Source organism: Bacillus sp. AK124, assembly GCF_053903085.1.
Genome location: NZ_CP096378.1, coordinates 1,752,059 through 1,867,401 on the forward strand (window position 1 = coordinate 1,752,059; position 115,343 = coordinate 1,867,401).

101 protein-coding genes, 1 pseudogene and 2 riboswitches (2 of these 104 running past the window's edge) are annotated in these 115,343 nt (G+C 46.1%); of the genes and pseudogenes, 78 read left to right on the forward strand and 24 right to left on the reverse strand.

All coding sequences use genetic code 11. The features are described 5' to 3' along the window. From bacA to M1E06_RS08915, 13 genes are all read left to right on the forward strand, one after another. Positions 1-2,786, forward strand: the 3' portion of a protein-coding gene (gene bacA, locus M1E06_RS08855; RefSeq protein ID WP_456270530.1) for a bacitracin non-ribosomal peptide synthetase BacA. The gene continues 12,979 nt to the left of window position 1, outside the view; only the last 2,786 of its 15,765 coding nucleotides appear in the window; its start codon lies off the left edge, out of view; it ends in the stop codon at positions 2,784-2,786. A 116-nt stretch (positions 2,787-2,902) separates the two neighbouring features. Then, positions 2,903-10,720 (forward strand): bacitracin non-ribosomal peptide synthetase BacB, encoded by a 7,818-nt coding sequence (gene bacB / locus M1E06_RS08860; RefSeq protein WP_035338351.1) that lies wholly within the window; start codon positions 2,903-2,905, stop codon positions 10,718-10,720. A 113-nt stretch (positions 10,721-10,833) separates the two neighbouring features. After that, a complete protein-coding gene (bacC, locus tag M1E06_RS08865) occupies positions 10,834-29,913 on the forward strand; it encodes a bacitracin non-ribosomal peptide synthetase BacC (protein WP_456270529.1) in 19,080 nt (6,359 codons plus the stop codon). A gap of 158 nt (positions 29,914-30,071) precedes the next feature. Continuing rightward, complete coding sequence (locus M1E06_RS08870) at positions 30,072-30,788, forward strand: response regulator transcription factor (protein WP_025811198.1); 717 nt, start codon at positions 30,072-30,074, stop codon at positions 30,786-30,788. Beyond that, a complete protein-coding gene (locus tag M1E06_RS08875; RefSeq protein WP_023855963.1) occupies positions 30,775-31,809 on the forward strand; it encodes a sensor histidine kinase in 1,035 nt (344 codons plus the stop codon). The genes M1E06_RS08870 and M1E06_RS08875 overlap by 14 nt, the downstream gene beginning before the upstream one ends. A gap of 79 nt (positions 31,810-31,888) precedes the next feature. Then, positions 31,889-32,809, forward strand: a complete 921-nt coding sequence (gene bcrA, locus M1E06_RS08880; protein WP_023855962.1) for a bacitracin resistance ABC transporter ATP-binding subunit BcrA — start codon at positions 31,889-31,891, stop codon at positions 32,807-32,809. 40 nt (positions 32,810-32,849) lie between these two features. Next, a complete protein-coding gene (bcrB, locus tag M1E06_RS08885; RefSeq protein ID WP_229029997.1) occupies positions 32,850-33,536 on the forward strand; it encodes a bacitracin resistance ABC transporter permease subunit BcrB in 687 nt (228 codons plus the stop codon). Between the two features lie 121 nt (positions 33,537-33,657). Further along, entirely contained in the window at positions 33,658-34,269 is a 612-nt protein-coding gene (bcrC, locus tag M1E06_RS08890; protein ID WP_023855960.1) for a bacitracin resistance undecaprenyl-diphosphatase BcrC, read from the forward strand. A 491-nt stretch (positions 34,270-34,760) separates the two neighbouring features. Further along, on the forward strand, positions 34,761-35,249 hold the full coding sequence (locus M1E06_RS08895; RefSeq protein WP_023855959.1) for a hypothetical protein: 489 nt from the start codon (positions 34,761-34,763) through the stop codon (positions 35,247-35,249). A 115-nt stretch (positions 35,250-35,364) separates the two neighbouring features. Next, on the forward strand, positions 35,365-36,027 hold the full coding sequence (locus tag M1E06_RS08900; protein WP_023855958.1) for an ATP-binding cassette domain-containing protein: 663 nt from the start codon (positions 35,365-35,367) through the stop codon (positions 36,025-36,027). Further along, positions 36,005-36,970, forward strand: coding sequence for an ABC transporter permease (locus M1E06_RS08905; protein ID WP_023855957.1), 966 nt, complete (start codon positions 36,005-36,007; stop codon positions 36,968-36,970). Before M1E06_RS08900 ends, M1E06_RS08905 begins: the two co-directional genes overlap by 23 nt. A 242-nt stretch (positions 36,971-37,212) precedes the next feature. Further along, a complete protein-coding gene (gene coaA / locus M1E06_RS08910; RefSeq protein ID WP_035338456.1) occupies positions 37,213-38,172 on the forward strand; it encodes a type I pantothenate kinase in 960 nt (319 codons plus the stop codon). 11 nt (positions 38,173-38,183) lie between these two features. Further along, positions 38,184-38,567 carry a VOC family protein gene (locus M1E06_RS08915; RefSeq protein WP_035338457.1) on the forward strand — a complete coding sequence of 128 codons (384 nt, stop codon included), beginning with the start codon at positions 38,184-38,186 and terminating at the stop codon, positions 38,565-38,567. 51 nt (positions 38,568-38,618) lie between these two features. Here the strand turns inward: M1E06_RS08915 and M1E06_RS08920 are convergent, their stop codons facing one another. Both M1E06_RS08920 and M1E06_RS08925 read right to left on the reverse strand, forming a co-directional pair. After that, positions 38,619-39,857: an MDR family MFS transporter gene (locus tag M1E06_RS08920; protein ID WP_023855955.1), complete on the reverse strand. Its 1,239-nt coding sequence runs from the start codon at positions 39,855-39,857 to the stop codon at positions 38,619-38,621. A gap of 84 nt (positions 39,858-39,941) precedes the next feature. Then, positions 39,942-40,154 carry a YqzH family protein gene (locus tag M1E06_RS08925; protein WP_023855954.1) on the reverse strand — a complete coding sequence of 71 codons (213 nt, stop codon included), beginning with the start codon at positions 40,152-40,154 and terminating at the stop codon, positions 39,942-39,944. A 275-nt stretch (positions 40,155-40,429) separates the two neighbouring features. On the opposite strand from M1E06_RS08925, the gene M1E06_RS08930 reads away from it, so the two are divergent. The 3 genes from M1E06_RS08930 to M1E06_RS08940 all read left to right on the forward strand — a co-directional run bounded on the left by M1E06_RS08930 (position 40,430) and on the right by M1E06_RS08940 (position 42,899). After that, the gene (locus M1E06_RS08930; RefSeq protein ID WP_023855953.1) at positions 40,430-41,692 is read left to right on the forward strand and encodes a Y-family DNA polymerase; all 1,263 of its coding nucleotides are present in this window, start codon (positions 40,430-40,432) and stop codon (positions 41,690-41,692) included. A gap of 15 nt (positions 41,693-41,707) precedes the next feature. Further along, a complete protein-coding gene (locus tag M1E06_RS08935; RefSeq protein ID WP_020452064.1) occupies positions 41,708-42,046 on the forward strand; it encodes a YolD-like family protein in 339 nt (112 codons plus the stop codon). Positions 42,047-42,257: 211 nt separating this feature from the next. After that, positions 42,258-42,899 (forward strand): FusB/FusC family EF-G-binding protein, encoded by a 642-nt coding sequence (locus tag M1E06_RS08940; RefSeq protein WP_456270528.1) that lies wholly within the window; start codon positions 42,258-42,260, stop codon positions 42,897-42,899. 51 nt (positions 42,900-42,950) lie between these two features. Here M1E06_RS08940 and M1E06_RS08945 read toward each other — a convergent pair whose 3' ends face one another. Genes M1E06_RS08945 through nikA form a run of 6 tightly spaced genes read right to left on the reverse strand, consistent with a single transcriptional unit; the run spans position 42,951 to position 49,215 of the window. Further along, positions 42,951-44,279 (reverse strand): MATE family efflux transporter, encoded by a 1,329-nt coding sequence (locus M1E06_RS08945; protein ID WP_035338458.1) that lies wholly within the window; start codon positions 44,277-44,279, stop codon positions 42,951-42,953. 15 nt (positions 44,280-44,294) lie between these two features. Then, a complete protein-coding gene (locus tag M1E06_RS08950) occupies positions 44,295-45,080 on the reverse strand; it encodes an ABC transporter ATP-binding protein (RefSeq protein WP_020452061.1) in 786 nt (261 codons plus the stop codon). Continuing rightward, a complete protein-coding gene (locus M1E06_RS08955; RefSeq protein ID WP_035338460.1) occupies positions 45,080-45,919 on the reverse strand; it encodes an ATP-binding cassette domain-containing protein in 840 nt (279 codons plus the stop codon). The genes M1E06_RS08950 and M1E06_RS08955 overlap by 1 nt, the downstream gene beginning before the upstream one ends. A gap of 1 nt (position 45,920) precedes the next feature. Then, entirely contained in the window at positions 45,921-46,751 is an 831-nt protein-coding gene (nikC, locus tag M1E06_RS08960) for a nickel transporter permease (protein ID WP_020452059.1), read from the reverse strand. Further along, positions 46,748-47,689, reverse strand: coding sequence for a nickel ABC transporter permease (gene nikB, locus M1E06_RS08965; protein WP_020452058.1), 942 nt, complete (start codon positions 47,687-47,689; stop codon positions 46,748-46,750). The genes nikC and nikB overlap by 4 nt, the downstream gene beginning before the upstream one ends. Then, a complete protein-coding gene (nikA, locus tag M1E06_RS08970) occupies positions 47,686-49,215 on the reverse strand; it encodes a nickel ABC transporter substrate-binding protein (protein WP_023855950.1) in 1,530 nt (509 codons plus the stop codon). Before nikA ends, nikB begins: the two co-directional genes overlap by 4 nt. A 269-nt stretch (positions 49,216-49,484) precedes the next feature. On the opposite strand from nikA, the gene M1E06_RS08975 reads away from it, so the two are divergent. Continuing rightward, entirely contained in the window at positions 49,485-49,697 is a 213-nt protein-coding gene (locus M1E06_RS08975; RefSeq protein WP_023855949.1) for a hypothetical protein, read from the forward strand. A 149-nt stretch (positions 49,698-49,846) separates the two neighbouring features. On the opposite strand, the gene M1E06_RS08980 is transcribed toward M1E06_RS08975, so the two are convergent. Next, positions 49,847-50,473, reverse strand: coding sequence for an esterase/lipase family protein (locus M1E06_RS08980; RefSeq protein WP_023855948.1), 627 nt, complete (start codon positions 50,471-50,473; stop codon positions 49,847-49,849). A gap of 556 nt (positions 50,474-51,029) precedes the next feature. Between M1E06_RS08980 and M1E06_RS08985 the strand changes: the two genes are divergently transcribed. Together M1E06_RS08985 and M1E06_RS08990 are read left to right on the forward strand one after the other, a co-directional pair. Next, on the forward strand, positions 51,030-51,404 hold the full coding sequence (locus M1E06_RS08985) for an antibiotic biosynthesis monooxygenase family protein (protein WP_031304988.1): 375 nt from the start codon (positions 51,030-51,032) through the stop codon (positions 51,402-51,404). After that, positions 51,401-52,372, forward strand: a complete 972-nt coding sequence (locus tag M1E06_RS08990; protein WP_023855945.1) for a bifunctional GNAT family N-acetyltransferase/GrpB family protein — start codon at positions 51,401-51,403, stop codon at positions 52,370-52,372. The genes M1E06_RS08985 and M1E06_RS08990 overlap by 4 nt, the downstream gene beginning before the upstream one ends. A gap of 14 nt (positions 52,373-52,386) precedes the next feature. Here the strand turns inward: M1E06_RS08990 and M1E06_RS08995 are convergent, their stop codons facing one another. Then, the gene (locus M1E06_RS08995) at positions 52,387-52,584 is read right to left on the reverse strand and encodes a CDGSH iron-sulfur domain-containing protein (RefSeq protein WP_023855944.1); all 198 of its coding nucleotides are present in this window, start codon (positions 52,582-52,584) and stop codon (positions 52,387-52,389) included. Between the two features lie 109 nt (positions 52,585-52,693). Here M1E06_RS08995 and M1E06_RS09000 point away from each other — a divergent pair, with 109 nt between their 5' ends. Continuing rightward, positions 52,694-53,017: an iron-sulfur cluster biosynthesis family protein gene (locus M1E06_RS09000; protein ID WP_020452052.1), complete on the forward strand. Its 324-nt coding sequence runs from the start codon at positions 52,694-52,696 to the stop codon at positions 53,015-53,017. A 13-nt stretch (positions 53,018-53,030) separates the two neighbouring features. After that, positions 53,031-53,270, forward strand: a complete 240-nt coding sequence (locus M1E06_RS09005; protein ID WP_003183211.1) for a YqkC family protein — start codon at positions 53,031-53,033, stop codon at positions 53,268-53,270. A 22-nt stretch (positions 53,271-53,292) separates the two neighbouring features. Here M1E06_RS09005 and M1E06_RS09010 read toward each other — a convergent pair whose 3' ends face one another. Then, positions 53,293-54,222, reverse strand: a complete 930-nt coding sequence (locus M1E06_RS09010; protein ID WP_023855943.1) for an alpha/beta hydrolase — start codon at positions 54,220-54,222, stop codon at positions 53,293-53,295. Positions 54,223-54,378: 156 nt separating this feature from the next. On the opposite strand from M1E06_RS09010, the gene M1E06_RS09015 reads away from it, so the two are divergent. Continuing rightward, positions 54,379-54,612 carry a YqkE family protein gene (locus M1E06_RS09015; protein ID WP_023855942.1) on the forward strand — a complete coding sequence of 78 codons (234 nt, stop codon included), beginning with the start codon at positions 54,379-54,381 and terminating at the stop codon, positions 54,610-54,612. Positions 54,613-54,653: 41 nt separating this feature from the next. Here M1E06_RS09015 and M1E06_RS09020 read toward each other — a convergent pair whose 3' ends face one another. The 4 genes and pseudogenes from M1E06_RS09020 to mciZ form a co-directional block, all read right to left on the reverse strand. Further along, complete coding sequence (locus tag M1E06_RS09020; protein ID WP_023855941.1) at positions 54,654-55,574, reverse strand: aldo/keto reductase; 921 nt, start codon at positions 55,572-55,574, stop codon at positions 54,654-54,656. Between the two features lie 73 nt (positions 55,575-55,647). Continuing rightward, complete coding sequence (locus M1E06_RS09025) at positions 55,648-55,995, reverse strand: DoxX family protein (protein ID WP_023855940.1); 348 nt, start codon at positions 55,993-55,995, stop codon at positions 55,648-55,650. Positions 55,996-56,000: 5 nt separating this feature from the next. Beyond that, positions 56,001-56,606, reverse strand: coding sequence for a TetR/AcrR family transcriptional regulator (locus M1E06_RS09030; protein WP_023855939.1), 606 nt, complete (start codon positions 56,604-56,606; stop codon positions 56,001-56,003). 100 nt (positions 56,607-56,706) lie between these two features. After that, positions 56,707-56,823, reverse strand: a pseudogene (mciZ, locus tag M1E06_RS09035) (Z-ring formation inhibitor MciZ); the annotation flags it as partial. Positions 56,824-56,899: 76 nt separating this feature from the next. Here mciZ and M1E06_RS09040 point away from each other — a divergent pair. From M1E06_RS09040 to M1E06_RS09050, 3 genes are read left to right on the forward strand one after another with little or no spacing between them, the layout of a single operon-like run. Then, a complete protein-coding gene (locus M1E06_RS09040) occupies positions 56,900-57,457 on the forward strand; it encodes an NUDIX hydrolase (RefSeq protein WP_026579348.1) in 558 nt (185 codons plus the stop codon). Beyond that, entirely contained in the window at positions 57,454-58,617 is a 1,164-nt protein-coding gene (locus M1E06_RS09045) for a TIGR00375 family protein (protein ID WP_216904405.1), read from the forward strand. Before M1E06_RS09040 ends, M1E06_RS09045 begins: the two co-directional genes overlap by 4 nt. Before the next feature lie 20 nt (positions 58,618-58,637). Then, positions 58,638-59,090, forward strand: coding sequence for a GNAT family N-acetyltransferase (locus M1E06_RS09050; protein WP_035339364.1), 453 nt, complete (start codon positions 58,638-58,640; stop codon positions 59,088-59,090). Between the two features lie 272 nt (positions 59,091-59,362). Here the strand turns inward: M1E06_RS09050 and M1E06_RS09055 are convergent, their stop codons facing one another. The 3 genes from M1E06_RS09055 to M1E06_RS09065 all read right to left on the reverse strand — a co-directional run bounded on the left by M1E06_RS09055 (position 59,363) and on the right by M1E06_RS09065 (position 62,092). After that, complete coding sequence (locus M1E06_RS09055; protein ID WP_035338470.1) at positions 59,363-59,923, reverse strand: GNAT family N-acetyltransferase; 561 nt, start codon at positions 59,921-59,923, stop codon at positions 59,363-59,365. A 24-nt stretch (positions 59,924-59,947) separates the two neighbouring features. Then, positions 59,948-60,490, reverse strand: coding sequence for a GNAT family N-acetyltransferase (locus M1E06_RS09060; protein WP_035338472.1), 543 nt, complete (start codon positions 60,488-60,490; stop codon positions 59,948-59,950). A gap of 126 nt (positions 60,491-60,616) precedes the next feature. Further along, positions 60,617-62,092: an NCS1 family nucleobase:cation symporter-1 gene (locus M1E06_RS09065; protein ID WP_035338473.1), complete on the reverse strand. Its 1,476-nt coding sequence runs from the start codon at positions 62,090-62,092 to the stop codon at positions 60,617-60,619. Between the two features lie 265 nt (positions 62,093-62,357). Here M1E06_RS09065 and M1E06_RS09070 point away from each other — a divergent pair, with 265 nt between their 5' ends. From M1E06_RS09070 to M1E06_RS09160, 19 genes are all read left to right on the forward strand, one after another. Then, a complete protein-coding gene (locus M1E06_RS09070; RefSeq protein WP_035338474.1) occupies positions 62,358-62,657 on the forward strand; it encodes a PTS sugar transporter subunit IIB in 300 nt (99 codons plus the stop codon). 18 nt (positions 62,658-62,675) lie between these two features. Further along, positions 62,676-64,022: a PTS sugar transporter subunit IIC gene (locus tag M1E06_RS09075; RefSeq protein WP_035338475.1), complete on the forward strand. Its 1,347-nt coding sequence runs from the start codon at positions 62,676-62,678 to the stop codon at positions 64,020-64,022. A 112-nt stretch (positions 64,023-64,134) separates the two neighbouring features. Next, positions 64,135-64,791 (forward strand): stage II sporulation protein M, encoded by a 657-nt coding sequence (gene spoIIM / locus M1E06_RS09080; protein WP_026579353.1) that lies wholly within the window; start codon positions 64,135-64,137, stop codon positions 64,789-64,791. 118 nt (positions 64,792-64,909) lie between these two features. Next, the gene (gene fur, locus M1E06_RS09085) at positions 64,910-65,359 is read left to right on the forward strand and encodes a ferric iron uptake transcriptional regulator (RefSeq protein WP_003183178.1); all 450 of its coding nucleotides are present in this window, start codon (positions 64,910-64,912) and stop codon (positions 65,357-65,359) included. Between the two features lie 120 nt (positions 65,360-65,479). Then, on the forward strand, positions 65,480-65,704 hold the full coding sequence (locus M1E06_RS09090) for a YqzK family protein (RefSeq protein ID WP_023855929.1): 225 nt from the start codon (positions 65,480-65,482) through the stop codon (positions 65,702-65,704). Positions 65,705-65,710: 6 nt separating this feature from the next. Beyond that, on the forward strand, positions 65,711-66,601 hold the full coding sequence (xerD, locus tag M1E06_RS09095) for a site-specific tyrosine recombinase XerD (protein WP_023855928.1): 891 nt from the start codon (positions 65,711-65,713) through the stop codon (positions 66,599-66,601). A gap of 193 nt (positions 66,602-66,794) precedes the next feature. Further along, the gene (gene deoB / locus M1E06_RS09100) at positions 66,795-67,979 is read left to right on the forward strand and encodes a phosphopentomutase (RefSeq protein ID WP_043054372.1); all 1,185 of its coding nucleotides are present in this window, start codon (positions 66,795-66,797) and stop codon (positions 67,977-67,979) included. Between the two features lie 20 nt (positions 67,980-67,999). After that, the gene (locus tag M1E06_RS09105; RefSeq protein ID WP_144498504.1) at positions 68,000-68,806 is read left to right on the forward strand and encodes a purine-nucleoside phosphorylase; all 807 of its coding nucleotides are present in this window, start codon (positions 68,000-68,002) and stop codon (positions 68,804-68,806) included. 157 nt (positions 68,807-68,963) lie between these two features. Further along, entirely contained in the window at positions 68,964-70,136 is a 1,173-nt protein-coding gene (locus tag M1E06_RS09110; RefSeq protein ID WP_020452034.1) for a D-alanyl-D-alanine carboxypeptidase family protein, read from the forward strand. Positions 70,137-70,229: 93 nt separating this feature from the next. Beyond that, positions 70,230-70,583, forward strand: a complete 354-nt coding sequence (spoIIAA, locus tag M1E06_RS09115) for an anti-sigma F factor antagonist (protein ID WP_020452033.1) — start codon at positions 70,230-70,232, stop codon at positions 70,581-70,583. Beyond that, positions 70,580-71,020 carry an anti-sigma F factor gene (spoIIAB, locus tag M1E06_RS09120; protein ID WP_048350199.1) on the forward strand — a complete coding sequence of 147 codons (441 nt, stop codon included), beginning with the start codon at positions 70,580-70,582 and terminating at the stop codon, positions 71,018-71,020. The genes spoIIAA and spoIIAB overlap by 4 nt, the downstream gene beginning before the upstream one ends. 12 nt (positions 71,021-71,032) lie before the next feature. Continuing rightward, on the forward strand, positions 71,033-71,800 hold the full coding sequence (sigF, locus tag M1E06_RS09125) for an RNA polymerase sporulation sigma factor SigF (protein WP_020452031.1): 768 nt from the start codon (positions 71,033-71,035) through the stop codon (positions 71,798-71,800). A 153-nt stretch (positions 71,801-71,953) separates the two neighbouring features. Beyond that, a complete protein-coding gene (locus M1E06_RS09130; protein ID WP_020452030.1) occupies positions 71,954-72,574 on the forward strand; it encodes a stage V sporulation protein AA in 621 nt (206 codons plus the stop codon). Next, the gene (locus tag M1E06_RS09135) at positions 72,564-72,989 is read left to right on the forward strand and encodes a stage V sporulation protein AB (protein WP_025811211.1); all 426 of its coding nucleotides are present in this window, start codon (positions 72,564-72,566) and stop codon (positions 72,987-72,989) included. The genes M1E06_RS09130 and M1E06_RS09135 overlap by 11 nt, the downstream gene beginning before the upstream one ends. 13 nt (positions 72,990-73,002) lie before the next feature. Then, positions 73,003-73,452, forward strand: a complete 450-nt coding sequence (spoVAC, locus tag M1E06_RS09140) for a stage V sporulation protein AC (RefSeq protein ID WP_023857501.1) — start codon at positions 73,003-73,005, stop codon at positions 73,450-73,452. Between the two features lie 12 nt (positions 73,453-73,464). Continuing rightward, entirely contained in the window at positions 73,465-74,484 is a 1,020-nt protein-coding gene (gene spoVAD, locus M1E06_RS09145) for a stage V sporulation protein AD (protein ID WP_020452027.1), read from the forward strand. Position 74,485: 1 nt separating this feature from the next. Continuing rightward, positions 74,486-74,836 carry a stage V sporulation protein AE gene (gene spoVAE / locus M1E06_RS09150; protein ID WP_020452026.1) on the forward strand — a complete coding sequence of 117 codons (351 nt, stop codon included), beginning with the start codon at positions 74,486-74,488 and terminating at the stop codon, positions 74,834-74,836. Positions 74,837-74,842: 6 nt separating this feature from the next. Continuing rightward, positions 74,843-75,445, forward strand: coding sequence for a stage V sporulation protein AE (locus tag M1E06_RS09155; protein WP_020452025.1), 603 nt, complete (start codon positions 74,843-74,845; stop codon positions 75,443-75,445). Then, on the forward strand, positions 75,405-76,877 hold the full coding sequence (locus M1E06_RS09160) for a spore germination protein (RefSeq protein ID WP_035338481.1): 1,473 nt from the start codon (positions 75,405-75,407) through the stop codon (positions 76,875-76,877). Before M1E06_RS09155 ends, M1E06_RS09160 begins: the two co-directional genes overlap by 41 nt. Before the next feature lie 44 nt (positions 76,878-76,921). Here M1E06_RS09160 and M1E06_RS09165 read toward each other — a convergent pair whose 3' ends face one another. Further along, positions 76,922-77,251, reverse strand: coding sequence for a hypothetical protein (locus M1E06_RS09165; RefSeq protein ID WP_023857499.1), 330 nt, complete (start codon positions 77,249-77,251; stop codon positions 76,922-76,924). Between the two features lie 365 nt (positions 77,252-77,616). Here M1E06_RS09165 and lysA point away from each other — a divergent pair, with 365 nt between their 5' ends. Both lysA and M1E06_RS09175 read left to right on the forward strand, forming a co-directional pair. Next, positions 77,617-78,936: a diaminopimelate decarboxylase gene (gene lysA / locus M1E06_RS09170; RefSeq protein ID WP_020452022.1), complete on the forward strand. Its 1,320-nt coding sequence runs from the start codon at positions 77,617-77,619 to the stop codon at positions 78,934-78,936. Positions 78,937-79,195: 259 nt separating this feature from the next. Next, a complete protein-coding gene (locus M1E06_RS09175) occupies positions 79,196-80,056 on the forward strand; it encodes a poly-gamma-glutamate hydrolase family protein (RefSeq protein WP_023857497.1) in 861 nt (286 codons plus the stop codon). On the opposite strand, the gene M1E06_RS09180 is transcribed toward M1E06_RS09175, so the two are convergent. Further along, entirely contained in the window at positions 80,053-80,949 is an 897-nt protein-coding gene (locus M1E06_RS09180) for a DUF1002 domain-containing protein (protein ID WP_020452020.1), read from the reverse strand. The two genes, M1E06_RS09175 and M1E06_RS09180, sit on opposite strands and share 4 nt — an antisense overlap. A 337-nt stretch (positions 80,950-81,286) precedes the next feature. On the opposite strand from M1E06_RS09180, the gene M1E06_RS09185 reads away from it, so the two are divergent. From M1E06_RS09185 to M1E06_RS09230, 10 genes are all read left to right on the forward strand, one after another. Further along, positions 81,287-81,724 carry a peptidylprolyl isomerase gene (locus tag M1E06_RS09185; protein ID WP_020452019.1) on the forward strand — a complete coding sequence of 146 codons (438 nt, stop codon included), beginning with the start codon at positions 81,287-81,289 and terminating at the stop codon, positions 81,722-81,724. A gap of 228 nt (positions 81,725-81,952) precedes the next feature. Continuing rightward, positions 81,953-83,083 carry a Rap family tetratricopeptide repeat protein gene (locus M1E06_RS09190; protein ID WP_043054368.1) on the forward strand — a complete coding sequence of 377 codons (1,131 nt, stop codon included), beginning with the start codon at positions 81,953-81,955 and terminating at the stop codon, positions 83,081-83,083. Beyond that, a complete protein-coding gene (locus M1E06_RS09195) occupies positions 83,073-83,342 on the forward strand; it encodes a hypothetical protein (RefSeq protein WP_023857494.1) in 270 nt (89 codons plus the stop codon). Before M1E06_RS09190 ends, M1E06_RS09195 begins: the two co-directional genes overlap by 11 nt. 216 nt (positions 83,343-83,558) lie before the next feature. Beyond that, complete coding sequence (locus tag M1E06_RS09200) at positions 83,559-85,748, forward strand: RNA ligase (RefSeq protein ID WP_216904407.1); 2,190 nt, start codon at positions 83,559-83,561, stop codon at positions 85,746-85,748. A 266-nt stretch (positions 85,749-86,014) separates the two neighbouring features. Continuing rightward, entirely contained in the window at positions 86,015-86,359 is a 345-nt protein-coding gene (locus M1E06_RS09205) for a hypothetical protein (protein ID WP_020452015.1), read from the forward strand. 101 nt (positions 86,360-86,460) lie between these two features. Then, a riboswitch (FMN riboswitch) is annotated at positions 86,461-86,611 on the forward strand. A gap of 109 nt (positions 86,612-86,720) precedes the next feature. After that, a complete protein-coding gene (gene ribD, locus M1E06_RS09210) occupies positions 86,721-87,809 on the forward strand; it encodes a bifunctional diaminohydroxyphosphoribosylaminopyrimidine deaminase/5-amino-6-(5-phosphoribosylamino)uracil reductase RibD (RefSeq protein ID WP_035338486.1) in 1,089 nt (362 codons plus the stop codon). A gap of 11 nt (positions 87,810-87,820) precedes the next feature. Further along, entirely contained in the window at positions 87,821-88,468 is a 648-nt protein-coding gene (gene ribE / locus M1E06_RS09215; protein WP_023857491.1) for a riboflavin synthase, read from the forward strand. A 21-nt stretch (positions 88,469-88,489) separates the two neighbouring features. Then, positions 88,490-89,686 carry a bifunctional 3,4-dihydroxy-2-butanone-4-phosphate synthase/GTP cyclohydrolase II gene (locus M1E06_RS09220; protein WP_020452012.1) on the forward strand — a complete coding sequence of 399 codons (1,197 nt, stop codon included), beginning with the start codon at positions 88,490-88,492 and terminating at the stop codon, positions 89,684-89,686. Between the two features lie 34 nt (positions 89,687-89,720). Continuing rightward, complete coding sequence (gene ribH, locus M1E06_RS09225; protein WP_003183115.1) at positions 89,721-90,185, forward strand: 6,7-dimethyl-8-ribityllumazine synthase; 465 nt, start codon at positions 89,721-89,723, stop codon at positions 90,183-90,185. Positions 90,186-90,286: 101 nt separating this feature from the next. Further along, a complete protein-coding gene (locus M1E06_RS09230; protein ID WP_020452011.1) occupies positions 90,287-90,661 on the forward strand; it encodes a GNAT family N-acetyltransferase in 375 nt (124 codons plus the stop codon). A gap of 10 nt (positions 90,662-90,671) precedes the next feature. Here the strand turns inward: M1E06_RS09230 and M1E06_RS09235 are convergent, their stop codons facing one another. Together M1E06_RS09235 and M1E06_RS09240 are read right to left on the reverse strand one after the other, a co-directional pair. After that, on the reverse strand, positions 90,672-91,193 hold the full coding sequence (locus M1E06_RS09235; protein WP_026579357.1) for a DUF309 domain-containing protein: 522 nt from the start codon (positions 91,191-91,193) through the stop codon (positions 90,672-90,674). A gap of 119 nt (positions 91,194-91,312) precedes the next feature. Beyond that, complete coding sequence (locus M1E06_RS09240; RefSeq protein WP_003183108.1) at positions 91,313-91,408, reverse strand: YjcZ family sporulation protein; 96 nt, start codon at positions 91,406-91,408, stop codon at positions 91,313-91,315. Positions 91,409-91,590: 182 nt separating this feature from the next. Between M1E06_RS09240 and M1E06_RS09245 the strand changes: the two genes are divergently transcribed. From M1E06_RS09245 to M1E06_RS09340, 20 genes are all read left to right on the forward strand, one after another. Continuing rightward, positions 91,591-92,346, forward strand: coding sequence for a segregation/condensation protein A (locus M1E06_RS09245; RefSeq protein ID WP_023857489.1), 756 nt, complete (start codon positions 91,591-91,593; stop codon positions 92,344-92,346). Next, entirely contained in the window at positions 92,336-92,929 is a 594-nt protein-coding gene (gene scpB / locus M1E06_RS09250; protein ID WP_023857488.1) for an SMC-Scp complex subunit ScpB, read from the forward strand. The genes M1E06_RS09245 and scpB overlap by 11 nt, the downstream gene beginning before the upstream one ends. A gap of 114 nt (positions 92,930-93,043) precedes the next feature. Continuing rightward, the gene (locus M1E06_RS09255) at positions 93,044-93,535 is read left to right on the forward strand and encodes a YpuI family protein (protein WP_023857487.1); all 492 of its coding nucleotides are present in this window, start codon (positions 93,044-93,046) and stop codon (positions 93,533-93,535) included. Between the two features lie 153 nt (positions 93,536-93,688). Further along, positions 93,689-94,843 (forward strand): D-alanyl-D-alanine carboxypeptidase family protein, encoded by a 1,155-nt coding sequence (locus M1E06_RS09260; RefSeq protein WP_035338495.1) that lies wholly within the window; start codon positions 93,689-93,691, stop codon positions 94,841-94,843. Beyond that, entirely contained in the window at positions 94,831-95,418 is a 588-nt protein-coding gene (locus M1E06_RS09265; protein WP_020452005.1) for a nucleoside recognition domain-containing protein, read from the forward strand. Before M1E06_RS09260 ends, M1E06_RS09265 begins: the two co-directional genes overlap by 13 nt. Positions 95,419-95,422: 4 nt before the next feature. Then, the gene (locus M1E06_RS09270) at positions 95,423-95,959 is read left to right on the forward strand and encodes a spore maturation protein (RefSeq protein ID WP_023857485.1); all 537 of its coding nucleotides are present in this window, start codon (positions 95,423-95,425) and stop codon (positions 95,957-95,959) included. Positions 95,960-96,118: 159 nt separating this feature from the next. Continuing rightward, positions 96,119-96,853 carry a 23S rRNA pseudouridine(2605) synthase RluB gene (gene rluB, locus M1E06_RS09275; RefSeq protein ID WP_020452003.1) on the forward strand — a complete coding sequence of 245 codons (735 nt, stop codon included), beginning with the start codon at positions 96,119-96,121 and terminating at the stop codon, positions 96,851-96,853. Between the two features lie 84 nt (positions 96,854-96,937). Next, positions 96,938-97,474 carry a thiol-disulfide oxidoreductase ResA gene (gene resA / locus M1E06_RS09280; protein WP_023857484.1) on the forward strand — a complete coding sequence of 179 codons (537 nt, stop codon included), beginning with the start codon at positions 96,938-96,940 and terminating at the stop codon, positions 97,472-97,474. After that, on the forward strand, positions 97,474-99,114 hold the full coding sequence (gene resB / locus M1E06_RS09285) for a cytochrome c biogenesis protein ResB (RefSeq protein ID WP_023857483.1): 1,641 nt from the start codon (positions 97,474-97,476) through the stop codon (positions 99,112-99,114). Before resA ends, resB begins: the two co-directional genes overlap by 1 nt. Before the next feature lie 12 nt (positions 99,115-99,126). Beyond that, positions 99,127-100,302, forward strand: a complete 1,176-nt coding sequence (ccsB, locus tag M1E06_RS09290) for a c-type cytochrome biogenesis protein CcsB (RefSeq protein ID WP_035338497.1) — start codon at positions 99,127-99,129, stop codon at positions 100,300-100,302. Positions 100,303-100,446: 144 nt separating this feature from the next. Beyond that, positions 100,447-101,169, forward strand: coding sequence for a response regulator transcription factor (locus tag M1E06_RS09295; RefSeq protein WP_020451999.1), 723 nt, complete (start codon positions 100,447-100,449; stop codon positions 101,167-101,169). Next, positions 101,166-102,947 (forward strand): ATP-binding protein, encoded by a 1,782-nt coding sequence (locus M1E06_RS09300; RefSeq protein ID WP_023857482.1) that lies wholly within the window; start codon positions 101,166-101,168, stop codon positions 102,945-102,947. The genes M1E06_RS09295 and M1E06_RS09300 overlap by 4 nt, the downstream gene beginning before the upstream one ends. A gap of 420 nt (positions 102,948-103,367) precedes the next feature. Beyond that, on the forward strand, positions 103,368-104,069 hold the full coding sequence (locus M1E06_RS09305; RefSeq protein ID WP_023857481.1) for a response regulator transcription factor: 702 nt from the start codon (positions 103,368-103,370) through the stop codon (positions 104,067-104,069). Positions 104,070-104,072: 3 nt separating this feature from the next. Further along, a complete protein-coding gene (locus M1E06_RS09310) occupies positions 104,073-105,524 on the forward strand; it encodes a HAMP domain-containing sensor histidine kinase (RefSeq protein ID WP_023857480.1) in 1,452 nt (483 codons plus the stop codon). After that, entirely contained in the window at positions 105,521-106,654 is a 1,134-nt protein-coding gene (locus M1E06_RS09315; protein ID WP_031305183.1) for a WD40 repeat domain-containing protein, read from the forward strand. Before M1E06_RS09310 ends, M1E06_RS09315 begins: the two co-directional genes overlap by 4 nt. 310 nt (positions 106,655-106,964) lie before the next feature. Then, positions 106,965-107,795 carry a polysaccharide deacetylase family protein gene (locus M1E06_RS09320; RefSeq protein WP_035338499.1) on the forward strand — a complete coding sequence of 277 codons (831 nt, stop codon included), beginning with the start codon at positions 106,965-106,967 and terminating at the stop codon, positions 107,793-107,795. 34 nt (positions 107,796-107,829) lie between these two features. Continuing rightward, positions 107,830-108,744, forward strand: coding sequence for an LCP family glycopolymer transferase (locus M1E06_RS09325; protein WP_035338500.1), 915 nt, complete (start codon positions 107,830-107,832; stop codon positions 108,742-108,744). A 272-nt stretch (positions 108,745-109,016) separates the two neighbouring features. Continuing rightward, positions 109,017-109,601, forward strand: a complete 585-nt coding sequence (gene sigX / locus M1E06_RS09330) for an RNA polymerase sigma factor SigX (RefSeq protein WP_023857476.1) — start codon at positions 109,017-109,019, stop codon at positions 109,599-109,601. Beyond that, complete coding sequence (locus M1E06_RS09335; protein WP_035338501.1) at positions 109,537-110,643, forward strand: GerMN domain-containing protein; 1,107 nt, start codon at positions 109,537-109,539, stop codon at positions 110,641-110,643. Before sigX ends, M1E06_RS09335 begins: the two co-directional genes overlap by 65 nt. A 123-nt stretch (positions 110,644-110,766) precedes the next feature. Then, positions 110,767-111,591: a M23 family metallopeptidase gene (locus tag M1E06_RS09340; RefSeq protein WP_035338504.1), complete on the forward strand. Its 825-nt coding sequence runs from the start codon at positions 110,767-110,769 to the stop codon at positions 111,589-111,591. Between the two features lie 48 nt (positions 111,592-111,639). Here M1E06_RS09340 and serA read toward each other — a convergent pair whose 3' ends face one another. Continuing rightward, complete coding sequence (gene serA / locus M1E06_RS09345; protein ID WP_023857473.1) at positions 111,640-113,217, reverse strand: phosphoglycerate dehydrogenase; 1,578 nt, start codon at positions 113,215-113,217, stop codon at positions 111,640-111,642. A gap of 253 nt (positions 113,218-113,470) precedes the next feature. After that, positions 113,471-113,604, forward strand: a riboswitch (FMN riboswitch). 155 nt (positions 113,605-113,759) lie between these two features. Between serA and M1E06_RS09350 the strand changes: the two genes are divergently transcribed. Further along, the gene (locus M1E06_RS09350) at positions 113,760-114,341 is read left to right on the forward strand and encodes an ECF transporter S component (RefSeq protein ID WP_035338506.1); all 582 of its coding nucleotides are present in this window, start codon (positions 113,760-113,762) and stop codon (positions 114,339-114,341) included. Positions 114,342-114,478: 137 nt separating this feature from the next. Here M1E06_RS09350 and M1E06_RS09355 read toward each other — a convergent pair whose 3' ends face one another. Next, a complete protein-coding gene (locus tag M1E06_RS09355) occupies positions 114,479-114,727 on the reverse strand; it encodes a ferredoxin (protein WP_003183064.1) in 249 nt (82 codons plus the stop codon). 263 nt (positions 114,728-114,990) lie between these two features. Between M1E06_RS09355 and M1E06_RS09360 the strand changes: the two genes are divergently transcribed. Further along, on the forward strand, positions 114,991-115,343 hold the 5' portion of the coding sequence (locus tag M1E06_RS09360) for a helix-turn-helix domain-containing protein (protein WP_035338508.1). Its footprint extends 706 nt past the window's final position; only the first 353 of its 1,059 coding nucleotides appear in the window; it begins with the start codon at positions 114,991-114,993; the stop codon falls past the right edge of the window.

The window sequence follows — 115,343 nt, forward strand, 5'->3', positions numbered from 1 at the left end:
TGATCAGAATGAATGACGAATCGTATCGGCTGATTTGGAGTCATCACCACATCCTCCTGGACGGCTGGTGTCTGGGTATTGTTTTGAGCGAGCTGTTCAGTCTATATGGAAAAATAATGAAAGGTGAATCCCGCCGATTAAAAGAGCCGAAGCCGTATGGAGACTATATCAAATGGCTGGAAGAACAAGATAAAGAAGAAGCGGCGGCATACTGGAAGGATTATCTAAAAGGGTATGAGTCGCGGTCTGAACTTCCGGCGTTCAATCGCGGCGCAACGTCAGAAGAATATGGCGGCAAAGAAAAAGTCATATCGTTTTCAAAAGAACTGACAACGAAAATCACCCGGATCGCCAAGACGCATCATGTCACCATCAATACGGTTCTTCAAGGAATTTGGGGCATGATTCTCGCCAAATACAACAATACCGATGAAGTCGTATTCGGAACCGTCGTCTCGGGACGGGAGGCTCCTGTTGACGGCATCGAAGAGATGGTCGGCTTGTTTATTCATACAATACCGACCCGGATCAGCTTTGAAGGCGCAAGAAGCTTTAAAGAGGTGTTAAAGAAAACACAAGCCGAGTCTATCGAAAGCAATCGATACAGCTATATGAATTTATCGGAAATTCAGGAACTGAGTGAAATGAAAAGAGAGCTGATCACCCATGTCATGGCCTTTCAAAATTATGCGTTTGATGAAGAGCTGTTCAGAAGCCAATCCGGGGAAAGCGGTTTTGAACTGGAAGGTGTTCATGGAAAAGAACGAACCAACTATGATTTTAATCTGACCGGCGTTTTAGAAAATGAGCAGCTGAAACTCAAATTGACATTTAATGAAAATGTGTATGACGACACCATCATCGAAACACTAGAAAAGCATATCATCACCGTCGCAGAACAAGTGGCGGAAGATGAGACACAAACATTACGAGACATCAACCTTGTGTCAAAAGAAGAAAAACACAGAATTTTACACATATTCAACGACACAAAAACGAATTACCCGAAAGACAAGCCGCTTCATGAGCTTTTTGAGGAACAGGCCATGAAGACGCCTGACCAGACGGCTCTTGTGTTCGGTGCTCAGCGCATGACCTACAGAGAGCTGAATGAGAAAGCAAACCAAACCGCGAGACTCCTCAGGGAAAAAGGGATCGGGAGAGGCTCGATTGCCGCGATCATCGCGGACCGCTCCTTTGAGATGATCATCGGCATCATTGGCATTTTAAAAGCGGGAGGTGCGTATTTGCCGATCGACCCTGAAACGCCTAGAGACAGAATCGATTATATGTTGAAAAATAGCGGTGCGGCATTGTTAGTAACAACAGATTCGCTTCTTCAACCTTTTGATATAAGAACCGTTGATTTGCGTTCGGACGAGTTGCACTTACTAGGCGAAGAGAATCTTCCGCGTGTAAATAGCTCAAGCGATACAGCGTACATCGTCTACACGTCCGGCTCAACCGGAACACCAAAAGGAGTGGTCATCCCGCATTACAGTGCGGCGAGAGTCGTTCAAAATACCAATTATATCGACATCACAGAAGATGACGCCATTCTCCAGCTGTCCAACTATTCGTTTGACGGATCGGTGTTCGATATCTTCGGAGCTCTCTTAAACGGAGCGTCACTCGTCCTGATCGAAAAAGAGACGGTCTTGAATACACATGAGCTGGCCGAAGTGATTGAGAAAGAACGAGTCAGCGTGATGTTCATTACGACAGCGCTGTTCAATACGCTCGCCGACATCAATATCGGCTGTCTCGCCAAGCTGCGGAAAATCCTTTTTGGCGGGGAAAGAGCGTCGATTCCGCATGTGAGAAAAGTGCTGGATCATGTCGGCCGGGATAAATTGATTCATGTTTACGGCCCGACGGAAAGCACGGTATATGCGACATATTATTTCATCAATGAAATAGATGAAAAAGCCGATACAATCCCGATCGGCAGCCCGCTGGCGAATACGTCAGTCTTGATCATGGATGAAGCCGGCAAGCTCGTGCCGATCGGGGTTCCCGGAGAGCTGTGCATCGCAGGCGACGGTTTAAGCAAAGGATATTTAAACCGCGAGGAACTGACGGCGGAAAAATTCATCCCGCATCCGTTTATGCCGGGAGAAAGGCTGTACAAGACGGGCGATTTAGCGAAATGGCTGCCTGACGGCAATATCGAATTCATCGGCCGAATCGACCATCAGGTGAAAATCCGCGGCTTCAGGATCGAACTCGGCGAAATCGAAAGCCGGTTGGAGATGCATGAAGACATCAACGAGACGATCGTTACCGTCAGAGAAGACGGAGAGAACCGCCCGTACATTTGCGCCTATATCACGGCAAAGCGTGAGATTTCCCTTGATGAGCTGAAAGGGTTTTTAGGTGAAAAGCTTCCGGATTATATGATTCCCGCCTATTTCGTGAACATGGACAAGCTGCCGCTCACCAAAAACGGGAAAGTGGACAGAAAAGCCCTGCCTGAGCCGGACAGAAGCGCAGGAACTGAAGCAGAGTACGAAGCGCCAAGAAACTATGTCGAACAGCGCATCATTTCCATCTTGGAGGACGTACTCGGAACAGAGCGGATGGGTATTTCCTGCCATTTCTTCGACAAGGGGGGGAATTCGCTGAAAGCGATGCAAGCTGTTCATTCCATTAACAAAACGTTTGGCATTGATATGAGGATCAGCACGTTCTTTAAACATCCGACTGCAAAATCATTAGCGCGTTTTGTATTAACCGCTGAAGCCGAATCGGCCGTTAGTGAGGAGTACGCGGAAGAGGAAGTGTGATGGAATTGCACTGTACAATCTATCATTTGAAATGATAGATTGTACAGCTGCCCCATTTTCCGCAAAAAAACGATTCTGATATTGGCCGCAAGTCTGACGAATGGAGTGAGATGAGTATGAGCATAATGGACTTCATAAATGATTTGAAAAAGAAAAATATCACCTTATACCATAACAAGGGCAAAATCAAAATCATCGGTCCTCAAGAATTATTGACGGCTGACTTAAAACAGCAAATCAAGCGGTATAAAGAAGACATCATCGCCGCGCTGGAAGCGTGCGAAACGGACATTGAGCGAAGCTTTCCGAAAGCGGCGCCGTCTAAAAGCGGAACCTATCCTTTGTCAAGAGAACAAAAAAGGATGTTCATTTTAAATCAGCTTGATGACAGCAAAACGGCCTATAACATGCCGCTGGCTGTAAAAATAAACGGTGAAGTTCAAATCAGCCGAATTGAACAGGCTTGGAAAGCGCTCATCAAAAGGCATGAATCGTTGAGAACTTCTTTTGTCATGCTCGATGGCGAACCGGTGCAGAAAATCGAACAGGAAGCCGAGTTCCGACTTGAATACAGCGAGTTGGGGGATCAAAGCATTCAGGAGAAAATCAGCCGTTTCATCAAACCTTTTCAATTAGAAAAAGCCCCGCTTTTAAGAGCGGAACTCGTAAAAGTGGATGAAGCTGAGCATATGATGATCGTTGATATGCATCATATCATTTCAGACGGCATCTCTATCGGAATATTAATGAAGGAATTCGCCGACTGCTGTGAAGGCAAAGAATTACCTCCGGTGGCGGTTCAGTATAAAGATTATTCAGAGTGGCAGAAAGACATCGAGCAGCAGAGCCGGTTGAAGAAGCAGGAAGCGTATTGGCTTAACACCTTCCGGGGAGACATTCCGGTATTGAATATGCCGCTTGATTTTCCGAGACCGAAAATCCGAAGCTTTCAAGGGAACAGAACGGTTGTGGAATTGGATCAGGACACCACAAAAAAACTGAAGACGATAGCCGCAAGAAACGGCGTTACAATGTACATGCTTCTTTTGGCAGGCTACACCATTCTGCTGTCAAAATACACCGGACAAGAGGATATCATTGTCGGCTCGCCGATCGCCGGAAGACCGCATGCCGATTTAAACGGGACAATCGGAATGTTTGTCGGCACCCTTGCGCTGAGAAACCGGCCAACGGGGAACATGACATTTAGCGAATATGTCCAAACGGTCAAAAACAATACATTGAACGCCTATGAAAATCAAGATTATCAATTTGATGCATTGATCGAACATCTGGGCTTGACACAGGACATGAGCAGAAATCCGCTGTTTGATACGATGTTTGATCTGCAGCATGCGGATGATTTCGCATCTGAAGCCGGCGGGGGGCATTTTGACACGTATGATATTCCATTTCATGTCGCGAAATTCGATGTAAGCCTGACGGCATTTTTGCATGGAGACAACCTGAAATTTGATTTTCAATATTGCACGGATCTGTATAAAAAAGAAACGATTGAAAGAATGGCCGGACATTTTTTGAATGTTTTAAAAGACGCTGCTCATCACCCTGAACTGGCGTTAAGCGAGATTAGGATGATGTCGGAAGAGGAGAAAGACATCATCTTACATACATTCAATCATGAGAAGACAGATGGTCCGAAAAACAAGACACTCAGCCGGCTGTTTGAAGAGCGGGCTGAAAAAACACCCGATCACCCCGCTGTTATATTCGAAGATCAGCAATTGACATATAGAGAGCTGAACGAAAAAGCCAACCAATTGGCCTGGCTTTTAAGAGAGAAGGGCGTAAAGCCGGATACAATTGTCGCGATCATGACAGACCGTTCACTCGAGATGATCATCGGAATTATCGGAATTTTAAAAGCCGGCGGAGCCTATCTGCCAATTGATCCGGATTATCCGGAGGACAGAGTCAAATATATGCTGGAAGACAGCGGGGCTGATATGGTCGTCATCCAGGAGCCCTTTAAATCGAAAATAGACGGGCGTCAACTGATAACCGCCGAAGACACCCGATCTTTCAGCAAAGAAAATCTCCCAAATGTCAATAAGGCTTCTGATTTGGCATATGTAATTTATACTTCGGGTTCTTCAGGCAGGCCGAAAGGTGTCATGACGACTCACCGCAATGTCGTTCATTATGTTGATGCTTTTACGAAAAGGATCCCTTTGAGCGAAGATGATACAGTTTTGCAAATCGTATCCTTTTCATTTGATGCATTTTCTGAAGAAGTCTACCCTATTTTAGCTTGCTCAGGGCGCTTGGTGATCAGCAGAAAAGTAAGCGATCTGAACATTGATGAACTGGTGAAAACGATCGGGAAGCATCGTGTCACACTTGTCAGCTGCTCCCCGCTTCTATTGAATGAAATCGATAAAAATCAGCACTTAACCTTTCATCCGCAGATGAAATTTATCAGTGGAGGCGACGTATTAAAATTTGAGTACGTCGAAAATATCATCAAAGGCGCCGACGTTTACAATTCTTACGGTCCCACGGAAGCGACAGTTTGTGCAACCTATTATCAACTAAGCAGCGCAGACCGCAAAAAAACGAGCATTCCTATCGGCAAGCCTTTAAGCAATTATAAAGTATACATTGCAGATCAATACGGCCGGCCGCAACCGGTTGGAGTACCGGGCGAACTATTGATCGGCGGCGAAGGGGTCGCAAGGGGATACTTGAATCATGAAACATTGACAAAAGCGGCCTTTGTGCTGGACGAATCAGGCGAGAGAGTATATCGTACAGGCGATTTAGCAAGATGGCTGTCTGACGGAAACATCGAGTTTTTAGGCAGAATCGACAGCCAAGTCAAAATCCGCGGCTATCGGATCGAACTGGAAGAAATCGAACACCGGTTGCTGATGAACGACGATATTAATGAAGCCATCGTGGTGGCGAAGGAAGATCAGGAAAACAGCAAATATCTATGCGCCTACATCGCATTCAATAACAAAAACGCAGATATTGAGCAGGTTCAAGAACGTTTGGCGAAGGACCTTCCGGAGTATATGATTCCGTCCTGCTTTATCAAGCTTGATCAAATTCCCCGCACGATCAATGGAAAGGCTGATCTTAAGGCATTGCCGGAGCCGGATCGAGGGGCATTTGCCCAAGCCCGCTACGAAGCCCCGCGCAATCAAACGGAAGCCTTACTTTTATCGATCTGGCAGGATATCTTGCCAGCGGAACAGATCGGGATTAACGACCATTTCTTTGACATCGGCGGACACTCGTTAAAAGCTTTTTCAATGGCCGCGAAAATTCAAGCGGCATTAAAAGTCGAAGTGACGCTAAAGGAAATCTTCAGCCATCCGACGATTAAAGACATCGCAGCTTATATCGTACAAAAACAAAAACAAGTTCAATCCGACATTCTAAAAGCGAAAAAGAAAGAATACTACCCGCTTTCTTCCGCTCAAAAAAGGCTGTACATCCTCAATCAAATCGAAGAAGGCCAAACCGCCTACAATATGCCTTTTGCGATGAAAATAAGAGGTGGGCTCCAAACGAAAAAGGCCGAGAAGGCCTTCAAAACGCTAATCAAAAGACATGAGAGCTTAAGAACATCCTTTGTGACCATCAATGGCGAACCCGTTCAGAATATAAACGAAGAGGTCACATTTGAAATGAAATACCGGGAGCTTGACAATTGCAGCCTTCGGGAACGGATGAATCAATTTATCAGACCGTTTGACCTGGAAAAAGCCCCTCTTCTGAGAGCGGAGCTGGTGAGGGTGAACGCAGCCGAACACATTCTCCTGCTTGATATGCACCATATCATTTCCGATGGCGTATCAATCGGGATCTTGATGAAAGAATGGGCGGCTTTATATGAAGAAAAGGAACTTGCACCGTTAAAGATCCAATATAAAGATTATTCCGAGTGGCAGCGAGAGTCCTGTCAAAAAGACCGGTTGAAAAAACAGGAAGAATACTGGCTATCCGTTTTTCAAGACGCCATCCCTGTTCTGAACATGCCGACAGACTTTCCAAGGCCGCAAATGCAAAGCTATGAAGGAGATCGAATCGCATTTGCAATCGAAAGAGAGCTGACGGATAAGCTGAAAAAAACAGCGAAAGAAAACGGAGTCACGATGTATATGCTGCTGTTGGCCGGGTATACAATACTGCTTTCGAAATACACCGGACAGGAAGATATCATTGTCGGTTCGCCGATTGCGGGGCGAACCCGGGAGGAGTTGGAACAGACGGTCGGGATGTTCGTAGGCACCCTTGCGATGAGAAACCATCCGAAAGGCGGCAGGACATTCATTGAGTATTTGCAAGATGTAAAAGAAAATACGTTTAACGCCTATGAAAATCAAGATTATCCTTTCGATGAACTCGTAGACAAATTAGATTTGGAACGGGACATCAGCAGAAATGCCTTATTTGACACAATGTTTGATATGCAGGCGCTGGATGATGCAGAGCCTGATATAGAGGGATTGCATGTTGAACCCGTTGATTTGGAGTTTCAGATTTCAAAATTCGATTTGTCGCTGGCAGCAGCAGAGTCCGCAGGCGTCATTACGTTTCACCTGGAATTCTGCACAAGGCTGTATAAAAAAGAAACCGCCGAAACGCTGGCGCAGCATTTCGTGAATATCCTAAGAGATATTTCCGATCATCCGCAGAAGCCGTTAAACGAAATCAGCATGCTTTCAGAGGAACAAAGGAACACAGTGCTGTATCAATTTAATGATACGAACGCCGAACACCCGTCGGGAATTTTTTCTGAGCTGTTTGAAGAGCAGGCCGAAAAATCACCGAATCATCCGGCGGCGGTCTTCAAAGATCATATGTTGACATACCGCGAATTAAATGAAAAAGCGAATCAATTGGCCAGAACATTGCGGAAAAAAGGGGTTCAGCGGGAGTCAGTAGTCGGAATCATGGCGGAGCGTTCGTTGGAAATGGTGACAGGCATATTGGCGGTTCTAAAGGCCGGCGGGGCGTACATGCCGATCGATCCGGGGCTTCCGAAAGAGCGCATCCAATATCTTATCACGGATAGCGGAGCTGATCTATTGCTGACCCAGCATCAGCTTATTGGCAGCATCAGCTTTGCCGGAGAAATCATCCAAATCGATCAGGCCGATGCTTACGACACGGATGGAAGCAATCTGGAGCATCTTAATTCCCCCGGTGATTTGGCATACGTCATCTATACCTCGGGTACGACGGGAAACCCGAAAGGCGTGATGGTCGAGCACCGCAATATCATTCATGCCCACTATACTTGGAGAAAGCACTATGAATTGGCATCATTTTCAGTTAACCTGCTCCAGCTTGCCAGCATGTCGTTTGATGTATTCGCAGGAGATTTATGCCGCAGTCTTCTCAACGGCGGAACAATGTATATGGTCCCGGATGATGTCAAACTGGAAATGAATCTGCTGTATGACATGATCAACAAATACGGCATTCATATGTTGGAATCGACGCCAAGCCTGATCATTCCTTTGATGAAATATATCGATCATCACAAGCTTGACCTTTCAAGCATGAAGCTGTTGATCATGGGTTCTGACACTTGCACGATCAAAGATTATAAGTGGCTCGTTGAACGGTTCGGACAAAGGATGAGAATCATCAACAGCTATGGCGTCACAGAAGCTTCTGTCGATTCCGGCTATTATGAAGAAGCTTTGGATCGGATTCCAGAGATTGCGAATACGCCGATAGGAAAGCCGCTGGACAATACAGCATTTTATATATTGGATTCCTCATTAAACCCGCAGCCGGTCGGCGTTTATGGTGAGTTGTACATCGGCGGTGAAGGGGTCGCGAGGGGATACTTAAACAAACCGGAACTCACGAAGGAAAGGTTTGTTCCAAATCGTTTTGCCGCCGGGGGGAAGATGTATAAAACGGGAGACTTGGCAAGGTGGCTGCCTGATGGAAATGTCGAATTCCTCGGGAGAATCGATCACCAAGTCAAGATTCGCGGTTTCAGAATAGAAACAGGCGAAATTGAAACGAAGCTTTTGGAAAATCAAAACATCAGCGAAGCTGTCGTTATAGACCGGGAAGACAAGAAAGGACATAAGTACCTGTGCGCCTATATTGTCGCTCGAGCGAAAACAAACGCAAATGAACTGAGGGAATATTTGTCCGATCATTTACCGGATTATATGCTCCCTTCCTATTTTATTCAAATCAACAAGATGCCCCTCACGCCAAACGGAAAGATCGATCGAAAAGCGCTTCCTGAACCTGCCGGAGACGCCATAGCGGCAAGCGGATATAAAGCGCCGCGCAATGAAACGGAAGAAAAGCTGGCCGCTGTTTGGCAGGAGGTGCTGGACAGGGACAAAATCGGAATCAACGATAATTTTTTTGAAATCGGGGGAGATTCAATTAAGGCTCTGCAAATCGTTTCAAAATTATCAAGAGCCGATCTCAAGCTTCAGGTTAAAGATCTGTTTACCAATCCGTCCATCAGACACCTCAGTAAATATGTCAAAAAAGAAACGAAAGCTCGCACCAGCGAAATCGTGCAAGGGCAAGTGCCGCTGACTCCTGTGCAAAGGTCGTTTTTTGAAGCGAATCAAAGGGAGCAAAACCATTATAATCAAGCGTTTATGCTCTACAGGGAAAACGGGTTTGCTGAAAGGATCGTCGAAAAGGTTATCCGTAAACTCACAGAACACCATGATGCATTACGGATGGTCTATCGGGAGAAGAACGGTGAAATCATTCAGCATAACCGCGGCTTGGAAGACAGCGTCTTCGATCTGAATGTCTATGATTTGAAAACGGAAAAAAATCTCGAGGAAACTGTTTATCAGATAGCGACGAATATTCAAAAAGACATATCCATCAGCGAGGGCAAAATGATCAAGCTCTGCGTGTTTAAAACAACGGAGGGAGACCATCTGCTGATTGCGATCCATCACCTTTTGGTAGACGGCGTGTCCTGGAGAATATTGTTCGAGGATTTTGAAGCGGCATACGGTCAAGCCCTGCAAGGCAAACCGATAGAGCTCGGTTATAAAACGGATTCGTACAAAACGTTTTCCGAAAAACTGGCTGAGTACGCAAGCAGCAAAAAGCTCCTGAAAGAACAAGAATATTGGCGGGAGATATCCAAAGGAAAGATGGCATTCCTCCCTAAACATCGCCAAGCGGTACATGATAACTATGAAAATAGCAGAACACTCAGAATATCCCTCAGCCAAATGGAGACGGAACAGCTCCTGAAAGATGCGCATAAAGCATACAATACGCAGATTAATGATCTCCTTTTAACGGCTTTGTTGATCGCCTCAAGGCAGCTGACGGGGGAAAACAGGCTGAAAATTCTTATGGAAGGCCATGGAAGAGATGATATTTTGCAAGATGTGGATATTACGAGAACGGTCGGCTGGTTCACCGCAATGTATCCGGTATTCATCGACTTAGAAGATGAAACAGACTTGTCTGTGATGATTAAGATCGTGAAAGAAACTTTGCGGAAAATACCGAATAATGGAATCGGATACGGCATCCTCAAGTATTTGAGAAAAGACGAAGGGCTTATAAAGGATGAAAAGCCTCCGATCTTATTCAATTATCTTGGTGAGCTCGATCATGATCTGACGACTGAACAATTTTCATCGTCAAAGCTTTCAACAGGTCAAAGCATCGGAGAAAAAAGTGCAAGAGATGCTTCTGTTGAAATCGATTCAGTCGTTGCCGGCAGGCAATTGATGATCAGTACGACATTTAACGAATACGAGTATTCTCCAGATACGATCAGCGAATTGAATCAAGCATTCAAAGAAAGTTTGCAAATGGTCATCAGCCATTGTACGGGCAAAAATGAAACCGAAAAAACGTCCTCTGACTACGGTTATGACAAACTCTCGTTGGAAGATCTTGAAGAATTATTAAATGAATATGAATCTATCGACAGCTAGACATCATGAAAAAAGCTAAAGAAGCCCCCTTGAAATGGTTAACCTGCTGCTTAAAAATGGGCGGCCCATGTGGATCGGAAAACAAAAGGAATTCTAGGAGATGAGATGACGATATGAAAACAAAAGTTGAGAAAATATATCCGTTATCAAACATGCAAAAAGGAATGCTGTTTCATGCCATGAAAGACGAAGCGTCACACGCATATTTTGAGCAGTTCATCATTGAATTAAAAGGTGATGTGGATGAGCGGATGTTTGAAGAAAGCCTAAATGAAGTCATGAAAAGGCATGAGATCCTAAGAGCATCATTTCATCACAGATTGGATGAGCCGCTGCACGTCATTATCAAAGATCGGCACATGAAGTTTGACTATCTTGATATACGAGGCCGGCATGATCAAGACGGCGTTTTGGAGAGATATTTGGCAGAAGATAGACAAAAGGGTTTTGACTTAGCCAAAGATACGTTGATGAGAGCTTGTCTCATCAGAACGTCTGACGATTCGTATCAATTTGTCTGGACGTATCATCACATTTTGCTTGACGGATGGTGCCTTGGCATCATCCTGGATGAGCTGTTGACGATATATGAAATGAAGCGGAAAGGCCAACATCATCAATTGGAAGACCCGAGGCCGTACAGCGATTATATCAAATGGCTGGAGGATCAGGATAAAGAAGAAGCTCAGAGCTATTGGGAGAGCTATTTGAGCGGCTATGATCAAAAAAATTCACTTCCAAAGCTCCGCACACCTTCTGAGACGGGTTTTAAAAGAAGAGAAAAAACAATTGTATGTTCCAAAGAATTGACAAATCGCCTCATCAAATTGGCCAACCAGAATCTTGTAACGATCAATACCGTGCTGCAAAGCATTTGGGGCGTGATTTTGGCGAAATACAACAACAGCGAGGATGTGGTGTTCGGAACCGTTGTTTCCGGCAGAGATGCCGAAGTGGAAGGTATAGAAACAATGGTCGGCGTCTTCATCAACACCATCCCGACCAGAATCAGGCTGGACAAAGACAAGCTTTTTAAAGATGTTCTGCGCCAAACCCAAGCCGACGCTTTGGAAAGCAGCCGCTACAATTACATGAATTTAGCTGAGGTTCAAGCGCTAAGCGAGTTGAAAAATGATTTGATCGACCATGTCATGGTCTTTGAAAACTATGCCGTTGACCAAAAAGCGTTTGAAGAAAAAAATGATGTAGGTTTTGAAATGGTGAATGTCAGCGGGGAAGAACAGACCAATTATCATTTCAGCATTTCCGCGGCTCTTGATGATCAATTAAAGCTGCTCTTCATCTATGATGAAAATGTATATGACGACACCATCATCGAAACATTAGAAAAGCATATCATCACCGTCGCAGAACAAGTGGCGGAAGATGAGACACAAACATTACGAGACATCAACCTTGTGTCAAAAGAAGAACAACAGAGGATTTTAGACACATTCAACGATACAAAAACGGATTACCCGAAAGACAAGCCGCTTCATGAGCTCTTTGAGGAACAGGCCATGAAGACGCCTGACCAGACGGCTCTTGTGTTCGGTGCTCAGCGCATGACCTATAGAGAGCTGAATAAGAAAGCAAACCAAACCGCGAGACTCCTCAGGGAAAAGGGTATCGGCAGAGGCTCGGTTGCGGCGATCATCGCGGACCGCTCCTTTGAAATGATCATCGGCATCATCGGGATTTTAAAAGCGGGCGGCGCATATCTGCCAATCGACCCTGAAACGCCTAAAGACAGAATGGCCTTCATGCTCGAAGACACAAAAGCCGCGGTACTGCTTACACAAGGAAAAGCGGCAGACGGAATCGATTGTGAGGCTGACATCGTTCATCTGGACAAAGGGGCTTCAGACGGATTCAGTAAAGAACCGCTCAGTTCTGTCAATGATTCCGGCGATACCGCCTATATCATTTATACATCAGGATCTACGGGAATGCCAAAAGGCGTCGTCACCCCGCATTACAGTGCGGCAAGAGTCGTTAAAAACACCAATTATATCGACATCACTGAAGATGACGCCATTCTCCAGCTGTCCAACTATTCGTTTGACGGATCGGTGTTCGACATCTTCGGCGCTCTCTTAAACGGAGCCTCACTCGTCCTGATCGAAAAAGAGACGGTCTTGAATACACATGAGCTGGCCGAAGTGATTGAGAAAGAACGAGTCAGCGTGATGTTCATTACGACAGCGCTGTTCAATACGCTCGCCGACATCAATATCGGCTGCCTTGCCAAGCTGCGGAAAATCCTTTTCGGCGGGGAAAGAGCGTCGATACCGCATGTGAGAAAAGTGTTGGATCATGTCGGCCGGGATAAATTGATTCATGTTTACGGCCCGACGGAAAGCACGGTATATGCGACATATTATTTCATCAATGAAATAGATGAAAAAGCCGATACAATCCCGATCGGCAGCCCGCTGGCGAATACGTCAGTCTTGATCATGGATGAAGCCGGCAAGCTCGTGCCGATCGGGGTTCCCGGAGAGCTGTGCATCGCAGGCGACGGTTTAAGCAAAGGATATTTAAACCGCGAGGAACTGACGGCGGAAAAATTCATCCCGCATCCGTTTATGCCGGGAGAAAGGCTGTACAAGACGGGCGATTTAGCGAAATGGCTGCCTGACGGCAATATCGAATTCATCGGCCGAATCGACCATCAGGTGAAAATCCGCGGCTTCAGGATCGAACTCGGCGAAATCGAAAGCCGGTTGGAGATGCATGAAGACATCAACGAGACGATCGTTACCGTCAGAGAAGACGGAGAGAACCGCCCGTACATTTGCGCCTATATCACGGCAAAGCGTGAGATTTCCCTTGATGAGCTGAAAGGGTTTTTAGGTGAAAAGCTTCCGGATTATATGATTCCCGCCTATTTCGTGAACATGGACAAGCTGCCGCTCACCAAAAACGGGAAAGTGGACAGAAAAGCCCTGCCTGAGCCGGACAGAACGATGGGAGCGGAAAGTGAGTATGAGGCGCCGCGAAATGAAACGGAAGAAAAGCTGGCAGCAATTTGGCGTGATATTTTAAAGGTGGAAAAGGCCGGTATCAACGATCATTTCTTCGAGCTGGGGGGACATTCTCTCAAAGCGGCCGCGATGGCGGCAAGAATCCGAAAGGAGCTCAAAGCGGAAATCCCTCTTGGGCAAATCTTTAAAACGCCGACAATCAAAGGATTGGGAGAATATATCAGATCGACAAAAGATAGTGTTGATTCATCTATTAAAAAAGTGGAAGAAAAAGAATACTATCGTCTTTCATCCGCGCAAAAAAGACTGTACATTCTAGGTCAAATCGAAGGGAGCGGATTGTCCTACAACATCCCTTTTACCATGAAAGTCAAGGGCTCCTTCGATATACGCCGGTTTGAGAACGCATTGCAAATTGTCATTCAAAGACATGAAGCGCTTAGAACGTCCTTCTTGATGGCGGATGGAGAGCCAGTTCAAAAGATTGAAAAAGAAGTAGATTTCAGCATCAAATCCAGCGAAATAGAGTCTCTATCCATTCAAGAGATCATCAAACAATTTGTCAGACCGTTTGATTTAAAAAAGGCCCCGCTTTTTAGAACAGAGGTGGTCAAGGTTGACGACGAGGAACATATCATTCTGTTTGATATGCACCATATCATTTCAGACGGCGCATCGATGGGGGTTTTGACAAAAGAAATTTGCGATTTGTACGGCGGAAAAGAACTGGAGCCGCTCAGCCTCCAATATAAAGACTATTCAGAATGGCAAAGGGCTTTTTATCAAAAAGATGAGATGAAAAGGCAAAAAGAGTACTGGCTCAATATTTTCAAAGGCGAGATTCCAGTCCTCAACATGCCGACGGATTACCCGAGGCCGCAAATGCACAGTGTTGAAGGCGATAGAATCGGTTTTGCAATCGACGGCGAATTGACGAAGAAGCTCAAGCGGATCGCCAAAAACAACGGAGCGACCATGTATATGCTTCTTCTGGCGGCGTATACGGTTTTGCTTAGAACATATAGCGGACAGGAAGATTTGATTATCGGAACGCCGATTCAAGGAAGAAAACATCACGAGCTGAAACATGTAATCGGAATGTTTGTCAATACGCTGGCGATGAGAAATCATCCGAAGGGCGACAAGACATTCGCTGAATTTTTGCAAGATGTAAAAGAGACGGCGCTGAAGGCGTATGAAAACCAAGATTATCAATTTGACGATCTTGTCGAACAGCTTGACCTTGAACGCGACATGAGCAGAAATCCGCTGTTTGATACGATGTTTGTCCTGCAAAACTTGGAAAAAGCGGATGCTGAAATAGAAGGGCTCACATTTGAACCGTTTGAAAGCGACATCCATATTTCAAAATTTGACCTCACTTTATCGGCAATCGAAAAAGACTCGAAGATCGAATTTGATTTGGAATACTGTACAAAGCTGTTTAAAAGAGAAACGGTCGAAAGGATGGCGGCGCATTTCGTCCGTGCTTTAGAGGATATTTCCAATCGGCCGGACAAGCGGCTTGATCAAATAGAGGCCATGTCAGAAGACGAAAAAAACACATTGTTATATCGGTTTAATGATACGAAAACTGATGCTCCAATAGACAAAACCATTTGCCGGCTGTTTGCGGAGCGGGCGGAGACATCGCCTGACCAAACCGCGGTCGTGTTTGAAGATCAAAAGCTGACATATCGACAATTGCATGAGAGGTCAAATCAGCTGGCCCGGTTTTTAAGAGACAAAGGGGTTAAACCGAACACAGCCGTCGGCATCATGGTGGACCGCTCTCCCGAGATGATCATCGGCCTTCTGGGAATTTTGAAGGCCGGAGGCGCGTACCTGCCGCTTGATCCGGCATATCCTGAAGACAGGATCAAATACATCCTAGGCGACAGCCAAACAAAGTTTCTTCTGTCGGAAGAGGCGCTCATCAAAAAACGGTCCTTTATCAAAGAGGCCGGCATGATCAACATTGATATTCACGATAAACAAATTGCCGCCCTGGATGCGGCTCAATTGGAGCCTGTCAGCCATAGCGGGGATTTGGCTTACATCATCTATACTTCAGGGTCCACAGGAAAACCGAAGGGCGTCTTAATCGAACAAAAAGGGCTGAGCAATCTTGTTTCAGCAGTTGTCAAATTGATGCATTTAAACACGGACAGCAGAGTGATTCAATTTGCTTCACTATCATTTGATGCGTCAGCATTTGAAATCTTTCCGGCGCTGGCAGCCGGGGCGGCTTTAGTGTTGGGACGGCAGGAGGAAATGATGCCGGGGCAGCCGTTAACAAGCTTTCTAAGACAGTATGACATCACTCATGCGACTTTGCCGCCGACCGTTCTGAATGTGTTGGATGAATTCAGATTGGAAAACCTCAAAGTGATCGTTTCCGCGGGCTCTGCCTGCACTGAAGAACTCGCAAAAAGGTGGTTCGGAAATCGGCTGTTTATCAATGCCTACGGACCGACGGAAACGACGGTCTGTGCAACGGCGGGGGTTTACGGAGGATCCGGTCGTCCTCATATCGGCAGTCCGATTGACAATACAAACGTATATGTATTGGATCAAAACCAGAAGCCTGTGCCGACAGGCGTTGTTGGAGAGCTTTGCGTCGGCGGAATCAGTCTTGCACGCGGGTATTTAAACCGGCCGGAACTGACAGCCGAAAAGTTTATTTCACATCCGTTTGTATCAGGGGAAAGATTGTACCGGACGGGTGATCTGGCCAGATGGCTGCCCGGTGGACATCTCGAGTTTTTAGGAAGAATAGACCATCAGGTGAAAATACGCGGATACCGGATTGAACTGGGAGAAATCGAGAATCAATTGCTCAAGCTTGACAAAATCGACGAAGCGGCGGTTATAGCCAGGAAGGACGATGACAACAGCGATTATTTGTGCGCTTATATCGTCTCCAAAGAAGACTGGACATCAACCGAGCTCAGTGAATGGCTCGAAAAAGAGCTCCCTCACTATATGATTCCGGCTTATTTTGTCAGACTGGATAAGCTGCCGCTCACCGCAAACGATAAAGTCGATCGAAAAGCCCTCCCTGCACCTGACAGACATGTCGCAACAGGAGCGGAATACGAAGCACCGCGGAATGACACAGAAGCTAAGCTCGTTGACATCTGGAGGGATGTTCTCGGTGCCGGAGACATCGGTATCAGCCATCACTTCTTTGCAGCAGGAGGAGATTCGATCAAGGCGTTGCAAATCGTCTCAAGGCTGTCCAGGCTTGGCCTGAAGCTTGAAATGAAGGATCTGTTCGCCAATCCGAGAATCAAGGATCTTTCCAAGTATGTTAAAAAACAATCACAGAGGCAAAATGCCAATACAATCGTCACGGGACATGCAGAACTCACTCCGATCCAAAAATGGTATTTTGCTAATAACAAAGAAGAGCTGGATCACTTTAACCAGTCATTTGTGCTCTTCAGAAAGGGCGGATTTGACGAAAGCTGTGTTAAAAAGACTTTCAATAAAATAATGGAGCAGCACGACGCGTTAAGGATGATCTATGAGGAAAAAGGCGGGGACTTCATTCAGTACAACAGAAGCTTTCAGAAAGACCTGTTCGACCTGGATGTTTATGATGTAAGAGGGCTTGATCGTCAAGCGGAAAAGGTGTATGAGCTGGCGACAAGCATTCAAAAACAAACATCGATCAGAAAAGGAAAACTTGTTCATCTCGGCATCTTCCGGGCTGATGAGGGCGACCACCTGCTCATTGTAATCCATCACCTTGTCGTCGACGGTGTATCGTGGAGAATACTGTTTGAGGACTTCGAAACATTGTACAGTCAGGCATTAAAGGGGCAAACGCTCGAGATCGGCTACAAAACGGATTCCTATCAAGAATTCGCCCGCAGGTTAAAAGCATACGCCCGCAGCCGAACCTTATTGAAGGAAGCCAAGTATTGGCGGAACGTTGCCAAGGCACGTGTCCGGTTTATTCCGCCAAGGAACATATTAAAGGAAGATGTATACGAAAACAGCACGACGTTGAGCATCAAGCTCGGCAAAGAGGCAACAGCGGACCTTTTGCGAAACACGAACAGAGCCTACAACACCGAAATCAACGATATTTTGTTAACGGCATTACTAACCGGAGCAAAGGACATCACAGGGGAAAACAAACTGAAGGTCATGATGGAAGGCCACGGCAGGGAAGATATTTTAGAAGGCGTTGACATCACGAGAACAATCGGCTGGTTTACGACGATGTATCCGGTGCTTCTTGATGCAGGAGAAGAAAAAGCCCTCTCCCAACATATCAAAATGGTCAAAGAAACGTTGAGAAAAATACCGAATAAAGGAATCGGCTACGGGCTCTTAAAGTATATGGCCGAAGACCCGGATTTTATCAACGAAGAAAAGGCACGGATTTCATTTAACTATTTAGGCGAGATCGATGCCGACATGAATCGCGGCGAATTTTCCGGCTCAAGCTTCTCCGAAGGGGAAAGCATCGGCGGAAAAATCGCGAGAAGTCATTCTATCGAAATTAACGCCATCGTGATTCATCATGAGCTGGTGATTCATACAACCTTTAATCAAATGGAATACGAAAAAGATACGATCAGCCGGCTGAATCATCAATTAAAAGAACGCCTGGAACAAATCATTAAGCACTGCACGCAACAGACGGAAAGCGAAAGAACGCCGTCCGACTATGGAGATACAAATATCAGTTTAGACGAACTTGAAGAAATCAAAGGAAAATACAGTAGCGTCATTGAAAAAATCTATCCGCTTGCCAACATGCAAAAAGGTATGCTGTTCCATGCCATCGAGGATCATACCTCAGATGCATATTTTCAGCAGACGGTCATGGATATTGAAGGATATGTCGATCCGGCGATTCTTGAGGCAAGCTTTAATGACATCATGAAACGGCATGAAATCTTAAGGGCCTCTTATGAATATGAAATTGTTGAAGAACCGAGGCAGATCATCATCGAAAACCGCAGCATCGATTTCACCTATTTCAATATCGCGAAAAGCTCCGCACAGCAACAGGAAATGTTCATTGAGAGATTGATCAATGAAGATCGAAAAAAAGGCTTTGATTTAAGCAGAGATGTATTAATGAGGGCTTACTTGCTGAAAACGGCGGAGCGATCGTACCGGCTTGTCTGGAGCCATCACCATATTTTACTCGATGGCTGGTGCCTTGGCATCATCATGCGTGAGCTGTTTGTCATCTACGAAAACCGGATGAACGGCAAAGCCAGTCCATTAAAGGAGACGAAGCCGTACAGCGATTATATTAAGTGGCTTGAAAGACAGGATCAGGAAGAGGGCCGTCAATATTGGCGCGAATATTTAAAAGGGTATGAGGAACAGGCACAGCTGCCTACATTAACAAAACGCAAAAAAAGCAGCCTGTATGACCGCCGGGAGAAGGTCATCCATTTGTCAAAACAGCTGACAAAACAATTGAAGGCGCTCGCTGCTAAAAACAGCGTTACGCTTCATACGGTGATTCAAACGATTTGGGGCTTGATGCTTACGAAATATAATAAGATCGATGATGTCGTGTTTGGAACGGTCGTATCGGGCAGGGAAGCAAACGTAGACGGAATCGAAGACATGATCGGTCTGTTTATCAACACCATCCCGACAAGAATCAGATTCAATGAGCAGGCGCGTTTTAACGAATGTTTGCAAAAGGTTCAGGAAGATGCGATTCAAAGCAACCGCTACAACTATATGAATCTCGCTGAAGTCCAGGCTTTGAGCAGCTTAAAGAAAGATCTGATCGATCATATTCTCGTATTTGAGAACTATGAAACTGATGAACAGGACTTTGAAGAGAGTCAAATGAAGACAGGCTTTAAGGTGAATGAGATCAGCGCTGCGGAACAAAGCAATTACAGCTTTAGCATGTCGGTGACTCCTGGCGAAGAGCTCACCCTTGTTTTGACATATGACGGCAATGTCTATGACAGGGATATCATCAACAATATCGAAGGTCATATCAAAAGGGTCGCTGAGCAAGTGACGGCAAATGAGAACCGGAAAATCGCAGAGATTGACATGCTGGCGGAGGAAGAAAGAAAGACGCTTCTATATGAGTTCAACCGGACAAACGCAGATTATCCAAGGAATAAAACGATCCATCAATTATTTGAAGAACAGGCGGAACGGACGCCTGGGCATACTGCGGTCGTATTTGAAAAGGAGAAGCTCTCGTACAAAGCACTGAATGAAAGGTCAAATCAGCTGGCGGGACTGTTAAGGGAAAAAGGCGTAAAACCTGACATGATCGTCGGCGTTATGGCAAAGCGTTCTGTGGAGATGATTGTCGGAATGCTGGCGGTGCTGAAGGCCGGAGGCGCATACTTGCCGATCGATCCCGAATATCCGGAAGACCGGATCAGATACATGATCGAAGACAGCGGCATCAGCATCCTGCTGAAAAAGGCGGACAAACAGATTGACGTTGATCTCACCTGTATCGATATGAACGAAAAAGGGCTGACAAAAGACAAAGCCACAGAGAACATAGAGCACACGAGCGGTTCTTCTGACATGGCTTATGTCATCTATACCTCAGGTTCGACCGGAAAGCCGAAGGGTGTCATGGTCAACCATCAATCAATTGTTAATACGCTTTATTGGAGGAAACAATCGTATGGCTACAGTACAGCCGATGCCACACTTCAAGTGCCGTCCTTTTCATTTGACAGTTCTGTTGAAGATATTTTCACGACGCTTATATCTGGGGCGAAGCTGGTTTTAATTAGAGATTTGCGGATGAATCCGCGTGAGATCATCGGTGCGTTGCGAACGCATAAAGCGACAAACTTGCTGGCCGTTCCGAGCTTTTATCTAAGCCTGCTCGACACGATTGAGCAGCCTTTAGAGGATTTAAGATTTATCACGGTCGCAGGGGAAGGCTTCAATGAAAGTCTGATCCGGCAGCATTTTGAAAAGCTGCCGAACGTCAAATTGTTTAATGAATACGGACCGACGGAAAACAGCGTTTGCTCAACGCGGGGCGAGCTGCAAAAAGATGACGAAAAAGTCGTCATCGGCCGGCCGATCAGCAATCACAAGGCTTATATTTTAAATCACAACCAGCAGCTGCTGCCGTTGGGCACACCCGGTGAACTTTGTCTGAGCGGGGAAGGCCTTGCCCGCGGATACTTAAACAGACCTGACCTCACGCTTGGAAAATTTGTTCCAAACCCGTTTGTTCCAGGAGAAAACATGTACAGGACGGGGGATCTCGCAAGATTTTTACCTGATGGCCAAATCGAATATTTAGGAAGAATCGACCACCAAGTCAAAATCCGCGGATTCAGAATCGAACTGAGCGAAATCGAAAACCAATTGCTGAAAATAGAAGGCATTGACGCGGCGGCAGTTATGGCGCGGGAAGATCAAGCCGGCGGAAAATACCTATGCGCATATATCGTCGCGGACAAAACGGCCGGCGTTGCAGACGTCAGAAAATGCTTGTTAAAGGAACTGCCGGATTACATGGTGCCGTCATACTTTGTCAAGCTCGATCAATTGCCGCTTACGGCAAACGGCAAAATCGACAGAAAAGCGCTCCCTGAACCTAGCGGCACAATCAGTGAAGCGACGTACGAAGCACCGAGGAACCGCACAGAGGAAAAGCTTGTCTCAATCTGGGAGGACGTTTTAGGGATCGAAAACATCGGAATCAGCCACAATTTCTTTGAACTTGGCGGCCATTCCTTAAAAGCTGCGGCATTGACTGCAAAATTGCATAAAGAAATGAAGATTGAAGTCCCTTTAAGACAAATATTCGAAACACCAACAATCAAAGACATCGGTGATTTTATCGAATCCATGAAAGAAAGCCCTTATGCGTCCATCACACAAGCGGAAGAGAAAGAGTATTACGCATTGTCATCCGCACAAAGAAGGCTGTATATCCTTAATCAAATCGAACCAGGCGGCCTCTCTTACAACATGCCTTTCGCCATGAAAATTGCAGGAGATTTTGATGTCGACCGGTTCGAGGATGCTTTTCGGCAATTGATAGAAAGACATGAAGCCTTGAGGACGGCCTTTGTGGTGGTTGACGGCGAGCCTGTACAAAAAATCGAAAAAGAAGTCGATTTTAAAGTGAAGTACGGACGACTCGGACAGGACCGGCTGGAAGAAAAAATCAAAGCGTTCATCAAGCCGTTTGCTTTGGAAAAAGCGCCGCTTTTAAGAGTGGAAGTATTAAAAGCGAGTGGCGATGAACATGTACTGATGTTCGACATGCACCATATCATTTCAGACGGGGTATCCATGGCCATTTTCACAAGAGAACTGGCCGAGTTGTATGAGGGGAAAACATTGCAGCCGTTAACGATTCAGTACAAAGACTTTTCAGAATGGCAAAAACTTTTTTATCAAAAAGATGAGATTAAACGCCAGGAAGACTACTGGCTCAACGTTTTTCAAGGTGAAGTGCCGGTGCTGAATTTGCCGGCGGATGAAAAACGTCCGCAAAAGCGTTCGATTGAAGGAGATATCGTTCAGTTTGAAATAGACGGCGAAACGTCCGCCATGCTGAACAAACTGGCGAAAGAGAACGGCGCGACGATGTATATGTTGCTTTTGGCGGGATACACAACGCTCTTGGCGAAGTATACAGGCCAGGAGGATATCGTTGTCGGCTCACCGATCGCGGGAAGGCATCACAGCGATTTGAAACATGTCATCGGAGTGTTTATCAACACGCTGGCGATGAGGAACCATCCAAAAGGAGACATGCCATTTGCCGATTATTTAAAAGAGGTTAAAGAAACGGCGCTGAAAGCTTATGAAAATCAAGACTATCCATTTGATGAACTGGTTGAAAAACTTGATGTCAAACGGGATATGAGCAGACACCCGCTGTTTGATACCATGCTTGTTCTGCAAAACTTCGACGGCGATGAAGCGGACATCGATGGCTTGATATTCCAGCCACTCCAAACCGAGGTGAACATCTCAAAATTTGATTTGACGCTGACAGCCGCTGAGACAAATGAAGGCATTCAATGTGTTTTCAACTACAGTACAAAATTGTTTAAGCGGTCCACGATTGAAAGAATGGCGGGCCATTTGATCAATATTTTAAAGGAAGCGGCAAACGATCCGCAAATGCCGTTGAGCGACGTGAACATGCTGTCAGATGAAGAAATGCGAGTGCTTCGGGATCAGAATCAAGGACAACAAACAGATTACCCTAAAGATCAAACGGTTCATCAGCTGTTTGAGCATCAGGCTGGCAAAACGCCGGAGCAAACAGCGGTGGTCTTTGCGGATGAAAAGCTGACGTACAGGGAACTGAACGAAAAAGCAAATCAATTGGCAAGGCTTTTGAGAGACAAAGGAGCAAGCGCCGGTGCACCTGTAGCGATCATGATTGAACCATCGCTTGAGATGATCATTTCCATGCTGGCGGTACTGAAAGCCGGAGCGGCTTACGTGCCGATCGAGCCGGAGCAATTGGCAAAACGGACGAATGAGATTTTAAGTGACAGCAGAGCTGCAATATTGCTTGTCAAAGGCTCTGTCAAAGAAAACGTCGCGTTCGCTGGAGAAATCGTCAATGTTGCCGACGGTTTGATTGATGCGAAGGCCGCGTCAAACCTGTCTACATCGGGTGCAGCCGATCAGAATGCATATATTATATACACATCAGGCTCCACCGGAAAGCCGAAAGGCGTATTTATCAGACACGGGAATGTGGTGAATTATACAGCATGGTTTATGAAGGAAGCGGGTCTTACAGAAAACGACAAAGCCATGCTTGTGTCTTCATATGCGTTCGATTTGGGCTATACGAGCATCTTTTCGGCGCTGTTAAGCGGAAGCGAACTGCATATCGCACGAAAAGAATGCTATACAAATGCGCACCGGGCTTTAAAGTATATCAAAGAAAACGGCATCACCTATATCAAACTGACGCCGTCTCTGTTTAACATTTTTGTCAATGATCCGGGCTTTTCCGCCGAAAAACCTTGCGCTTCTCTCAGGCTGGTCGTCTTGGGCGGGGAGATGATCAATACAAGGGATGTTGAGACATTTTACAACCAATATCCCGATCATGTAGTCATGAATCATTATGGCCCGACTGAAACGACAATCGGCTCAGTCTTTAAAGTAATCGACCCGGAACACCTCAATTCTTTCAAAGAATATCCGGTTATCGGCACTCCGATCCATAATACGAATGCATATGTGCTTGATGAAAATATGAAACTGCTTCCGGAAGGTGTGTACGGAGAGCTCTGCATCGCAGGCGCCGGAGTGACAGGCGGCTATGTAAACAAACCGGATATCACGAAAGAAAAATTCGTCGAAAATCCGTTTGCACCGCATACAAAAATGTACAGGACCGGGGACCTTGCCAGAAGGCTGAGCGATGGAAATATCGAACTTGCAGGACGGATGGACAGCCAAGTCAAGGTAAGGGGCTACAGAATAGAACCGGAAGAAATCAAAAACAGGCTGTTGGCTCATGATGATATCAAGGAAGCCTTTATTGCTGCAAGGGAAGACCATAAAGGTGCAAAACAGCTGTGCGCCTATTTCACAGCAAACGCCGAATTACCGTTCGAGGACATCAGGACGTATCTGATGCGCGAGCTTCCAGAATATATGATTCCGTCTTCATTTGTCCAAATTGAGAAGATGCCGCTTTCAGCCAACGGAAAGATCGATACAACCGCATTGCCTGAACCGCAGCCGGGAAAAGAGACGGAATACGATCCGCCGCGGAACGAGACGGAAGAAAAGCTTGTTCAAATATGGGAAGATGTGCTTGGCATTGACAAGATCGGGATCACTCATCACTTTTTTGCAGCAGGCGGCGATTCCATCAAAGCGCTGCAAATGATCTCAAGATTATCAAGAGAAGGCCTGTCGCTAGAAATGAAAGATCTGTTTGCAAATCCGCAAATCAAGTCTTTGAGCCGATATGTCAAGGCCGAAACCGACAAATCAGCATCATATGAAACGGTAGAGGGCGAGGTTCTCTTGACTCCGATTCAACAAGAGTATTTCTCGTTGAACAAAACGGACAGGAACCATTACAACCATGCGGTTATACTTTATAGGAAAAACGGATTCGACGAGAGCATCGTCAAACGTGTATTCAGAGAAATCATCCAACATCACGATGCACTCCGGACGGTGTTTAGAGAAGAAGGCGGAAAGATCATTCAGTACAACCGGGGACCGGGCAAAAAGCTGTTTGACCTATTTGTCTATGATGTCTCGAGCGAAAACGACCAGCCTCAGAAAGTGTACCAATTGGCAACGGAGCTTCAGCAAAGCATCGATATTAAAACCGGCCCTCTGGTTAAACTGGCGCTCTTCAAAACGAATAATGGGGATCACCTGCTGATCATCATCCATCACCTTGTGGTCGACGGTATCTCCTGGAGAATATTATTTGAAGATTTGGCGCTGGGGTACAGTCAGTTATCAAATGGGGAAAAAGTCGAGTTCTATCCAAAAACAGCTTCCTACCAGGAATATGCACATCACATCACGGAATATTCAAAAACTGAAAAACTGCTTGGTGAAAAACAGTATTGGCTGAAGGCCGTTTGTGAAGACGTCAAATTCCTGGAAATGAATGAAGATGCAGGTGTCTTCAAAGTTGAGGACAGCAAAACATTCAGCACGGAACTCGAAAAAGAGGAGACAGCGCGGCTTTTAAGAGAAACAAACCAAGCTTACCGTACCGAAATCAACGATCTTCTGATCGCTGCGCTTCTGGTGGCGGCAAGAGATATGACCGGGCAAAATAAATTAAGAATCACGCTGGAGGGGCATGGAAGAGAACAGGTGGCAGATGGCATCGATATCAGCAGAACGGTCGGCTGGTTTACCTCGAAATACCCGGTATTCATCGATTTGGGACAAGAAACAGACATGTCCAGAACGATTAAAATGGTGAAAGAGCACTTGCGAAACGTGCCGAACAAAGGCATCGGCTACGGAATTTTAAAGTATCTCACCCGGGACAGTGAGATCGCAAAAGGCGCAACATCACCAATCTTGTTCAATTACCTGGGACAGCTTGATGAAGACATCAACAGCGGAGAATTTTCTTCATCACACCTGTCGCCGGGAGAAGCAGCCGGAAAGGGCATCACTAGAGAACATCCACTCGAAATCAATGCGGTGGTCTTCAGGGGACAACTGGCCATTCAAACGACCTATAACACAAGAGCATACAGTGAAGACGTCGTCAGAACTTTTGCTCAAAAATATAAAGAAGCCTTGAAAGCGGTCATTCGCCACTGCGCGGAACGAGAAGAGACGGAAAAAACGCCGTCCGATTACGGAGACAAAGGCATCAGCTTAGATCAGCTTGAGGAAATCAAACTGAAATATAAAGGGATGGAAATCGAAAAAATCTATCCGCTTGCCAACATGCAAAGGGGCATGCTGTTCCACGCACTCGAAGACAAGGAATCACAGGCGTACTTTGAACAAATGGCCATCGATATGAAAGGATTGATCGATGAGCGTCTGTTTGCAGAAACGTTCAATGACATCATGGAAAGACACGAGATTCTAAGGGCCTCGATCGAGTATGAAATAACGGATGAACCAAGAAATGTGATCATCAAGGACAGAAAGATCAATCTTGACTATCATGACTTGCGAAAGCAGAGTCCGGCGGAACGGGAGCAAGTGATTCAAACGTATCGCAAAGCAGATCGGGAGAAAGGTTTTTGCTTAAACAGCGAACCATTGATCAGAGCCGCGCTAATGAGAACCGAGGATGACAGTTATACGTTCATATGGACAAACCACCATATTCTGCTTGACGGCTGGTCCCGGGGAATCATTATGGGAGAGCTGTTCCAAATGTATCATATGAAAGAAGGCGGGCAAAAACACCGGCTTGAAGAGGCAAGACCGTACAGCGATTATATCGGGTGGCTAGAGCAACAGGATAAAGAAGCTCCAAAAGCGTACTGGAAAAACTATTTATCAGGCTTTACCGAAAAATCGCCGATTTCGGTTTTGGCGAGTTCTTCCGGACATGCGAAATATAAGAGAAAAGAGGCCGTCATAGAATTCCCGCAACAATTAACCGGCCGGATCACAGAGCTTGCCAGCCGTAACAATGTCACCCTCCATACTGTTTTACAATGCATTTGGGGAATGCTTTTGGCAAGGTACAATCAAACGGATGATGTCGTATTCGGTACAGTCATTTCCGGCAGGGATGCACAAGTAGCCGGAATCGAAAAAATGGTCGGATTATTCATCAACACTGTACCGACGAGAATTAGACTGGAAAAAAGCCAAAGCTTTAAGGAACTCATCAAAAGCGTTCAGGAACAGGCTTTGGAAGGCAGGACATATCATGACATGAATCTGTCGGAAGTACAGTCGCTCAGTGAATTAAAAAGAGAGCTGCTGGATCATATCCTGATTTTCGAAAATTACGCAGTTGATCAGAGTGCATTTGAGACAAGCGGCAAACGCGGTGCTGGTTTTATCTTTGAAGAAATTCACGCCGAAGAACAAACAAATTACGGATTTAATATTGTGGCCGTCCCGGGCGAACGTTTGGTCATCAAATTGACTTATGACGGAAATATCTATCATGACCACATCATCGCCGGTATCAAAGGACACCTTCAACAAGTGATGGAACAGGTCGTCCAAAATGAAGATCAGTCATTAAACGACATCACAGTCCTTTCGGAAGCTGAAAGAAACAGGCTGTTGTACGAATGGAATGACACGAAAGCGGAATATCCGAATCAGACGATTCACCGGCTGTTTGAGGAACAAGCCGAAAAAACCCCTGAGCTTGCTGCGGTTGTCTCAGGAAATGACAAACTGACGTACCGTGAGCTCAATGAAAAATCAAATCAGCTTGCCAGATACCTCAGGGACAAAGGAGTCAAAGAGGATACGATTGTCGCCATCATGGCAGAACGCTCACCGGAAATGGTGGTCGGAATCATGGGCATTTTGAAAGCCGGAGGAGCCTATTTGCCGATTGATCCCGATTATCCGGAAGAAAGGATCAAGTATATGCTTGAAGACAGCGGAGCGGCCATCATCCTTGTGGATCACAAGCAGGACTTGGGCACACTTCATCAGGAAGCCGTCGAATTAACCGGAGATTTCAGCAGTTATCCGGCTGACAATCTGGAACTGGCGGGTAACACCGACAGCCTTGCATATATCATCTACACGTCAGGATCCACAGGAAAACCAAAAGGGGTCATGATCAGGCAAAGAGGGCTGGTTAACTATATTACCTGGGCTGCCCGTGTATATGTCCAAGGCGAACAGCTTGATTTTGCCCTCTACTCATCCATTGCCTTTGATTTAACGGTGACATCGATATTTACGCCATTAATCTCAGGCAACCGGGTGATTGTGTATCAGCATAGCAGGGACGGGGAACCGCTGATTCGAAAAGTGTTCAGAGACCAAAAAGCCGGGATTGTCAAATTAACCCCGTCTCATTTAAGCCTTGTCAAAGACATGGGTGCCAGCGGATCAAGCATCAAACGCCTGATCGTCGGCGGAGAAGATTTAAAAACGGAACTGGCCAAAGAAATCACGGAGAGATTTCATCACAACATTGACATCTACAATGAATACGGTCCGACCGAAACGGTTGTCGGCTGCATGATCTATCAATATGATGCCGGACGGGACCGGCAAGTTTCTGTCCCGATCGGCAAGCCGGCCTCCAATGTCCAGCTCTATATTCTGGATGAGCGTCAGGAAGTACAGCCGGTCGGAATTGCCGGAGAGCTGTATATCAGCGGAGACGGAGTCGCAAAAGGCTATTTGAACAAACCGGAACTGACGTCTGAAAAATTCCTGCCAAATCCGTTTTTACCGGGTGAAAGAATGTATCGAACAGGAGATCTTGCAAGGATGAGGCCGGATGGACATATTGAGTATCTGGGCCGGATCGATCACCAAGTCAAGATTCGGGGCTACCGCATCGAACTTGGCGAAATCGAGCATCAATTGTTAAGGCACAGCGATATAAAAGAAGCGGCGGTTGCCGCCAAAACAGATCAAAGCAACGATCAAGTTCTTTGCGCATACGTCGTTTCCGAAAGAGACATCACACAGGAAGACATCAAAGCGTTTTTGGTGAAGGAGCTTCCGGAATATATGGTGCCGTCCTATTTGCTGAAGCTTGATGAGCTGCCGCTGACACCAAACGGAAAAGTCGACTTGAAGGCCCTTCCAGAGCCAGATCGAAGCGCGGGCGCTTTACTGGAATATGAGCCTCCAAGACATGAGTTGGAAGAAAAAATGGCCGCCATTTGGGAAGACATCCTGAATATCGAACTGATTGGCATCAACGCCAACATATTCGATATCGGAGCGAATTCTTTAAACATCATGTCATTTGTCTCTAGGCTATATGCAGAGCTTGGCTTCAGAGTTCCGTTTAAGGACATTTTCTCCAAGCCGACCATTAAAGAGCTGTCTGATTTTCTGAAGCATGCACAAGACCTGCTGAAAGACTACACAGATGATTGCATGCAGCTGACCAGGGCGGAAGAAGGCGGCAAAAACCTGTTCTGCTTTCCGCCGGCCGCGTCGATGGGCATTGCCTACTTGGGCTTGGCCAAGTATCTAAAGCAGCATTCGGTGTACAGCTTCAACTTCATTCCATCCGCAAACAGGGTTCGAAAATACGCGGATATCATTAAAAACATTCAAGGTGAAGGGCCGTACACATTAATCGGCTATTCATCCGGCGGAATCCTGGCATTTGATGTGGCGAAAGAATTGAACCGGCAAGGATATGAAGTCGAAGATTTGATCATCATCGATTCAAAATATCGGACAAAAGCCGAGAAACATCAGTTCACAGAGGAGGAATACAGAGAAGAGATATCCAAAACATTTGAACTTGAGAAATACCGCGATGCAGAGAAATTATTGAGCGACTATTTAGTGGACTTGGTGATGAAGTCTTATGTATATATACAAAACACAGTCACAACCGGCGCAATTGACGGACATATCAGCTATATCAAGTCAAGCGACAATCAGCGGGATGAAAATATGATGATGTGGGAAAAAGCGGCGTCCAAAACCTTTACAGTCGTTCTAGGAGCCGGAACCCATATGCAAATGATCTCCAAGTCCCATCCCGACATTCTTGAAAGAAATGCAAGATTGATCCATGATATCATCAATAAGACTGTCAAAATATGAACAAAACGGCATCCTTTTCAGGGTGCCTTTTGTTTGCCTTATCAACTCTCTGTTATAATGAAAGGCAAAGAAAAGAGAGGAAATATTTCAAAAAACAAGCAGCAGCTGGTGCTGCGGTGTGAACATCTATCAAGACAAAATAAAAGCGGGTGAACCAAGTGGAAACCATTCGAGTGCTCATAGCGGATGATGAAAAAGAAATCAGAGATTTATTGAAAACCTATTTAAAAAGAGAGTGTTATGAGGTTGACGTGGCAGTTGACGGAGAAGATGCGTTAAGGCTGTTTGAACAAAACCATTACCACCTCGTGATATTGGATGTCATGATGCCGAAAATCGACGGCATCGAGGTCTGCAGAAGGATGAGGAATCATACGAATGTTCCGATCCTGATGCTGACCGCCAAAGACCTTGAAGGCGATAAAATTTTAGGACTATCCATCGGCGCCGACGATTATATAACAAAGCCCTTCAGCGTAAACGAAGTGCTTGCGCGGATCAAAGCCATGCTGAGGCGCTTTTTGGTCCTCGGAAGCGAAAGCCGCTCCGATGAACAATCGCTGATTCAATTTAAAGGATTGACCATCGATTTGAAAACATATACGGTCACCGCGGGCGGACAGGAGATCTCTCTGACGGCGAAGGAGTTTGAACTGCTGAAGTTTTTCGCCTCAAATCCGGGGCAGGTATTTACGAAAACGCAGCTGTTTCGAAACGCATGGAGCGATCAATACATAGAAGATGACAATACGGTCATGGTGCATATCAGAAGGCTGAGAAAAAAAATAGAGCCGGACCCTTCCGATCCACAATTTATTCAAACTGTTTGGGGAATTGGCTATAAGTTTGTAGGTGAGAAAGATGCTGACCGATAAAAAGCTGCTGCTTCTCATTCTGCAATGTGCGGCGATTGCAGCACTTTTGTTCATCTATATGAAAACGGCTTCCTTTGGGGTTTTCAGCACAATGTTGTTTATTTTTCTGTTTGCCGTTACCGCGCTGCTGTTTACGATGAGGCTTCGCTTCATCGATCGCTTAAAGCTGATCGAAACCGAGCTGAAGCGCGTGGCGGATGGAAATTTAAGAAGAAGATTGCTGGCGAAAGGCGGTCAGCCGTTTAATGAAATCATTTTTTCCATTAACGAATTGATAGAGCAGCTTGAAAAAGTTCAAATCAACGCCGCAAAATCGGAAGCGGCCAGAAAACGGCTGCTGTCTAATATTTCCCACGATATCCGAACGCCGCTCACATCAATTATTGGCTATGTTGATGCATTAAAAGACGGGGTCGCGTCTTCGGAAGAAGAGAAACAGGAATATCTCAATATCCTTTCTAAAAAATCCAACAGCCTCAAGCAATTGATCGATGAAATATTCAACATGGCGAAATTGGACGCGAATGAAGTCCAGTTGAAAACAGAGTTTTTTGACCTGGCCGAAGTCGCTAGGGAAACGCTGATCGACTTTTTGCCGGAACTGAAAAAACATGACATTGATTTGAATGTACAGATCCCGGAAAAGAAATGCTCTGTTATTGCAGATCGGCTCAGCTTGATCCGCGTGATCGAAAACATCGTGAGAAACGGCATTCATTATGGAAAAGAGGGAAAAGTACTTGGAATCGAACTGACGGAATCAGAACATGAATATCAGCTTCTCATCTGGGATCAAGGTCCGGGAATTCCGGAAAACGATATTGAAAACGTGTTTGATAGAATGTACCGCAGAGACCGGTCGAGAAGCCTTGATGACGGGAGCGGCCTGGGGCTTGCCATCGCCAAATCGCTCGTCGAAAAAAACCGCGGACGCATATGGGCACAGAGCGTCCCGTGGGAAAAAACGACGTTTGGTTTTTCGCTGCCTAAACAAAACCATCTCCAATCATTTAAGAATTAATTAAGAATTGGTTAAGAAGAAGTTAAATCCTTCTGTTTATGATGTAGTTATAAGGCGAGTGAAAGAGAGTGGATCAACTTTGAACACAATTATTAAAACGACGGATCTCACGAAAATGTACGGGCCGCAAAAGTCTGTAGACCATCTCAATATCAATGTAAAACAAGGAGATATATACGGATTTTTGGGACGAAACGGCGCCGGCAAAACGACGACGATCAGAATGCTGCTGGGTCTGATCAAACCGACCAGCGGGCAGATAGAAATTTTCGGAGAGAATTTTTTCAAGAATAAAAAAGAAATTTTAAGAAGAATCGGATCTATCGTGGAAGTGCCCGGCTTTTACGCGAACTTGACGGCAAGGGAAAACCTGCTGATCAATGCGAAAATCATAGGTATCCATAAAAAAAATGCGATCGATGAAGTATTGGAGATCGTGGGCCTGCAGCATGAAACGAAAAAGCTCGTCGGCAAGTTTTCCTTGGGCATGAAACAAAGGCTGGGAATTGCAAGAGCCTTGCTTCACTATCCGGAGCTGTTGATACTGGACGAGCCGACAAACGGCTTGGACCCGATCGGGATCAAAGAAATGAGAAGACTCATTCATTCTCTCGCCAAAGAAAGAAACATCACCATCTTTATATCAAGCCACATTTTGTCTGAAATCGAACAGCTCGTCGATCATGTCGGGATCATTCATGAAGGAAAACTGCTTGAAGAAATTCCGTTTGACCATCTCAAAAAAAGAAACCGCAAATATCTGGAATTTCAATTATCCGATCAAAATAAAGCGGTCGTTCTGATGGAACAGCATTTTGATATTCATGACTACGAAGTTCACCAGGACGGGATCATCCGGGTATACTCCCATTTGGGCCAGCAGGGAAAGCTGAATAAATTGTTTGTCGAAAACGGAATAGACGTATTGAAGATTGCGATGAGCGAAGACAGTCTTGAAGACTATTTCGTGAAGTTGATTGGGGGCGGGACGATTGGCTAATTTGCTATATACCGAATTGCTGAAGCTTAAGCGGTCACAGATGTTTCTTGTCAGTATCCTGGGAGCGGCGGCAGCCCCTTTTATCTGTTTTATATCGTCTTTGGCTAAAAAAGCCAAGTACCCTGATGTACCGATTCGCTTCAGTGAGACCTTTTCCGATACCAACCTGTATATTGTGCTTTTGATCGGAGTCCCGTTGTATGGCGTGATTACATCATATTTATTCAATCGGGAATACGCTGAAAGCACGCTAAAGAATCTATTGACGATTCCTGTTTCAAGAATCAGCCTGATTGTCAGCAAATTGGTTCTGCTCCTCATTTGGATCATGATGCTGACGTTGATTGCCTGGGTGCTGACGCTGCTGTTTGGGCTGATCGGCCAGTTTGAAGGGCTCAGTTCGGCGGTTTTAATAGATGGGTTTAAACAATTTATGATAGGCGGGGCACTTCTTTTCTTCCTGGTCAGTCCAATTATATTTGTGACACTGCTGTTTAAAAACTACGTGCCCACCATTATCTTTACAATCATTATATCAATGGTCAGCATTATGGTATACGGCACGGAGTACAGCGCTTTACTCCCCTGGTCGGCGGTATGGGTGATCGCTTCGGGTACGTTCTTTCCGGAATATCCGCCCGAATATTCTTTTATCAGTGTTGCCGCCACAACCGTTCTTGGATTAGCCGCGACAATCGTTTACTTTAAAAAAATCGATATTCATTGATGCAGGAGGAGTCTAAGGGAATGTGCAACACATGTTTGTACATTCCTAATCCCAATAAAGGCTTATTGCACAATTTTGATGGATATATTTAGGATAAAAGTATAAAAAAGGAGAATGGAACATGTCTTTTTCAGAATTAAATATTGATGCTTTTCGTTTCATTAATGATTTGGGAAAAGAGTATTCGATGCTGAATCCGGTCGTTTACTTTCTGGCCGAATATATGATGTACTTCCTCGCGTTGGGTCTTGTCGTTTATTGGCTGACCCGGACGACAAAAAACAGATTGATGGTCATTTATGCAGTCATCGCATTTGTGATTGCCGAAATTCTTGGGAAAATCATGGGCTTTCTGCATTCCAACTATCAACCGTTTGCCACGCTTCCGAATGTCAACAAGCTGATAGAGCATGAAATTGACAATTCGTTTCCGAGCGACCATACGATTTTGTTTTTTTCAATCGGCTTTTTAATCTTCCTGTTTCACAAAAAGACGGGCTGGCTGTGGCTTGTGCTTGCGTTTGCCGTAGGCATTTCCCGCATTTGGTCGGGCGTTCACTATCCGCTCGATGTTGCGGCGGGAGCCCTTCTTGGCGTGTTGTCAGCTCTGTTTGTATTCTGGACAGCACCGAAGCTGTCATTTATTCATCAAATGCTGTCCCTTTATGAAAAGGTGGAACACCGGATTGTTCCTTCCAAAAGCAAATCGAACGATAAATCGAAGAACTTTTAAAGGATGAGGCTGCCTTGGATTTAGGCAGCCTTTGCTATGTGCACTCACAAATAAACGATCGGCTTCTTCATCCTCCAAATCGAAGGCGGTTCACGACAGCAAGAGTATATGACCGTCTCCATGAAGGTAGACGGTCTGTCGGGTGCTTTGTTTTTTTGTACGAATAACAGCTGTAGAATCGCTTTCCAGGTATATAGGTTCCTCTTCTTCCTCCTTTTTTCATCCCCATTATAAAAGATGCGGGTTATCCATGACGAAAATTCCAAATAATAGGAATTGAATACAAGTAAAAATATGGTATAATATCAAATACATAGGAGGTGATAATTTCCAATAGGTAATGATAAAATGGTCCATTCTGCTAGAAATCTATTTTTTCATCCATTAAAATGAGAGAACTCGGACATTAAATTGTTTTGGATGCGGCAGTAGCTTATGGATGGCAGCTGAAGACGTACATACGAATTATCAAAAATACGGAGGGAAACGAAATGAAAAAAGCGATTTTAGGGTTTTCTTTGTCTGCGGCGCTCCTGGTTCCATCCTCATTCGCTGCGGCTGCTGGGGACGGGCAGCTGACAAGTGAGCAAAAAGAACTGCTTGAAGCCAAGACAGAATACGTGCAGTCACTTCCTGAACAGGCATCTGTCCAAAGCGGTGTGACGGCATATGCAGGAAAAAGGCTCACAATTAAAAGAGGAAGCTTCCTCGCCTGGTCGAAAGATTATATCGACTGGTACTACAACGGCAAAAAAGTATCGAAAAGCAGCGGATCGCAGGATGTCGGCTACGTCTTTCCGAATGTCGTGAGAGCAAAAGGGATTAAAAGGTATTACAAGTCTTCAGGGCTTCACAAATGGAGAGCGAAAAAAACGCTGAGCTTCGGGACCGTTACACCGTGGGGAGATGTTGAATTCGCCAGCTCAACCTTTACAGACAGAAGGTGGGTCAATAAAAAAGGAAAATACGGAAACGATTAATTTGCCGTAAGCCATTTCATACAACGCTGCTAAAAGACTATTTTGAAATTAATGGCAGCGTTGTATAATGGAGAATGTTGCAACACCATCCTGATGCAAGAAAGGATTTTTTAAATTGATCAAAATCGATGACCTGACGAAATCTTATGGAAGCAAAAAGGTATTCAACCGTCTCAACATGAATATCGAAAAAAACAAAGTCACCTTCCTGATGGGAGAAAACGGCGCCGGGAAAACGACGCTCTTGAAATGCCTGCTCAAGCTGGAACATTTCGAAGGCGGCATTCTGTACGACGGAGAGCCGCTTGAAGCCGTCAGGAGCAAAGTGCACGTTATCTATGACGATTCCCCGTTTTACGATCATCTGAGCGGATATCAAAATATTAAACTGTTGATCAATAAACCTGCCGGCAAAGAAGAGCTGGAACAATTATCGCAAAAGTTCCTCGGCCGGGCGCTGCTGAAAAAAAAGGTTAAGACCTATTCATACGGACAAAAGAAAAAGCTGGCCTTAATGATCGCTGCATTAAACAAACCGTCATATTTGTTTTTGGATGAGATATCAAACGGGCTTGACTACCGGTCCATGATGGAGCTTCAGGCGCTGATCAATGACTGGTCGAGCAGGATGACGATTGTTGCCGCCGGCCATCAGTTTGAGTTTTATTCTTCAATCGTCGATCAATTATACGTGTTGAAAGACGGTTCAGCTATCCACATAGACAATTTTAAAACGAATGGAGCAGAATTGGGCGATGTCTATAAAGAATATTTATAATATTTTCAAAAAAGAGCTTGCATTTCAATCATATTCTAAAATGCTCGTCATGTTATTGCTTCCTCTATTATTCATTTCATCCGGATACATATATGTACATTATAAAAATACAATTGACAGCTATCAGCAGTTTAAAAAGACTGAAGACGAATATAAAGAACTCGGCATCGATATTAAACAGGCGCTGGCGTCGCCCGTCAAGGTGAAGGAAGGGGAGCTGAAAAGCGAGGATGGCGACGGAGAGATCGTCGAAAATATTTTAAGGTTTGACTATGAGAATTTCGTCTTGTCCCTCCATCATCTGGAGCCCAAGCAGTCGGTTATCATGACGCTTGAGCTGATGGGCTTCATCATTTTTCCCTTGGCTTTTACGCTGTATGCCATCTATATCTCCTCTTACGACATCAGGTTCAAGACGGTGAAAGTGAAAGCTGTCAGCCATGATTGGAAATCCGTTCTGCTGGCCAAACAGTGTTCGGTTTACATGGTGATGGCTGCCGCCGTGATCGCCGTTGTATGTACGGCATATGTGTCAAGCTTCGTCTTTTATTCCCTGGCTTCAAGGGCCATACCGGTCGGCGAGTTCACAATACCCGCTGTTTCAAAAAGCAATATCCCGCTTCAGCTCGTTGTCGTTCTGGCGGTCAGCTTCATTTTTTCGACGGTCGGATTTTATTTGGGCGTCCTCTTCAGAAGCTTTATTACGCCTGCTTTGCTGTATATCGTTTACAGCCTGCTTATCCCTGCTTTGGGGAGATTCGATTTGAAAAACCTGCTGTCTAATCTCGGGCATGCGGTTTTCAGTTTCAGCGGCGGCTTTAAACTGTTTACACCGGTGAAGGTGGACATGATTCCGGTCGTCATCATTTTAGCCGCATCTGTCGGCTTGCTGTCTGCGGTTACTTATTATATGGCGCACAGGCAAAGCAAATATGTCGTTTGAAAAAAGAGCGCAGGCACTTGCGCTCTTTTTTTGCAAGCGACGGATGCCCGTTGGCTCAGGTTTGGCAGGCGAGTGTCAAATAGTTGGAACAACAGAATCTGCCGTCTCTGGATGAGGCGGTTGTTTTGATTGAAACCTTGTTCCTCGTAAATATTCGAAAAATTCTATATAATAATAAAGCGGTCTCAGGAATTCATGCACTTTTTAGTAAACAGCTTTTGAACAGAGGGCAGGTGAGTATAATGGCGAATCAGGATTTGAATTTGCACACGTTATATACGAGTCATACCCGCGATGCCTGGGCAAATCTCGGCGGGCATATGGCGGTAGAAATGACCGAAGAGGAAGTAAAAAGGCTTGAAGGTTTAAATGACTATCTGTCTTTGGAAGAAGTCGAAACCGTTTATGTTCCGCTGGCGAGGCTGCTTTATTTACACCGGACAACTCAATATGAACGGAACACCCGGGTGAACGGTTTTTTGAACTATCCTCACGCGGCCAAAATTCCGTTCATCATCGGGATTGCCGGAAGCGTCGCGGTTGGAAAAAGCACGACGGCCCGCATCATTCAGACGGTGCTCTCGCGTTTGCAGGAACGGCTGAAAGTCAGTCTGATCACAACCGACGGTTTTCTTTACCCCAATGCGGTGCTGACAGAAAAACAGATAATGTCGAGGAAAGGGTTTCCGGAAAGCTATGATGTCAAAGCATTGCTTGAGTTTTTAAACGATTTAAAATCCGGCAAGGAAATCGTTCACGCACCCGTTTATTCCCATTTAACGTACGACAGATTGGAAGGGGTTTACGAAACGGTTGAACAAGCGGATATCGTGATCATCGAAGGCGTCAATGTGCTGCAGACACCGACGATTGAAGACGACCGGACAAAACCGCGGGTTTTCGTTTCCGATTTTTTTGACTTCTCGATTTATGTGGATGCCGAAGAAGACCTCATTATCAAATGGTATCTTGAACGCTTTCGCATGCTCAGAGAGACGGCTTTTCAAGATCCGACATCTTATTTCCATAAATTCAAAGACCTTGCGGACGAAGAAGCGGACCATATGGCAAAGTCAATATGGGAGACCGTCAACCGTCCGAATTTGTATGAGAACATTCTGCCTACAAAATTCCGGTCTGATTTAATCTTGAGAAAAGGCGAAGGCCACAAGGTGGAAGAGATTCTCGTCAGACGGGTATAGAGGAGGCTTGCATGATCCATCATATTGAACTGTATGTTTCAGATTTGGAAGCGTCGAAGCGCTTTTGGGGCTGGTTTCTCGGAGAGCTTGACTATGAAGTTTTTCAACAATGGGAAGACGGGATCAGCTGGAAAGCAAACGGCGCCTATCTCGTGCTTGTGCAGGCGAAAGAGCAGTTTGTCAAAGCGGGTTATCACAGGTGCCGCATCGGCTTAAACCATCTTGCTTTTTACGCGACATCCAAAGAACAGGTCGACGAAATGACAATGAAACTGAGGGAGCGGGGATGCCGCATTTTATACGAAGACAGACATCCGTTTGCCGGCGGAAGCGGGCATTATGCCTTGTATACCGAAGATCCCGACCGCATTAAAGTCGAACTTGCGGCGCCTTGAGGCGGGCGTCCGCCGGAAGGCCGGCCTTTGACCGAGCCGGCCTGTTTTCAATTAATGCTGCATCGTTTTTTTCGAACTTAATTTGACTTTTGCTTCATCTATTTTGAGCTTCCGGAAGGCTGCCACCAGGAAAGGAACGCCGCAAATAGTGACAGCAGACAGGATTGCAAAAGTGAAAAACGGCTTTTCCGCTCCAAAGGCGTCCAGCAGCATTCCCCCCGCCCAAGGGCCGATCACGCTTCCCAGCTGGGTGAAGCCTATAGCCCCGAAGTAAGTGCCTTTCAGCTCAGGCCGGGCAATCCGGTCGACCAGTAAATCCATCATCGAAAAGAGAAGCACTTCCCCGATCGTAAACACGATAATGATCAAGACGATGGACCATAGATCGTGGAAAAACGAGAGGCTGAACAGGCTTCCGCTAATCAGCACATTTCCGGCAATCAGCGATAAAATCGGTGAAAACCGTTTGGCGATATGTACGATCGGGTACTGTACGACAAGCACGGCCAAGGCATTCAGCGTCAGCATCATACCGAACACTTTCGTTCCGTCTTCGATGAACGGGCTGGCCGCCATGTATTGTGCGAGCGTCGATGTGAAGTGGGAATACCCGAATAAACAAAGAATCGAACCGATTAGTGTAATCGTAAATACCCGGTCTTTTTTTGTCACCTCCAGCGCGTCCCGCACTTTTATACGCTTATTCCGCTCAGTTGCCGGTACGGTGTGGTGTTTAAATTGAATGACCAGCACCGCCGCATAAATAAAATAAATGAAAGCCGCAATGAAAAACGGCAGCGTCGTTTTCGAAGATCCGAGGTACAGGCCTAAAAGCGGACCGAAGACGACGCCGAGGTTGATCGCGGTATAGCGGAGATTAAAGACGAAAAGGCGCGTTTCGGGTTTGGATACGTCTGAAAGCAGCGCTCTTGAAGTCGGTTCAAACAAAGCGCGGCATAATCCGTTTAAGGCATTCATGACAAAGAATGTCCAGACATGATCGGCGAGCGCGAAACCGGCGAACACGAATGTCCAGCCGAAAATCGAAACGAGCATGATGGTTTTCCGGCCGAACCTGTCTGATAAGTACCCGCCGTAAAAGCTTGCCGCAATTCCGATCAGAGAGCTCGCTGCAATGACGGCGCCGGCAAAGCCGGAAGAGGCGCCTTTCACTTGTGTCAAATAAATTGCTAAAAAAGGGATGCTCATGGCTGTGCCCATACGTCCGAAAATGGTTCCGACAATAATGGTCCAGCTGAGCGGGTGGATGTTCTGCCATTTTTGTTTCATGATAAACTCTCCGTTACGTTTTTATTTGTTTATCATACATGAAACAAATGGCGGTGAATAGAGGAATTTCTATATGCTGGGTGATCAAAAGGAGAACAAGCCTTGATTTGTGACATAATCATAGATGACATCTTCGATATGGGCATGCAGCCCCTCATTCGGTTCCTCGATCCGCCTTTCCTGCAAAGCCAGCTTCAGGATTTCTTTTTCGCCGGGGCTGAGCGGATCGGTTGCAACATTGCGTCCGTACTGCTTCAGCGCCTGTCCGAGCATTTTTTCAATCAGTTTCTCATCCATTTGTCTTTCTCCTTTAGGAGCGCTTTTTCTTTTATCTTACTAGGAAAAAACGAGGTTCTCAAGGGAGCTTTCAATTTGAGCCATTAAACCGGATGCGGCAGCATTCCGAACTGGAATGATCCGCCATGTCACCTTCTTTCCAAAGAAGGTGTTTTTTGTTGCTTTCAGCCAGGATTTTCTTTGGATAAAATTACGCCTGGAAATCGAACGTATATTCGGAGTATAGTATTCATACACTAATTGTGCGAACATCAGTTCTTTTTGGAGGGAGAGAGATGGATTACGGTCAATATCCGTCGCGTTCGGTTTTGTGCGTTGATATGCGGAGCTTTTATGCAAGCTGTGCCGCAGTCCTGCTCGGACTTGATCCGATGACTTGCCTGCTGGCGGTTGTCGGAAACACGGAGCGGCAGGGGAGCATCGTTCTCGCTGCTTCTCCGGCTCTGAAAAGAGAGTTCGGCGTGCAAACGGGAACAAGGCTTTATCAGCTGCCGGATGATCCGCGCATCAAGCTGGTCAATCCAAAGATGGGGCTGTTTGTCCGTGTTTCTACAGAGCTCACCCGGCTGTTCTGCCGCTATGTGCCGCCTGATGCCATTCATACGTACAGCGTGGATGAAAGCTTTATTCAGGTGGACGGTGTTGAGAGCATGTGGGGAGACGCCCGAACGATTGCGATGAAAATTCAAGATGATATGGAAAGGGAGTTTGGCCTTCCCTGTGCTGTCGGAATCGGACCGAATCTGCTGATGGCAAAGCTGTGCCTTGACCTTGAAGCGAAAAAATCAGCAGACGGAGTGGCCGTTTGGGGCTACGAAGACGTGAAAACGAAGCTGTGGCCGCTGTCTCCGCTGCGCCGCATGTGGGGAATCGGCTCCAGGCTGGAAAAGACGTTAAACCGGATGGGGATTTTTACAGTCGGTCAGCTGGCTCACTATGATCTCAAGCGGCTTGAGAAAACATTCGGGGTGATGGGAAACCAGCTCTATTATCACGCTTGGGGCATCGACCTTTCAGCGATCGGAGCGCCGCTCTTGGAGGGGCAGGTCAGCTATGGAAAAAGCCAGATTTTGCTTCGCGATTACCCGAATCCGGAGGAAGTCAAGCATGTCATTCTTGAAATGTGTGAAGAAGTGGCCAAAAGGGCGCGCGCCCACCGCCAGGCGGGCCGGACCGTCAGTCTTGGCGTCGAATACAGCCGCGATGAGCTTGGCGGCGGGTTTTACCGTTCAAAAACAATGGAAAGCCCTTCAAATGTCACCCTTGATCTATACCATACATGTCTGGCATTGTTCGAGCGGTTTTATGCCGGCAAAACGGTTCGGAAAATTTCCGTCTCTTTGTCCAATATTCAAGACGATACCAATATGCAGCTTGATCTTTTTCGTCCCGATCAGGAAAAGAAGCGGCAGCTCGGGTACGTGATGGACGGCATCAGAGAACGGCACGGATCAACAGCGCTTTTGCGGGCCGTTTCCTATACAAACGCCGGGACGGCCCGGCTGCGGTCAAAATTGGTCGGAGGCCATCAGGCATAGAAAGGAGAATCATTTATGCTTCGCGACAGAGGCAGTATCAAATGGGTTTCCATGATGCTGCCTGAGCACGTGGAATTGCTCAGGGAATATCATGAAAGCCTTCAAAAACTCAAAAAACCGATCCTGGATGAACAAAAATATGAAGAATTTAATGAAATCATTTGTGAAGCGATGGCAGAAAACAGAATGTTGCAATTTGCCTATTATCGGCAGGGGGAAGTGAAAACGCTGGCCGGCCGGATTCACTATGCCGACGCCCTGAAAAGGGAGCTGCGGATCGTAAGCCGGGCGGATGAAATATGCATTTTAAAGATGGAGGATATCATTGAGATTGAATACGATTGTCGTTTATAATAGAATCAGTATTCGGAGGTGGATAAAATGGTAAATGACATTCATTTGCCGACTGCAGCGTCTCATGCAAAGCCTGTTATCTTGAAAGGCGATACTTTGCATGAGGCGGGGTTATAAACAAATCGCCTAAAAAAAGCAAGGTATCATTTCTGATCATCCGGCTTTGCACCTTATTTTTAAATATAGATCCATAAATAAGGAGCTGGCAGAAATGAAGACACCTTTTATCAGAAATGACCAATATAATTTTATTAAGTTTCAAACGGACAGCCTTGTTCAGGGACATGCGAACATCAATGACGAAAACGTACTTGACGTTTTGAAATGCAATGCGCTCGATCAAGTGTTCAACCTGTTTCCTGATCTCAGCAGCGATCAAAAGTCTTTGCTGCAGAAGATGGCAGAAGTGGAAGACAGCGGTGAAGCGATGCGCTTTTTAGCCGAATTAAAGCCTCATGTCATTCCATTTCAGCGTATAACAGTAAAAACCGCTAAAAAGCTATTTTCTAAAGTGAAGAAGTTAAAGACGCCCGATTTTGAACAGATGGATTTCAGCGGATATTCCTACCTGGGATGGAATGATGCAGGATCAGGCAGAAAGTACATGATTGTGGATGCCGGCGGAAAGCTGACCGGAATACACGGCACCATCAAATCCAGCAATAAAAAAGGAATCTGCGCGATATGCAACAGGACCGAAGAGATCGGACTGTTCATGGCCCGGGTGAAAAGCGGGAAAGAAACCTATACAGACAGAGGCAATTATATTTGCTGTGACAGTGAAACATGCAATCAAAATGTGATGACGCTGGATCATCTGAACCATTTCGTCGCACAATTAACGAAAGAATAAACGAGAACCCCCCCGGCTAAGCTTTAGCCGGGGGGTTTTATGATTTGGCTTTTAGCCTGCCTCTTTCGCAGCACTTCGCTCTCCGAAGAGACGGGTGGTCAGCCCGGGAACAGCCATACATAAGAATACGGAACGTCCAAGGCTGAATAAAAGAAAAGCGAGCCACAGCCCATGGTTTCCGAAAGCGGGCACAGCGGTAAAAAAGGCGGCCAGGAAGACGAGAACAGCCAAGAACATTGAATTTCTGACCGGGCCTATTTCAGTCGCTCCTGTAAAAATCCCGTAAAAAACGAGTCCGAAACTTGCGGCCAAAGGAAAGAGAGCGATCCAAATATCATAGGTTTTCGCTGCTTCCAAAACGCTTTCAAGCGGTGTAAACAAGGGAAGGATTACACCTTTCAAAAGAAAGTAGCCGACTGAAAGCAGCGCGGCCGAGATCAGCGACCACTGGATCGAAAGGGAAAGCGTACGGGAATAAAGTTCCCGATCCATTCTTCCAACGGCTTTCCCGGCAAAAATGCTCGATGCATTGGCAAATCCGTCAAACACATAAGCCATCATATAATGAATTTGAATTAAGATCGCATTTGCGGCCAAAACTTCAGCGCCGAAGCCGGCTCCTTTAGCCGTAAACAAATTAAAAACCGTTAAAAGGCACAATGTCCGAATCAATAGATCGCGGTTGACAACCATCATTTTTTTAAACGGTTTCGGGTCGAACAAAACCTTGACGGACGGCAGCTTAAACCGCATGGCGGCATTCGTTTTCACAAGCAAGCAGCCGATCAGGCAGCCCGTCACTTCCGCAATCAAAGTGGCTAGAGCGATGCCGTATACTTCCATGTGAAAGACGTAGACAAAAACGATGTCAAGCACGATATTCAAGACGTTCATCGAAATCTGCAAAAGCAATGTCACTTTGATAAGGGACATTCCCATCAGCCAGCCGAGAATGCAATAGCTGATTAAAGCAAATGGAGCGCCCCAAATCCTCAGCGAAAAATACTGCGAGGCGAATTCAGCGGTATGGCGGTCAGGCTGTATCAGCGTCAGCGCTGCGTATTCAAGCGGTTTTTGCAAGAGAATGAACATCAGTCCGGCAAAAACCGCGATGCAAACAGGCCGGGCAAGAGCCAAAACGCTCTCTGATCTGTTTTGGGAGCCGAGCGACTGAGCAGCGAACCCCGATGTGCTCACCCGCAAAAAGCCGAGGAGCCAATACATCGTATTAAAAATCATCGTTCCGACTGCAACACCGCCGATGTAAGCAGGGGAGGAAAGCTGCCCGGCTACCGCCGTATCGACCGCCCCCAGCAAAGGAGTGGTGATCGTTGAAATGATCAGCGGAACGGCGAGTGCTAGATAATGTCTGTGATTCATCTCTTATGACCCCCCTTAGGATTCAAACACCTGAAGCAGCTTTTTGGCATATGGGTGCCTTTCGGCAGAAAAAAGCTCTTCTTTTTTAAATTGATCGGCAATCTGCCCGTCTTTCATGACCATGATGCGATGGCTCATAAAGTGGACAGCGGCCAGATCATGGGAAATAAACAAATAGGAAAGCCCCATATCATCCTGCAAATCTTTGAGGAGGTCGAGGATCTTCGCCTGACTGGTGACATCCAGGCTTGCCGTAGGCTCATCAAAGATGATTAAAGACGGGTGAGTGCTGATGGCTCTGGCGATTAAGGCCCTTTGGAGCTGCCCGCCGCTTAATTCATGCGGATAGCGGTCAAGGAGGCTCGAGGGAAGGCCGACCATTGAGAACAGACGCTCAGCCGTCAGACGGCGGCTGCCTTGGAAGTCCTTTAAAAATGGCGGTATGTCTTGTTTGGAAACATCAAGCGGCTCCATAACTGAATCGATAATATTGAGCTTTGGATTCAATGATGCGGCCGGATTTTGAAAAACAGCCTGCAGCTTTCGGCGCAGTCTTCGGGTCTCTTTTTTGTTTATGCCGGGAAGCGGATGTTGATGAAGCCGAATCTCTCCGTGATCGATTTTTTCGAGCAGGAGAAGGCAGCGCGCGAGGGTGCTTTTCCCGCTGCCGCTCTCGCCGGCGAGCCCGAGGCATTCGCCTTTTCGAATGGAGAACGATACATTGTCAACCGCTTTGTGGCCGCAAGCGTAATGTTTTGTCAGATTGCTGACAAAAAGAACGGTTTCTGCTGAATGGGTCATCACGCACCTCCTGTTCCCGCCAGCGCCGCTTCCTTTGTTTCAGGCGCGGCTGTCAGCCTCGGCGGAGGATTTTTCAGCGGCGGGACGGCTGCGAATAAACGTCTTGTACATTCATGTGCCGGTTGTCTGATTAAATCAGCGGTTAAACCGCTTTCGACGATTTCTCCGTTTTGCATGACAGCGGTTTGATCGGCGTACCTTTTGACAAGCCGGAGGTCATGAGTGATAAAAAGGATGGCGCAGTTTGTTTTGGCGCGCATCACGGTGAGCTGTTGCAAGACGTCCGCTGCCGTGATGCTGTCTAAAGCCGTTGTCGGTTCGTCTGCGATGAGAAGCTTCGGGCGGAGCACCATCGCTTGAGCGATCGCGGCCCTTTGCAGCTGCCCGCCGCTCAATTGAAACGGGTAGCTTTCATATACTCTGTTTTCCGGCAGAGAAACCTCCCGAAAAGCGCGGAGAATCGCTTCTCTTCGCTTGTTCTTAGACCAATCGGTATGCGTTTTGACCATTTCGTCAATTTGTCTGCCAATCCGTATAAAAGGGGTGAATGCTCCGTGACAGTCCTGAAAAATACAGGCGATATCTTTTCCGCGCATGCGTCGGAGCGCTTTGCGGCCGGCTTGAAGCATCTGGCGGCCCTCGAATATCGCGTCTCCGCCGGACACCGTTAGTCCGTCCGGAAGCAGCCCGGCTATGGCCGAAGCGGTCAGGCTCTTTCCGCTGCCGCTTTCCCCGAGCAGCGCGAACCATTCCCCTTCATGAATCGAGAAGGAAGCATTTTTGACAATGGTGTGCTGTCGGGAGCTGATTGATAAGCCCTCAATGGATAACATCGGCATGCTAAGAAACTCCTTTCTTGTGTTTAACGTCAAACCTGTCCCTTAAACGATCACCGTACAGGTTGGACAACAGAACGATGAACATGATCGCAAGACCGGGAATCACCATAAGCTGAGGCGCATGCAAAAAGTAATGTTTTCCGTCATTCAGCATGGCGCCCCATTCCGGGTATGGAGGCTGAGCACCCAGTCCGATATAGGACAGGGCAGCAATCATTAACACCGTTTTTCCGATATCAAGTGTCGCAAGTACGGAAACGTTGCCGAGAACATGGGGCAGCAAGTGCTTTTTTAAAATCGCCCCGGAGCCTAAGCCAGTCAGCTCGGCCAAGGCGATGTAATCTTTTTGTTTTTCCGAAAACACCGTGCTGCGGACCAGCCTTGCATAGCCGACCCATTTGACAGCGACAACGGCTAATATTAAGTTCATCAGACCGGGGCCAAGCAAACCGCTTAAAACAATCGCGACAATATAGTCCGGAAACGCCATGACCGCGTCAACGATTCTCATGATCATCCGATCCAGCCGTCCGCCGAAAAAGCCGGAGACAAGCCCGACGGGAACGCCTATGAAAACGGAGATCAGAATCGCGGCCAAGGCGGTGCCGACCGTCGCTTTCGCACCGGCGATCATTCGGGAAAATATATCTCTGCCCAAATGGTCTGTCCCGAGCCAGTGCTGCAAGCTGATCGGCTGGAGACGGTTGGCCATATCTGTGCGGAGCGGATCGAACGGCAAAAAGAAGGGGACGGTGAACAGCGCCGCGGAAAACAGCAGCACGAACCACAGTCCTGTTTTGGTTCGGAATATAAGTTTGACGTTTTTTCTCATCGGCGTCCAGCCTCCTTTAAGCGAATTTCCGGATTGAGGTACCGATAGGAGAGGTCGACCAAAAGATTGATCAGGACAACCGTGATCCCCATGAAAAGAATGTACCCCTGAATGATCGGATAATCACGCTGAACGATGGCGTCAACGACAAGCTTGCCGACGCCGGGATATGCAAACAGGACTTCAATAATCACCGTGCCGCCGAGCAGGCTGCCGAGGCTGACCCCGAATATCGTGATGACAGGGACAAGACAGTGGCGAAACGCGTGAAAGAAGAAAATTCTCGCCTCGCTGATACCGCGCGCCCTGGCTGATCTGATGAAATCCTGACCAAGGCTTTCGATCAAGCTTGACCGTACAAGGCGGACATAAACGCCCGACATCGCGATCCCGAGCGTGAGAGAGGGGAGAATCAAATGTTTAAACGTTCCGGCTCCCATCGACGGCAGCCAATTCAGCCTGACGGAGAAGAGATCGATCAGTATCAATCCGAGCCAAAAGCTTGGGAGCGCGGCTCCCACTAAAGCGAGCAAGCGGCCGAGATGATCGATCCACCGATCCCGGTATAAAGCGGAAAGCGTTCCGACCGGCACGGCGATCAGCAGCATGACGAGAAGCGATGCGCCGGTCAGAAGCAATGTCGCCGGGAATTTCCGGCTGAGCTCGTCGATGACGGGTTCGTGTGTTGTATAGGATTTTCCTAAATCAAATTGGAAAAAGCGTTTAAACCAGTTCCAATATTGAATATAAACCGGTTTGTCCAAACCGAGCTCCTCTTTGAATGCCTCGATCTGCTCGTCTGTTACCGCTACATCATCTACGCGAAGCATCTGTTTCACCGGATCACCGGGAGCTGCTTTCATAAATACAAAGCTGATAAACGAAAGCAGGAATAAGAATAGAACCAGTTCAAACAGCCGCTTAGCGATCTGCTTCATTTCGTTTTCACATCCAAATCTTTCGTCAGCATATAATACTCACTTTTGCTCGTTTCCCAATTTAATACACCGTCTCGGTATGCCGTGATGTTTTCGGGAGTGACGATAAAAGAGTTCAATGTCTCCTTCTCGATCAATTCAGCTGCTTTTTTAGCAAGGCGGTCTCGCTTCTCTTTGTCGATTGTGCGGTTGAATTCCTCAATCCATTTGATCAAGGTTTGATTTTCGATGCCGCTGTAGTTTAAAGCGCCATTCGGTATATAGGCGGTGTTCAGCAAATAGCCGGCATCGCCTCTGGGCGCGGTCATCGAGCTGTATGTCGCCAAATCCCAATCATCGTTCTTCGCCAAATACTCATCGATATTTTCGACTTGTTGAATCTTAATCGAAATGCCCAGTTCCTTCGCATTTGATTCAAGAATTTGTGCGATTAAAGGCAATTCCGGACGAGACTGATAGGTTAGCAGTGTAAAAGATAAGGCTTGTCCGTCCTTCACGGCTTTGCCGTTTTCAAGCTCGTAGCCGGCTTTTTTCAGCTCAGCTTTTGCCGCTTCCAGTCCGCTCGGCTTTTGAACCGTACCGGCGGAAAACGGGAAATCCGCTAAGAAAGGTCCGTCTGCCGGCTGAGCATGCCCGTTCAAAATGCTTTCAGCGATTTCTTTGCGGTCCAGTAATGCGTCGAAGGCGCGGCGCAGGTGACGGTCAGCGAAATGATCCTTCTTTGTATTGTAGAGAATCTGGTGAACGCGCAAGCTCGGCACCGAATCAACGGTAATCGATGAATCTTTTTGAATTTGGTCAATATCCTCCACGCTCGGTCTGTAAATAATGTCGGCATCTTTTGATTGGAGAGCCATGACGCGGGCGTTTGCGTCTTCATTAAACGAAAATGTGACGTGCTTCAGCTTCGGTTTGCCGTCCCAATAATCGTCATAGCGTTCTAACTCTATTTTATGGCCGGCCTCAAAAGAGGAAACTTGAAAAGGGCCCGTCCCAACGGGCTGTTGAGAAATGTTTGCTGCGCTGACGTCAATGATCGATGTGTTTGGATGAACCAATTCTGAAGGGAATTCGGGAAAAGGCTCCTTTGTTGTAATCGTCAATGTTTGTCCTGCAGCTTTGATTTCTTTAATTTTTAAGGCGTTATTCATCGCTTTGCTCTCGCGTATCGTCCGTTCTAAAGACGCTTTTACCGCTTTGGCATCTGCTTTTTTGCCATTTTGAAACGTCAGATTGTCTTTAAGGGTGAAGACCCATGTTTGTCCGTCTTTACTTTCCCAATCCTTGGCAAGCCAAGGTTCGATGGAAAGGTCAGCGCTGATTTTGACGAGCGTTTCGCTGATGCCGGCGCGGACAGCCGTATAATTGACATCGAGATTCGGGTCAAGGGTTTGACTTGGAATATTGAAAAGAAAGGTGAGTTTCTTCTCATCACCTTTCGCTGAGTCAGCGCCTCCGGCGGAGCAGGAAGCGAGAATGAAGAGAAAAACAATCGGTATGATCATGCGTTTTGCTATGTAAGCCATCGGTTAATACCCCCAAGTAGTAATGATTTCGATTTACCTTCATTATCATAGGGGATATTTCCTTTGTTGTAAAGGAATGTTTGTTCGTGTTTGACGAAAGTGCGGGGACAAATTTTTCGGAGCCCGGCCAGCTTTTCCATATAAAATAGGTCTGCAAAAAAGAAAGCCCGAATAATTTGAAACAAGGGAGTTAATGGAACGATTTACAGGGGAAAAAAATATGCTGTTAATAAGATGTTCAAACAGCAAGTGAAAGGAGCCATAAAGCGATGATGATTACAGTAAAAATACGCCATACCGCTGAAACCGAAGGCACAGACATAGGTGACTTCACTCCTGCTGAACTCGAAAGCATCGTCCAGACGATCAGAAAATACGGAGCTTGGCTTTCACCTGATGCCGACGCAGATGATTATAAATTTACATTCCAAGACGCTAAATACAATCTCGAACAAAGAGTCTTTGAAATCATTGTGGAATAATCATATATCGACGGGGTTGACGGACACTGAATGAACGATCGGAAATGGCGTTTATTTAGAGTCCTTTTTATTTTTGCCGGGTGGGAAGACAGTCCCGATAAATGAGGAGGAGCCTTGAAGAAATTTAGCTCTTCAAGGTTCCTTCACTTTTACTTCCCGTTGACGGTCAGCCCGTCTTTAATCAAGGCATTCACTTTGCTGCTGAACAAAAGGCCGACATGGCTTACGCCTGAGATTTGCACATTGTTTGCACCACCAAGTTTGGAGAGGCTGTTTAAGACGATATAGTCGCTTGTGCTGTAAATCGAAGTGTATGAGATTTTGTCATTCGGAGCGATTCCCTGAGGCGCCGTGTTTGTAACCAGCCGGTTAGCACCCCCAAGGGTAACGACATGTCCGACTTTATCTGCTCCGTCCAGATTTTTAATATAATAGAGCGTATTGGCCCCGCCCATGCTGTGGGCGACAATATCGACTTTTGATGCTCCTGTTTGATTCAGCACATGCTTGATGTATTCGGATAATGTCGGCGCATTAATTTTATTATTTCCTGTTTTATCGATAAAGTTGATGGCGTAAAGCTCACTGCTTGTCCAGCCTTGAGATTGTAAATACGATTTAATGCCGATGAAGTTATAATTGGCTCCGCCGATGCCGTGAACCATGACGACCGGATTGTGGGAAGCGGCGGAAGCTGTTGAAGGCCGGCATGAAAATACGGACACAACAGACAGCATGCAAATCAATAGAATAGATAAAAATGAATGGCGACGCATTGTTTCTCCTCCTAAAAAAGTAATAAGTTCACAACAACGACAATTCTATAAAACGAACATATGAAAACGAAGTGTAAAATTATCTATTTTTTACACTCGGAAAAAGAGCAGTATATGAAACGGTTTTTTGCCGCTGGGCGCGCCGGTATCCTATGGGGCAAGGTGAGTGAAGCTTTTCAGGGAGATGGCAAATCGATTTGTGCTGTTGAATTAGAACTAAGAATTTACTCCCATTCATCTACTGACGTATTAAAATGGTAAATTGGGAGCGGGAAACGGTATAATAAGGAAGCATATCCATTGCTTAGTTGCAGAACATTTGTGCCGATGGTCAGGTATAATGTTGAAAGGAGAGGTTAGATTTTGATGAAAACATGGGCATTGAAAACAATGTGCCTGTGCTCTCATGTGCAGTTTTTTTCCGACTGCAAAGCGGTCCGCTGCATATCAACAAAGTGTTGATTGCTTATCAGCGGAAAACGGGATTTTCGTAAAAAAAAGACGTTTCGAATGATGACAGACCGGATCAGGATCAAGTCCTGTTTACCAAAGGGGGATGAACATGATTTCAAAAACGCCGGAGCCGCCGTATTACGCAGTGATTTTCACATCGGTCAGAACGAACGGGGATCATGGCTACAAAGAGACGGCTGCGAACATGCTAAAGCTTGCCGCAGCACAGCCAGGCTTTTTAGGAGCAGAAAGCGCAAGGGACATGAACGGAAAAGGAATAACGGTTTCCTATTGGGAAAGCCTTGAGGCGATTGAAAAATGGAAGTTTCACAGCGAACACCGGCAGGCGAAGGAAAAAGGCCGAACAAAATGGTATTCTGACTTTGCCGTGCGGGTTGCAAAAGTTGAAGCCGCAAGGATTTCGGAGCGGCCCGGCCGGCCCCCGTCAGATGGCACCGGCGGGGAGAAAATGCAATGATTCAATTGTTAAATCATAAAGACCCGCACACGGCCCGCTGCATTGTAAATGTTCAAAGGCCGGCTTATGAAAAAGAAGCGGAGATTATTCAATTTCAGGGCATTCCGCAGCTGAATGAAACAGCTTTTGATGTGATGGATTCCCGTGAAACTTTCATCGGCTGGTTTGAGGGAGGAGAATTAGCCGGAATCGCTTCCTTTATACATACAGCCGAAAAGCTGACGATCTGCAGGCTGGCCGTTCATCCCGTCCATTTTCGAAAAGGGATTGCGATGGCATTGCTTCGTTATCTGTTGATGGAGAAGGAAGCCGAAGCGTTTGAAGTGACGACGGGAGCGGAGAATGAACCGGCAAAAGCGCTATATCAGAAATTGGGATTTTCCGAGATTGAGCAGTATGAACCTGAAAAAGGAATTGTTCTTTCAAGACTGACGCTGAATGCGCCGAGAAAGGTTAAAGTCGTCTCCTATCAAGAGGAGTGGAAGGGCGAATTTTTCAAAGAAAAAAAGCAGCTTGAAGCGCTTTTCCAGAATGAAGTCTTGCATATTCACCACATTGGAAGCACGTCAATTCCGGGGATGAGCGCCAAGCCTGTCATTGATATCCTGATCGAAGTAAACGATCTCGGCTCCGCAGCCCGCTTCGAAAAGGGGATGAAAATGCTCGGCTATGAATCGAAGGGGGAAAACGGAATTCCGGGGAGAAGGTTCTTTCAAAAAGGAGGACGGAAGCGTACACACCATGTCCATCTGTATGAAAGCGGGCATCCCGATATCAGGCGGCATCTCGCGTTTCGGGATTATTTAATCTCGCATCCGGAGCGGGCCGAAGAATATGCTGCTCTGAAGATGAAGCTGGCGGAGATGTTTCCGCTTGACATGGCAGGCTATGTTGACGGCAAAAACGGCTGGATAAAAGAGACTGAGCACTTGGCTGAACAATGGGAAAAGGGAGGGGAGGACCGGTAAAGCCCCCTCCTGTTTCAGGCTCTGACACAAGATTCAAACGTTCCTTTGTGGCTTCCGTCACAGTAAGGCATTTTCAGCGATTTTCCGCATCTGCAGAGCGAAAAAGCGGGTTTTTCAGGGAACGGGTTTCCTTCCATATCGATCAGTTCGACGTCTCCCGTGACCCGGAAACCGCCGTTGTCCATCACTTTAATCTGCACTTTTTTGGGCATCATTCCACCTCCGAATCCCTTCATATTTATGCCTGACAGTCGGAAACGATGCGCTTTTTCCCGCTCCTGTGGTACAATGTCCGTAAACGAAATAGAGAAGGATGATATCATGCAGCTTGAAATCACTGCACAGGCAAAACAAGCCATTCAACGGGCAACAGAGCCTTATCCTGATAAAAAGATCCAGCTTCGCTATGATTCCGAGGGCTGCGGATGCGCGGTCAGCGGCGTGCCGGTTCTGTGGCTGACGGACGAATTATCGGGAAGTTGCGAGCCCCTTGAGACAAACGGGCTTCCGATTTATATTCAGTCATCGCAAAAAGTCTTTTTTGATGAAGCGATGACCATCGACTATTATGAGAAAGCGGGTGCCTTGATGCTGAAAAGTCCGGCACAGGTGCTTTCTCCCAGAATGAGTATTTTAGTGAAATAGGGTGGCGTTCGATTTGAATCAAAAGGTAAAATCTTTAAAACAAACCGCTCAAAATAAAACATGGGCGTCCTTTTTACATCAAAATCATCCGTATACACTCCTTCATTGGTCAATCGGAGGGACAGAGTCCGTCAAAAAGGATGTCTGGCTTCTTCAGGATGAAATGACTTTTGAAACAAAGGAATTCGATACAATTGAGACGGCCATCTCTTGGATCGGCGATCATATGAGCGACATTACGGATATTTTGTAGCACAAAAGAAGGCGGACGAGACTTATGCTCGTTCGCCTTCTTTACGCCGATTTGTGATCTCTTGAAGAAAGTCCCGCACCGTGTTTTTGTAGCTGGTTCTGTTTTGGGTATAGCTCATCGCGTGCGCACCTTTTTCAGCGATATAAAGCCTTTTCTCCCCCGGCTTCTTCTCGTAAAGCATTTCGCTCGATTCAGGCGGGATATAGTCGTCTTGTTTGCTGTGAATGAACAGCACCGGTTTTTTGATCTTCCCGACGACGGATAAAGGGGAGACATCACCGATGCGGTAGCCGTCCCGCCATCTCAAAAAGAGGCTGGCAAGCGGCAAAATGAAAGCTCCCGGAAGATGAAAATCTTCTTTCAGCCGGTAAACGAGCTGATCCTCAAATGTGGCAAACGGACAGTCGGCCACGTAAAAATCAGCGTCGGCATCGTCCATTCCCGCGTAAAGAAGCGTCGTGACAGCGCCCATCGATTCGCCGTGAATGCCGATCAGCGCGTGTTCGCCGTGTTTTTCCCGAAGCCAATGGACAACCGTTTTCAAATCGTTTTTTTCATAATATCCGTAGCTCGTTGTTTTTCCGCCGCTTGTGCCGTGCCTCCGGTGGTCATATATGACGGCGTTCCAGCCGAGATCAAGAAACAGATTCATATATTTGATCGAATTCAACAGATTCATCGTCACCCCGTGGCAGATAATCACGGTGTTTTTCGTTTTGTGCGGATGGACGTAGTATCCTTTAATATTGTAGCCGTAAGAAGAAGGGAGGTTGATTTCTTCTTTCGGGAGAGCGGCAAAAGCTTTTTCGTCATAATGGCCGTCAGCCGTTTCCCGCTCGATAATGTATTCGTCTGTCCGTTTTTTAATGTACATGATTTGATTCGTAAAATAGATTCCGAGCGCGGCAATAAACAGCAAAACCGCCCCGATAGCAGCCAGCCAAATCAACATCTGATGTATTCTTCCTTTCTTAAATGCTTCTCACTTTATCATACCACACAACGATTGGCATTTGCCGAGAGAGACGGCTCTCCGAGTGACGGCTTGCCTGAACTTTTAGATTCCTGATAAACTATCATCACAAACAGGGAGAACGGAGGACAGGATATGGGAAAGAAAAAACAAGACCCAAATGCCCGGCAGCTGCTGAAAGATGCGCTCGCCGACGATTTGAAAGATAAACTTCAGCAAATGAAGAGCGAATTGAAAGAGGAGGACGAAAAAAGAAAAGAGCGTGAGAAAGAGCGGCTCATCAAGGAAAGACAAGAAAGGGAAAAAAATAAAAGCTTTGAAGAGCTCCTCAACGAAAGCGGAATTGACGACTGGAAGAAGTATAAGTAAGAAAGCCCCGTCTGATCAAGAGACGGGGCTTTCTTATTGCTTTATTCGCGATGTGCAGTGTACACGCCGCGTTTTGTATAAAAGCGGAGCGCTTTGATTTCCTGTTCTGTCAGACCGCGTCCGCCGACAGATTCAACGTTTTCCCGAAGCTGGGAGATTTTGCTCGCCCCGGGGATGACCGCTCCGACAGCCGGCTGGGCGAGAATATACTTCATCGCGGTTTCGGTCGCGGATAAATCAGGCGCCGTTTTTTCAATGTCCGCTTTTGTTTTAACGAGTTCATCGTAGGAATACGATAAATAGCCGTTTTTCTTGATCGCGGCGTTTGCATCTGACAGAGGTTTTTCTGTCAGAATCCCTTTTGCCAAAGGTCCTCTTGCAATTACGCTGATTCCATGTTCCTCAAGGAGAGAAAGCCATTCCTCAGGCCGTCTGTCCAACAAGCTGTATTGCATCATGACCGTGACGATGTTTGATTTTTTGATGTATTCCTTAATGACGTTCGGCCGAATTGAAGAAATGCCGTAATGGCGGATGACGCCTTCCTGTTTTAATTCTTCAAAAGCTTCGATCGTTTCGTCGATATTGTCTTCAATCGTGCCGCCGTGTAGCTGATAAAGATCGATGTAGTCGGTATGCAGCCGCTTTAAGCTGTGCTTGACGGCTTCTTTTATGTACGCTTTCCGGGGATCCCAGAACCAGCCCGGTTTTCCTTCCTCCCAGCGGTTTCCTGCTTTTGTCGCAAGGATCACGTCTTGGCGCCTTGATTTGATCGCTTCACCGACAATCTCTTCGTTGCGTCCAAAATCGTACAGGTCGGCAGTATCCAAATAATTGATGCCTAGCGCCAAAGCTTCATCCAAAATTGACACTGCGTGCTTTTTGTCTGTTCCGAGAGACATGCAGCCGAGGCCGACTTCACTCACCTGTAAATCGGAATGTCCGAGCGTCCTTTTTTTCATAAGCTTCACTCCTTTTTTTCTTACTTTGAACGTAATACAAAGGAGCGAAGTTTTCAACCCATCGGCATCGGAATCAGAAGTACAGCTCGAAGATGATCACGCTTAGGGCGCAAATCAAACAAACCGCGGCAGGGATGGCCGTAAAAAAAGGCTGCCGCGCCCGGAATAGGTGGGCATGAATGGCGCCTGTCATAAGCAGGGAGAACAACAGTCCCGAGCCGACAGCCAGGTGCACATTCCAAATCCCGGCGATCATGCCGAGCGCTCCGGCGATTTCAAGAAATCCTGTTACTGAAAGAAACCACAACGGGTATTGATAATGGCGCCAATGTTCCACTTGAAAAGGAACGTGCATCGCCTTGATTACGCCTCCGATCAGCATAAATGCCGCCAATCCTGCTTTTACGAAAATAAATGCCACCATGTTCACTCCGTTTCTGGATGTTGCGGATTAACGAGCATCCCGTGGATCAAAAGATCCGTGATTTGTTTTGCGAGACTTGAGGGGTCTTTTGATCCGTCAAGCAAATAGATATCGGCAAGGTGCTCAATCATGCCTGTCAGGCATTCGGCAACGGTCTCCATTTCCAGGCCGGACCGGAAGTAGCCAAGCTCCTGCTCTGCTTTCAAGTTTTCTTTCAAGGCCAGTGTTAAATCTTTTTTCATTTCATATGCTTCCGGGCTGAGAAAAAAACCGATGCGGGTCAAATCCGGGTCCTCTGCCAAAAAACGAAATACAGCCTCTACAGCAGCCGTTACCCGTTTTGATACGTGTTTTTTCTCGATTCCTTCTTCTAAACGAAACGATTCGATCAGATTTTTTAAGTTCGCGTGAAAGCCATTGATCAGCTCGTTATAGATGGCGCCTTTGCTTGGAAAGTATAAGTAGAAAGACGGCTGAGTCAGCCCCGCTCTTTTGACAATCGTACTTACTTTCGTCTCATGGAATCCCCGGTTTGCAAATTCGTTTGCAGCAACTGTGAGCAGCCGCTTCCGGCTTTCTTTACCTTTGCGTCCTTTTTCATTTCCCACATCCATCCGCCTCCAAAATAATACTTTCAAGTAATGTTACTGAAAAGTATTATTTCATGCGATCCTTCTTGATGTCAATCAAAATCATGCGATTTTCTTTTTCAGAAAGCCAGTCTTTCACATAGTGATACATTCGTCCGTATTCCTTCAGCTTGGCGCGGATTTCCCATGCTTTCCCCGACATGACGATGCGGTTGTTCAGCCGGTAGACCTTCATGGCGCGTCCCCCTTCCATGGTGTATGATAAAATGTATGGGATCAAAAGCCAGAGCAGAACTTAGGAGATGATCAAACTGAAGCATTTAGAGGAGAAAACCATATCTAAAGAAAAACTTTTTTCGGGCAAGGTGATCGATCTTTATCTTGAAGACGTCGAACTGCCGAATGGTAAAACGGGAAAGCGCGAAATCGTGAAGCATCCGGGCGCTGTTGCGGTGCTTGCTTTGACTGATAAAGGAAACATCATTTTGGTGAAGCAGTACAGAAAAGCGCTTGAACGGACGATCGTTGAAATACCGGCAGGCAAGCTTGAAAAAGGAGAGAAACCTGAATATACCGCGCTGCGGGAGCTTGAGGAAGAGACGGGATACACGGCGGCAAAGCTGGAGAAAATCACTGCTTTTTACACATCGCCGGGCTTTGCGGACGAATTGGTGCACCTGTATCTTGCCGAAGAGCTGACACCGCTTGAAGAAAAGCGCGAACTTGATGAAGACGAATTTGTAGAAGTAATGGAGGTGCCGCTTACAGGTGCGCTGAAATTGATGGAAACTCAGGACATCTATGATGCGAAAACGGCTTATGCCGTGCAGTATCTGGAGCTGAGAAAGGCCCTGCAAGCAAAAAAATGAAAGAAATATTCGCAGACATGCATATCCATATCGGGCGGACGGAATCAGGCCGGCCCGTTAAGATAACGGCTGCCAGAACGCTTACGCTCGACGAAATTTTGATTGAAGCAAGCGAGCATAAAGGAATGGAACTGATCGGCATTATAGATTGTCATTCACCGGAGGTGCTGGCGGAAATTGAAAAAGGGGTGTCTTCAGGCCGTTATACAGAGCTTGCAGACGGCGGAATCAAATATAGAGATACCGTGCTTCTGTGCGGTTCTGAATTGGAAATCAATGATGACAGATGCCGGGGCCCGATTCATGTGCTGGCATTTATGCCGTCGATCTCCGCAATGAAGCAGTTTTCCGCCTGGCTCTCGGAAAGGGTGACGAATATCCATCTGAGCTCCCAGCGCATCTATGAGACAGGCATCGGCCTTCAGCGGAAGGTGAAAGAGCTCGGCGGCTTGTTCATTCCCGCGCACATTTTTACGCCGCATAAGAGCCTGTATGGCAAAGGAGTCAAATTTTCGCTGCAAGAAGTGCTTGACCCGAAGATGATTGATGCGGTTGAACTCGGGCTGAGCAGCGACACCGATATGGCTTCACACGTATCCGAACTGAATCCCTATGCATTTTTGACCAATTCGGACGCCCATTCTCTTGGGAAAATCGGCAGAGAGTATAATAAGCTCCACATTAAACATGCCAGCTTTCAAGAGTTTTCACTTGCTTTAAGAGGACAAGAAGGGCGCTGCATTGCCGCCAATTACGGAATGAATCCGCAGTTGGGCAAATATTTTCAAACCGCTTGTGAAACATGCGGCCGTTTGCAGGAGGCAGGTGAAACGGTGTGTAAAGCGTGCGGAAGCCGAAAGTTTACAAAAGGCGTCAGCACACGTCTAATGGAGCTTTACGATCAGGATAAAAGCCCGGTCAAGCGCCCGCCGTACGTTCACCAGGTTCCGCTGCAGCTGATCCCCGGCATCGGTCCGAAAACGATTCAGAAGCTGAAAGATGCTTTCGGCACTGAGATGAATATCCTTCACCGGGTAAAAGAAGGCGAACTAAAAGAAGCCATTCGTCCGCAGACGGCTGATCTCGTGGTCAAAGCAAGGAACGGGGATTTAGAGCTGAAAGCCGGAGGCGGCGGAACCTATGGAAAAGTGCAGAGCTGAAGGGGGCTTTGGAAAAAGGGATGGAGTGGAAACTAAAATCGTATGAGGAATTGTCGAAGGAAGAGTTGTACCGCATCATCAAGCTTAGAATAGACGTCTTTATCGTTGAACAAAACTGTCCGTATCATGAGCTTGATCACTTAGATGAGCGGGCACACCATTTATTTCTGAGCCAAGAAGGAGAGATCGCTGCGTATTGCAGGCTGTTCCCGAGCGGTACGGCTTACCCGGAGGCATCAATCGGCCGGGTGATCGTCCGTAATGAGGACAGGGGAAAGGGATATGCGCAGACGCTTCTTGATCAAGCGCTCCGCTTTTTGGAAGACGAGCGGGGGGAGAAAAGGGTCAAGATCAGCGCCCAGAATCATTTGCGTTCCTTTTACGGCTCCTTCGGATTTAAAGCAATATCAGACGTCTATATGGAGGACGGCATTCCGCATGTGGATATGATCAAAACGGCAGAAACCGTATGACTTGCGTTCAGAACCCCGCCTTTCTATAATAATAAGATAAAAATTTGACAGGAGAGTGGGGAACATGGCCAAAAGCAAGGCAAGGAAAAAGCGTGAGCACATGTTGAGAAACACAGGCAGAGATGCCGCCGTATCAAGAGGCAAGGCGCCTGAATTCAGCACGCACGTCAGAAAAACGAAAAGCAGGCGGGAAGAGCTTGCAAAGCTGCATATGAAACATAAACGAAAGAACCCTTATGATTTGCTTCATGAAGATCATAAGGGTTCTTTTTTTAGAAGATGCGCGAATACATGCATGTGTCCCGATGTTCGCTTAAATCATTCGAAAGGTCATCGCTTTGTAAAACGGCTTCCAGCTGAAAGCCGAGGCGCTCCGCCATTTTTCTGCTTTTCGTGTTCATGCTGTCACAGCATATCTCAAGCCGCTTGGCTTTGATGTGTCCCCTCGCGAAATCAATCAGTCCGTTAAGCGCTTCGGTCATGTACCCCTGTCCGGCAAATTCAGAACTGCGCCAATAGCCGATTTCAAACCGTTTCGCTTGCCAGTTCATGCGGTGAAGGCCTGTGCTGCCGACGAACTTTCCCGTTTCTTTATGGAAAATATGCATCCGTAAATCGTTGCGCAAAATAAAATCGGCCTGTGCCTGCCTGACGTTGATTTCTACATGTTCTTCCTCGGGCATTTCCCTTGCAAACGGCATCCACGGCTTGAGCTCAGGCAACGATTTTCGAATGGCGTCATGGACGGCCGCGCCGTCGCCTGCCCTTGGCGCTCTGACAATAAGGCGCGGGGTTTCAAAACTGTCCGGAAAATCGAGCAGTATCGGATTCATCCAGGTTCCCTCCAGATATTCTTTCTATTTTTGATTGTGCCATCTTCCCATCACAATCGTGTTGTTATATGTTCCGTCAGAAAGCCGCTTGTCTTTTTTTAAAATCCCTTCTATTTTAAAGCCATGCTTTTGATACAGGGCAGAAGCCCTCTCATTTGTTTCCGACACGCGCAGGGTCATTTTTTGAATGCCTGCGGCATCAGCCCAAACAATCGATTCGTTTAAAAGGCGTTTTCCAATGCCGTATCCCCAAAATTCTTTCAATACGCATACGCCAAACTCCACTTGATGAGAGAAGCGTTTTAAATCCTGTCCGGCACATCTTGAAAAGCCGACGATCCTGTTTCGAGCGACCGCCACTAAAAACAAGCATCGGTCATGTTCGCTGTCTCTTTTGATCAGCTCTCTAAAACCCGTTTCATCAATAAAACCTTCACCCTTTTCCCTGTCCAAATATTCGGTTTCTCCATCGATCTGTACCCTTACAGCAGATAATTCCTTTGCATCTTGTTGGACAGCTTGCCTGACGATGTAGTTCAGCCCTTTACCATCAAAGCGTTTGTTCATGTGATACTCCAATCATTTTTTATATCCATTAGTCTATCACATTCCTTAGCTCGAATTTGTTTAAAATGACTGAATATAACAAAAAATGGACCGCGAATAGCGTTTTCGCGGACCTTGAGCCCGTGCTTATACATTGCTTTCGGCAGCGTAGTCAGCGGTTTTATCTCTAAGGACGCCGGGGGGATGGATGCGCATCAAAAAGATGTATGCGGCAAATGCGAGCAGCACGCCTGAAAACCATGAAATATCATAGAGGGGTTTCAGGGCCGGCAAGTATGTCCCGATCAAAGACATAAACGCTCCGAGTCCAACTGCGGCAAATGCGCGGTAATTGTAGCCTTTATAGTACGTATACCTCCTGGTTAGAGAGTAGAGATCTTCGATGTGAAGCGTGCGCTTCCGGATGATAAAATAATCGGCAAGCATAACGCCTGCGACCGGCCCCAATATTCCGCCGATTGTGCCGAGAAACGAAAACACGCTCGCTTCATTCTCCATCAGCTTCCATGGGAAAGTGAACAGGGCCAAAACAGCTGTCAAATAGCTGCCTCGCTTAAAATCGATATATTTCGGCAAAAAATTGGCCAGGTCATAGGCTGGCGAGACAATATTCGCTGCAACGTTTACCGAAATGGCGGCGATGCAAAGTGTAATGACCGAAAGCGCGATCACATACGGGTTGTCAAAATGGGCGAGAATATCGACAACATCCCAAATCGGCTCCCCGAAGGCAGCCTGTGAGCCGGAGGTGACGGTAATGCTTGCAAATGCAAACAGAACGAATGTGCCCGGCAAACCGTAAAACTGCCCTCTGATTTGTTCTTTTTGAGAGGCTGCAAACCTCGTAAAATCGGGAATGTTCAAAATGAGTGTCGCCCATATGCCGATAATTCCCGTCACACCGGCAAGAAACGGCCAAATCAATTCGCCGAATGTCTGAAATTTTCCCGGCTGCGAATAAATCGGACCGAGTCCTCCCGCAATATCGACTGCCCACCACACCATTCCGCCAAAGACGAGATAAACGAGCGGGCCGGCCCAGACTTCAAACTTTCTGATCGACTCCATTCCGTGGTGAAGGACAAGCAGATGAATTCCCCAAAAGAAAGCAAATGACAAAAGCCCTGATAAATGCAATCCAAACAAGTTCCAATCGCCGCCGATGTCTTTCCAGCCGCTCCACACATTTAAGATCAGGATGTTAAGCGCCATGCTTCCCGCAAACGCTTGAATGCCGAACCACATAATCGCCACAAAACCTCTGAGAAGCGCCGGAATATTAGCCCCGTATATCCCGAAAGAAGCCCTGATTAACACGGGAAAAGGCACGCCGTATTTTGTGCCGGCATGTCCATTCAATGCGAGGGCTGCATAGAGCACGACCGAAGCGACTGCGATAATCCCAAGCACCTGCCACGGAGAAAGCCCGATCGCTATCAGTCCGCCAACCGTTGCGTAAGTCGGGATGTTATGGATGCAGCCCATCCAGATCGATGCGAAATTGACCGCTTTCCATGTGCGTTCCTCAGGCTTTAGAGGCTGCAGGTCGCTGTTTGAGAGTGTACGGTCTGATTGAACTTTTTCATATTGGACAGATTTCATATAATCCCTCCGCTTATTTTTAAGGAAAAATATAACTTATTATTCTGAAAAATTCATTAGATAAACTAAACAAATGTTTCAAGGCGTTTGTTGAGGTTGACTAAACGAGCCGTTTGAAACCGTTATAAAAATATTGATTTTTATGAAACAGTTGTCTATCTCGGTCATAGGATAAAAGACCAGGTTGAAATATTACTCCGCATTGTAATGAAAGCGTTTTCTGATCGGCGGGGAAAAAGGTGAAACTGAAGGGGGTTAACAAATAATGAAGAAAATTTTATTGGTTTGCGCGGCCGGCATGTCAACGAGCCTGCTTGTCAGCAGAATGAAAAAGCATGCCGAGGCGCTGAACGAAGAGATCGACATCATCGCACTGCCTGTATCGGAAGCCGGGACTGCCGCGTCAAGCGCGGACGTCGTACTGCTGGGGCCGCAAGTCAGGTACCAAAAGTCACAGGTTGAGGCGAGCGCGGGAGACACGCCGGTTCAGGTGATCGACATGCGCGACTACGGCACCATGAACGGCGAAGCTGTGTTGCGAAAAGCGCTGCAGCTGATGAAATAAAAAGGAGGGGAGACAGGGATGAGCGGGTTTATGGAGAAGTTTGAGCGGAACGTGGAACGGTTTTTGGTTCCCGTTGCTGCAAAACTGAACTCACAGCGCCATATATGTGCGATCAGAGATGCTTTTATTCTATCATTTCCGATTATTATGGCAGGGTCGATTATCATTTTATTGAATTTCGCTATTTTATCTCCGGACGGGTTTATCGCCAAAATTTTGTTCCTTGAAAAGATATTTCCGAACTTGGCTGATTATCAGTCGGTCTTTACCCCCGTACTGCGGGGATCGCTCGATATTATGTCCATATTTGTCGTGTTTCTCGTTGCACGCAATTTAGCCATCTCAATGAAAGCGGATGAACTGCTTGCCGGATTAACGGCCGTATCCTGTTATTTTATCATTTATTCACCGTACCGCCTGATCGAAAACGAGAGCTTTTTAACGACGAAGTGGCTCGGTGCGCAAGGGCTGTTCGTTGCCTTAATCATCGGGATCCTCGTCGGTGAAGTGTTCAGCAGGCTTTCAAATGCCAAGCGCCTGCAAATTCATATGCCTCCGCAGGTGCCGCCTGCGGTTGCCCGGACATTTAAAGTGCTGTTTCCGATCATCTTCATTACGATTGGCTTTGCGATGTTAAGCTTTGCGCTATCGTCTCTGTCGAAAAACGGTTTGCATGAATTGGTGTATACCGTGCTGCAGGCGCCGTTGAGAGAGATGGGAACGAATATTTTCACTGTTGTTTTCCTTGGAATCGTCGCCAACTTTTTATGGCTGTTCGGCATTCACGGCCCGAATACAATTGCGGCGATCAGAGAAACGATCTTTGCCGAAGCAAACCTTGAAAATCTCGCTTTTGCCGCCAAAACAGGCTCTGCCTGGAACGCTCCGTTTCCTGAAACATGGGCACTGAATGACGCCTTTGCAAACTACGGGGGATCGGGCATGACGCTGGGGCTTTTGATCGCAATATTCATCGCTTCAAAGCGCCGGGATTATAAAGACATCGGTAAGCTTTCGATCGGGCCGGGGATATTTAACATTAATGAACCTGTTATTTTCGGACTTCCGGTCGTGCTCAATCCGATCTTCATGATTCCCTTTATCATCGTTCCGGCAGTCAACACTGTCATTGGCTACTTGTTCATCAAGTTTCAGCTGATTCCACCGATCGCATACGCTGTTCCGTGGACAACGCCCGGGCCGTTGATTCCGTTTCTCGGGACAGGAGGAAACTGGCTTGCGCTCGGGGTCGGCTTTCTTTGCCTCGCCATTTCAACAGTGATTTATCTGCCGTTTGTAATGGCTGCCAACAAGACTGTGAATACGGACAGGGAGCATTCTTCGGAAAACAGGGAGGAATCATAACGTGATCAAGGCGCCTTTTACGGGCGCCTGTCTTTTTTCAAAAAAAGTCATGCGGCTCTCTTTTCTCTCATACAATCTATTAAAATCAAAAGCACGTCTGGGAGGAAGATACATGCGGAAGCCCACAATCAAAGAGCTCATCTTTCAACATATGAAGGATCATCTGTCAATCTATTTATTTGTTTCAGTACTGTTTTTAATGGGTGTGATTTTCGGCGCGGTCATCGTCAACAGCATGACGATCGGTCAAAAAGAAGATTTGTTCTACTATTTGAATCGATTTTTTGGACAGCTTTCCGAAGGAAAAGCAGCCAGCTCAAAGGAAATGTTTTTGCAGAGCTTTCTTCATAATATGAAATATTTAGGCTTAATGTGGATTCTCGGGATTTCCATCATCGGCTTGCCCGTTATTTTTATCATGGTCTTCTTAAAAGGGATCGTCGTCGGATTTACAGTCGGCTTTCTCGTCAATCAAATGGGAATCAACGGCTTTTTCCTGTCTTTTGTCTCCGTGCTCCCGCAAAATATGCTGCTGATCCCGGCTTACTTGATCATGGGGACTTGCGCCATCGCCTTTTCGATGAGGCTCATCCGCCAGCTTTTTGTCAAACGCAGCCTTGCAGAAGCGCCTGTCCATTGGTTTGGCCGGTACGCTTTTGTGCTCGTCCTGATTCTCGCGATGTCTCTTATATCCTCTTCCTTTGAAGCATATCTTTCACCGGTGTTGATGGAAAAGCTGACGGAGTACGTCTTGCCGAAACAGCATTAATTTATAATGATTATTAAAAAATATTCATTTTGTTTCTCAATTTATAATGATTATAGTTGGCTCCCTGCGCTTGTTTTGTTATAATAAGCTAGGTAATGCGGCGTAGGAGGGAAAGTCAATGGAAACACGTATTGATCGGATTAAAAAGCAACTGCATTCTTCCAGCTATAAACTCACCCCTCAGCGCGAGGCTACTGTAAGGGTGCTGCTTGAGAATGAGGAAGACCATTTAAGCGCAGAAGATGTATACCTCCTCGTAAAAGAGAAATCTCCTGAGATTGGTCTTGCGACAGTATATCGGACTCTTGAATTGTTAACTGAATTAAAAGTAGTGGATAAAATCAATTTTGGCGACGGTGTGTCAAGATATGACCTCCGTAAAGAAGGTGCCGCACATTTCCATCACCACCTTGTTTGCATGGAATGCGGTTCGGTTGTTGAAATTGAAGAAGATTTGCTTGAAGACGTGGAAGAAATCATTGAAAAGGATTGGAAATTTAAAATAAAAGACCACAGGCTGACGTTCCACGGCATCTGTCATGACTGTCAGCAAAAGGAATCGGAATAGTCTAAACCGGAGAGAACCCTTTCAGCCATGAGCGGGTTCTTTTTTGATTCAGACGTATAAAACTTGTCTCATTTGGCATAAGTTTTAGTAATCGAATCAAAAGAAGGGACCTGAAACCGTATGAAAATGCTGAAAACGGCTGCCGATATGATCAAGGTGTTCGTGCTGTTTACCGGTTTTACCGTCTTGTTTTATTATGCTATGATATGGATAAATTCAGAGTATGAAAACTATCATCGGTATGATAAACCTGAAGGAGCAGCCCTCAAGGTCGCCTCGATGGAAGGGGACGAGCAGGGCAGCTGGTTTAACCGGTTAATCTTTTTTTATTTGAACGGGGAGTAGGATAGCGTGAAAGTTCATATTAAAGACTTTATCCACTACGCCGTTGTTGAACGGGGGCTTTCCCACAACACGGTTGTGAGCTATGAACGGGATTTGAACAGCTACGCCGCCTATTTAGAGGAACAGGAGCAGCTGAGCTCTTTTGACCAGGTGACAAGGCTTACCATCATCCAGTTTTTAAAGCATTTAAAAGACGCCGGAAAATCCGGTAAGACGATTGCGAGGCATCTCGCTTCCATCCGCAGCTTTCACCAGTTTCTGCTGAGGGAAAAAGTAACGGCCCAGGACCCGTCCGTCCATATTGAGTCACAAAAAACGGAACGGACGCTCCCGAAGGTGCTGTCATTACAGGAAGTCGAAACGCTTCTGGATACGCCGAAGCTGACGGGGCCGTTCGGCTACCGCGATAAAGCGATGCTGGAATTACTGTATGCGACAGGAATCCGCGTCAGCGAGATGATCGCATTAAAGCTGTCCGATGTCCATTTATCGATGGGCTTTATCCGCTGCTTCGGGAAAGGAAGAAAGGAGCGGATCGTTCCGCTCGGCGAAGCGGCGTCACATGCGGTCGGCGAATATCTGTCAAAAGCGAGGGGAAAGCTTTTGAAAAAAAATTCCGAAGACGCCCTGTTTCTGAATCACCACGGCAGACAGATGAGCCGGCAGGGGTTTTGGAAAAATTTAAAGAAAATCGCCTTGGAAGCGGGAATTAATAAAGAGCTGACGCCGCATACACTGAGGCACTCATTCGCCACACACCTGCTCGAAAACGGAGCCGATCTCCGGGCCGTTCAGGAAATGCTCGGACACGCCGACATTTCGACGACGCAAATTTATACACATGTGACGAAAACAAGGCTGAAAGACGTATATAAGCAATACCATCCCCGTGCATAGCCTAAAAGAACAGGCGAAAGCACGGTTTTTCATGTTGAGTGTGCAGCAAATTGCGGGAAGTTTCTCACTATTCCCGTTCGTATTGTCAACTGTTGTGTAAACGGTTTATACTTGGCTAATAGCGGTATTTTGGTTTTTTTATGCCAAGCGTGACAGCCTACAGCTGACAGAAAGAAAAAAAGGAGGCCGACAAATGCCTGCATTTGATTACAACCGCGTATTTTTAATTGTGATGGATTCCGTTGGAATCGGCGAGGCGCCTGATGCCGATCAATTTAATGACAAAGGCGCAGATACATTGGGCCATATTGCCGAACACATGGGAGGCATCCGCCTGCCGAACATGTCGAAGCTCGGACTCAGCAATATCCGAGAAATCAAAGGTGTCGAAAAGGCAGAAGAGCCGCTTGCCTATTACGGCAAAATGAAAGAAGCCTCAAACGGAAAAGATACGATGACTGGTCATTGGGAGATAATGGGACTTTACATAGACAAACCTTTCCAGGTGTTTCCCGAAGGTTTTCCGGACGAATTGATCCATGAACTTGAACAGAAGTCCGGAAGAAAAGTGATTGGAAACAAACCTGCATCAGGCACTGCGATTTTGGATGAGCTCGGTGCGGAGCATATGGAAACCGGCGCGCTGATCGTCTACACCTCAGCGGACTCCGTTCTGCAGATTGCCGCACACGAAGAAGTCGTGCCTCTCGAGGAATTGTACAAAATCTGCGAGATCGCGCGCGAGCTTACGCTTGACGAGAAATATATGGTCGGACGCGTCATTGCGAGGCCGTTTGTCGGCAAGCCGGGCGAATTTAAACGGACGCCGAACCGGCATGATTATGCGCTGAAGCCGTTTGACAGAACCGTAATGAATGAATTGAAAGATGACAGCTTTGATGTGATTGCGATCGGCAAAATCTCCGATATCTACGACGGCGAGGGCATTACGGAATCGCTTAGAACGAAATCGAATATGGACGGGATGGATAAGCTGGTGCAAACGCTTGACAAAGATTTTACAGGGATCAGCTTTGTAAACCTCGTGGACTTTGACGCGCTGTTCGGGCACCGCCGCGATCCTGAAGGTTACGGAAAAGCGCTCGAGGAATTCGACGCGCGCCTTCCCGAAGTATTTGAAAAGATGCGTGAAGACGATCTGCTCATCATTACCGCCGACCACGGCAATGATCCGGTTCACCATGGCACAGACCATACAAGGGAGTACGTGCCGCTTCTTGTATACAGCAAAAAGCACGAAAAGCCCGGTGCGCTTCCGCTCGCAGATACATTCGCGGACATCGGCGCGACGATTGCCGACAACTTTAAAACGAATATGCCAAAGTACGGAAAAAGCTTTTTATCCCTGCTGAAATAGGAGGAAACGACGTGAAACAGATGATTGCAAATGCCGCAGACTATATTAAAAGCAAAACAGAAATCAAACCGGCGGTCGGCCTGATTTTGGGATCGGGTCTTGGCGTGCTTGCTGATGAGATAAAAGACGCCGTTCGCATTAAATATGAAGACATCCCGGATTTTCCTGTTTCCACTGTTGAAGGGCATGCCGGACAGCTTGTCATCGGCAGACTTGAAAATGTGCAAGTCGTCGCGATGCAAGGGCGTTTTCATTTTTACGAAGGATATTCAATGGACAAGGTAACCTTCCCGGTACGTGTCATGAAAGAACTCGGGATCGAGACTTTAATTGTGACCAATGCCGCAGGCGGCGTCAATGAATCGTTCCGTCCCGGCGATTTGATGATCATATCCGATCATATCAATTATATGGGAACGAATCCGCTGATCGGGCCGAACGATTCCTCGCTGGGTGTCAGATTCCCTGACATGTCATCCGCATATGATAAGGAACTGCGCCTCTTGGCGAAAAAAACAGCCGAAGAATTGAACATCGGTGTACAAGAAGGGGTTTACACAGCCGTCACAGGACCTACATACGAAACGCCTGCCGAAGTGCGCTTCCTCAGAACGATCGGATCGGATGCTGTCGGCATGTCGACGGTTCCGGAAGTCATCGTTGCAAAACATGCGGGCCTTCGCGTGCTCGGCATTTCGTGTATATCAAACGCGGCAGCCGGAATCCTCGATCAGCCGCTCTCCCATGACGAAGTGATCGAAGTCACCGAAAAAGTAAAAGCCGACTTTTTGCGGTTTGTTAAAGCGGCCGTCGCCAAAATCGGCTAAAACCGCCGCGAAGTTGAAATGGGAGCCAATGCAAGTTCAAATAAGAACCTGCATTGGCTCTTTCTTTTTGCCTGATGAGAAATTTTTTCCAATCAATCCGTATAAATCCAACTGGATTGGAAAAAATAGAGAGGATTACGAAATGGAGGTCTGGGTGATGAAACGTCATTTATCCAAATTGCTGATTTTTACGATAATCCTGATGACTGCGCCGCCGGCGTTTGCAAAAGAGAGCGAAAAGAAACCGTCGGAGCTTGCTGATGACGCAAAATCTGCCGTTTTAATCGAGCGGGATACCGGTAAGGTGATGTATGACAAGAACAGCCGTGAAAAGCTTCCCCCGGCCAGCATGACAAAAGTGATGACCATGCTGTTGATCATGGAAGCTCTTGATGAAGGCAAGATCAAAATGAAAGACAAAGTCAGAACAAGCGAGTATGCCGCTTCAATGGGGGGATCGCAAATTTTCCTTGAGCCCGGCGAAGAAATGACGGTTGAAGATATGCTGAAAGGGATCGCCATCGGATCGGGTAATGATGCCTCTGTGGCAATGGCAGAGCATATTGCCGGATCTGAAGAGGAATTTGTCAAAAGAATGAATGAAAAAGCCGCTGAGCTCGGCCTCAAGGATACATCTTTTCAAAATACGACAGGTCTGCCTGAAGAAGGCCATTACAGCACAGCCTATGACATGGCACTCATGGCGAAAGAGCTTTTAAAATATGAAAACATCACGAAATTTACGGGAACATATGAAGACTATCTGAGAGAAAACAGTGATAAAAAATTCTGGCTCGTCAACACAAACCGCCTCATCAAATTTTATCCCGGCGTTGACGGAGTCAAGACCGGCTTTACAAATGAAGCAAAGTACTGCCTGACAGCTTCAGCGAAAAAAGGAAACATGCGCGTCATCGCTGTCGTTTTTGGTGCCAGTACGCCAAAAGAACGAAATGCCCAAATCACAAAAATGCTTGATTTTGCATTCAGCCAATATGAAACGCATCCGATGTATAAACGCAATGAAATCATTTCCGATTTGAAGGTCAATAAAGGCCATGAGCAAAAAATAAACCTTGTCACATCGGAACCGATTTCCCTTTTGACGAAAAAAGGCGAAAATATCGAAGCTGTTAAAAAAGAAATCAAACAGAAGGAAGATATCCAGGCCCCTGTCAAAAAAGGCACAGAGCTTGGGACGCTCGTATTGAAAAAGGACGGAAAGGTTCTCGCTGAAAGCCCTCTTGTCGCGGAAAAAGACATGGATAAAGCAGGGATGTGGACGATGTTCAAGCGGACGATGACCCACTGGACGAAGTGGAGTGAATAATGCCGAACGGTCACTAGTTTTGTCACGGTGAAGGAATTTATAAAGTCTGAAGCGAAACACTCATTATCCGATTTAAACCAAGGAGGAATGAGGATGAGCCTCGGAATCGATATTCACGTCAAAGAATCCGTACTATGCATTCGGTTGACAGGTGAACTCGATCACCATACAGCAGAAACCTTGAGAAAACAAGTCAGTGACCATCTGGAACAATCCGGTATTCGCCATATTGTCATGAATCTTGCAGACCTTTCGTTTATGGACAGTTCAGGACTTGGCGTCGTGCTCGGCAGATATAAGGAGATTAAACAGCTCGGCGGAGAAATGATCGTCTGCGCCATTTCTCCTGCTGTTAAACGTTTATTTGATATGTCCGGGCTGTTTAAAATCATTCGCCTTGAGCAATCAGAGCAGCGTGCACTTGAAACGTTGGGGGTGGCGTCATGAAAAATGAAATGAATATCCAGTTCACGGCACTCAGCCAAAACGAATCGTTTGCACGGGTGACAGTCGCTGCTTTTATCGCTCAGCTCGACCCGACGATGGATGAACTGACCGAAATTAAAACGGTCGTATCCGAAGCGGTCACAAACGCGATCATACACGGTTATGAAAACTCAGGGCAGGGAGACGTATACATTTCCGTCACCCTTCATGATCATATCGTCTACTTAACGATTCGTGACGAAGGAGTCGGCATCCCTAATCTTGAGGAAGCGCGCCAGCCCCTGTTCACGACAAAGCCTGAACTCGAGCGGTCGGGAATGGGCTTTACGATCATGGAAAATTTCATGGATGATATCTCGATCGACTCCTCACCTGAGATGGGAACCACAATACACTTAACAAAGCACTTATCAAAAAGCAAAGCGCTTTGCAATTAAGGGAGATTTGTTATGGATGTGGAGGTTAAAAAAGAAAACCAGAACACTCAGCTTAAAGACCATGAAGTGAAAGAACTGATTAAAAACAGCCAGAACGGCGATCAAAAAGCAAGGGACCTCCTCATAGAAAAAAACATGCGTCTTGTTTGGTCAGTCGTTCAGCGTTTTTTGAACAGAGGCTATGAGCCTGATGACCTCTTTCAAATCGGCTGCATCGGCCTCTTGAAGTCGGTGGACAAATTCGATCTTTCCTATGACGTTCGGTTTTCCACCTACGCCGTCCCGATGATTATTGGCGAGATTCAGCGGTTTATCAGAGATGACGGAACCGTCAAAGTGAGCCGCTCGCTGAAAGAACTCGGCAACAAAATCCGGCGGGCAAAAGACGAGCTTTCCAAGTCAAACGGCCGGATTCCGACCGTTCAGGAAATCGCCGATTATCTCGAAATCAGTTCGGAAGAGGTCGTGATGGCCCAGGAAGCGGTCCGCTCTCCCTCATCCATTCATGAAACGGTTTACGAAAACGACGGAGATCCGATTACACTTCTGGATCAAATCGCCGATCAGTCGGAAGAGAAGTGGTTCGATAAAATCGCTTTGAAGGAAGCCATCAAGGATTTGGATGAACGGGAAAAGCTGATTGTTTATTTAAGGTATTACAAAGACAAGACGCAATCTGAAGTTGCCGACCGCCTCGGCATATCCCAGGTGCAAGTGTCGAGGCTTGAAAAAAAGATTTTAAAGCAAATCAAAAACCAGATGGATCAATTTGAAAGCTGAGGCTGCTCGGATGTCTAATGAAAAACCGGAACGCTCCAAAAAAGAGTGTTCCGGTTTTTTTCGTGGTAATTTATGGTCTTTTGCCGCTTGCTGAATGATAAATGGGATGTACTTCATACTACAACTATAACCATCATATAGGAAGTGACCCAGATGGAACGTCAAGTTTTTATCAGACTCCGCCACCGGCTTGAGGCCGATCCCGATGAATTGATTCTGCTCGGCCATATCGCACAGGTAGCGGGCGACCGCCGATACAAAGAAAAGCTTGAACGGCTGCCTATTTATCAGGTCAGCAAAGCGGATCAAAGCATGGTGGTGTTGGACGTGATGAAGGTGATCGAAGCTGTACATAAATCGTTTCCTGACCTTGACGTCCAAACCGTCGGCGGTTCTGAAACCATCGTGGAGATCCAATATCCGAAAAGGGGGCTGTCTCCCGTACTGTTCGTCGGCGTCTGGCTGCTCCTGTTCGTCGGTGCCGGCCTTGCTGTCATGAACTTTCATGAAGATGTCAGCATGAGGGACGTACACATCTTGCTTTACGAAATGGTGACGGGCAAGGAGAACCGCTATCCATACCTTTTGCAGATTCCGTACAGCATCGGTCTCGGTCTCGGCATGATTTTGTTTTTTAATCATTTATTTAAAAAACGGTTTAACGAGGAGCCGAGTCCTCTGGAGGTCGAGATGTTTAAATATCAGCTTGATTTGGACCATTATGTGGCATTGCACGAAAACAAAGAAACGACAAAGGATATTCATGATCATTAGCGTGATCTTTATCATCTTTCTCGGACTCGCAGGAGGGATTGCGGTTGGATCTGGATTTGTCGCTTTTCTTACCGTGCTTGGCATTATCCCGAGACTGACTCAGCTGACGAAAACGCAAGGGTTTATCCAGGCGTATGAATGGGCTGTCATTCTGGGCGCGGTGTTCGGAGGGTGGGAATCGCTGAACATGTCCCGCTTTTTTTTATCCAAATGGCTGCTTGTTCCGATCGGCCTTTTTGCGGGCGTTTTCATCGGAATGCTTGCAGCGGCGCTGACAGAAGTGTTGAACGTGCTTCCGATACTGGCGAAACGCATCGGTATGGGGGACAGGATTTTGATTCTTTTAATGGCCATTGTGTTCGGGAAGATCCTTGGCTCGATGTTTCAATGGCTCATTTTTGTTCATTTGTCATAAAAGGAGGAATATGATGTCAAATTTGAAAGATAATTACCAATCGAAAGTCAAAGCTTATCAGCCTACGCCGCCTTATGTCCTGAACTGTATCAAGGCTTTTCTTGTCGGCGGTCTGATCTGTACGATCGGCCAGGCTCTCCAGAATTTTTATATGGCCGTATTCCACTTTGATGAAAAAACAGCTGGAAACCCGACGGTTGCTACGCTCATCTTAATCTCCGCTCTGTTAACAGGCCTTGGCGTCTACGACAGAATCGGCCAGTTTGCCGGTGCTGGTTCCGCCGTTCCGGTTACAGGGTTTGCCAACAGTATGACGAGTGCAGCCCTTGAGCATAAAAGTGAAGGCTATGTCCTCGGCGTGGGGACAAACATGTTCAAGCTTGCCGGAAACGTCATCGTGTTCGGCGTTGTGGCCGCTTATATTGTGGGAATGATCCGCTTTGCCTTTGACAAGTTGTTTTAGGAGGAAAACATCATGAAATTAACAGGAAAACAAACATGGGAGTTCGAGAACCCGCTGTTTGTTAACTCAAGCGGAACAGCGGTCGGACCTAAAGAAAAAGAAGGTCCGCTTGGACACTTATTCGACAAAACCTATGATGAAATGCACTGCAACCAGAAAAACTGGGAGATGGCAGAGCGCAAGCTGATGGAGGATGCGGTTCAGACCGCGTTATCAAAACAAAATCTTAAAAAGGAAGACATCGATATCTTTTTGGCAGGCGATCTGCTCAACCAAAACGTGACAGCCAACTATGTGGCGAGGCATTTGAAAATTCCTTTTCTTTGCTTATTTGGAGCATGCTCGACATCAATGGAATCGATCGCGATCAGTTCGGCATTGATTGACGGAGGGTTCGCAAAGCGTGCCCTAGCGGCAACCAGCAGTCATAATGCTACTGCTGAAAGGCAGTTTCGCTACCCGACGGAATACGGCGGCCAAAAGCCGGGAACCGCTACATCCACAGTGACCGGAAGCGGAGCAGTCGTCCTCAGTCAGCAGCCCGGCGGCATCAAAATCAGCAGTGCAACCGTCGGAAGAGTTATCGACTTGGGGATTACCGATTCGCAGGATATGGGGTCGGCGATGGCCCCCGCTGCGGCGGATACGATCAAGCAGCATTTAGAGGATCTGGGACGCACCCCTGATGATTACGATCTGATTTTAACCGGCGACCTTTCAGGTGTCGGCAGCCCGATTTTAAAGGATTTGTTAAAAGAGGAAGGAATCAATGTCGGGACAAAACATAATGACTGCGGACTGATGATCTATACACCTGACCAGCAGGTTTTTGCAGGCGGAAGCGGATGTGCTTGTTCCGCTGTCGTCACCTTTGGCCACATTTTTAAAGAAATTGAAGCGGGAAGGCTGAACAGAGTGCTTGTTGTAGCGACAGGCGCCCTTTTAAGCCCGACGATCGTCCAGCAAAAAGAATCGATACCATGCATTGCCCATGGCGTCGTATTTGAACGGGCCGAAGGGGGGAACGCTTAAGATGGAATATGTCATTGCTTTTATTGCAGGAGGATTGATTTGCGTCATCGGCCAGCTTTTGCTTGATATCTTTAAAATGACGCCGGCTCATGTCATGTCAACTTTTGTCGTATCAGGAGCGATCCTTGACGGTTTCGGCCTTTACGACCGTTTTATCGAATTTGCCGGTGCCGGGGCTACAGTCCCGATTGTCAGCTTCGGCCATTCTCTTTTGCACGGCGCGATGCACCAGGCTGAGGAACATGGCTTTATCGGAATCGGCATGGGGATATTCGAACTGACATCTGCCGGTGTATCTGCCGCTATCTTGTTTGCTTTTCTTGTTGCCGTGATTTTTAAACCGAAAGGATAAAGGATAATGCCAGCAAAACGCAAGGTCATTTTGGTCACAGACGGCGATATATACGCTGCAAAAGCAATCGAATATGCGGCAAGAAAAACGGGCGGCCGCTGTATTTCCCAATCGGCGGGGAATCCAAGCATTAAAACGGGACCGGAGCTTGTATCCATGATCCTAGAAACCCCTCATGATCCTGTATTCGTCATGTTTGATGATTCCGGACTTCAAGGCGAAGGGCCGGGAGAGACAGCGATGAAATATGTAGCGATGCATGCCGATATCGAGGTGCTCGGGGTCATCGCCGTCGCTTCAAAAACTCATTATGCAGAGTGGACAAGGATCGATGTATCAATCGATGCGGAAGGTGAACTGACGGAATTCGGCGTCGATAAACACGGGGTCAAAGAGCTCGATGTCAAACGAATGAACGGTGACACGGTCTATTGCCTTGATCAGCTGGATGTTCCGATCATCGTCGGAATCGGTGATATCGGTAAAATGAACAGAAAAGACGATGTGGAAAAAGGGTCGCCGATTACAATGAAAGCGGTCGAGCTCATTTTAGAAAGGAGCGGGTATCATGAGTGCTCAAAAGCAAGAGAAGACGAACGTATTCCTTGATCCTTCTAAGAATGAAGCGTATTTCAAGAAGCGGGTCGGCATGGGAGAAAGCTTTGACCTTGGCGTACGCAAGGTCTTTATCCTCGGCCATGAAGTTCAGCTTTATTATGTCAACGGGTTGTGCGACACCCAATACATCATTCACCTGTTAAGGGAACTGGTGCATCTCAATGATAAAGAAAAAGAGTCGGGCGAGGTCGAAGACATTGTCGAAAACAGGCTTTTGAACCAGCAGGTTTCAAAAGCAGAAACGCTTGATGAAGCGGTGGACCAAGTGCTGTCGGGACTGGTTGCCATCATCGTCGAAGATGCGGGATTTGCATTTATCATTGATGTCAGAAGCTATCCGGGCAGAACGCCGGAAGAGCCTGATACAGAAAAAGTCGTACGCGGTGCAAGAGACGGGCTCGTCGAGAACATCATCGTCAACACAGCCCTGATCAGACGCCGGATCAGAGATGAACGCCTGCGCTATAAAATGCTTCATATCGGTGAACGCTCCAAAACAGACATCTGCCTTTGCTATTTGGAAGATGTTGCAGATCCCGATCTTGTTGAAGTATTAAAAAAAGAAATTGAAAATGTGAAGATCGACGGACTGCCGATGTCGGATAAATCGGTAGAGGAATTCATTGTCGGCCAAGGCTTCAATCCGTTTCCGCTTGTCAGGTTTACGGAAAGGGCAGACGTAGCCGCAAGCCATATTTTAGAGGGGCATGTCATCGTGATCGTCGATACGTCGCCAAGCGTCATCATTACGCCGACGACTTTGTTTCACCATGTACAGCATGCTGAGGAATACAGACAGACACCGGCTGTTGGGACGTTTTTAAGGTGGGTGCGGTTTTTCGGTATTTTGGCCTCCACCTTTTTGCTGCCGCTTTGGCTATTGTTTGTCATTCAGCCGTCGCTCTTGCCTGATAATTTATCGTTTATCGGTTTAAACAAAGACACTCATATCCCGATTATCATGCAGATTTTCCTGGCGGATCTCGGCGTCGAATTTTTAAGAATGGCCGCCATTCATACGCCGACGGCGCTTTCGACTGCAATGGGCCTGATCGCTGCCGTATTGATCGGCGATATCGCGATCAATGTCGGCTTGTTTTCTCCCGAAGTCATTTTATACGTTTCCCTCTCGGCAATCGGAGCGTACACGACACCAAGCTACGAGCTGAGTCTGGCGAATAAAATGGTGAAGCTGTTTATGCTGATATTGGTGGCGCTTTTTAAAGTGGAGGGATTTGTCATCGGATTAACGATCTTAACTATAGTGATGACTTCGATCAGATCCTTGCGGACGCCTTACTTATGGCCTCTCCTCCCGTTCAACGGAAAAGCGTTTTGGCATGTTCTCGTGCGCACTTCCGTTCCCGGGGGAAAAGTCAGGCCGAGCATCGTTCATCCGCGAAACCGCTCCAGACAGCCGTGAAGACGGTATTCCAAGAGGCTTTTCCCCGGGGAAAAGCCTCTTTTTCAGTAATCGAATTCAGGTCTTTGGGTCCCGATGCCTCTGTATTCGTTCGCAGAGATCGCGACTGCCCGGAGGCTGCAGATGTTGTTCTGTCTTCTGATCGGATAGACGACATACAGCATTTCGCGGCCGGACGGGTCAAACGTTGACGAATGAAGGAAAACCTCGGTTCCTCTCCGCCAAAATCTCGTATTCGCCGGAGCTGTAATAATCTGCCCTTCATAAGGCTCGTAAATTCGCTGTTCATGATGTACAGCCGGCTGATAAGAGCCGTATACATCTTCCGGTGTATAGCCTGGAGCCGGGGTGTAGGGGTAACGGTTTGGATACATATGATAACCTCTTTCCCACTTCGTTTTTTTAGTTTTCATCTTTAAGATTATATTCAGGTAAATGCCTATTTGTATGGGCGATAATCTTGATTTTTCAGCTCTTTTTTTAACTGAATGGACGTTATGTATGCCTATTTCTATCAAGTGCTGTTTTCTGTTATTCTATAATCAATAGAATGGATTGGTTTTTTAGGGGATTATTCCCTTTGTAAATCAAGAAAATTTGGACAAATGGTGGTTTAGTTTTTAAAACGAAATGTTATAATACAACATAAGAATCGCACTATCATGAAGCCGGAAGATGCATCGGGCAGCAATCGGACCGCCCCTTGCACCTTTGTAGATAGAGAAAGAGGGAATGACAATTGTTTTTACATGGTACTAGCAGACGAAATGAAAGTGGACACCTCGAAATCGGCGGTGTCGATGTTCTATCATTGGCAGAAAGATATGGAACACCTCTTTATGTATACGATGTCGCGCTGATAAGAGAGCGCGCTCGAAAATTCCAGAAGGCATTCAGGGAAGCCGGTTTAAAAGCGCAGGTAGCGTATGCAAGCAAGGCGTTTTCAGCGGTCGCCATGATTCAGCTTGCCGAACAAGAGGGGCTGTCTCTGGATGTGGTATCGGGAGGAGAGCTTTTTACTGCGATCAAAGCAGGGTTCCCCGCTGAACGGATTCATTTTCACGGAAACAATAAGAGCCCTGAAGAACTAGCCATGGCTCTGGAGCATCAAATCGGCTGCATCGTGCTCGATAACTTTCACGAGATCGCCATTACAGAAAAGCTTTGCAAGCAATCAGGACAAACTGTAGACGTTTTGCTCAGAATCACACCGGGAGTTGAAGCGCACACGCATGATTATATTACGACGGGACAGGAAGATTCGAAATTCGGTTTTGATCTGCACAATGGGCAGGTCGAACAAGCCATCGAACAAGTCCTTCGCTCATCTGCGTTTAAGCTCCTCGGCGTGCACTGCCACATCGGTTCGCAAATTTTTGATACGGCGGGATTTGTTCTTGCGGCAGACAAGATCTTTGAAAAGCTCGCTGAATGGAGGGAGACTTACTCATTCATTCCGGAAGTGCTCAATCTCGGCGGGGGCTTCGGCATCCGCTATACAAAAGACGACGAGCCGCTCGCTGCCGATGTCTATGTTGAAAAAATCATCGAGGCGGTCAAAGCAAATGCCGAGCATTTCGGCTTTGACATCCCTGAGATTTGGATCGAACCGGGCAGGTCTCTCGTCGGAGATGCGGGAACCACGCTGTACACGACCGGTTCGCAAAAAGAGGTGCCGGGCATTCGCAAATATGTGGCTGTTGACGGCGGCATGAGCGATAATATCAGGCCGGCGCTTTATGAGGCAAAATATGAAGCGGCCGTCGCCAACAGGATGAACGATGCTTGTCATGATACCGTATCAATTGCAGGAAAATGCTGTGAAAGCGGAGATATGCTGATTTGGGATTTGGAAATCCCCGAAGTTCGTGACGGAGATGTGCTCGCCGTTTTCTGCACCGGTGCATACGGCTACAGCATGGCCAACAACTACAACCGCATTCCGCGCCCGGCCGTCGTTTTTGTCGAGGATGGAGAAGCGCAGCTCGTCATTCAGAGAGAGACGTATGAGGATATCGTCAAGCTGGATCTGCCGCTGAAATCGAAAGTAAAACAATAAAAAAATGGAGATTCCCTCAAGGGGGTCTCCATTTTTTTATTCAAAAAAGAATTTTTTCCCGTTTGCCGCATGAAGAATATTTCCCGGCCATCGGGGGTGTTTTTTGCAAAAAAGATCATGACATGCATAGAACAGCGACCGGGCTGATTGTATATAATATTGGGAATTTAACAAAAATTTAACAAAGGAGATGGTAAAGGCAATGATCAAGGTGAAAAGGATGAGATTTGCTGATTTTGCGGATTTAGAGGCGGAGTAGATGAAACCGGCCAAAGTATCCCTACTCCACCGCATGCTCCAGTGCCTGAAGCAATGTGTTGATTGTAACATAGCGAAGTGTTTTACAGCAATAAACAGTTCTGTGAATATTTTATTAATTTCTGCTGTGATTTCATTCCCATATTCTGCTGCGGCTCATCCTGCAACACAGTCCGCTGATAAATATTCAAGCTTTGAAGAATTGAAGCGGAATGAAGATCCGGCGTCTTACCGAATGACGGAGAAGGACGCAAAAGTGCCGATGCTCATCATGGCGATCCATGGAGGCGGCATCGAACCCGGAACAAGTGAAATCGCCAATGAAGTGGCGAAAAATTATTCCTTGTACTTGTTTGAAGGGCTGAAATCATCAGGCAATAGGGATCTTCACATTACAAGCACCCGTTTTGACGAGCCGGCGGCGCTCGCCATCACTGCGAGTCACCAGTATGTCATGTCGCTTCACGGCTATTACAGTGAAGACCGCGCTATTAAAGTGGGCGGGACAGACCGCGTTAAAATCAGAATATTGGTTGATGAGCTGAATCGCTCGGGGTTTGCCGCTGAAATGCTGGCGACGGACGACAAGTACGCCGGAACCCATCCGAATAACATCGCCAACAAGTCGCTTTCCGGGCTGAGCATTCAGCTTGAAATGAGCACAGGATTCCGCCAATCTTTATTTGATCGGTTCACGCTAAAAGACAGGGCAGCGACGCAAAACGAAACGTTTTACCGATTTACAAAACTGCTGACCGATTTTATTCACGAAAACTATGAAGAAGACGGAGGGGACTTCCCCTCTGCAAAAATAAAACACCCCCTTCAATTGAAAAAGGAGGTGTTTTGGCGGTTGTGTTAACCGTTGGACTCTGAGGTGCCGCCGCCGGTGAATACGGAAACGATGGCATTCCACAGAGACACAAAGAAGTCGATCAGTTTTTGAAGGAAATTTTGTCCTTCTTCAGAATCCAGGAATTTCGTGATTTTATCTTTTGCTTTGTCAAGCTGGTCTCCAACCTGGTTCCAGTCGATATTAATATTTTTCATGTTATTAAATAAAGACATGAGAGATTTTTTCTGATCCTCTGTGAGCGTCACGCCCAGATCGGAAGCGGCGGAATCAATCGTTTTTTCCAATTCCTCTTTTGATTCGGGAACCCCGTTTTTCGAGATTTCTTCCTTGACTTTGGCCATCAGCGCTGATGCATTCTCACTGCCGATTTTCTCGCCAAGCTCTGAAGTGGTGACTAGCTCTTCATTCGCGACTTTTTTCACGTCTTCGGAGATCTTTTCGCCCGAAGTCGTTTCATAGGCTTTCATTAAACCGGTCAAAGCGGCTGTGCCTGATACTTCAAATGGTGCAGTGATATAGACTTTAGCGTCTTTTACACCGGCTGTCATCAGCGCGTTTAAATACATTTCATCCGTAATTCTGCTGATATTGTGTGTCTGCACTTCCAAACCGGTGCCTTTTTTCGCTACGGTAATCGAAGAAGAAGAAATCGCTCTTGTTCCGATTTGTGCTTTCGGTATATAATCCCCTAAATATTTATGCTCCTCATCATTTGTCACCTCGATGATGGTCGCATTTTCAGGCGCATTCATTTCTTTTAATACCTTTTGTCTGTCCTGGCTTGACAAGTCTTTCCCCAGCGTGACGATCACATCACCCACTGCGGCGTCAGCAAAGCTGACCTGTGGGAAAATGAGCAGACACAATGCTGTAAAGATTCCTAGTATCGATTTTTTCAAGCTCAATGCCCTCCTTAAAAATGCAGGCTTCAGGCAGAATTGCTGTACTTTTAAAGAAGCCTGCCGGAACGGAAATAATGCGTTCCGAAATATAGACGGATGAAAGATGAGAGAGGTTTCAAAGAAAAAAAGAGATCCATTTTTCTTCAAGTCAAATGCCCTCCGGGTATCGTATCACACCGCTCTTTTATCATTCATGATTTTCACAGGCGATTCAACCTTTTTTTAAAATCTTTTACAAAAGTGATGCAAGAGCGCCGTTTATTTCAGGTAGATTGGCTCTGTGCTTCTTTGATATGATATAATGACCCTTGTGAAATGAAAGGAGAGAATCAAGATGGCTAAAAAAGGATACATACAACTGACAAACGGCAAAAAAATCGAGTTTGAACTATATCCGGAAGCGGCGCCGGGAACTGTCGCCAACTTTGAAAAACTTGCAAACGAAGGGTTCTATGACGGGTTGAAGTTCCACCGCGTCATTCCGGGCTTCGTCAGCCAAGGAGGCTGCCCGCACGGCACCGGAACAGGCGGACCTGGATATACGATTAAATGCGAGACAGAAGGGAATCCGCATAAACACGAAGCCGGTTCTCTCTCAATGGCTCACGCAGGAAAAGATACTGGAGGCAGCCAATTCTTTATCGTCCATGAGCCTCAGCCGCACTTGAACGGCGTACACACTGTTTTTGGAAAAGTCACATCAGGTCTTGATGCTGTCACTTCAATGGAGCAGGGACAAGGCATGGAAAAAGTCGAAGTATTTGACGCATAATTAGAAAGCGAAGAAACAGCCCGCTAAGCCGGGCTGTTTTTTGTCTGAAACGGTGTTCATTTTCCAGATGCAATAGGACCAGGGACCGATTCTTCGACCGCGTTTTGCTAGGAAATGATGATCCTAATAAATAAAATAATTGTGAAAAAATGACCCTTTATGTAAAATATATTCAAGTGAAGAGCTAGAAAGAGAACGCAATCTGTACAAAAGGAAGGGGCGTAAGGGGTGAGCGTAAAAATCCCATCGACTGCAGTCGGCGTAAAAATTAATGACTGGTATAACGCGATACGCAAATTCAATGTTACGGACGCCGAAATGCTGAAGGCAGAAATTGAGCGCGAAATTTCTCAAATGGAAGAAGATCAAGACTTATTATTGTATTACGCCTTAATGGAATTCAGACACAGAATCATGCTTGATTACGTAAAACCATTGGAAGAAGGCGAAACCCCGCCTGACTTTTCTGAAATATTAAAAGATATCGAAGATGAACAAGGAAAGCTGACAGGCCTGCTTGAATATTATTTCAATTTTTTTAGAGGGATGTATGAATATAAAAACCATGATTATATTAAAGCGATCTCTTTTTACAGGCGCGCCGAAAAAAAGCTGCTGCATGTCGAGGACGAAATAGAGAGAGCAGAGTTTCATTTTAAAATGGCTGAAGTGTTTTATCATATGAAACAGAGCCACGTGTCGATGAACTATGCGCTTCAAGCGATTGAAACCTACCAGGCGCATGAAACTTACACGGTTCGGAGAATCCAATGCGAGTTCGTCATCGCAGGCAACTATGACGATCTGGATTCGAATGAAAAAGCGCTTTCGCATCTTGAAAAGGCGCTGAAGCTTTCACAGGAGAAAGGCCAGCTCATATTGGAAGGACACACCTATTACAATTTGGGTAACTGCTATTATAAGATGGGGGATTTTAATCGGGCGGCTGAATACTTCAACAGAGCTGCTGCGATTTATCAAGAAGAGTCATCAGATATTCTCCCAAAAGCGTTTTTTAGTCTTGCACATGCATATTTCAAGCTGAAGCAGCTGGAACAGGCGGATGACGCGTTAAACAAAGGGATTGACATCGCCCGGCGATCAGACGATTCGATCTATCTATCAAAATTTCATTTTTTGAAAGCCTTGTATCTTGATGATGACGGAAGAGCTCAAATGCTGGAAACTTTTCAGCTGCTCGGGTCAAAAAAGATGTATCCCGATATTGAGGACTTGGCATTGGAAGCTGCTGAATACTATAATGAAATTGGGCGCTTGAGCGACTCTGTTTATTTCTATCAAACGGTATTCAGTGCTCGAAAACAAATGAAAAAAGGGGACTGGTCGTATGAAATCTAAACTGTTGTTAACCGCCGCTGCTTCAGTAGCAGGACTTTCTCTGGCAAGTGCTGTGCTGATGACGCAAACAGATGGTATGAAAGTCGCCGAGAGAAATGTAACGTCCGCACCGACGCAAATCGCCGAGAGAAACGTAACGTCCACACCGGTGCAAATCGCTGAGAGAAATGTAACATCCGCACCGGTACATGTTGCTGAGAGAAACGTAACATCTGCCAAAACGTCACCGATTCATATCGGAGAACGAAATGTAACATAATATTCCGTCAAAGGGCAGTGCTCGCTTATATGAGCACTGCCTTTTTTATGTCCGATAAAAAGAGGATAGGTGTGAAATAACACGTAAAAAGTCCCCTTTAGGGGGTGTTTTTTGTTTATTTTTTGAAACAAAATGCAAATAAGGACGTATATCCTTGGAAGGAATGCTAAATTTTTTTATAATAAAACTTATCAGAACTAAATAAGGAGATCAATAATGAGGACTTTGGTACTGCTTAGAGGCTGCCCTGGCACCGGAAAATCAACCTGGATCAGGGATCATCAATTGAATCAATATACACTGTCTGCTGATCAGCTGAGGCTGATCCATCAGTCACCCGTGTTAAATTTGGAAGGGAAATACGACATTTCTCAAAAAAATGACGGAAAAGTATGGAAGCTTTTGTTCACTCTCCTTGAAGAAAGGATGGAAAGGGGGGAATTCACCGTTGTTGATGCCACACATGCGAAACCAAGCATGATTTCAAGCTATAAAGCTCTCGTTTTAAAGTATCGCTACAGAGCGTATGTGGTTGATTTTTCCGATATTCCGCTTGAGACCGCTCTGTTGAGAAACCGGGAGAGGGCTGAGCATAAGCGGGTGCCCGACAGCGTGGTTCACGCCATGCACGAGCGGATTTTAACCGAACCGGCGCCTTCCTGGACAACGGTCATCAAGCCGGAAGAATTTGACGATGTGATGCAGTATAAGCCGAGGCGGCTCGACAGTTATGAAAAAATACATGTGATCGGGGATGTGCACGGCTGTTTTACGGTGCTGGATTCTTATTTGAAAGGCAGACTCGAAGATGACGAGTTATATATTTTTACAGGTGACATGCTTGATAGAGGAATAGAAAACGCAAAAGTCGTTCAATTCCTGCTCAGTATCAAAGATCGTAAAAATGTGATTTTGCTCGAAGGAAATCATGATAAATATTTGAAGCAATACGGGCATGATGAAGAAACAAGAAGCAGTGTATTCAACAAGAAGACAAAACCGGAATTAGACAAAGCAGGCTTTGACAAAAAAGATATCAGGGAACTGGCCAGGCGCTTCCACCAAATTGTCTACTTCACGTATGGAGAAGATACTTACATCATCACGCACGGAGGTATTTCCGCGCTTCCTGACAACCTTCTGCTTACAGCTACCAGCCAGCTGATCAACGGTGTCGGCGGATATGAGACAGATATCGACCATGTCTTTACGAAAAATATGGAAGGGCGGAACATCATTCAAATCCACGGGCACAGAAACATGTTCCGGCTTCCAGTGCATGCAGCCGCAAAATCATATAACCTGGAAGGGCAGGTGGAGCACGGCGGGCATTTAAGGGTTGTCACCATCGATCGGTCTGGCATTCAAACACATGAGATAAAAAATGATGTGTTTAAAACGTCCGCTCCTTCGCTTGATTCTCATCACGAACACGAGGAGCTGACAGTCGACCATTTTCTAAAGCATTTGGACGAACACGATTATGTATCTGAGCAAAAATTAGCCGGAGGCATTTCCTCTTTTAACTTTACGAGGAAGGCTTTTCAGGAGAGAAAATGGGACAGCGTCAGCATGAAGGCAAGAGGGCTGTTTATCAACAGAAACACCAAGGAAATCGTCAGCAGAAGCTACAACAAATTTTTCAACATCGATGAACGCCTGACGACGAAAATGCATGTTCTCGTTAACACGCTGCGCTTTCCGGTCACTGTTTATGATAAGGCGAATGGATTTTTGGGAACGGTCGGCTACAATTCTGAAACCGATGAGCTCGTCTTCACCTCAAAATCTTATACATCGGCAAGCGGACAAAAAGACGGCCATGCGAAATGGGTGGAAGAGCTGTTTCACAAAACGTTTGACGCATCTCAGATTGAGGATATAAAAGAATATGTAAAAACACGCAATGTTTCGTTAGTGTTTGAAGTCGTGCTGCCAGAAAAAGATCCGCACATTATCGAGTACAAATCGGATAAGCTTGTCCTTCTCGACATTGTCAAAAGACAGATGAAATATGAAAAGCTGCCGTATGAAGATGTCCTCTGTTTTGCTGAGACATTTCGCGTAGAATGTAAGCAAAAAGTCATTTCTTTTGACCAGTGGACCGATTTTTATAAATGGTACCTGTCTGTGTCAAATGACCCGTCGATTGAAGAAGAAGGATATGTGATTGAAGACTCGGCAGGATTTATGACAAAATTAAAACTGCCTTTCTATCAATATTGGAAGTTCGTGCGCGGTATCAAGCACAGACTCGGCGCGGCTGCTGGTCGCTCGCCCCATCACGAGGCCCTGTTCCATTCCGAGCATGTGAAGTTTCTCGCCTGGGCCAAAACGAAAGACAGCGAGTATCTTAAAAATCAGTCCGTTATCACCATCCGAAACGACTTTTACAGCGAAACCTAAAGCGAAGAAAACAGAACAAACGGTCGGTTTCTTGGAACATAGTTATTTAGACTCAATTTTCAAGCTTGTTTTCACACACACCCCTAAACCAGAATGTACATTCGTAGGTTATAAGTAGTATTTCGTCTGAATATGAAACGATTTCCCTTCATTTTGCGTTATACTTAAAAACCACATATTTTCCGTCTGAATCGAACATGTTTTATTTCATCATTCACAGGAAATAAACATAGGATAGTTCAGAACGTGTTCTGGAGGTTTTGATCATGGGGAAAATAAGATTCAAGCTCACGGTTCTGCTCGTTTTGGCTGCCGTACTGGCCGGAGGCTTTTATTATTTAAAAAACGGAAGCGTTCAAGATGTCTCAACGGCGCTCAGCCAAACCGTCTCATCTGAGGAAAAGAACTATACCATTTATCAATATAAGATCACCAAAATTGACGGCACTGAATACCACGGGGTATCAGATAACGGAACGAAGATCATTTTCAATGCGAAAAATCTCAACCAGGATCTGTCCGACATTAAAGAAGGAGACAAAGTAAAGGCCTACTTCTCTAATGCCAACAGAATCGACGGATTAATCAAAGTCGTCAAGGTGGCAGATTAAAAACCCTCTGTTTCTCAGAGGGTTTTTTTGTGCAAGCAGTTTTCATTGCAATTTTAATATGCGGCCGCTATAATTACGCATAAGGACAAGTAAATATCGATTGTATCCTTCGGGGCTGGGTGAAAATCCCGACCGGCGGTAATAAAGCGAGAGACAGCTTTAGAGCCCGTGACCCGCTGTGCTTCGTGCAAAGCGGTGGATTCAGTGAGAAGCTGAAGCCGACAGTGAAAGTCTGGATGGGAGAAGGATGAAGAGACTATGTGAAAAATAATGATGATGCATAGTTTTATTTCTCATGCACAAAAACAACCCCCCGGATCGACATCCGGGGTTATTTTTTTGGAAGAAGGGAGGGAAATTCATGACAGATGCGCATTATATGAATCTTGCATTGGAGCTTGCGAAGCAGGGTGAAGGTCAGACAGGAGCCAATCCGCTTGTCGGAGCCGTTGTCGTCAAAGACGGTGAAGTGGTCGGAATGGGGGCTCATTTAAAATACGGCGAAGCGCATGCAGAAGTGCACGCCATTCAAATGGCAGGCCGCCATGCGGAAGGAGCCGTCATTTATGTGACGCTTGAACCGTGCAGCCATTACGGCAAAACGCCTCCTTGCGCGGAACTGATTATCCGTTCCGGTTTGAAGCGGGTAGTCGTGGCGGCCGAAGATCCGAATCCGCTCGTTTCCGGAAGAGGAATCGGGATGCTGAGAAGTGCCGGGATCGAGGTCGAAACAGGCGTTCTCAAAGAACAGGCGGAAGAGCTGAACGAAAAGTTCATGCATTTTATGCGGACAGGCCTTCCGTATGTGACATTAAAATCAGCTGCCAGCCTTGACGGCAAAACCGCTACCGCAACAGGCGACAGCAAATGGATTACTTCTGAAGAAGCGCGGATGGACGCTCACCAATACCGAAAAAACCACCAGAGTATTTTAGTGGGATCGGGCACAATAAAAGCAGACGACCCGAGTTTGACATGCCGTCTCCCCGGTGCAGTGAATCAGCCGGTGCGTGTCGTTCTCGATACGACGCTGTCAATCCCGCTTCAGTCAAAAGTCATTCAGGATAAAGCAGCGGCAACCTGGATTTACACGACGTCCAAGGCAGATCCCGAAAAGGTTCGGAACCTGGAAAAAGAAGGTGTACAGGTAACCGTGCTGGATGCGGATGAACTTCCGGTGCGCGACGTGCTTCTGCACCTTGCAGACCGAGGTATCGCTTCAGTCTTTGTCGAAGGTGGTGCGACGGTTCACGCAAGCTTCGTCAAAGAAGGACTCTATCAGCAAATGATCTTCTATCTTGCCCCTAAATTAATCGGAGGGCTGCAATCTCCCAGCATCCTCTCCGGTGAAGGCTTTCAATCGATGAAAGATGTCCCCTTACTGCATTTCACAACCATTACCAAAATCGGCCAGGATATAAAGCTGGCGGCAAAACCGATAAAAGAATAAGGCGGTGGCATATGTTTACAGGCATCATTGAAGAAGTCGGAATGATTTTGGACATGAAAAAGGCGGGAAGCGCCATGTCTTTAGTCATCCAATCCAACAAAGTGACCGAGGATGTGAAGCTTGGCGACAGCATTGCTGTCAACGGAGTCTGCCTGACCGTAAATGAGTTCGGTTCCGGCAGTTTCACGGCGGATGTCATGCTTGAAACCCTGAAAGCAACATCACTCGGCACATTAAAAAAAGGAAGCCGCGTCAATCTTGAACGGGCGATGGCGGCAAACGGCCGCTTCGGCGGGCATATGGTGTCGGGGCATGTCGACGGCACCGCGTCTATCGTGCGCATAGAAAAAGCGGCTAACGCCGTATACTATGATTTAAAACTTGACCCTTCACTGGCCAAAATGCTTGTGTTAAAAGGTTCGATCGCCGTAGACGGCGTCAGCCTCACCATTTTTGGACTGACGGAAGATCAAGTAACAGTCTCGCTTATCCCGCACACATTGGATGAAACGATTTTTTCGGAAAAAAAGCCCGGAAGCATCGTCAACATCGAGTGCGATATGATCGGCAAATACATTTACCGGTTTCTCCACCAAGCAAAACAAGACAAACAGGCAAAGCCATTGACTGAATCGTTTTTTAAAGAAAACGGGTTTTAAATGAAAGGAGGCCGCGCGCCTATGTTTCACACAATTGAAGAAGCGATACGCGATTTGAAGCAAGGAAAAGTCATCATCGTGGTCGATGACGAGGACAGGGAAAACGAAGGCGATTTCGTTGCGCTGGCAGAATACGCAACACCTGAAGTGATCAACTTTATGGCTTCGCACGGAAGGGGTTTGATCTGCGCGCCGCTTAATGAAGAGATCGCTTCACGGCTCGACCTCCATCCGATGGTGGACGAAAATACCGATTCTCATCACACGGCATTTACGGTCAGTGTGGATCACCGCGATACAAAGACGGGGATCAGCGCTCAAGAGCGGTCGTTGACCGTCATGTCGCTGATTGATGATCACGCGCTTCCGGGCGATTTTAAAAGACCGGGGCACATTTTCCCCTTGATTGCGAAAACAGGCGGCGTTTTAAAAAGAGCCGGACATACGGAGGCGGCCGTTGACCTTGCGGAGGCGTGCGGTTCCGCGCCGGCCGGCGTCATCTGCGAAATCATGAATGAAGACGGCACGATGGCAAGGGTGCCTGAACTCAAAAAAATAGCCGACCAGCACGACTTGAAAATGATTACGATTAAAGATTTGATCGAATACCGCTACAGCAAGGGAACGCTGATCAACCGAGAAGTGAAGATTACGCTGCCTTCCGAATTCGGCACATTCAAGGTTTACGGCTATACAAACGAAATCGATGACAAGGAACATATAGCACTCGTCAAAGGCGATATACCTTTCGGAGACGAGCCTGTCCTTGTCCGCGTACACTCAGAATGCCTGACGGGCGATGTTTTCGGCTCTTACCGCTGCGACTGCGGCCCGCAGCTTGCTGCCGCACTCGCGCAAATCGAACAAGCGGGCCGGGGCGTGCTCCTTTATTTGAGACAGGAAGGAAGAGGAATCGGCTTAATCAATAAACTGAAAGCTTATAAACTGCAGGAAGAAGGATATGACACCGTGCAGGCTAATGAAAAGCTCGGTTTTCTCCCAGATCTTCGCAACTACGGGATCGGCGCCCAAATTTTAAGAGACCTCGGCGTGAAACAAATGAAGCTGCTGACGAACAATCCGCGAAAGATTGCCGGTCTCGAAGGCTACGGACTGACGATCGCAGACAGGGTGCCGCTGCAGATGGAGACAAAAAAAGACAATGAAAAGTACTTAAAAACGAAAAAATCAAAATTGGGGCATATGCTTCATTTTTAAACTAAAATCAATCACAAAAAAGGACGGGATTCATATGAATAAAATAGAAGGTCATGTAATTGGAACAGATTTGAAAATTGGGATCGTTGTGTCAAGGTTCAACGATTTTATTACAAGCAAACTTCTAAGCGGTGCAGAAGATACGCTGTTGAGACATGGGGTCAAAGCTGATGATATTGATGTCGCCTGGGTTCCCGGCGCATTCGAGATTCCGCTGATCGCCAAAAAAATGGCTGAAACGAAAAAATACGACGCCGTGATTACACTGGGCACGGTCATTAGAGGAGCGACAAGCCACTATGACTATGTCTGCAATGAAGCGGCAAAGGGGATTGCGGCGAGCAGCATGTCAACAGGCGTTCCGGTGATCTTCGGCGTATTGACGACAGACACGATCGAGCAGGCGGTAGAACGCGCCGGAACAAAAGCCGGAAATAAAGGTGCAGAAGCTGCCGCGGCAGCGATTGAAATGGCGAACCTGACCCGGTCGCTTCAATAATTACCGAAAAAGAGTTTAAAAAGGTTATAAAAATGTTTATAATGTGATGTGAAGCGACTAGCCTTCGTTAGATCCACATTTTGATATATTGAGGGGTATTTATGTTAATTCGTTATAAAAAGTCATTCGAAAAGATTGCGATGGGGCTCCTTTCGTTTATGCCGAATGAGAAGGACGTCAAGCAGCTTCAGCAGACAATTAAAGACTATGAAACGGACACTGAAAGGCAGCTGTTCCTATGGAAAGAAGGCGAGGATATTGTCGGCTGTGTAGGAGTAGAGAAAAGAGAAGAAGAAGTCGAGATCAAGCATATCAGTGTAAACCCGTCTCACCGTCATCAAGGAATCGGCAAAAAAATGGTGTCGGCCATTTCGCAAATGTTTGCACCTAAACCGCTGGTTCCGAATGAATTAACTAAAGGATTCTTTGAGCGCTGTCAGGATCACGAAAATGAAGACATCACATATAACCAATGAGCAGAGGCTTCTAGCCTCTGCTCTTTTTTCGCCGTTCGATTTGTTTTTTCCTCTCGGCAACCACTTCAGTCCGGTCTCTCAGCAGGTGTTTATCAATGATGAAGGCGTCGGGTGGATCGTTTGCTCCCCACTCATACGACTTTTTTTCACATTGTTTCCGGCATGCTTTGATCAAAGATTCATCTGTGATCGGAAGCATGATGCTTTCATAAGGAGAATGGGCTTTGATTTTTTGGTAAGTCTTCCTTAACAGCTTGATGAAGCGGCTGTAATCTAATCCGAGCGATTCGACTGCGTCTTTTTCGGACACCAGGATGCGGATGCTGTTCGCCATTAATCTCTCTGCACCGGCAAAATTGTTTCTCCGCTGATGATAGAGTGCGACTGCCAGCTGAATCAATCCAACCCAGTATGATTTCCGCTCGCCGGGATTGTCCTTTTTCCAATGGTCTTCTAAAATTTCGTGGCATTCAAAATAATCCCTTGACCCGTGGAATTCGGCCAGGTAATCGATATAAGCTTGGGGATACATCTGACATCCTCCTTTAAGTTTCCGTTAAAGTGTATCATAAGAACGGAACGGAGGAAAAACGGAGATATATCCAGGCTATGAAAAAAGCGCCCGGGTAACGGACGCTTCTCATTTTTATGTTAATAGATCCATGCCGCTCCTACAATAATCAACAAAATAAACAGAACGACAATCAAAGCAAATCCTCCGCCGTAGCCGAAGCCTTTACCTCCCATGTTGTTCCCTCCTCAGGTTTAAGATTTTACACAGTATTCTATGCAGCATACGCTCAAATCGTATAGGCGAATGCCAAAGCTTCTTAAATTATATTGGACTTCATGCAGACGCGTAATTTATACTAAAGGGTAGCCAGTTTTAGCCGGCTTAGAAGCGATTTTGAAAATGGTGAGAAATGAACATGGAATATCAGGTGAAAATCGAGGCGTTTGAAGGGCCGCTGGATCTGCTGCTGCACTTAATCAACCGCCTTGAAATAGACATTTATGACATACCTGTTGCGAAGATAACCGAGCAGTATTTATTATATGTGCATACGATGCGCGAACTTGAGCTCGACGTGGCCAGTGAATATTTGGTGATGGCTGCGACCCTTCTCAGCATTAAAAGCCGAATGCTCCTTCCAAAGCAGGAAGAGGAGTTGTTTGACGAAGAGTTTCTCGAGGAGGAAGAGGACCCGAGAGAAGAATTGATTGAAAAATTAATAGAGTACAGAAAATACAAAAGTGCCGCGCAAAATTTGAAGGAGCGCGAGGAAGAGCGGCAAAAAGCATTCGCGAAGCCGCCGAGCGATTTAAGCGACTATGCCAAGGAAATCAAACTCAGCGAGCAAAAGCTGTCCGTCACCGTTTACGACATGCTCGGGGCGTTTCAAAAGGTGTTAAACCGTAAAAAAATCAGCCGGCCGTCTGAAACTAGAATTTCAAGACAGGAAATACCGATAGAAGAACGAATGACGCAAATCGTCGATTGTTTGAAATCGTCCCGTCAAAGGATGCATTTTATGGAACTGTTCCCATACGAACAGAAAGAGCATCTCGTTGTGACGTTTTTGGCGATTTTGGAGCTGATGAAAAACCAGCTGATCATCATTGAGCAGGAACACAACTTTTCAGACATTTACATAACAGGGAGTGAAGCGATTCATGACGCTTGATATCGTGAATTGGAAAGCCATTGTCGAAGCGCTTTTGTATGCCGCCGGCGACGAGGGCCTGACAAAAAAACAGCTATTATCCGTTTTGGAGATCGATGAAGCCGAGCTTCAGGATATTATGCTCGATGTCAAAGAAACCTATGAAAAAGAAGACAGGGGCATCGAGCTTGTCGAGTACGCGGATACGTACATGCTTTCGACCAAAAAAGAATTCGCCGTCTATTTGAAAAAGCTGATTGAAGCCCCTTCAAAAGGGCTTTCTCAGGCTGCCCTCGAAGTTTTGGCCATCGTCTCATATAAGCAGCCGATTACGAGAGCGGAAGTCGAGGAGATCAGAGGGGTCAAATCTGAACGGATTCTCCAGAGCCTTGTCGCAAAAGCGCTGTTGTGCGAAGTAGGCCGGGCGGACGGACCGGGCAGGGCAATCTTGTACGGTACAACCGAAACATTTCTTGAACAATTCGGCTTAAAAACGCTTGAAGAGCTTCCGCCGCTGCCCGAAAATGTAGAAGAAGACGGGGTTCAGGAAGAAGCCGATCTGTTCTTTGAGAACTTTAACCAGACGTTCGAAGATTTAAAATAGACTCACCTTAAGGACCGAAGTATGATAATATATATTATCGTATTTTTTATGTTTAATTTCATGCATGAAAGAATACGATTGTAACAAAGCGATGAGGAGAGGGTGCCGACACCAATGGGAAAATCTATGGCAAGAGCCCAAACCGAGCAGGCAGGCGAATTTTTAGCACAGACCGTTCAGACGCTGAGCGATTATTTAAACGAAACGACGCTCTCATCCCTTGAAGCCGAAGAGCCCGGGAGCAGAGATTATTATCGCGATGTCCTCAGCAACTTGAGAAAACTGGCGGTTTACTGTGAAGAAGGGCTTCTGGCTTGCCGAATCAGGCTGAAGCAGGTTCCTTTTCAGGACGCTGCCGCCGAAAGGACGCTCTATCAGATCTATCATCGATGCATAGAAGAATTTTTTACACCGAAAAAAGATACTTGGTACGAAGACAGCAGAGCGGCCTACACGGGAAAAAACGCCATTTGCTTTCACGAACCAGCGCCGGCCTCATTAAAAAATTTGATGGCTTCGCTTGAAACAGAATATCAATCGATGAGAGAAGAATTGGAATACTATGCGACTGACTATCGGATGAAGATGGTTCAGCCGAGATCATAGCTTAAATGAACCGTGTGCCGGAACTCCCCCTTTCATGAAAGGGGGAGTTTTAATGTTGCTTGAGATTTTTCTCGGGGAATCATCCAATTGGTGTTCATAACGGAAAGACAAGCGCATAAACTTGTACAAACAACCACAAGGACGTGAGAAAAAATGCGCTTTTTTCTAAAACAGGCTGCAGCAGCCATCATCATATGCTCTCTTTTATGCTCTTCATACCAAATCGCTGAAGCACAGCCTTCCCTTCATGTCAGCGCAAGAAGTGCGATTGTCATGGACGGGCAATCCGGACGGGTATTGTTTGCGAAGGATGAGCATGAAAAACGGCGCATTGCAAGCATTACGAAGATTATGACAGCCATTTTGGCCGTGGAATCGGGCAAATTGGATGAGACAGTCACGGTCAGCGACAGGGCGGTCAAAACGGAGGGATCATCAATCTATTTGACAAGCGGGCAAAAGGTGAAGCTCAAGGACCTTGTTTACGGTTTGATGCTGAGATCGGGAAATGACGCAGCCGTTGCGATTGCTGAGCATGTGGGCGGAAGCCTGGAAGGGTTTGTCTACATGATGAATCAAAAAGCGGCCGACCTTGGCATGGAAAACACCCTGTTCCGCAATCCGCACGGACTCGATGATCACCCTGACCACTATTCCTCGGCCTATGATATGGCGCTTTTGACGAAATATGCGATGACAAACGAAACGTACCAAAAAATCGCCGGAACGAAGAGCTATAAGGCAGAAACGATGCAAGGCATCTGGAGAAATAAAAACAAGCTTTTAACAGGGCTTTACGAATACAGTACAGGCGGGAAGACGGGATATACCAAGCTGGCGAAGCGCACGCTCGTCTCCACTTCATCGAAAGACGGAACCGATTTGATCGCCGTCACCATCAATGCCCCTGACGACTGGAATGATCATATGAACATGTTCAACTATGTATACGGCCACTACAAAACATATATCATCGCCAAAAAAGGCGAGGTTCCGAAATTAAAAGACTCTTTTTACGGGAATAAAGCTTTTATTAAACGGGATGTCACATATTTGTTAAACGAAGATGAAAAAGAAGACGTGAAGGTTGACATCGAGCTTCTTAAACCGAAAAAATCGTGGCGTAAAAACAAAAAAGAAATCCCGGACATCATCGGGGAAATGAACGTCATGTTCAACGGAAAAACGATTGCAAGTGTACCGATCTATTATGAAAACGAACGCAACAAAAAGCCGAAAAAATCGTTTTTCGAGACCTTTCAATCCGTATTCCAAAAAGCGGCAGGCGGTTCATCATGGTCAATATAATCTGGGTCGGCTTAACGGTGATCGGTCTGGTGTTTGCGCTTTTCAACGGAACGGTTCAGGAAGTCAATGAGGCCGTATTTAAAGGTTCGAAGGAAGCTGTCACGATTTCGATCGGCCTGATGAGCGTCCTTGTTTTTTGGCTGGGGCTGATGAAAATCGCCGAACAATCCGGGCTTCTCGAAAAATTCAGCAGGTTGTGCCGGCCGTTCATTTCAAAGCTGTTTCCCGAGATCCCTCCGGATCATCCGGCGATGGGGTATATTTTATCCAATTTAATGGCCAACTTTTTCGGGTTGGGCAATGCGGCGACACCGCTCGGCATTAAAGCAATGGAACAGATGAAGGCGCTCAACCGGAACCGCAGGGAAGCGAGCCGCTCAATGATCACCTTTCTGGCGGTCAATACGTCAAGCATTACCTTGATTCCGACGACCGTCATCGCGGTCAGGATGACATATGATGCAAAGGCGCCGACAGACATCGTCGGGCCGACCATTTTGGCGACTTTAATATCGGGAATCTTTGCGATCTTCATCGACCGATACTTTTATTATAGAAGAAAAAAGAAGGGGTGAGCATTTGGAATTCATCAATTGGCTTTCTCTGGCCCTTATCCCGTTTATCATCGCCACGATTCTGCTGTATGGTACATTCAAAAAAGTCCCGACTTATGAAGCGTTTGTTGAGGGAGGGAAGGAAGGAATCCAAATTGCGTTTTCCATTATCCCTTATTTGGTCGGTATGCTTGTAGCGATCACCGTTTTCCGTGCTTCAGGGGCGCTCGATTTTTTTATGAATCTTTTAAAGCCGGTATTTTCCGCCGTGGGAATTCCGACGGAAGTGGTTCCGCTGGCTCTGATCCGGCCGATTTCGGGAACGGCGGCGCTCGGCATGACGACCGATTTAATCGCAGTTTACGGACCCGATTCGTTCATCGGCCGGCTGGCCTCTGTCATGCAGGGATCGACAGACACGACGCTGTATGTTTTAACTGTCTATTTCGGCGCGGTCGGAATCAAGAAAATGGGGGATGCTTTAAAAGTGGGACTGCTTGCTGATTTAGCGGGGATTATCGCGTCTGTGATTATTGTAACATTGCTGTTTGGAAGCGCCTGATCAACAGGCGCTTTTTTGCTTTTCTAGCCAAAACTGTTTTACTTTTGACGTGAGAAAGGATACATTTAAGGGCGGAGTGCTTCTTTCCTAAGGAAGAAGGCGCCCGCAAACTTGTTTGTTGGTCTGGAAAAAAGTAAGATAATACATGAGGTGAAAGATATGGAACGACTTCAAAAAGTAATCGCCCACGCCGGTATTGCATCAAGGCGAAAGGCGGAGGAACTTATAAAAGAAGGGAAAGTCACGGTCAACGGCAAAACCGTCAGAGAGCTCGGCGTTAAAGTATCAAGCTCAGACCGGATCGAGGTAAACGGCGTCCAGCTTGAAAGCGAAGAACCCGTTTATTTTCTCCTGTATAAACCGAGAGGGGTTATATCAGCGGTTAAAGACGATAAAGGCCGGAAAGTTGTGACCGACTTTTTCACAGAGGTGGAGGAGCGGATTTATCCGATCGGAAGGCTTGATTATGATACAAGCGGCCTCTTATTGTTAACGAATGACGGGGACTTCGCCAATAAATTGATGCACCCGAAATACGAAATTAATAAAACGTATGTGGCAAAGCTGAAAGGCATTCCTTTAAAGGAGAATTTAAAAAAACTTGAGCGGGGCGTACGCCTTGAGGAAGGAAAGACAGCTCCGGCAAAAGTGAAGCTTTTGTCACTCGATAAGAAAAAGCAGACCAGCATCGTCCAAATCACAATCCATGAAGGGCGAAACCGTCAGGTCAGGAGAATGTTTGAAGCCATCGGACACGAAGTGCTCAAGCTGAAAAGGGAAGAGTACGCTTTTTTGAACCTGGCGGGCTTGAAAACCGGGGAAAAAAGAGAGCTCACGCCTCATGAAGTGAAAAGGCTCAGGGCATTGGCTGAACACGGTAAAGCGGCTTTCTAAATTTTCACACAACCTTCAAAAAAGGCAAATGGCAGGCAGTCATGAGATGATATAATGATACTGAATGTCTAAATGAGGGGGCGGATTATGAAAAAAAAGCGTTTTTACATTCGGACAGGCATCCTCCTTGTGCTGCTTGCAGCGCTTGGCTACACGCTGTACAGCGCCGTGTTTCAAAAGACGGAGAGTGTGGCGGTGGGGGAAAAAGCTCCCAATTTTTCGCTGGAGGATGTTGACGGCAACCGTCTCAAGCTGGACGATCTAAAAGGCAAAGGGGTATTTTTAAACTTTTGGGGAACATGGTGCGAACCATGCAAAAGAGAATTTCCTTACATGGCGAATCAATATAAAGTGTTTAAGGATCAAGGGGTTGAAATCGTCGCCGTCAATGTCGGCGAATCAAACCTTGCCGTCCGAAACTTTATGAAAGACTACGGCGTCAATTTTCCGGTTGTGCTTGATAAAGACAGGCAGGTTCTGAACGCATACGATGTCACACCGCTGCCGACCACGTTTTTGATCAATCCTGACGGAGAGATTGTCAAAGTCGTGTCTGGCACGATGACAGAACGAATGATCCATGATTATATGAATATGATCAAACCAGAGGGATCGTCATGATGAAAGAAATCAAATGCGAATGCGGCCATGTGAATCCGACGGGCACCGTTTTGTGTGAATCGTGCGGAAAGCCGCTCGTCAAACAGGATGCCAAACTCCTTGACATGCGGTATGACGGAAGTGCGAGACGCTCTCAAACATATAACAAAACAATCGTAGATAAAATATGGAATTTCTTTTCGTCTGTAAAGGTCGGCGTCTGGCTGATCGTCATTACGCTGACAGCATCTGCTTTTGGAACGATTTTCCCGCAGGAAATGTTCCTGCCGCCGGGTGCGCAGGCTGATACATACTACAGCGAACAATACGGGCTTCTCGGACAAATCTATTATACTCTCGGTTTCCACAATCTTTACGGTTCATGGTGGTTTATTGTTCTGGTTGCTTCAATCGGCATATCGCTTGTGATCTGCAGCCTTGACAGGGTCGTTCCTTTGTACAGGGCGCTGAAAAATCAGGGCGTCACGAGAAATCCGAACTTTATGGAGAGGCAGCGCCTTTTCAGCCGGACGGAAGCGGACATGTCTGAAGACACCAGATCACAAATCGTCGGTAAACTGAAGAAAAAACGATACCGAGTCAAAGAAGAAAACGGAAACCTGTTTGCGGAAAAAGGCCGTTTTTCAAGATGGGGCCCATATGTGAACCATATCGGGCTGATCATATTCCTCATCGGTGTCATGCTCAGATTTGTTCCGGGCATGTATGTCGACGAAACCCTTTGGATCAGGGAAGGGGAGACCGTGCCCATCCCGGGAACTGACGGCCATTACTACTTGAAAAACAACCGGTTTACAAAAGAAATGTACGACAGTGAAAAAGAAAAAGAAGTATTTTCAGAGGCGATTACTAAAGCAGGTGACGGTACTGTCGCAAAAACATATCAAACCGATGTTGAACTATATGAAAGAAAAAATGACAGTCTCCCGGGTGAAGCGCCTGAATTGAAGAAAGTGAAAAGCGGCAAGATCAGGGTCAATGACCCGCTGAAATTCGGTTCATATGCACTCTATCAGCTGACTTACAAGGAAGGCGAGCTCGACAAAATGGTCTTTCAGCTGATTGAAAAAGACAGCGGGAAATCTTTCGGCAAAGTGGCAATCAACCTCTTGGAGCCGAAGCCGGAATATGATCTTGGCAACGGTTACAAAGTTCATATTGCAAGCTACCTGCCGGACTTTTATTTTAACAAAGACGGGGAGCCGAGCACGAAAACGAGGAATCCGAACAATCCGGCTTTTGTATTCCAGATCACCGCCCCGGATAAGCCTAAAGGAGAAAAGAGTTTCGTTGCGATTCAGGAAACAATCGAAGGTTCTGACGACAATAAATACAAAATGAAGTTTGACCACGTCGAAACGAAAAATCTCTCAGGCCTCACCATTAGAAAAGATTTGACTTTGTGGGTGCTCATGGTCGGCGGCGCCATCTTTATGATCGGCGTCATCCAGGGGATGTACTGGCACCACAGAAGGATCTGGCTCAGAACGCTGGACGGGCATGTGCTCGTCGCCGGACATACGAATAAAAACTGGTACGGGCTGAAACAGGACTTGAAGGCCGTACTTGAGGATACGGGGATATCCGAACCGGCCGATCAAAAAGAACTGTCAAAGGAAAAAAATAAACGGCCAGCATAGGGAGGGGTTTTCATGGCAGAGTTAAGCGGCAATTTATTGTACGCGGCATTTCTCTTGTATCTCTCAGCGGTCTTCTTTTTTGGCGGCTCCATCAGGAGCAAGGCTTCAGACCGGAAGAAGAAGAACCGCTGGGCGTCGATCGCAGTGTTGATCACGATCATCGGATTTGTATGCCAGTTTGGATATTTTATTGCGAGATGGATCGTTTCCGGACACGCACCGGTCAGCAATCTTTTCGAATTTACAACTGCTTTCAGCATGATGCTCGTTCTGGCGTTCATCATCATCTACTTTATTTACAAGCTGTCTGCTTTGGGGCTGTTTACACTGCCCGTTGTCCTGCTGTTAATCGCATATGCCAGCATGTTTCCGACCGATATCACACCGCTGATTCCGTCGCTTCAAAGCAACTGGCTTTATATTCATGTTACGACTGCAGCCCTCGGACAGGCGATTCTCGCCATCAGCTTTGTCGCCGGCGTGATCTTTCTACTCAAGCATGTGGATCAGTCACAGCCTGGCAAAAAAACGTTCTGGCTCGAATTTGTCATGTTTATGCTTGTGACAACGCTCGCGTTTATCCTTGTCACGACCTCATTCCGCATTGGGGGCTATGAAGCGCAGTTCAAGTGGATTGATAAAGACAACCAGGAAGACGTCATGATTTACGAGCTTCCCGCTCTGATCGCGCCGAACAAAGGCGAACTTTTAACAGAGGAGAGAATGGAGCCGCTTGTCAATGTGCCGCCTATTTTTTCAGGACGGAAGCTGAATACGGTTCTCTGGTCGTTTGGAACCGGCGCATTGCTTTACGGTGTCATCAGGCTGATCATCAGAAAACGCATCAGTCAGCTTCTTCAGCCGCTCGTGAAAAATGTGAACCTTGACCTTGTCGATGAAATCGGCTATCGATCCGTTTCGATCGGCTTTCCGGTTTTTACGCTTGGCGCGCTTATTTTCGCGATGATATGGGCACAGCTGGCATGGAGCAGATTCTGGGGCTGGGATCCGAAAGAAGTCTGGGCGCTGATTACATTTTTGTTTTATGCAGCTTATCTGCATCTCAGGCTTTCAAGAGGCTGGCACGGCGAAAAATCGGCGTGGCTTGCCGTTATCGGTTTTGCCATTATTATGTTTAATCTTATTTTTGTAAACCTTGTCATCGCTGGACTTCACTCTTATGCATGATCCGTGCGGTGCAGGAAGGTCCGGGCTTTTCGCCGGGCCTTCCGCAGCTTATCGTTTTAAATTGGGAAAGGCCATTCTTAGCTTGGCTTACGATCGCTTTTCTAATAAAATGAATGTAAGAAGATTCAAATCAGGAGGTTTACGATGGAACAGACGAAAGAGACAAAAATATTAGTAGTAGACGATGAGGCAAGAATCAGACGACTTTTAAAAATGTACCTGGAAAGGGAAAATTATAAGATCGAGGAAGCCGAGAATGGCGACGAAGCCATCGATAAAGCCCTGGGCAACGAATACGATTTAATCCTGCTCGATTTGATGATGCCAGGAACCGACGGCATTGAAGTATGCCGCCAAGTACGCGACAAAAAAGCCACTCCGATCATCATGCTGACGGCGAAAGGCGAAGAAGCGAACCGGGTGCAGGGCTTTGAAGTCGGAACCGATGACTATATTGTAAAACCTTTCAGTCCGAGGGAAGTGGTGCTGAGAGTCAAAGCGCTCTTGAGAAGATCATCGCAAACCTCTTATCTGAATACAGATACAACGGCAAAAAATGTTCTTGTTTTTTCTCACTTATCCATTGATCACGATGCACACAGAGTTATGGCGGACGGAACCGAAGTCAGCCTGACGCCGAAAGAATATGAACTGCTTTACTTCCTGGCCAAAACTCCTGATAAAGTATACGATCGTGAAAAGCTGCTGAAGGAAGTATGGCAATACGAGTTTTTCGGCGATTTGAGAACGGTCGACACCCATGTTAAACGTCTACGTGAAAAATTGAACAAAGTCTCGCCGAAAGCTGCGAAAAAAATCGTAACGGTATGGGGTGTCGGGTATAAATTTGAGGTCGGAAACGAATGAAGTTTTGGAAGAGCGTAGTCGGTAAACTGTGGTTTACCATACTGCTTTTAGTTTCATTTGTCTTATTTATCCTTACGTTCTTTCTGCTTGAGTTTATTGAAAACTACCATGTCGATGAAGCGGAAGCTGATTTGACAAAGCTCGCCAGCAAGGTGGCCGTCATCATGGAAAACCATAAAGACCAGGAGACGGCCAGATCGATCACATGGGAGCTTGCCGATGAACTGACGAGCATCACCGTTATCAAAAATGAGAATGAATATTGGTATTCACCGCGGGAAAATCAAAAAGTGGCTTCCATTACATTAAAAGATATTAAAAATGATTCCGATCTGAACGAAGCGCTTCAGAAGCATCAAAAAGTGCAGAAGCGGACGGTCATCTCCGATCAAAAGAACGATCAGCTGATTGTCGGTGTACCGTACGGGAAAGGCGAAGATGAAGGCATGGTGTTTCTTTCTCAATCGCTTCTTGCCGTGAAAGATACGACACAGCATACGACAAGGTATATTCTCTTTGCCGCTGCGATTGCGATTGTGTTAACGACGATTTTCGCTTTCTTCCTGTCAAGCCGGATTACCTACCCGCTCAGAAAAATGCGGCAGGGTGCACAGGATCTTGCAAAAGGGAAGTTTGATACGAAGATTCCGATCCTGACCCAGGATGAAATCGGCGAGCTGGCGATTGCCTTTAACCAAATGGGGCGCCAGCTGAAGTTCCATATTACAGCGCTCAATCAGGAAAAGGAGCATTTGTCGAATATCTTAAGCAGTATGGCAGACGGCGTGATCACCATCAATATCGACGGGACGATCCTTGTGACTAACCCTCCGGCTGAACGCTTTTTACAGGCCTGGTATTATGAGCAGAACATGAATGTAAAAGAAGGCCATGAACTGCCTCCTGAAGCGCGTGAGCTTTTTCAAAACACCGTCGGCACGGAGAAGGAGCAGATGATTGAAATGACCCTGCAAGGCAGAACATGGGTGCTGCTCATGAGTCCGCTGTACAATCAGTCACATGTGCGCGGAGCGGTCGCCGTTTTGAGGGATATGACGGAGGAAAGACGGCTTGATAAGCTGAGAAAAGATTTTATCGCCAATGTCAGCCATGAGCTGAGAACACCGATTTCGATGCTTCAAGGGTACAGTGAAGCAATCGTTGACGACATTGCAAGCTCTGAGGAAGAAAAAAAGGAAATCGCGCAGGTCATCTATGACGAGTCTTTACGAATGGGAAGGCTTGTGAATGATTTGCTGGACCTTGCCAGAATGGAGGCGGGCCATATTTCCTTAAACGTAGAACAGGTGGAGCTCCGCGAATTTTTCGAGAGGGTGTTCAGAAAGTTTTACGGAGTGGCCGGTGACAAAGAAATTACGCTTTCTCACAATCTTGATCTGCACGAAGCCAAATTTGTGTTTGATCCGGACAAAATGGAGCAGGTATTAACGAACCTGATTGACAACGCGATCCGCCATACAAATGCCGGCGGCACCGTACATGTCGATGTGCAGTCAGCGCAAAGCGGGCTGAAAATCGCCGTGAAAGACTCGGGCAGCGGCATCCCAGAAGAGGACCTGCCGTTTATTTTTGAACGCTTTTACAAGGCGGATAAAGCAAGGACGAGAGGAAAAGGCGGGACGGGCCTCGGACTTGCGATCGTTAAAAACATCGTCGATGCACACAACGGATCGATCACCGTCCACAGCATGCTGAACGAAGGTACTTCCTTCACGTTTTACATTCCAAGAAATAAGCAGGATGTTGGCCAAATTTGACGAAGAATCTTGTTCCATAAGAAACAAAGAGCACCTGTTCATGAAGAACAGGTGCTCCGTTATTTGAGGGCAACTTGTATCCAAGTTGTAAAATTTCTGCTTATCCTGAAACGTTTTTGCCTTTGTTGCCGTTAAAAGAGTGGGGATTCCAAAAGACAGATGAACATCAGAGGAAATGGATGAAGGATTTGGACAAATGGACTAGTGAAAATCACATATGGACATAATTGCTCCCGTTCTGATCATCTATAAAAGGCCGTTCATTTTTTCTGCGCCTTAAAAGTCCACCAGCACTCCAATTGCGGACCGTCAAAGGAAGAGTTTGGTTTGGATTTATGTATAATCTCTATAGAAGGATGCGAGAAACAAAAGAGGTTTCTAGACAAAATAAGCTTGAAACAGGGAATGAGTGATGACTTTATGGATAAAACCAAAATACTGATTATAGAAGATGATGAAGCAATTGCTGATTTGCTTGCTTACGGGCTGACGTCCGAAGGTTTCGAAACGTGCACGGTCAATAACGGCTCTTCAGGCATGAGGAAATTAGATCAATTCAAACCTGATCTTCTGCTGCTCGATTGGATGCTGCCTGACTGCAGCGGATTGGATATTTGCAAAACAGTGACTGAAAGCTATAATATTCCGATACTGATGATCACCGCAAAATCAGATGTCACGGATAAAATACTCGGGTTGGAATTCGGGGCCGATGACTATATTACAAAGCCGTTTGATCTGCGCGAAGTTGTCGCGAGAATCCGCACGATCCTTCGGCGTCTGGAACAAGCCTATCATGTGAACGAACGGGAAACGGAAAAAGAGGATGAGATCCGGTTTAAAAATATTGTGATCATCCCGGGTGAAAGACTGGTGAAAAAAGACGGGGCAGCCGTCGAATTGACTCCTAAAGAATATGATCTGCTGATGACTTTGGTTGATCATCGGGGAAAAGTTTTTACGCGTTCAGAGCTTTTAGAATTCATTTGGGGATACGATTTTTTCGGTGACACCCGTACAGTTGATACCCATATTCAAAGACTCCGCAAAAAGCTCGATGCAAGCGACTTGATTAAAACGGTGTTCGGTATCGGATATAAATTCGAGAAGCAGGAGGAGTAGAGAGTGTTACGGACCATCAAGGGCAAGTTTATTGTTGGCTTTTTTCTGATTTTTTCTCTCTCTTTCCTTGTGCTCAATCATACGGTTAAGAACGTGATTTGGTCGAGTAATGAAAAAATTGTAACATCGGATTTAGTCGAACTGAAAAAAAACAGTACCGTCTATGTAAACCAGGCATTTTTAATCAATCATTATAAAAACAATGAACTTTATTTCGGTGATATGGCCGATGAAATGGTAGATAATTTGAATCACTCCACAGGAAGCAATGTCGGTGTTTATACCGTGAATGGCGCATTGTTGTCTGCTTCTGATCAGAAGGCGTTTTCCCGTGGAAGTAATGAAGATCTTAAACAGGCGATCAAAGGAAAGACTGCCTATCATATCACCTATAATCGCAATAAAGCAGAAGTGTTTTTTTCATATCCGGTTGTCGTTGAAGGTACAAAGGTAGGCATATTGCGTTTTTCGAAAAATTTTGACCTGCTGTATAAGCAAAGCGGAGAGGTTCTGGATATTGTTTTTTACATCGCGCTTGCCATATTTTTGGCGGCGTTCCTTTTCTCCTATATCCTGTCCAGACATATCACGATTCCGCTCGTCAAGCTGACCGATGCCACCTCGCAAGTCAAGAAGGGCAAGCTGGATATGGATATTCACTTTAATAGGAAAGATGAAATCGGCCAGCTTGCCGTCAACTTTAACGATATGATCAGCAGAATTCGAGAACAAATTTTAACCATTGAAAGGGATCGTGACCGTTTAAAGGAACTGAACGAACAAGAAAAACGATTTTTTGACAATATGACGCATGAGCTGAAAACACCTCTGACTTCCATCCAAGGATATGCAGAGATCATAAAAGATAAAGGGGAATCGGATCGGGCGTTTTTTGATAAAGGCATGAACCACATTGTTGAAGAAAGCCGACGCCTGCACAATTTGGTGATCAAGCTTCTTGAAGTATCCCGGGAACCTGCCAAGGGAGCTCAATTTGACAGGGTCGAGGCAGGGGAAATTTTAAAAGATGTTTGCGAATCGATGAAGTTTCGGGCAGAACGGTATAAGAAAAGGATTACCTGTGACATTGAAGATGGCCTGTACGTTCACAGTCATGTGAGCAGGCTGCGCCAGCTTTTCATCAATCTGCTGGACAACGCCATCAAATACAGCTTATCTCATTCGGAAATCATCATTAAGGCCGAAATCGTTGGAGAAACCATTCTTTTTACATTCAAGAATCCAAGTGCTCCATTGGAAAATGACCAACACTCCAAAATGTTCCAGCCCTTTTATTCAGTCAATCAGAAGATTAAGGAAGAAGGAAGTGTAGGCTTGGGATTAAGCATTGTGAAAACAATTGTTGACGAACACGGAGGAACAATCGAGATGTACTACAAGGAAAACCAAACAGTGATTCATGTTGAATTAGCTTACGCAAAGGTTGAGAAATGATGAAAAACAAACCGTTTATCATTTGGGCAGGAGTGCTGTTGTTTCTGGCCATTATCGTGTCCAGTTATAATGTCGGAAAAAGATCTGAAACGATTATCATCCCAAGCGGGGAAGACAATCATGTCGATGACCAGAAAACCCGCCCTTTTCAAGTCAATACGATTTATCGCCTTCCAAAAGCAGGGCAGCTGCTTGGGTGGTCTTCACCGGATTCCGTTGTCGGTTTTTTCAAGGGAGATGGGACATCCGAACGTACAGCGCGCAGTCTTCAGCGCCTTTCCTCCCCCTATGAAAAAGCTGAAATCGTAAAAGGCATTGAAAGCAACATGTCCAACCTGAAAATGTCTCCAGACGGAAAGCGTATCGCCGGAGTCACTTTGTCATTAAGTAAGACATCAATGCAGCTGTTTTCGCCGGCGAACGGAAAAAACACAGAAATCGCCAGCATCTCCGCCAGCAATGAGGTCTATGTCCAAGATGTTTCATGGTCAAATAATAGCAGATACGTTTGTTATCTCGTTTTAGATGTTGGGCAGGGGAATCAGACAAGCCTTCGTGTTTATGATACGGATTCCGGAACGCTCAAAACGTATACATTGAATGATTTTGCGGAGAAAGATTCGCTTACGGGAGTTAACATCTCTGATAATGGACGAGATTTTTTGCTTACCGTGTTGCAGCGTTCCGACGAGTACGGAATCAGAATAGGAACGATTGACGGCAACCGCATTAAAATCCAGGACAAGCGTCTGGACAGCCGCGGCGGACCGGTTTGGTTAAACAATGATCAATTTGTATTCCTGGACACAGGGGAAACCCTGTACGAATATGATCGCAGAAACGGCGAGCTTTCTGCTCTGCTCGAAAAAGTAACTGTTTTTAAATTCTCAAACGACTTAAAGAAAATCGCTTACTCTTTGAAGGATGAAGACAATATCTATGCAGGCAAGCTTCAAGGGAAAAATATCCTCTATGAAGAACCGATATACCACGGCACCATCCCTTCGGAAATATATTGGAGCCCGGACGGCAACAGCCTGCTCGTTAGCGCACAATACCAGTATCCTTCTATGGAGAGTGCATCGGCGCGATTTTTAGAAGAACAAGCTTATATCATCACATTTAAATAACCGATCGTTTTATACTTTAATATCAGGCAAAAAAACCTTATTTCAGTTAAATACCGAAATAAGGTTTTTTTATCCATTCCTTTCTCACTATCCCCTTCAAGGTAATAAGTCTTATTATTTACTGATTAACATCCCTCAAAAAATGATGTTTTTCCTCTTTTTGTGACATTTTGTTTACAAGTTGGCCGAACTTCTGCGATATCTTCCCTTTATATTTAAAGAGCATCCTTCTTATAGAACGTTGTCTTGTATGTGACGAGATTAAAAGAAACCTAGTGATTGATAATTACAGCTTAAGGAGTTGGAAAAAGTGTCAAATTCACCAAAAGAAGATCGTAAATTGAGCGCACTAGGAAAATTAGTGCTGGGTATGTTGATTGTACTGGGGGTGACTTTGTTATGCATTTCGTGGAATGCACTCGCTGGTCCAAAGCAGGAACCGCTAAAAGAAAATTCCTCCGCTTCAGCACCTGTGACGGGAGGCAAACATAAAGCAGAGAAAAAAGAAAATAAGCAAACAGCGCCGGAAATCGGAAAGGTCGTCTATTTGTCATTTGACGACGGGCCGAATCCTGCGGCTTCAGATAAAATCTTAAGTTTGCTCGATAAGTATCATGCAAAAGCTACTTTTTTCATGTTAAAACCGAATATCGAACAAAATCCCGATATTGTGAGAAAAATGGTTGAAAGCGGCCACTCTGTCGGCTCTCACGGCGTGACGCACCAAGTATCGAAAATCTATAAATCTCCTGAAAGCTTTGCAGCAGAAATGAACGATACGTTGAAAACAATCAAAGAAACGACCAACGTTGACACACATTTGATCAGATCGCCTTACGGATCAAAGCCTTATATTACCGGTCCATTTCAAGAAGTCATTAAGCGCGACCACTTTAATCTTTGGGACTGGACTGTTGATTCAGAGGACTGGAAATCTGCAAATACAAACGGTCAATTCGTCAATAATGTGATTCAGCAAGTCAATAACCTTTCCGGTGTTGAGCCGCTTGTCGTATTAATGCATGAAAAACCGACAACTGCGGCCCATTTGGAGAAACTATTGAAATACTTTCAGGAAAACGGATATGAAATGAAGCCTATTCATGATTCGATAAAACCGGTTCATTTCAGATGGAATTAATAAATATGACCTGGATCAACAAGGAAGGGATACTATGGTGAAAATGAGAAAAAGAAAACTAAAGATGAAAAATGTGATATTGTTCGCCCTCGCGCTAGTGATAACGATTGGCAGTGTGGTTTCATACGGGATTTACCGTACCGTCGCAAAATCAATAAATGGAATGTACGAGCCTCTTCACAGGGATACCGAGCAGAAGGATACTGCTCCGCACGATCCTATATCCATTCTCTTATTAGGGATAGATGAGCGCCCTGGTGATAAAGGACGACCGGATTCTATGATTGTGATGACGATTAACCCGGAGACAAAGAAAACGACAATGACAAGTATTCCGCGTGATACAAGGGTGTTTATCAAATCGAAGAATAAATTTTCGAAAATGAATTCGGCCTACACCTATGGCGGAATTGAAGGGACCGTTGAAACTGTAGAACAATTTTTGAACATTCCCATCAATTATTATATTAAAATCAATATGGATGGGTTTAAAGATATTGTCGATGCAATTGGCGGCATTACGGTGGATAATCGGATTGATTTCACCCTTGAAGGCGTGCATCTGTCAAAAGGAAAGCAGCATCTTAATGGCAAAACTGCTTTGACATATGCTAGGATGAGAAAAGACGATCCCCGCGGTGATTTTGGACGTCAAGAGCGTCAGCGTGAGATCATCAATGAAATCATTCATGAAGGTGCTCAATTAAAATCATTAACAAACTATCAAGAAATTTTGACAGCATTAGAAAAAAACATCAAAACAAACTTAACACTGGACAAGATGATCGATATTCAACATTCTTATAAAGAAGCTGCCAAGGATATTAAACAGATAGAAATTGAGGGTGAAGATAAAAAAGTTGACGGCTTATGGTATCACCTGGTGACTGACGAAAAGAGAAAGGAGATTTCCAAAAAGCTTCGCCAACAATTGGACTTAAAGTCATAAACGGATGAAAATCAGTCCATTTCAAAGGATCCGCCTTAAGGAACGTTCCGATTATGAGTATACGGACGCAGCTTAGTGAGAAAGCGGAAGTTCCTGTAAGCTTGGCACCTGTTCATTTAGAACGGGTGCTTTTATGCTTGTTAAGTTAAAATTAAGCTTAACTTTAGTTAAACCCCCTTTCCATTTTCATATGTTCGTAATATAGTTGTAATAGTTGTAATGTAACCTTTTAAGATTGACAAACGACAATAAATTGAACGGAGGGGTTTCAGGTGGAAGAAACCTTTCAGAAAATATATGATCAGTATCATCAGGATTTATTTCAGTTTTTATTTTATATGGTAAAAGACAAAAACCAGGCAGAAGACTTAGTTCAGGAAGTATATATCCGCGTCCTGCATTCTTATGAAACATTTGAAGGCAGAAGCAGCGAAAAAACCTGGCTTCTTTCGATTGCGCGGCACGTTGCGATCGACTGGTTCAGAAAGCAGCAGACGATCCGCCAGCGGATTTTGGGGACGTTTGACTGGGAGAAGCAAGATGTAAAAGACCGCAAGCCTCTGCCTGAGGACATCGTGATGCAGAATGAAAACCTGAAGGAAATTTTCGAGGCCCTTGACAGGTGTACGCTTGATCAAAGATCCGTTATCGTATTGCGGTTTATCCAAGGGTATTCGATCAGTGAAACGGCAAAAGCCTTAAATTTTTCCGAAAGCAAGGTGAAAACCACTCAGCACCGCGGTCTGAAAGTGCTTCGTAAACAGATGGAGCTTTTGAAGGAGGATCCAAAGAATGAAGAAGTCAGAATGGAACGAAGAACGGCTGAAGGCGTTACTAAGCCAACTTCCAACGGTTAAGGATAATCGTTCGGCAAATCAGATCTATCAAAAGCTGATTTTCGCACCAAAGCGTAAATCACCGAAAAAACGGGTCGGCGCATTTGCTGCTACAGTTTTGGTTCTCTTTCTTCTGATGCTGATCACTCCTCAATTAATCGAACAGATCAGATCTCAAAACAGCGCCGACGCCAACATTTCATCTGACGGAAAATTGGTGCAGACGGAGGCTGATGCTGCCAAGTCTGAACCTGCAAATACGTTTGTCGTCTCCCAGAATCAAAAAGACGACTATATCACCTTCGCTTTCCTTGACAAGTCCAAGTCTGTCGTTGTCCCGATAAGTCTTGAGAAAAGCATAAGCATGACGAATCTTGAAGATGCACTTCACGCATACAGCCAGCTCAAAGTGGACCAATTTACATCATTTGATACATCTTATCTTGATCAGGTGAAGTTCAAAGAACAGAAAAACGGTAAAAAACTGACGATTCAAGTAAATGAAAAAATACCGGAGCTTTCAGTGGAAGATTTCGAACGGCTGAAAAATGTGATCAACGAAACCTTTAAATGGGGTTCATATGATTCTGTTTTGTTTATTTCCGATGATGAATCTGGCGTTGAATTTGAATCATTCGGAATGCTCGCTGATATGGCGATTATGCATCAGACGCAAAAAGGCTACTATTTATATGAAAGCTCTGACGGACGCCGGTTCCTTGCACCTTCAAGCGAATCTTACGAAACGGTGCAGGAAGCGATAAAGATGATGAAAGTTAAAGAAAGCGGCACTCATTTACAACCCATTCTATCCGATGATACAAAGATTGAAGATATTCAAAAGAATGGAAAAGAACTGATCATTCAATTTTCTTCCTCCGCGAATATTGAAAATAAACCTGAAGACGTTTTGATGGTTGAAGGCCTTCTATTGACCGCCAAAGATTTCGGGTTCACAAAAGTGAAATTTAAAAATGCATCCACAACCAAGGTCGGCGCCTATGACTTGTCGAAATCTGTACAGGTTCCGTACGCACCGAATCCGATAACGATAGAAAGCTAAAAGACTCCCCGCGCGGAGTCTTTTTTTGATGTATAAAATGTATTGATTTGGAAGTATACTAAGCTGTCTCCGAATAGGGGGAATTTTACCGCAGATGCTTGTAATAGGAGGATATGGAAACCCTTGAAGATACTCAGACATCAAAACTTCCTGTTCGCGATCGCATGGCTTTCGGGGCTTGCGTTTCTCGTCACTACGCCGGGAGCGGCAGCTTCAGAGTGGATTGAACCGATTAAAGGGGAGATCACAGATCAATTCGGGACGAGAGACGGAAAACATAAGGGGCTTGACATTGCCGCTCCTGAAGGGGAAGCTGTAGCGGCAGCCGCAGACGGAACGGTAAGCAAATCGTATCAATCGGACTCCTACGGCCACGTGATATTTATCAAACATGACAACGGATATGAAACCGTTTATGCCCACTTAAGCAAACGCCTGAAAAAGGAAAAAGAACGGGTGAAAAAAGGCGAGCAAATCGGAATCATCGGCAATACGGGAATATCGACCGGAACCCACCTGCATTTTGAAATGCATCACGGTTCATGGACTGAAGATAAAAGATATGCAATCAATCCGCTGACGGTGCTTCGTGAAGAAGCGTTCCAGCAAAATTCGGTCCACGTTCATCAAAACACCGGGACAATGAGCGGTGCCGTAACTGTTCAAAAAGGGGACACGCTCTGGAAAATCAGCAAGGATAGCGGTATATCTATCGAGGAGATCATGAGAATAAACGGGTTGAAACATTCGAAGCTTAAGGCCGGCCAAACACTCCGCCTTCATGACGATGAACCGAAGACCGGCACATATGTGGTGCAGAAAGGGGATACGCTTCATCATATCGCCGAAAAAATGGGCGTTACTGTCCGGCACCTCAAAGAATGGAACGATTTGAAAGGCGAACAGATTTATCCCCGCCAGCTGCTTGAGATCAGGGAGAGTTCCTAAAAAAAACGGAACCCGAAAGGAATTTCTTTCAGGTTCCGGGGCTTTTTATTAAGGAAGGTCGATGACTTTAACAGACACGATATCCGGGATGTTTTTCAGCTCATTTAAAATATCGTCCTCAAGGTGGCGGTCAAATGAAAGCATCATGATCGCTTCTCCGCCTTTTTCTTTTCGGCCCACCTGCATAGTGGCGATGTTGATGTCATGGTCTCCTAAAATTCGTCCGACATGGCCGATAGCCCCCGGTTTATCCTGGTGGTGAATATACACAAGGTGTCCAGCCGGATAAAAATCGATATCAAAGCCGTTTAAGGCAACGATGCGACCGCCGAAGTGCGGAATGTACGTCGCTCTTAAAGAGAATGTCGTCACATCTCCGGTGACAGTCACAGAAATGCAGTTTTCATAGCCTGACTCATTGGAAGAAATTTTTTCGCTGAAGCTGATGCCGCGCTCTTTCGCGACAGTGCCGGCATTCACTTCGTTGACGGTAGCCGCGACCCTCGGCTTCAGGAATCCGGCCAAAAGGCTTTTCGTAATAAATGACGTTTCAAGCTTGGCGATAGAGCCTTCATATTGAATGGCTACATCTTGAACAGGCTCATTCATACACTGAGACACAAGGTTTCCGATCGTATTGGCAAACTGATGATAAGGCTGGATTTTTTCGAATGAATCCTTTGTCATGGCCGGAAGGTTGATCGCGGACATCACAGGATTTCCTTGCGCATATTGAAGGACTTCTTCGGAAACTTGTGCAGCGACATTCAGCTGAGCTTCTTTCGTTGAAGCGCCCAAGTGAGGAGTCGCGACCACAAGCGGATGATCGATCAGTTTTGAATCGACCGGAGGCTCGACTTCAAACACATCGAGGGCAGCGCCTGCGACATGTCCGCTTTCCAAAGCTTCCAAAAGCGCCGCTTCATCGATGATCCCGCCTCTTGCACAGTTCACGAGACGAACGCCTTTTTTCGTCTTTGCGATGGTTTCTTTGTTCAAAAGTCCCTTCGTTTCTTTTGTGAGCGGGGTATGAACTGTAATAATGTCAGCGCATGCCAGAACTTCTTCAAAGCTGTTCGCGTTAACGCCGAGCTTGCTTGCCCTTTCTTGCGTCAGGAACGGGTCAAATACATGAACGGTCATGCCGAACGCTTTTGCGCGGCTCGCGATTTCGCTTCCAATGCGGCCCATTCCGATGATGCCGAGGGTTTTTCCGTAAAGCTCTGAACCGACGTAAGCCGAACGATTCCACTCCCTGGATTTAACGGAGATGTTTGCCTGCGGAATATGTCTCATTAACGCTGAAAACATTGCAAAAGTATGTTCAGCAGTTGAAATTGTATTTCCGTTTGGCGCGTTTACGACGATGACACCGTGCTTTGTCGCCTCGTCAATATCGATATTGTCGACGCCGACACCTGCTCTGGCAACAATTTTTAGCGAAGTCATCTTTTTAAACAATTCTTCGGTCACCTTCGTGGCGCTCCGCACCAAGAGAGCGTCAAACGTATGAAGCTCGTCTTCCGCTTCCGCAACATTCTTTTCTACAATTTCAATAAAATCTGCTTCCATTAATGGTTTGAGGCCGTCGCTGGACATTTTATCTGAGACCAATACTCGAAACATGTAAGATTTCCTCCTAAATAAGCGTCATAAATATCTGATAATTTACCATATTCCATAAAGGGTGTCAATGAGTTTCGCGCGGAAAGACGAAAATTAAAAATGAAATAACTGTGAATGTGCGGTTTTTAGTGTGTGGAAAAAGTGAGTTTGCCGAAATATTCTGAAGGACGCCCCAAAACAGCGCAATAAGCTTTGAATCTGTACATTTTTTCACAATTCATTTATAATAATATCAGTATCAAAAATAAATAAGATCAATCTTCGGGGCAGGGTGAAATTCCCTACCGGCGGTGATGAGCAAGCGCTCTAAGCCCGCGAGCCTCTTTAGGGGCAGGATTCGGTGCGATTCCGAAGCCGACAGTATAGTCTGGATGGGAGAAGATGGAGGTTCCGTGCGTTTTGAAATGATATTTTCAAACGTTTATTTGACCTGTCTGTAAAACAGCCCCGCTTTTTCAATAAAGCGGGTTTTTTGTTTAGGGCAGGGGGAAAGAACCATTCCTCTTTTCGTGAGATGTGATCGAAAAGGAGAGAGTGACAAAATGAAACACAACAAGGTGAGACGTCTCGTCTCAATCAGCATGCTGAGCAGCATCGCATTTATTTTAATGATGCTGAGTTTTCCGATCTTGGGGGCATTCCCGTATTTGAAAATCGATTTCAGTGATATCCCGGCACTGCTCGCTGTTATTTTGTATGGTCCGGGAGCCGGAATTGCCGTTGAAGCGATCAAAAACGTGCTGAATTACTTTATTGCCGGAAGCGCCTCAGGCGTTCCGATTGATCAGGCCGCTAACTTCATTGCCGGAACATTGTTTATCCTGCCGGCGGCTGTGCTGCTTAAAAAATCAAGTTCTGCCAAAGGGTTTGTCACAGCTCTTTTCGCAGGGACGCTTGTGATGGCCGTTTCGATGAGCATTTTAAATTATCTATTATTTCTGCCTGCCTACACTTGGTTTTTAAATGCTCCAGTGCTATCGGGAGAAGCGCTCAAAACCACAGTTTTGGCCGGAATCCTGCCATTTAATTTCATCAAAGGCATCGCTGTGGCTCTCGTGTCCACACCGATTTTCCTTTCGTTGAAGCCGCGGCTGAAGGAAAACGTCCGCATGGCCGCCAAATAAATAGACATGAAAAATGCCCGGCACTGTGCCGGGCATTTTCAGCTGCAGAAGGAGCCGGCTTCTTTTTGCTTGTTGGCAAAGCAGTGCTTATCTGATAAAAAAACATCCGGCACTTTGTGCACCGGATGTTTTTTGCTTTATTCGTGTTTAAGCGGGTCGCCTTCGAACGGCTCATCCGCAACTTTGATCGAATCTGTAGGACAGCCTTCAAATGCGTCCATCATGTCTTCTTCCAAGACGTCAGGGACTTCGACGACACCCTGATTGTCGTCAAGGGTGACAAACGCGATTCCCTCATCGTCGTAATCATAAATATCAGGAGCCGCAGCACCACAAGCTCCGCATGCGATGCACGTATCTTTGTCTACAATTGTATATTTTGGCATGAATAAAAAACCTCCCAGATTGTTCTTCGTTGGAACAAATGGTTTAACCCTCTATCTATCCGATATGAAACCTATTCCCATTCCTTATTGTAATGGTGTTAATCTTACATTTCAACTCAAAAATATTGAGAATGCTTATCACACAAGGGTTCTACTGCTAACATACCCCTTTTATATGAGTTTAAACGTCGATTTCTCCGCAAAATCTGTTAAAATAAAAAGAAGAAAAGATCGAATGTTGCCGGAAGATTGTAGGTGATGATATGCCGGTTCATTTTTTTGACGCCATTGTGCTCGACATTCTGTCATCCATGAAGGGTGAGCGTTCTTCAAGCGCGGTCTATCATTTATTAAAAGGAAAAAGGTCGTCACAGACGATACAGGACGCCGGTTTATTTGCCGTTTCAAAATACTTTGGCTTTTGTTCGGCTCTATCCAGAGAGCAGGTGACAGTCAGCGTTCAACAATTGAAACAGGAGTCTTTGGTCAGAGAAAAAGCGGAAAGCGGCGCTTACATCGTCACCGAAAAAGGAGAAGCGGAACTTGCCGGCTTTTTTGCCCTTTACCCGTGGCCCCGCCATTTTCACGGCGGCTATTATCAGGCGGCAGCCAAAAT

Coding starts and splice junctions, on each gene's coding strand:
- M1E06_RS09155 (WP_020452025.1), top strand. CDS start 74,843: ATGCCAGCAAAACGCAAGGTCATTTTGGTCACAGACGGCGATATATAC.
- M1E06_RS08950 (WP_020452061.1), bottom strand. CDS start 45,080: ATGACCCATTCAGCAGAAACCGTTCTTTTTGTCAGCAATCTGACAAAA.
- M1E06_RS09315 (WP_031305183.1), top strand. CDS start 105,521: ATGATGAAAAACAAACCGTTTATCATTTGGGCAGGAGTGCTGTTGTTT.
- M1E06_RS09195 (WP_023857494.1), top strand. CDS start 83,073: ATGAAATCTAAACTGTTGTTAACCGCCGCTGCTTCAGTAGCAGGACTT.
- M1E06_RS09185 (WP_020452019.1), top strand. CDS start 81,287: ATGGCTAAAAAAGGATACATACAACTGACAAACGGCAAAAAAATCGAG.
- M1E06_RS09075 (WP_035338475.1), top strand. CDS start 62,676: ATGAGCGGGTTTATGGAGAAGTTTGAGCGGAACGTGGAACGGTTTTTG.
- rluB (WP_020452003.1), top strand. CDS start 96,119: ATGGAACGACTTCAAAAAGTAATCGCCCACGCCGGTATTGCATCAAGG.
- bacC (WP_456270529.1), top strand. CDS start 10,834: ATGAAAACAAAAGTTGAGAAAATATATCCGTTATCAAACATGCAAAAA.
- M1E06_RS08915 (WP_035338457.1), top strand. CDS start 38,184: ATGATCCATCATATTGAACTGTATGTTTCAGATTTGGAAGCGTCGAAG.
- M1E06_RS09220 (WP_020452012.1), top strand. CDS start 88,490: ATGTTTCACACAATTGAAGAAGCGATACGCGATTTGAAGCAAGGAAAA.
- M1E06_RS09305 (WP_023857481.1), top strand. CDS start 103,368: ATGGATAAAACCAAAATACTGATTATAGAAGATGATGAAGCAATTGCT.
- M1E06_RS09300 (WP_023857482.1), top strand. CDS start 101,166: ATGAAGTTTTGGAAGAGCGTAGTCGGTAAACTGTGGTTTACCATACTG.
- M1E06_RS09205 (WP_020452015.1), top strand. CDS start 86,015: ATGGGGAAAATAAGATTCAAGCTCACGGTTCTGCTCGTTTTGGCTGCC.
- coaA (WP_035338456.1), top strand. CDS start 37,213: ATGGCGAATCAGGATTTGAATTTGCACACGTTATATACGAGTCATACC.
- spoVAE (WP_020452026.1), top strand. CDS start 74,486: ATGGAATATGTCATTGCTTTTATTGCAGGAGGATTGATTTGCGTCATC.
- M1E06_RS09325 (WP_035338500.1), top strand. CDS start 107,830: ATGGTGAAAATGAGAAAAAGAAAACTAAAGATGAAAAATGTGATATTG.
- spoIIM (WP_026579353.1), top strand. CDS start 64,135: ATGCGGAAGCCCACAATCAAAGAGCTCATCTTTCAACATATGAAGGAT.
- M1E06_RS08990 (WP_023855945.1), top strand. CDS start 51,401: ATGATTCAATTGTTAAATCATAAAGACCCGCACACGGCCCGCTGCATT.
- spoIIAB (WP_048350199.1), top strand. CDS start 70,580: ATGAAAAATGAAATGAATATCCAGTTCACGGCACTCAGCCAAAACGAA.
- M1E06_RS09355 (WP_003183064.1), bottom strand. CDS start 114,727: ATGCCAAAATATACAATTGTAGACAAAGATACGTGCATCGCATGCGGA.
- nikB (WP_020452058.1), bottom strand. CDS start 47,689: ATGAAGCAGATCGCTAAGCGGCTGTTTGAACTGGTTCTATTCTTATTC.
- ribH (WP_003183115.1), top strand. CDS start 89,721: ATGAATAAAATAGAAGGTCATGTAATTGGAACAGATTTGAAAATTGGG.
- M1E06_RS09045 (WP_216904405.1), top strand. CDS start 57,454: ATGAAAGAAATATTCGCAGACATGCATATCCATATCGGGCGGACGGAA.
- M1E06_RS09245 (WP_023857489.1), top strand. CDS start 91,591: ATGGAATATCAGGTGAAAATCGAGGCGTTTGAAGGGCCGCTGGATCTG.
- M1E06_RS09335 (WP_035338501.1), top strand. CDS start 109,537: ATGAAGAAGTCAGAATGGAACGAAGAACGGCTGAAGGCGTTACTAAGC.
- M1E06_RS08925 (WP_023855954.1), bottom strand. CDS start 40,154: ATGGATGAGAAACTGATTGAAAAAATGCTCGGACAGGCGCTGAAGCAG.
- M1E06_RS09135 (WP_025811211.1), top strand. CDS start 72,564: ATGATCATTAGCGTGATCTTTATCATCTTTCTCGGACTCGCAGGAGGG.
- M1E06_RS08945 (WP_035338458.1), bottom strand. CDS start 44,279: ATGAATCACAGACATTATCTAGCACTCGCCGTTCCGCTGATCATTTCA.
- ribE (WP_023857491.1), top strand. CDS start 87,821: ATGTTTACAGGCATCATTGAAGAAGTCGGAATGATTTTGGACATGAAA.
- M1E06_RS09160 (WP_035338481.1), top strand. CDS start 75,405: ATGAGTGCTCAAAAGCAAGAGAAGACGAACGTATTCCTTGATCCTTCT.
- bcrC (WP_023855960.1), top strand. CDS start 33,658: ATGTCTTTTTCAGAATTAAATATTGATGCTTTTCGTTTCATTAATGAT.
- M1E06_RS09165 (WP_023857499.1), bottom strand. CDS start 77,251: ATGTATCCAAACCGTTACCCCTACACCCCGGCTCCAGGCTATACACCG.
- M1E06_RS09110 (WP_020452034.1), top strand. CDS start 68,964: ATGAAACGTCATTTATCCAAATTGCTGATTTTTACGATAATCCTGATG.
- ccsB (WP_035338497.1), top strand. CDS start 99,127: ATGGCAGAGTTAAGCGGCAATTTATTGTACGCGGCATTTCTCTTGTAT.
- M1E06_RS08930 (WP_023855953.1), top strand. CDS start 40,430: ATGGATTACGGTCAATATCCGTCGCGTTCGGTTTTGTGCGTTGATATG.
- M1E06_RS08905 (WP_023855957.1), top strand. CDS start 36,005: ATGTCTATAAAGAATATTTATAATATTTTCAAAAAAGAGCTTGCATTT.
- resB (WP_023857483.1), top strand. CDS start 97,474: ATGAAAGAAATCAAATGCGAATGCGGCCATGTGAATCCGACGGGCACC.
- scpB (WP_023857488.1), top strand. CDS start 92,336: ATGACGCTTGATATCGTGAATTGGAAAGCCATTGTCGAAGCGCTTTTG.
- M1E06_RS09105 (WP_144498504.1), top strand. CDS start 68,000: ATGATTGCAAATGCCGCAGACTATATTAAAAGCAAAACAGAAATCAAA.
- nikA (WP_023855950.1), bottom strand. CDS start 49,215: ATGGCTTACATAGCAAAACGCATGATCATACCGATTGTTTTTCTCTTC.
- M1E06_RS09000 (WP_020452052.1), top strand. CDS start 52,694: ATGCAGCTTGAAATCACTGCACAGGCAAAACAAGCCATTCAACGGGCA.
- nikC (WP_020452059.1), bottom strand. CDS start 46,751: ATGAGAAAAAACGTCAAACTTATATTCCGAACCAAAACAGGACTGTGG.
- M1E06_RS08975 (WP_023855949.1), top strand. CDS start 49,485: ATGATGATTACAGTAAAAATACGCCATACCGCTGAAACCGAAGGCACA.
- M1E06_RS09350 (WP_035338506.1), top strand. CDS start 113,760: ATGAAACACAACAAGGTGAGACGTCTCGTCTCAATCAGCATGCTGAGC.
- M1E06_RS09240 (WP_003183108.1), bottom strand. CDS start 91,408: ATGGGAGGTAAAGGCTTCGGCTACGGCGGAGGATTTGCTTTGATTGTC.
- M1E06_RS08985 (WP_031304988.1), top strand. CDS start 51,030: ATGAACATGATTTCAAAAACGCCGGAGCCGCCGTATTACGCAGTGATT.
- bcrB (WP_229029997.1), top strand. CDS start 32,850: ATGTTTCTTGTCAGTATCCTGGGAGCGGCGGCAGCCCCTTTTATCTGT.
- spoVAD (WP_020452027.1), top strand. CDS start 73,465: ATGAAATTAACAGGAAAACAAACATGGGAGTTCGAGAACCCGCTGTTT.
- M1E06_RS09200 (WP_216904407.1), top strand. CDS start 83,559: ATGAGGACTTTGGTACTGCTTAGAGGCTGCCCTGGCACCGGAAAATCA.
- M1E06_RS09175 (WP_023857497.1), top strand. CDS start 79,196: ATGAAACCGGCCAAAGTATCCCTACTCCACCGCATGCTCCAGTGCCTG.
- M1E06_RS09070 (WP_035338474.1), top strand. CDS start 62,358: ATGAAGAAAATTTTATTGGTTTGCGCGGCCGGCATGTCAACGAGCCTG.
- M1E06_RS09295 (WP_020451999.1), top strand. CDS start 100,447: ATGGAACAGACGAAAGAGACAAAAATATTAGTAGTAGACGATGAGGCA.
- M1E06_RS09235 (WP_026579357.1), bottom strand. CDS start 91,193: ATGTATCCCCAAGCTTATATCGATTACCTGGCCGAATTCCACGGGTCA.
- M1E06_RS09130 (WP_020452030.1), top strand. CDS start 71,954: ATGGAACGTCAAGTTTTTATCAGACTCCGCCACCGGCTTGAGGCCGAT.
- M1E06_RS09010 (WP_023855943.1), bottom strand. CDS start 54,222: ATGTTGATTTGGCTGGCTGCTATCGGGGCGGTTTTGCTGTTTATTGCC.
- M1E06_RS08940 (WP_456270528.1), top strand. CDS start 42,258: ATGAAGACACCTTTTATCAGAAATGACCAATATAATTTTATTAAGTTT.
- M1E06_RS08920 (WP_023855955.1), bottom strand. CDS start 39,857: ATGAAACAAAAATGGCAGAACATCCACCCGCTCAGCTGGACCATTATT.
- ribD (WP_035338486.1), top strand. CDS start 86,721: ATGACAGATGCGCATTATATGAATCTTGCATTGGAGCTTGCGAAGCAG.
- bacB (WP_035338351.1), top strand. CDS start 2,903: ATGAGCATAATGGACTTCATAAATGATTTGAAAAAGAAAAATATCACC.
- M1E06_RS09050 (WP_035339364.1), top strand. CDS start 58,638: ATGGAGTGGAAACTAAAATCGTATGAGGAATTGTCGAAGGAAGAGTTG.
- spoIIAA (WP_020452033.1), top strand. CDS start 70,230: ATGAGCCTCGGAATCGATATTCACGTCAAAGAATCCGTACTATGCATT.
- M1E06_RS08980 (WP_023855948.1), bottom strand. CDS start 50,473: ATGCGTCGCCATTCATTTTTATCTATTCTATTGATTTGCATGCTGTCT.
- deoB (WP_043054372.1), top strand. CDS start 66,795: ATGCCTGCATTTGATTACAACCGCGTATTTTTAATTGTGATGGATTCC.
- M1E06_RS09255 (WP_023857487.1), top strand. CDS start 93,044: ATGGGAAAATCTATGGCAAGAGCCCAAACCGAGCAGGCAGGCGAATTT.
- M1E06_RS09060 (WP_035338472.1), bottom strand. CDS start 60,490: ATGAACAAACGCTTTGATGGTAAAGGGCTGAACTACATCGTCAGGCAA.
- M1E06_RS08895 (WP_023855959.1), top strand. CDS start 34,761: ATGAAAAAAGCGATTTTAGGGTTTTCTTTGTCTGCGGCGCTCCTGGTT.
- M1E06_RS09265 (WP_020452005.1), top strand. CDS start 94,831: ATGGTCAATATAATCTGGGTCGGCTTAACGGTGATCGGTCTGGTGTTT.
- M1E06_RS08935 (WP_020452064.1), top strand. CDS start 41,708: ATGCTTCGCGACAGAGGCAGTATCAAATGGGTTTCCATGATGCTGCCT.
- M1E06_RS09055 (WP_035338470.1), bottom strand. CDS start 59,923: ATGAATCCGATACTGCTCGATTTTCCGGACAGTTTTGAAACCCCGCGC.
- M1E06_RS08875 (WP_023855963.1), top strand. CDS start 30,775: ATGCTGACCGATAAAAAGCTGCTGCTTCTCATTCTGCAATGTGCGGCG.
- sigF (WP_020452031.1), top strand. CDS start 71,033: ATGGATGTGGAGGTTAAAAAAGAAAACCAGAACACTCAGCTTAAAGAC.
- M1E06_RS09260 (WP_035338495.1), top strand. CDS start 93,689: ATGCGCTTTTTTCTAAAACAGGCTGCAGCAGCCATCATCATATGCTCT.
- serA (WP_023857473.1), bottom strand. CDS start 113,217: ATGTTTCGAGTATTGGTCTCAGATAAAATGTCCAGCGACGGCCTCAAA.
- M1E06_RS08995 (WP_023855944.1), bottom strand. CDS start 52,584: ATGCCCAAAAAAGTGCAGATTAAAGTGATGGACAACGGCGGTTTCCGG.
- M1E06_RS09015 (WP_023855942.1), top strand. CDS start 54,379: ATGGGAAAGAAAAAACAAGACCCAAATGCCCGGCAGCTGCTGAAAGAT.
- M1E06_RS09230 (WP_020452011.1), top strand. CDS start 90,287: ATGTTAATTCGTTATAAAAAGTCATTCGAAAAGATTGCGATGGGGCTC.
- M1E06_RS09090 (WP_023855929.1), top strand. CDS start 65,480: ATGAAAATGCTGAAAACGGCTGCCGATATGATCAAGGTGTTCGTGCTG.
- spoVAC (WP_023857501.1), top strand. CDS start 73,003: ATGTCAAATTTGAAAGATAATTACCAATCGAAAGTCAAAGCTTATCAG.
- M1E06_RS09020 (WP_023855941.1), bottom strand. CDS start 55,574: ATGAAAAAAAGGACGCTCGGACATTCCGATTTACAGGTGAGTGAAGTC.
- fur (WP_003183178.1), top strand. CDS start 64,910: ATGGAAACACGTATTGATCGGATTAAAAAGCAACTGCATTCTTCCAGC.
- M1E06_RS08955 (WP_035338460.1), bottom strand. CDS start 45,919: ATGCCGATGTTATCCATTGAGGGCTTATCAATCAGCTCCCGACAGCAC.
- M1E06_RS09065 (WP_035338473.1), bottom strand. CDS start 62,092: ATGAAATCTGTCCAATATGAAAAAGTTCAATCAGACCGTACACTCTCA.